This window comes from Sunxiuqinia rutila (assembly GCF_050589705.1).
GTDB classification, from domain to species: Bacteria; Bacteroidota; Bacteroidia; order Bacteroidales; family Prolixibacteraceae; genus Sunxiuqinia; species Sunxiuqinia rutila.
In genome coordinates, this window is sequence record NZ_JBNGOT010000009.1 from 1 (window position 1) to 115,343 (window position 115,343).

Below are 115,343 nucleotides of genomic sequence, written 5' to 3' on the forward strand. Positions count from 1 at the left end.
GAGCAGGCCCAGTGGTACATCGGACTGTGTTACCTGCAAAACGAAAACAGGAAAAAAGCATACCGACAGTTCACCAAGATAGCCAACAGCGACAGCTTTTACAAACCCAAGGCTGAAGCGATTCTGAAAAAAATAAAATACATCGAATAAAACCCGTTTAGAAGCAAATAAAGAAAAAGATAAAAGTTTGTTAGCAACAAAAAATGAAACGTTGATACTTGTTCATCCTTAATTCCTTGTTCAAATCCTTAAAGTTCAAACGTTCATTTTTACATGGTATTCGAAGTGAATACGCTTAATTATCCTTAACGTTCAAAAGCACTCATCAAGAATACCTTTCATTAGCAAGTAAATTTTCTTTCAATAATGGTAAAGTAAAGCCCGTGGATTTTTTTAATCCCGGGTTTTCTTTTTGCGGTAATACTGGTCCATAAACAGGGCAAGAATTACAAGCAAGATGATTAAAACGAAGTAAATATCGGTACTTTGGAAAAGAGGCTCCGGATTACCAACGACCACATAACCAAGCCAATAATGAGGATGTGCTTTTAAAGGATCAGCACTTTTGATGTGAGCAAGCTTAGCTGACCGAAGGGCTTCATTTTTACTTTTCCCTTTCGACAAAAACCGGTAAAAATCTTTCATGATATGCGCTCCCGACTCATCTTCAACCTCCCAAAGGGTCATCACAATCGAAGGACAACCAGCATACAGGAATCCCCTGGCAAGACTCATCACTCCTTCACCCTTTTGTAATTTTCCACTTCCCGTATTACAGGCGCTTAAAACGGCCATACGAGCTTTTAAATCCATGGTGTAGATTTCATTGGTATTCAACCAACCATCATCCGTTTGGTCCAAATACGGCTTTGAAAAAGCCAGTTTGGAGTACATTGGCAAGGTGTCATTGATCAAGGTGTGCATCGCCAGGTGCAAAATATCATAGTTGGAAGCCCGTTTTTTAAATTCAGCTTCCTGGGCCAGAGAGTCTTTAAATACATCTCCTGACACATATTCACTAATAAAATCAACCTCTTTAGTAACAGCAGGCAAAGGCAGTAAGCCCGCACGGTACTCGGAAATAACTGTATAATCGCGATCATCATTGTGGTAACTGGGAGCAAAAGCCAGAAGATCGTTTTCAGCCTGCTTTTCATTCTCAAAATAATTATACAGCAACGTTGCCGAATAGGTATAACTAATCGAATAGTCCTCAACAAGATAGGATAGATTTCTGAAATTCATTTTACTGGTATCCGGCATTTCAGAAAGCAGCGCATCAAAAGGAATGTAAGCTAATTTATCGTCAGGCACTACCACCAATTGCTTGCCTTCCAGCAGTGATTTGTCCTTTTCAAGTAAAACTTCGTATAATTGGTAAGCGGACTTGGCATAGCCTTTAAATTCGCTAAGTCCGGTGAATAAATACTTTGGGCTCGTCAGGAATTGGTAGACCGACTCGATGTTTTCAACAAACGTTAAATCAATCAACTCTTTCGTAAAACTCACCTCATCTTCTGTGATTATGAACTTATAAACCTGTCCTTGTTCTTTATTCTCATTTGGTTCTTCTATCAAATACTCAACAACAGCCGTTTTCCCATTTACATGCTCCTGTATCGAAGCGACGTCAACAACTTCATTTCGGTATTTGAAGGCATAATAATTCGGGAAAGAATCTTCAAAAAGCTGCACCAACTGCTCATATTGCTCGTTCAGCTGGAAAATCTTGGAGTTAAATAATTCGATCCTGGCAGAATCTGGATCTGAGTTCTGATTCTCCTCAAAAAGCATCTCCTTATAGCTGGAAATATTCATTTTGAGGTAGTCTTCCCTTTTTAACAAACTATCCGGAATTCCACCAAAACGCTTAGCCCTGGAGTCTTTAATGGATGCCAAAAAGCTCGCAGACTTACTCTTCTCCGCAAACTCAAATCCTTTTTCAGCAAATTGAAAATCACCCGTATGCAGAAAAAGTTTATAGCTAACATCAACCGCCTCTATAAAAGTAGACTCCTGATTTTCAGACAAAAAGAACTGACTATCCTCAGAAACATAACCAGTTCTGATTTGATGAATCAGTTCAGTCGCACGTTCAACGGTTTGTAAAGCCAAGCTATAATTTTCAATCGCCGTTTCTTTTTGAGATTCCGATAAATTCAGATCGGCCAAAGTTTCAAAACAATTGGCTTTTTTCTTTAGAACTTCCAACAGTTGGATTTCAGAAATCTCCTGTCCTAAGTCCGGATTCACATCCGTTTCAAGACTTGCAAAACCATCCGTCCCCGCCACCAAGGCTTTCTGATAGTAATCTAAAGCAATCAATAAATCCTTTTTTCGCTTGGAATAGAAATCGTTTAGATCACTGGCTTTCGAGCTCCGCTGAAAGTAATAATCTCCAAAATTCAGCATCACATCACTGTACTGCAAACTTTTTTCTGTGAAATATTTGACAACTAAATTTTCAGACCGATTAACATATTCAAGAGCTTCATCGTACTCATTAATCGATAATAAAAAGGAAGCATAATCACTGTATTCCAAGCCTAAATCATAACTATCCGAGCCTGAAATTTGAGTTAAAATATCAAACGTTTTTTGATAGTATTTCTTTGTCAACTCATAATCTCCCTGCTTAGTATATATACGTGCTAACAAACTGAAATAATACGACTTAATACCAAGACCTACGCTATTTAGATTATTAAAACAACTATTTATTGAACTCTGATAATCACCTAATAAAAATAAAGCTTCTGATATATTATATTTTGCAATAGCCAGTTGACCAGCATACTTAACTTCGTTGGCTTGAAAAGCTCTTAAAGAAGCTTGTTGGAATTCATTATTTTTAACAAAATCCCCTTTCAGCTTATAGACAGTTCCAAGATTCGAATATACAAAACCAAGACGCGGATGATTTTCTGAATATAGTTTTTTCAATATTCCCTCGGCCTTTAAATAAATCTCAATCGCCTTATCATACTCGCCAAGATTCTTATAGGTAATTCCTAAATTAACTAATGGCAAAAAAACCTGAATGTTTGTATCCTGATAAACTCGATCAATATTTTGAATTGCTCCGGTGTAAGCTACTACTGCTTTCTCAAAGTCTCCTATTCTTAGAGCCTCCCTTCCTTCCTTATTAAGCTCCTCGATTAATAAGCTATCGCGCTGCCTCGAATATTCCTCCACTGCAGCTCTTCCCGAAAAATTCAAAAAAAACACGCAAAAAAAAGCAAACGCAAACATCCTGACAACCAGAGCATTAAAACACGGCCTTCTATTTTCTTTACTTTTTTTCATTTTTCAGGGGGTTACCTTTTCACCCAATTCGGAATAAAGAAGCGAACAAAGGATAATTAAGGATTTTACAAGTATTAACCATTAAAACTTAAAAGTAATGAAAACTTTATTTGCTAACAACGAAAACAACATTTTTGATTCATTCGAAACTTTAACAAAAGAAGAATTAAACGAAGTAAAAGGTGGCCGTGGTCGTGACTTGGATATGATCGTAGAAGACCTTGACTAAACACTACTAAAATTACCTAAAAAATTAACCATCACACATAAGTTTGAAAAGCCCTGTAGAATTAGGCATTATTAGTCACTGTGTCTTTTTATCATTTTCAATCGTTCTTTGAGCAGCGTTCTTGTAAGCAAGATTTCTGCGGGCGTAAAAACAAGTGAAAATTAATTACGATAATTTAAGTAAAGATTAAATAGAAGATTTTTTAGACCCTTTATATAGTTTATATTCTCTGAAGCTACATGCAAGTGAACCGTTGTAAAGCGGAATCTTAACTTCGGGTCTCAACCCAATCGATTTTAAACATTCGTTCGTACTGATTAGCCAGGCAGTGGTATTTGGATAGTGATGTTTCAATCGCTCGCCAACCATCGCGTAAAATGCCTGATCACCCGATTTAATTCGCTCACCATAAGGTGGATTAAACACTAGGAAAGAAGAGTCATTTTTCTTTTCCAAAGTACGAAAATCAGCAATATCAAGCTGAAGCACATCCAAGACATTTGCTTTTTCGGCATTTCGATAAGCCAAATCGATATTTACTCGGGAAATATCTGATCCATAAATCTTATACCCAACCTGACGATGTTCATGCTGGTCTTTTAGATTTTTAAAGATTTCTTCATTGTAATTTTTCCATTTCTGGAAGCCATAACTTTTCCGAGTCTCTCCCGGCAAAATATTTTTGGCCATCATAGCCGCCTCAATAACAATTGTACCAGATCCACACATCGGGTCAGTAAGCGACTCTTTTCCATTCCACCCTGATAATTTAAGCATGCCGGCTGCCAAAACTTCGCTAACAGGCGCTTCATGGTTTCCTGAACGATACCCACGTTTGTGCAAGGATTCACCACTACTATCGAGCGAAATCGTGCAATCGTTATTCGAAATATGCAGGTTAATCAAAATATCAGGCCGACTGACATCGATAGAAGGTCTGCTTCCACTTACGCGTCGAAAACGGTCAACAATGGCATCCTTTGCCTTCAACGATGCAAACATGGAATTCCGAAACAATTCATTAAAAACCTTGCTTTGCACAGCAAACGTTTGGTTGGCGTCAAAGTATTCCTCCCATTTGATTTTGGAAACCTGATGATAAAGATCATCCACCCGTTTAATTTTAAAATTCCGCACAGGCATCAGAATTTTCAAAGCAGTGCGCAAACTATAATTTGCACGATACATCAGCGTCATATCACCCTGAAAATACACAGAGCGTCTTCCTTCTTCTACTTCATCAGCTCCCAGGCCAATTAATTCTTCGGCTAAAACCTGCTCCAATCCGGCATAGGTAGTAGCAACAAAACGATATTTTTTATGCATGTTTTAATTTTATATTCCAGCTCCGTCACTAAAAGAAGTTTCGCGTGCTTTGAACTGTACAATTTTTGAATTTGGCGGTACATTGTTGGTCACCCAAACGTTACCCCCAACTACTGAATTTGCGCCCACAGTAACCCTTCCCAAAATGGTTGCCTGAGCATAAATAATTACGCCATCTTCCACAATTGGATGGCGCGGAACACCTTTAATTGGATTTCCATCTTCATCCAACGGAAAACTTTTGGCACCAAGCGTTACTCCTTGGTACAACTTCACGTTGTTGCCGATAATACAGGTTGAACCAATCACCACGCCAGTTCCGTGGTCGATTGTAAACGATTCGCCGATTTCTGCTTTCGGGTGAATGTCAATGCCTGTTTCCGAATGGGCCATCTCCGAAATAATTCGAGGAATTAAGGGCACTTCCAGTTTCAACAGCTGGTTGGCAATCCGGTAGTTTGAAATGGCTCGTATGGCCGGATAGCAGAAAATAACTTCGCTTTGGCTTTGCGCTGCGGGGTCTCCCACAAAGGCCGTATCAACATCAGCCACCAGTTTTCTTCGAATCTCAGGCAAGTAAGCAATAAACTCACTGGCCAACATCTGGGCATGCCGATTACGCTCCTGCATGTCCACTTCGTGTGGATTTTTACAGGTGAAGCACAGCCCCGCCATTATTTGTTCCGACAGTAACTCAAAAAGCTCATCCACATAGACTCCCATGTAGTGCTTTATGGTGTTGGGACGCAGACTTGTGGTTCCAAAATAACCCGGGAAAAGAATTTCACGAATCATATTGACAATCTTTGCCAGCTTTTCCGTTGATGGCAATGGTTCACCTAAACGATGTTCATGGCACACCAGATCATAACTTTCCGGATCAGAAAGACGATCGACCGTTTGATTAATTTTTGCGAGTATTTTAGAATCAGATTGCATCTTGCTCTGGATTAAATAATGTTGTACTTAAATATCGTTCTCCCGTATCGCAAATGACAACAACAATTGTCTTTCCTTTGTTTTCAGGCCTTTTCGCAATTTCCAGGGCGGCATACACATTGGCTCCCGAAGAAATACCGCAAAATACACCTTCTTCTCTAGCCAAAAGGCGAGCTGTTTCAAAGGCATCGTCATTGGCTACCTGAAAAACCTCATCATAAATTTCCGTATTTAAAACCTCGGGGATAAAACCAGCTCCAATTCCCTGAATTTTGTGTGAACCGGGAGGATTTCCGGACAGTACAGCTGAGCTTTCAGGCTCGACAACAACACTGAGAACCGCAGCTTTCGTTTCTTTCAACACCTCAGAAACCCCGGTAATGGTACCGCCCGTTCCGGCTCCGGCAACAAAAACGTCAACAGTTCCGTCGGTATCATTCCAAATTTCCAAAGCAGTTGTTCGTCGATGCATCTCCACATTAGCCGGATTTGCAAATTGCATCGGAATAAAGGTATTCTCGCAGGCTTTTCCAAGTTCTTCAGCTTTTTCAATGGCTTCGCGCATGCCTCCCTTCGATGAAGTAAGCACCACTTCTGCGCCATAGGCTTTCAAAACCTGCCTCCGCTCAACTGATACACTTTCGGGCATAACGATTTTTAGGGAATAACCTTTTACGGCACAAACCATGGCCAAACCAATTCCCGTGTTGCCACTTGTTGGCTCAATAATGCTTGTTTCCGCATTAATAATCCCCTCTTTTTCTGCCTGCTCAATCATGGCGAGCGCCAAGCGATCTTTTACAGACCCTCCGGGATTTTGCGATTCCAATTTAGCAAGCACGCGGGCATGACACCCTTGAGTCACCTTATGAAGCTCAACCAATGGAGTATGGCCAATTAGCTGAAGTATATTTGTTGCGATTTTCATACGTTTGTATTTTAAAGGATAATGCATGCAACTTCACAAGAAGTCAGGCTCCTCTTTTTCAGGTTTGCCAACGCTTCTTTCCGAACGTTTCACGGCAATTAATCGTCAAGCAAAATTCCTGTTTTTATCGCTGAAAACCAAACAATGCCTAAAACAAATCAGGAATGCAGCAAAGACTTAACAGCCTTTATGGCATTTTGGATACGCTGTTCTCCAATCCCATTTATTTCGACAAACTTCAGCTTACGCTGCTGCAATTCCGACTTGTAAGCATCAAACAGTTGCAGGCGTTCTTCGCCACCATGTTCCCGCAAAGGATCGGGCTCCCAGGGAATATCAGGCACACAAAGCAAATACAAATCAATCGGCAGGTCTGCAATCTTTTCTTCCAGCCAGTCTGGCTCCGTTTGATAAGCCCACTGAAACCAAACTTTGGTAATAATTAACCAAGTGTCGAAAAAAACGAGCTTTGTAGCAGAATTTGCCGATTCATGGTACTGCTCAATCTGCTTTTTGGTAATTTCCTCCAGGTCGTTGTAAGTATATTGTGTCGAATGATCCTGAAAATACTCGCGGGCATATTCCGGATAAAAAATCCCATCAAAGTAATGTGCCAAAGCTTCAGCCAACGTGCTTTTTGCAGTTGATTCGGGACCAGTAATGGCAATTCGAATTATTTTACGCATCTTGTTTTATTAAATCATTTCGCCAACTGCGATAGCCATAAACAGCCATTCCGGTATAAACCAAAAACAGAATCACGGTTGGCCACAGGCCTTTAAAACCATATAAAAAGGCTGAAAAGAAATCAACAAAAATCCAAATCAGCCAATGCTCCACATATTTACGCGCCAGCATCCAGGTGGCCACAATACTCAAAGCGGTGGTTAGCGAGTCGCCAAATGGAACCGGTGAATCGGTATAATACTTCAGGCCAAACAGAAAAAGCAAAAACAAAAGAACTGATACCAGAATGACTGGAAAGTAAAATTTCAGCGGCATTCGGCTGACGCGTAACTCCTTTTCAGAATTGGGATTACCCTTCAACCAAAAATACCAACCGTAAATGCTGACACCCACATAGTAAACCTGCAGCAGCATGTCAGCATAAAATTTCGAAACCAAAAACACATAAACGTACAAAGCCGAGGTGAGCAAGCCCACCGGCCAGGTAAATATGTGTTGACGAATGGAAAGAAAAATGTAAGCAAAGCCCAGAACCGCGCCAAGCAGCTCCACATAATTGGCCGAAAGCCAAGTCAAAAATGGATCAATCATGTATTAATTAATTCTCTACCAGAAGATGGTTGTATTCTGAGCTGTCATTCAGGACTTTTAAAGCCTCCCGAATCACATCATTATCCTCATTTATAATTTGATAGAATTCACTCTGGCCAAACAAATCGCGCGCAATTAAAGCCTTGACTTGTTCTTTGATAATCGGACGTGCAAAATCGGCATCACCTTCTTCCTGCTCAATGCCTTCTTTTTCGGCCTCAGCCAGCATCCGGTCGACCAACTCATCCTCAACCGAAAATTTCTCCCGAAACAGGTCAAAAGAAGAATATTTCTTGGTGAATTTATCCCGGTTTTTATCAAGATAATCCAACGCTGTAGAGTACACAATATTTTGACGGTTCATCCGGTTAAAGAAACCATAATGAATTGACGTATCCATAGGAACAAAAATATCAGGCATGACACCCCCACCTCCATAAACCGTACGTTTATTGATCAAGGTTTCATAGGTCAGGCTGTCATTGAAATGAATGCTGTCCTGGGTGAAAAACTCTCCAGCCTCAAAACGCTTCCGGTAATCACTACGATAAGCTTCCACCCCATCGTCATAGGCTTTTTGAATGCATCGCCCGCTGGGTGTATAGTAGTGGGCAGTGGTCAGACGAAGCATGGAGCCATCATTCAAAAAATAAGGCTGCTGCACCAATCCTTTACCAAACGAACGGCGACCAATAACCACACCTCGATCCCAATCCTGAATGGCACCCGCAACAATTTCGCTGGCAGAAGCCGAACCTTCATCAATTAAAACCACCAACTTGCCCTGTTCAAACTCGCCCAAGGCTGAGGCTTTGTAGTCTTTTCGGCGATTATTTTCCCCTTCCGTATAAACAATCATTTTAAAGGCACCCAAAAACTGATCGGCCAATTCAATCGCTGCCTTCAGGTAGCCTCCTCCATTGCCACGCAAATCCAACACCAGATTCTCCAATTTCGGATTTTGTTTCAGGGTCCTAATGGCCTCCGAAAACTCATCGGTTGTAGTTGCCGAAAAACGATTGAGCTTAATGTAACCCGTTTCATCATTTATCATGTAGGAAGCATCCAGGCTGTGAATTGGAATTTTGTCCCGGATAATCCGGAAATCCAACAGCTCTTCGTTCCGTTTGCGAAGCACTTTCAGGTTAACAACCGTTCCTTTGTCTCCACGAAGCATTTCAAAGACATCGCTGTTTTCCAACCCAATGCCTGCAACCTTTTTTTCATCCACTTCCACAATGCGGTCGCCGGCCTGCAAGCCCACTTTTTCAGAAGGACCGCCCGGAATGGTGGCCACCACCATCAAAGTATCTTTTAAAATATTGAATGAAATTCCAATGCCCTCGAAACTTCCCTGCAAAGGTTCATTCATCTTTTCAACTTCTTCTTTGGAAATATAAACAGAATGCGGATCCAACTGCTTAAGCACTTCTACAACGGCCTTCTCTGTCAGGTCGTCAATATTGGTTGTGTCGACATAGTTACTTTCAATCAATTGAAGCAAACGCCCGAATTTCAACATATTGGTCTGAATATCCTGAGCCTGCACCCCCTTGATCATGGAGGTCATTCCCAACACGAGAATCACTCCCAACGCTATTGTTTTCTTTAATTGTGTTATCATGGCATTCGAGTCTTTATTTTTTTTGAATCGTTAAAGATAAAAGAATATCACCCGCAGAACAAAGCCTCATATTAATAAGTACAAAACGAGCCAAAGTGTTCACGTCAATGTAAATGGATACTTCCCGCATTTTTACAGGCGAAAGCAGGTATCGAAAAATCCTTGAGCAGAAGAAAAGAAATTCTACCTGCCTAAAAACAACAAAGCAGACCGAAGCCTGCTTTGTTCATCACTATATGGATTAAATTCGTTATTCCCACTCGATGGTTGCCGGTGGTTTTGAACTGATATCGTAAACTACGCGGTTAATTCCACGAACCTTGTTAATAATTTCGTTCGAAATTTTGGCCAAGAACTCGTAAGGTAAATGCACCCAGTCAGCCGTCATTCCATCGGTAGACATTACTGCACGCAAGGCAACCACATTCTCGTAAGTCCGCTCATCGCCCATTACACCTACTGATTGCACTGGCAGCAGCATCACACCTGCCTGCCAAACATCATCGTACAAATTCCACTCGCGCAAGCCATTAATAAAAATAGCATCTGCTTCCTGCAAAATGCGAACCTTCTCCGGAGTTACATCACTCAGAATTCGGATTCCCAGTCCTGGACCAGGAAACGGGTGACGCCCCAGCAATTCCGGTTTAATATTAAGCGCCTTTCCTACCCGGCGAACTTCATCCTTGAAAAGCAAGTTGAGCGGCTCAACAACTTTCAGGTTCATTTTTTCGGGCAAGCCACCCACATTGTGGTGCGACTTAATGGTGGCCGAAGGTCCGTTAACAGAAACCGACTCAATCACGTCGGGATAAATAGTTCCCTGCGCCAGCCACTTCACCTCTTTTATTTTGTGTGCTTCCTCATCGAATACTTCAATGAAGTCGCGACCAATAATCTTACGTTTGCCTTCCGGATCGGTAATTCCTTTCAGATCATCCCAAAACTTTTGTTTGGCATCCACACCGATCACGTTCAAGCCCATGTCTTTATACGAATCCAAAACAGATTCAAACTCGTTCTTACGCAACAAGCCGTTATCCACAAAAATACACGTCAGGTTTTTTCCAATAGCTTGGTGCAACAACACACCTGCTACTGTAGAATCCACTCCTCCGGATAAGCCTAACACCACTTTATCGTCGCCCAGTTTCGCTTTCAGCTCAGCCACGGTCGTTTCAATAAACGATTTAGGTGTCCAGTCTTGCTTGCAACCACAAATATCAACGGCAAAATTCTGCAACAACTGCTTTCCTTCGGTGGTATGGTACACTTCCGGGTGAAACTGAATGGCATAAGTTGTTTCACCTTCAATTTTATAAGCTGCGTTTTTCACATCAGCTGTTGAAGCAATAATTTTATAATTTTCCGGCAAACGCTCAATGGTATCGCCATGCGACATCCACACCTGCGTGCCCAAGGTCATCTTTTTAAACAGTTCATTTTCCTGATCGATAAATCCCAGGTTAGCCCGGCCATACTCGCGTGAATCGGATGGCAACACTTCGCCCCCAAAATAGTGGGCCATGTATTGAGCTCCGTAACAAACGCCAAGCAGCGGCAGTTTACCTTTAATTTTTGAAAGATCGGGTTTGGGCGCATTTTCATCGCGCACCGAAAACGGGCTTCCACTTAAAATCACCCCTTTAACACTTTCGTCAATTTCGGGATAGTTGTTGTAAGGATAAATCTCACAATAGATATTGAGTTCACGCACCCTGCGGCCGATTAATTGGGTGTACTGCGAACCAAAATCGAGGATTAAAATTTTCTCTTGCATGAATCTGTCTTTTTTGGATGGCGCAAAGATAAACAATTCCTTTAATGCTGCTTAAAAAGTTAGCCAACGAAAACACTCATTTAACAAATCAACACAGACTTAGCGATTTATCTCAAGCAAAATCCGCTGATGAAAAAGCGTTTAACATCCGCCCAAAACAATTGCTTCTTTTTTACCCCTGTACTCTGTAGAGCTATTTTGACAACCAACAACTCACTGCAAATAAGATTATCGTAAAATATGAATCTCCTCACCTAAGCCGGCAAGCGTCTCAACGCTTCCAAACACCCCCGCGCATTGTGGTACGGACATTTCCAGAAACCGGCTTTCATCATAGTCCGGTCTGGAATACCGGCTGTAGTGACTAGCCAATGCCATTCTCCGTGCTCATAATCCAGCAAATTCGCTTGCGTATATTTCCATATCGCCAGTGCCTTTTCCAAAAACAAATCATTTGCTGAAAGCTGCCAGGCATTTATCAAGCCAACGATTCCTTCAATTTGTGGCCACCAGTGACGATTAGAATCGAGATGACCATTGGCCTTATCCCGCTCATTCAACACACTGCCATCCTGATCGAGTCCTTCGCGTACAAACACATTGGCCATGGCCACTGCAGTAGCAGAAAGCTTTTTCAGCATAAAATCATCATGCAGAACCTCGCCTGCCTCATACAACAACCACGATGTTTCAATATCATGACCATAAGAAACCAGCTGGCTTTTCACATTCCACTGTTCATCAAAAAACATGTTCAAGTGAAAATCTTCTCCTACAAATTTCTCCTGAAACAGCTCAATCAATCCAAGCAAAGCATGCTTCACTTCCAGGTTCGGGTACACCGTATATAAAGTTGAATAGGCTTCCAGCAAGTGCAGGTGCGTATTCAGAATCTTTTTCTCATTGAGGTCTTTTTCACTCAGTCGCATATCTTCCAACTCCTGCCAACCTTCGTCAAAAGCATCCAGGTAACCGCCCATGTTTCGGTCGGCGGCCTTCTCCTCCAACAGGTAAAACAACTCAACCGCCAGTTCAAGCGCCTCTTCTTTTTTTGTCAGCTTGAAATATTCGGACAATGCATAGATGAAAAAAGCTTGGGCATAAATTTGCTTTCGGCTATTCAACACCGCCCCTTTAAAATCCACCAGCCAAAAGACGCCACCATGCTTTCGATCTAAAAAATTAGCCAGCAGATAATCGTAAGCACGATCGGCCATCAGCCGATGTTCCTTTTGATTGGTCTGTTGAGCTACCGCCGAGAAAGTCCAAAGTAAACGCGTATTTAAGATAATTCCTTTTGGCGACTCCGGAACCGGATTCCCTTTGAAATCCAGCTCACCAAGAAAACCTCCGTATTTTTCATCCGGCATAGTATTCACCCAAAAAGCCAGTATTCTATCAAGCTCTTGACCAAGCTCATTTCTGAATTTTTCAATGACCGACTGATTCATCAATATAATCCTTGGTTATTATCAATTAGCTGATTGATGGCTTCCACCGACTTGAACGAATGCAAACCATCCGCAGGCGTATTTTTCACGTAGTCCACCAGCCGATCAACCGTAGTTGTTGCCACATGCATGCGAGTGTCCGAGGACGCATAATAAATAAACACCCGGCCATCTTCGTCCGCAATCCAACCGTTGGAAAAGAGCACATTGGACACATCTCCGACCCGTTCATCACCCTGGGGCGCCATAAAATACCCTCCCGGATGATCGGTCACCCGATCGAGCTCGACCAGGTCGGTCATAAATAAATACAAAACATAGCGCAAGCCGGCGGCCGTGTTTCTTACACCATGGGCCAGATGCAACCATCCGTCTTTGGTTTTGATCGGCGCCGGCCCCAAGCCATTCTTCAGCTCATAAACCGTGTGGTATTGTTTATTCTGAATGATGCGTTCGTTCTGTACAACCGGATTGCTCATATCGTCAATCAGCCCCAAGCCAATTCCTCCGCCGCTTCCCACATTGATGAACCCATCCTGTGGACGCGTATAAACGGCGTACTTTCCATTGACAAATTCAGCATGCAACACCACATTGCGCTGCTGCCCCGAAGTTGAGATCAAATCGGGCAAGCGCTCCCAGTTCAGCAAATCACGGCTGCGAACAATACCGGCATTGGCTGCTGCCGCGCTGGTGTCGCCTTCGGAGGCAGCCGGATCTTTGCGCTCTGTGCAAAAAATGCCATACACCCAACCATCCTCATGAGCGGTTAAACGCATATCATACACATTAACATCCGGCTCGTCGGTTTGCGGAATGGTTATGGGCCGGTCCCAAAAACGAAACTGATCAATACCATTCGGGCTTTCAGCAATTGCAAAGTAGGACTTCCGATCCCAGCCTTCCATACGCACGGCCAACAGGTATTTGTCCTTCCAACGAATGGCTCCGGCATTAAAGGCGGCATTAACCCCTAAGCGCTCCATCAGAAATGGATTACGCTCGGGCGACAAGTCAAAGCGCCAATGCAAAGGCGCATGTGCAGCTGTTAGCACCGGATTTTGGTAACGCTCGAAGATCCCATTTGGCAAGGGTTCCACTTCATTCTTTTGATTCAGCAGCAACTCATGAGCCGCCTTCAACTTATTCAATCGGTTTTCAAAATATTTTTCCATATCACAATAGATTCAATCGCATGATTTAAGATTCAAGTTTCGGTCCCTTAAAAGTCATTCAGTTTGTTCCACCAGGTCTTTTTCATGATTACAACAACAACAGCAATCACCAAAAGCGAAAGCACCATGGGCATGTTTTGTTTCAACACAAAGTAGATGGGCAACAGCACCAACGCCGTTTGACCAATGACACCAAGCACCACATTAAAGGCATCACGCTTGAAGCTGGTTTTCGACACAAAATCCGGATCTTCAGCAACGACTTTCTCATGAATGGGCTTCCAAAACCCCCAAGGGCGAACACTTTTATAAAATGATTTCAACACGGCTTCTTCCGTTGGAGGAGCCAGATAGGTACCGATTATACAGCCAGCTACCGAAATCAGAAAAATAAGCGGGAAATAATACAGGTCCAGGGTTTCAGTAAATACGTAAGGGAATATCAGCGCCGGAATCAGGCCGGCAACCATTCCCCAGAAAAAGCCGCTGCCGTTAAACCGCCACCAGTGCCACTTCAACACATTGGAAGCAATGTAGCTGCCATAAAGCCCGGACACAAGCCACTGCAGAATGGAGTTGATATCAGTCGCAAAAATTCCAAAGATGATGCTGATAGCCACAACCACAATCCCGGTAGTGTAGTTGGTAATTTTTATTTCGCGGTTCGAAGCATTGGGCTTGTAATAATTCAAATAGATGTCATTCACCAAATAGGCCTGTGCGGCATTCAGTGTTCCGGCAAAAGTTGACATGAAAGCCGCGAGCAAACCTGCCAATAGCAAACCGGTAAACCCAATCGGCACAAACTGGCTTATTGCCGAGGGTAAAATCTGCTCAAAATCGATGCGCCCAGCCACCAACAAATGCAGCTGATCGTAATATAAAATGGCTAAAACAGCAAAACCGGTGATCATCAGGTAGCGAACAGGCACCAATACCAAACTCACCATACCACTCATTTTCGCAGCTTCCTGAGGCGTTTTGGTTGACAGAATTTTCTGCATGTCGTAATTCGGGATTGGCCCGGCAACACTTGCCAGCACCCCTTTGAACAACATCATCATAAAAAAGATACTGAACCAGGAATACCCATCGGAAGCAATTTTAGCATTCATTTCATTGATAATTCCAGACCAGTCGATTTCCAAACGTGCCCCAAAAAAGGGACTCATCCAGCCATCCGGCACCTGCAAACTTTGATCGCCCAGCGCGGCCATTGCGATCACAGCAATTACCACAGCCGAAATGGTCATAATAATATACTGGACCAAGTCGGCCCACACAATGCCGGACATGCCACCAAGCACCGAGTAAAACACCGCAAAAAGGGTAAAGGCAATGCCATAAACATGGGGCACATATTCAGCGGTAACATGAAAAGGGAAATAAGGCTGAACCACTTCCCACGGAATAAAAATCTGCACAAACTTCCCCAAACCGATAAACCCGTAAGCCATTAAGCCCAGACAGTTGATCAGTGCAAAAGCAATAACGATGGTGTGAGACAAGCGAGCTTCGCGCCCACGTCCAAAACGCGTGCGAATCCATTCAGCCCCCGTGGTCACATTCGATCGGCGAAGCCACATCGACAGGTAAACCATCAGAAAAATCTGGTTGAATGAAGGCCAAAGCCAAGGAATCCAGACACTTTTTAATCCGTAAACCACTGCCAATGTCACCATCCACATGGTTCCGGAAATGTCGAACATACCCGAGGCATTGGAAAGCCCAAGCATATACCAGGGTAACTTATTACCTCCAAGCAAGTAAGAAGATTTATCGCGCTGCGCCCATTTTCGTAGCACCAACCCAATAATTACGGTAATTACCAGGTAGGCTATAATTACAGAAATATCAATAATTCCAAGTTTCATAGGTTATTCGTTTAGCAATTTTTGATTCGTTAGTACTTCGTTTCGTTTTCGTCTCTTATTCATATTGAAGCCTCAAAACTGCAATATGAGTTCCCGTTTGCTGTTTTTGTTATTGGCCGGGATCACAATCCAGCCAGCATCAGAATTGTCTGTTTTTTCTATTTTGTATGATGATACCTCTTTTAGCTTTGACAGGAATGGAACATAAACCATGGTGGGTGAATTTACGTTTTCATTTTCCTGCCATTCCATTCTAAATCGAGCATTCTCATGTTCATAGTGGTAGCTTAGCAATTCGCCACAAGTGTAGGCTGGATAAGGGCGTAACAAGGCTTTTTGAAAATAAGAAAGGTTTTCAGTTCCGGGATCATAAGACCAATAAGCATTCCCAAAAAGATTTTCTTCAATTAGGCTAACGGCATAGCGAGCTACCGGAACGATCCCTTCCGAATGACTATAATAAGCTCCCCATTCACCTAGCCATACCGGCATTCCAAGTTGCTGTCCTTTTTCTTTAATTCGTTCATAGATAAACGCGACTCGTTCAGAATTCGCTGCAGCCGCATCTTCCGTGTCGGTCACCAAGTCATAACCATGTGGTGCGTAAGCCACCAGTGGATCAGGTGTTCCATCGACTAAGCTCACCCGTTCGATGCTGCTTTTCACTCCTGTATTGCTGAAATAACTGTGTTCTAAAAACAAAACAGTTTGTTGATCAACTTCACGTATGGCTTGGCTTACTTTTTGGTACATCGCCTGCAAGTGTACACTTTCGAACTCGTGGTTAAAATCATATAAGGCATCAATAACAGGCGCATAATTTTCTTTTGTCGACAGAAGCTTCAGCGCTTCCGTCCTCTTGCTTGCATCTCCCCATACCTCGGCCAGTTTCTCTTCAGTCATGAGTTCTCCCGTTAGCTTGTATACCAAATTTGCGTAAGCCTCAAGTAAAGCAGGCGTGGCCTTTTGAGCTGATGTGCCCGGAAATGGTTCGTTCATGATGTCATAACCAATAACCGTAGGATTGTTGGCATAGCGCTTGGCAATATATCTCCATAAATTGGCGTAATGATCCTGAACGCCCACGCCATCAGGGGCCGGCTGGTTATCCCAGAAATTATCAAATGCTGTCTGTACAGCCTCGCTTAACATATAAGCGTCACTCCATATTGATCCTGCAGTGTGAGTTTTCCCTTCATCGAGCGTAGCCCAATTGGGTGCTCCATCGCTATATTTCAAACCAAATAAATCCTGGTGCATATCAAGAATAACAAATATATCATTAGCTGCAGCCCATTCAATACGCCGATCTATCTCCTTCAGATATTCCTCATTATAGACCCCCGGCTCAGGTTCCAATCCATCCCATATTATAATAAAACGAATGCTGTTAAAACCCCATTTTTTCAAATTGGCATAAAACTCAGGGCCTCCTTTAAAAAGATAGTTTTCTTCTTTGGACTTATTTACGACATTAATTCCATTAAGAATTACCTGCCTTCCGTTATTGTCAACAAACTTATTTCCCTCTACGCTAATCTTCTCCGGAAATGTCACTTGACAACTTGCGCCATCACTTTCTCCACAAGCGACCAGCAACAAGGCCATTCCGACTAGTAGTAAATATGTTATTCTAATATTTTTCCTTAACATGGTTATGATGATTTCGGTTATACTTTGCTTCATCGAACTATCCTCTCTTTGACTAATTTTCGTTCTAGTTTCATGCTCTTAAAAAAAAGATTACACATTTCGAACTGACATCTAACTAATTACAGATTTCAAAAATATTCCATATACTTGCAGCTAACAAATACTATTTTATCAATTGTTTGTATTATTGAAATTCAGACCTATTTGAGTAATGAAGAGCTAAGGAGTACCAGTTTTCACAACATTTTAAAGCCAAATCATGGGCAATAACCTAAAAACCAACACCAATGCAGACCAACCTATTTAATCGAGAAATCACCCCACTCACACCGGAAGACTGCTTATTAGTGTTTGATCGTTGGAAAGAAACATTTGATTTCCCACCCCATTTCCATCCAGAGTTTGAATTAAATTTCATTCAAAATGCTGCCGGAGTAAAACGCTTTGTCGGTGACCACATAGGCGAAATCGGCCAACTGGAACTGGTATTGGTAGGGCCTAATCAGCCTCATTTTTGGGAGCAAGCCAATTGCAGCTCCACGCGTATCCGTGAAATTACAATTCAGTTTCATCAGAATTTATTTCACGACTCGCTGCTTAACAAAAACATTCTTCATCCAATCCGTGACATGCTTCAGCGAGCCTACCGGGGCATTGCCTTCTCTGAAAACACCATCTGCCAGTTGCAACCACGCATCGAGAACCTGGCCAACCTCAGTGGCATGGACGCTTTTCTGGAGTTGCTCTCCCTGCTTTTCGACCTGTCAAACTCACGCAACCAACAAATGCTATCCTCCACATCGGCCAAAAAGGAAGATTTTTTCAATCATGAGAAGATGAAGCTGGTTTTCGAATTTGTACAAAAAAACTACATGCGAAAGATCAAAGTGGAAGAAATGGCCGATCTTCTAAACATGACCGAAGTATCGTTCAGTCGTTTTATGAAACAGCGCACCGGCAAAACGTTTATCGAATACCTGAATGATTCGCGCATTGGTTTTGCCACCCGTCATTTGATTGAAAACAACCACAGCATTTCTGAAATTGCTTACTTATGTGGTTTTAACAACCTGGCCAACTTCAACCGAATCTTTAAAAAACGCAAAGGGAGTACACCCAGCGAGTACCGCGACAACTTTGCGGGTATTAAGCGAGTGAACTAAAGTGGCTGATTCTGAACCAGCCCGCCAAATAACTATTGCTTCACCAGCTTTTGAGTATAAACCACCTCTTCATGCTGCCTGATTCGGAGTAAATAAACCCCATCAGGCAAAGCCTGCGCCTGCGCATTCTGAATGGTAAAATAACGACCTCCGGCTTCGATGGAACCTTCCGCCACTTTAGCGCCCTGAACCGAATAAATCATCCAGTTTAACCGGTCATTAAGCCCGGCAGGCAATTCCAGATGCAGCTGCCCGCTAAACGGATTGGGATAAACCGAGAAAGCCTTGGCCTGCGCCAATTGACTTTCACCCACATACAAGTCTTCGAGATTGGTGTCCAGCCATTTCAAACGATTATGAATCCAGCTTTCAAGCCAATTGACTTCTGCCGTGTAACTATTGCCCACATAAGCATTGGGCCAAACCCAGGTACTCAGCACCGGCCATTTTGTAAAATTACGAACCTGGGCTTCATCGAGCAGGCTGGTTAAACTGTCCACCACTGTCTGAATACGCTCATCAGACAATTGGTTTTTCCGCAGACTACTCCAACGGTTTTTCAGCTTTTTTCGAAAGGTATTGTCTTCAAACAAAACAGGCCACCAGAAAGGATTTTGCCAGGCATCGTCGCCTAAATTTGCTTCGAACTGAAACCCCGAAGTCGACGCTCCATTGTGATAATTGACATTCCCAAAAGCCAGGTTGAAATCCCAAACAGGACCCAGTTTTAACTTGCCGTTCTTGTCCTTGTGCAAAAAGGTACTCAAGCGATAACCGTCCACATTTTTAGCCAGCTCATTTACAATCAGAAAGTCGATAAAACTTTCTTCATCAGCCAAGGTCCGAAATCCGTCTGTTCCATCAAAGTTCTTGTCATGTAAAGCTTGTTCAACCTGATCGATATAGTTTTTGATGTAATCTTTCTGAGCAGCCTGAATCTCTTCCTGCTTCGGATATTCATATTGAAAAAAGGTTCTTTTATACTGCTCATTCAGGAAGGCAGAATACCAACCACTTCCTCCACTCCCGGTGGTTTTGTCAATTTTAATGATGTAACCTCCTGTTAAATCTTCACCCGACAAGTCTTCCGGTTTCAACTTGGCCAGGTCAAGCCGGTTTTTGTCGCGCTTAATCTTCTCCATCAACACATAAACACCCTGATACTGCTCATTCAGAAACAACTCAACAAACCGGCAACGGGGAGCATAATGCCCCAGCGATGCGCCTAGGGTAAAGACCAGCACATTTCGAATCAGCGTTTTATCCGAATACGGCCCGTACAATATCCAATCCTCTTCTGCCGGCAGACCCAAGATAGAAGCATCCAGATCAAGGCCCGCAGCATCACGCAACTCAAAGCCATACGATTTTTTAGGAAAACCCTGCGAACTGGAGCCTCTTCGTTCAATGGCGATATGCCCATTGTAATCATTGAAAGCATCTTTGGAAGAATTAACCTTCCCCTCCCCATTCCAGATAATACCCATTTGTGCATCTATCTTCGGATCATCAGGAATTGTCCGGCCATCGGTATCGACAACCACCAAGGGCAAATTTGAAGTACCAAACGAGCTAAGCGATTGAGCAGCTAAACGGGTGGAACACAACAACAGCAACAAGAAAAAGATGCAGTTTCTCATAAATATTGGGTTAGTAGGCTTTGTAGTTAACAATCATGCTGCCACCTTCGCAAGACAACAGGAACACTCGTAAAGATAGCACCCTGATTTTGAATGCAAAACTGCATATAAAAAAAAGCTGCAGAAAAATATTCCTGCAGCTTAAAACCCATTAAACACAAAATTGAATATCCAAAACTTGACAATTCTCAATAGCTTCTTCCCATAAGCAGTCAATTGGTCAAAATTCGTCGCCTGATATTTCTCTATTCTCAAAAAAACAATCTTGTGCACAACTACTTAAAACGTCATCCAATACCGAAGCATTGAATTTATATGCAAATTATGTCATTCAAACTAAAAAGTCAATAGCGAATCTATGTTCAATAACATTGTTTTGATAACTACCATGCTACCAATTTTCACCTTCGTTTGTCAAAAACACCTCTCAATTCTAATAAACTCCCGATAAACATTGAGCATTGGTGAAAAATTAGGAATCTCTATTCCTTAACAAATTAACTTAATCCTTATATTGCACTCAAAATCACAAGTTCGTATCGATCATGAAAAATTTACTGCTGCTACTCGGCTTGCTTTTTTCGTTCACCCAAATACAAGCAACCCCAGACAATCTGAATTCCGATGCAAGTATCGACTCCATTTTTACTCAAAATGAAATTCGCGATTTAGAAGTCCTTGTCGGCTTTTTTGAAAAACAAATCAGCACGAAGGGCACCACCGAGGATTTGCCATCAACCTACCAAGCATTTTTTGAAAAGATGGCCCAAACGAAAAAAATAGGCGCAATTAAACTTCCTCTTGATTTTGAAGAACAGCAAAAAATCTATCAGCAAATTGACCCGAAAACTTTTGATGAAATCTGGCTCGGCAGCAAAGCCATCACCCATGAAGGAGACACAATAAATACGATACAACTGAACCGGGAGGGCAAATACAAGAGGCTGCTTGAAGCTCTGAGTACGCAAAACCCAACCCTGCTAAAATACGACTATGACCTGGAAACTGCCGGTGACTTATCTCCTGCCATGGTCGCTCATGTTATCAAAAAATATCCAAAATACGACATCAGTCAACCAACGGTTCGACTGGTGCTAGCTATACACTACCTCACTTTGAATGATCGCCTCAAGCGCAACAACGGACCTTTAATGCGTATATCCAGTAACTAAACATCACAACAAAAGAGATTAAAGATTAAAAATTGCCCTTAAAAAGAGAAGAGCAAACCCGTAACGGATTGCTCTTCTTCTAACTTATAAATCTATACTACTAAACTTAGCGGTAGTTTGCGGTAAAAAAGAAACCTGCGGGGAAGTTGGTGTAATCTTTAAAATCATAAACCATCTCGGGAGATTCACCACTAAAGTTGAACACACTAATATCATTGATTAAATAGTCCATCCCATAACCTTTCATCGTATTAAAAAACACCTCTCCGGTTGTCGGATGCACACCCAAATTGTTGTAAACAATTCCGGCATGCTCAATGTGCTCGCTTACATCAGTCATCACAGATGTTACTCCAGTCTCCAGGATATGCTGGCAAATTTTGGTTCCTGAGCCAAAATACACGGTATCACCTTTGGCTCCAATAGCCGGGCTTGCTCCCCATCCTGCACTGACATTGAAATCGGCAATTTCATTTTGCTTGATAATGCTGTAGTCAGCCGGATCAACCTTTAAAATATACGAAGGACTTCCACTGCACGACACCATCAATTTATCATCAGCCGACAACAATAGCCCTGAGATTGTTCCAGGCAATTCAACTTCCGATTTCACTTCACCGTTTTGCAACACAAGGATTTTCTTCCCAGCCGGAACAAACACCTTCTCGTTGGCAACGGCCATCCGGTTTTTCATTGCTCCTGCTGTTCCTTCAATAAAACTTAATGCTTTGCTATCAAGATTGAGTAAATAAACTCCGGCATTATCGCGGATGTAAGCACTATTGCCAATAACAGCCACATGCGATGCCCAGCTCAGCTCAGCCAAATCTTCATTTGAAAAGGCCGTCTCTTTTTCCAGAGTTTCAGCGTTGGCAACCACCAACATACCATCTCCTCCCATGCGATCACCGTTTTGAGCGATGATGTACATTTTGCCATCAGCAATAAAAAGATCTTGGGTTGTATTCCCCAGCTCAGAGCCATTCACTTTTTGGTAAACACTATCGATCGCCACGCCTTTAGGGCTGATAAAAATGAGCGTTCCATTTTCAGAGGTCATGTTTCCTTCGTTCAACACAAAAGTACCATCCCGAAACATGCCAAAAACATCAACCGCAAAAGTAGCCGTATGCTCTCCACCTGCATTAACCGCTTTCAGGCTAATCTCGTAGTTCCCCATTTCCTCGGCAGTGAAAAACAAGGTATCTCCAGCCTGCACTTCTTCGTTGTTAATCTTCCAGGCAATGTCTGTTTCGGCCGAACTGGTGACGGTAGCCACCAAGGCCAGCGTATCCTTTTGGGCTACTTCTTCCAAGCCGCTGATACTTTTAATAGATACTTGCGGAGCTTCGGGCAAAACCGGATCATCCGAACATGAGAACATTCCCAATGCAATCCCTGCGATTGCTAGTAGTTTTAAGTTTTTCATTTTTGTTATTTATAATTTATTTGATTGTCTATTTTTCAGAATCTATCACTTCACCCAAAAGGTGAAGATCTTCGGCTCCTGCAATTTCAGTTGAACACTCGCCCAGCCAACCGTTTTCCTGGTTAACGCCACAATGCACCCGCACAAAGTCCACTCCTGGCAAATTCACCGGATTTCCTTCTGCATCCACTGCCCAGGCAATATCAATGGCCGAATTGTCATGTGCATTGGGATAGTTATCGGCATAACCAAAGCCAAAACCATACAACACATAGTAGTTCCCCTGCCCGCTTTCGTCAATGCCATTCTCAGGCAAGCGGGTGCCTTTCAAGGTATAAGAATCCCTTTCGATCCAAGCCGGGAAATAAGATTGACGGTGAAATGCGTTTTTCACTTTAAAGCCGGAATTTCCCTGGTTGTCCTCCCAACGGATGTACTCCTCTGTTGCCTGGTCTGGCTCTTCCGTGGGGCGGAAATAGGTAATCTCGTAGCCCGGAATAATGTCTAGATCATTACCGGCAGCTTTTCCCAAGCAATACCAAGCTTCGGAGCTTACCGAATGATGAGCACTTCCTGCAATTTCATACCACTCCTCGGGGTCAGCTTCCCCATTCTGGTTTTTGTCATAAGCGACCATAATCACTCCAGGTTCGCAGCTTCCACCAAAGGGAGCATCCGGCTGTGGGTTAGCTGCGGCACCAAATGCGTTGCCTTTCACCCGAAAATCACGTCTTCCGGGAAGGTTAGCCACCGTATGGTCAAAACGAAAAGTAACATAGCCGCCAAAACCACCGAGGGTAATCATCGAAGCATCTTCGCCAGCCAATAAATCGCTGGTTTTTGCAATCATGCTTGCTTGGGTATCCCCTTCTTCGTAGCTTGGAAGCTTGTTTACAAACTGTCCAACTCCTGGCAAATAATCGAGCACTTCAGCTAAATAAGGGCTAAATGCTTCGGCTTCCTGCTCTACGAGCACATCAATGGCAAAATCCTCTTTTTCTCCAGCCTGAGTCACTTCCAGGTTTAATGCGTAGGTTCCAGGCTGAATCGTTATAAACTCAAGCTCCAATTCTTCGCTAATCAAAGAGTCCACGGCCCCTTCCGGAGTTTGCGTTAAAGACCATTTGTAAGTGGCCGCTTCGTAGCCAGTTACTTCGGGTTTAATGGTTAGCACCGTTGAACGAGTCGTCGTATAATTGTCGTTCAACTTAATTTCTTCGGGAGGAAGCAATTCTTTCTTGTCATCCTCATTACAAGCCACTAAATTGATAGCAGCCAAGCCAACAAAAAGCCAGCTTACGGGTCGATTGATTCTTCGTATCATATAAAATTTGTTGATGGTTAGTCTTTTTTCAGCAATGCAAAATGAGCTGGAATATCGCCGGTGCGCACAGTCCACTTCTTTTTTCCATTTCGGTCGAAACAGTACAGCATGCCGGGCGTGACATAGTTGCCAGCATCAGCAAGGAAAATATCTCCGGAAACGGGATGAACCATTACCCCATAGGGAATTTCAATCTCCTCATCCGTTCCATCGGTGATGAAGTTGCGGGTAACGACTTTGCGTGTTTTCGTGTTAACAATGGCGTAGGTAATTTCATTGGAGTAAGTGATGTAACTCCAGGAAACGCTGCACACATAAAGCGAGTCTCCTGACAGGTAACAGCTACTCACGGGAACATCAAGGGTGTCAGTTACCGCTTGCTTTTCCGAATCGATAAAAAATAATTGGGAAGGCAGCTCTTTATAATCGCCACGGGAGCTCACCCACAAGTCTCCTCGCTGATCCGCGCGCACCCGATGCAGGTTCGCAGCCACATCAATGCGCTTTTCTTCGGTAAAACTTTCCAGGTCAATAACCGAAACAGTACGTTCATAATTATCACTGCTTCCGGCTCCCATGTAGCCACCCGAGTTTGCCACATAAATTTTACCATTCACAATTGCCAGTTCATCCGGCTGAAATCCGACCAAGCACTCATCAACTACCTGCAGGGTGGCTGTATCGACTTTCGCCACAAAACCACGCTGTGTATAATCGGGGTTAATTTCAACCGGCCCAGCATAAGACGTAACGTAGGCATATTTCCCTTCAAACTGAATGTAGCGGCAATTGGGAATCTCAATCTGTCCAATTCGAGTGGCAGTTTGAGCATCCATCACCTCAATTTTATTCGAAACATTGATGACCGCATAAAGCTTTGAGCCATAAATTTGAAGATCGTTGCCCACATCTCCCAACTCCTTTGGGACATCCGGATTGACCTCAGCATAAATATTTCGGCTATACGTTCCCGAATCAAAATCGTAAAAATCGAGGGTCGACTTGTTACTCCCCATATTTCCTTCATTCAGAAGGTAAAAACCACGATACGCTGTTGTTTCCTCCGGTTTTTCCAGGTCAATTTCATCGGATGAAAACAGTTCAACCTCTTCGCGACACGACGACAGTGCGCCGAGCAACAGCAAACAATGCAGCCCTAATAACAATCGGCTCATAATTCAAGGGTTAATGTTAATTTGTAATTTCGTTTGGGCATTGGATAATTCAACACCACCTCATAGTCCTGACTCAGCAGGTTATTGACTTCAAGCGCCACTTTTAAGCTCCAGTCGTTTAGCGCAACCGTCTTCAAAAGCGATACATCATTCGTGTACCAAGGCTGTTCGTAATTTTCGCGGATATTGGCCGAATTGTGGTAGCGCTCGCCCACGTAAACGAAGCTGTAGTTCAGCTGCCAGGATTGATACCTGACCGAAGCAATAAAAGAACCGCTGTGCCAGGGGATGTAAGGAATCTGCCCGCCCCAGGTCGTTTTCTCCAAATCCGGATTCTTTCGAGGAGTAAAATCCTGCGCTTTCTGGTAAGTATAAGTTCCTTTGAGGTTCAGCCAAACCTCAAAAGGCAAGTCGAAAGTTGCTGCAGCAACCGCATCAAGTCCGCGGATCTCAACCTTCCCCAGGTTCATCATCATCCAACGGTACATGCCACTTCCTTTTGGCACTGCTACGATCTTGTTGGTCACCTCATTGTAATAACCATCGGCCTGCAATTCCCAATGAACCAAGGAGCGATTCGCCATCGTTTTAGCATACTTAAAGCCAACATTGTACTGATGCGTAAACTCAGGCTTCAGTTTGATATTTCCGATGTCGGTGTAGTACAAATCATTAAACGTAGGCATCCGGAAAATGTGCTTATAGAAGGCCCGGAAAGTCAGGTCGTGATTCTCAAAAGGAGCATATGAAAAGAATATAGCGGGTGTTATTTCCTCCTTGCTGGGTGCCGAGCTTGCCGCTTGCCCGTCGCTATTTTCTGCTGATGTTATATTTTCATTGATAAAGGTACCCAGCACACTTGCCTGCGACTTAAACGCCCCCAAATCAAGTGCCGTAGCCAAAGCAACCAAAGCTGATCTTCGGGTTGGATAGACCAATCCTTCCAGATCCGACTTTAGCCAGTTCCATTGTAGGTCGGTTGACAAAGAAATATCCCAATAAGTCGTGAGTTGATATTTTTGAGCCAAGGAAGCATAGGCCTCTTGCTGTCGAAAGGAATTGTCAATATACATCAAGGTTGTATCCGGATTCAGATACCGCATGCGATCGTTGGCATACTTCATTTTGAGCATCAAATCGTAACGATCGGTGATTACTTTTCGCCAGCCTCCCTGCACAAAAAAGTTGGTATCCCACTGGCGCTGCGCATTCATCCAACGATTGTTTACAATGGCACCGGGAATCCCCCGTTCCGAATCGTAATAGTAAGTTTTCACCTCCCAGTGCCCATCTTCGGTTCTGCCATACAAGCCACTTTCTACCCGAAAAGCATGAATGTCTCCGTTTTTTCGAATAGCTGTTGTATCGTAGGCCACCTCGTTGCTTCCTGGCAAAACCCGCTTGTAACGGAACTTGTACTTCCCAGAGGAGTGAATATACTCTGCATTGATTGAAGCATTTACCTTTTCCGACAACTTGCGTTCGTACAGAAAAGATGGATTCGCCAAGTCAAATGATCCTGTTCGAAAAGTAGCTTTCAAATGCTCCTTTTCCTGCCCCGAAAAATGTGGACGCCGAAATTTGAGGTAAATTGCTCCGGAAGAGCCATAATCCCGGGCAGGCTGAAAAATATCGCTTTTTTGACCGTTATACAGCGAGATGCTTTCAATATTATCCAAGGAAAACTTTCCCAAATCGATTTGTCCATTCTGGGCATTTCCCAACTGAATTCCATCGTAAAAGACGCCCATGTGGTTCGTCCCCATGCTTCGCACGTTGACCGTTTTCAGGCCACCAACGCCACCGTAATCTTTGATTTGAACGCCTGCAAAGTACCGGATAGCATCTGCAACCGAAAAGCTATTTAGCGCTTTTAATTGCTTGCCGTCAAGCTGTTGAGCTGGAATAATTGACTTGGAGGTTGGCTGAGGTGCGGCGATGAGCACCTCCTGGATATGCTGAATGCTATCCAGCTTGCTTTGAGCTGCCAAAATAGAAGGCAGAAAGAGACAAAGCAGTAATAAAAAAAAGAATTTTCTGTTCATTTGATGCTAATCCTTAACTATTACTACTTTCAGGAAAAGACATACAAAAACAGAAAAGCAGTTCCGCAGAAGAACCTTTCCATCTCTAAACTTTAATCCCCGAAAGTTTAAAAACTATGTAATGTATTGGCAGGTCTTCTGACTTACTCATCTTATGCACCTTCCCGTTATTCACAGTGGTTTGTTTCGCATAAGACCTTCGCGAGCTTACAGCAGCGGGTCTGTTCAGGATTCTCACCTGATTCCCTCTTAGCTATGCAAATGCATAGCACCAACAATGCGACAAAAGTATGTATTATTTTAATAAAAGTAACCGTTCGACAAGAAATTAGGCCTCCTTTTTCTCAAACGACAATTTATTATCTCCCTAGTGCACTCAAATACAGCGCTCCGAAGACAACATACAATCGAAAGCAATCCAACAAATCTTAACTTCAAGCCCGGAACGTTTAAAACCCGGCAACATGTGTTATTTTGGGAACAGTCAGTTACCAGGCAGTCAACCTGACGGGAGGCTGGGGCGACCATAACTTTTGGCATGGTGGCGCACGCTTATTTTACTCGTTCCTGGCAAGTCTGTTGGTTTACCGCTACAACTGGATCATCAAAAACAAACCAGGATTCATCGGTTTAAGCATCCTTTTGTCACTCACATTTATAATGCCTTTCTTCCCACAGAACTGGCTTGCAGAGTTGCTTGTGATTGTCCTTATTTTCCCACTTCTTGTTTCACTTGGTGCTGGCTCAAGCTTGTCGCCAAAAATGGAGAAAGCATGCATCTTTTCAGGAAAGTATATCTTACCCGCTCTATATGACCCACGATGTAGCTATCTGGATTTTGGGGAACTATTTCTCACAGACCAATCCGGACAAAACAGAGCAACTTTGGTTATTACCATAGGCACTATTCTGCTGGTTGGCCTTAGCTACCTGATCAAGATTGCCTTTGATACCCCAGTACGGAATTACCTGAATGCCAAAAGCAGAAAGCATCTGAACTCCTAGTTTTGAGCAATATTACGACAGCATAAAAAAAGGGAGAACTATTAATAGTTCTCCCTTTTTCTTTAATTATTGCAATACTACAATTCCCGAATCCAAATATTGCGAAAACTCACTGGGTTGCCATGATCCTGTAAGATAATCGGACCATCGCCATGTGGCTTCACGGCATATTCCGGAATGCCGATGTATTCAGTTGGACCACGAACAATGACATTGTTTTGTACCAACACCCCATTGTGAATTAAAGTAATCCGCGGATGTGTAAAATAGGTTCCATCAGCGTTAAAGCGTGGGGCCGTATAAATAATATCATACGTTTGCCACTCGCCCGGTCCTTTGCAGGCATTCACCAAAGGCGCATGCTGTTTGTAAACACTCCCGGCCTGGCCATTCCGATAGGTGCGATTGTTGTAATTATCCAACACCTGCACTTCGTAAATGCCCTGTAAAAAGACGCCACTGTTGCCACGCCCCTGGCTTTCGCTCACCACTTCGGCTGGCGACCGCCACTCCAGGTGTAACTGAAAATCTTTAAACTGACGCTTGGTCTTAATGATACCAGTGCCGCCCTTCACTGTTGCAACACCATTCTCAAAATCCCAGCCCGGCTCTTCGCCATTCCCATTGGTCCATTCATAGCCAAAAGCCTGTTCAGCTCCTAACAGCACAATGGCATCCGAGGGTGCATCCATCGGTTTTTCGCCAGGTGTCACAACGGGCACTTCCGGATCCCAAATTTCAGTCATTTCAGGCACCATTGCTGGTCGTTCTTCCTGGGCAAACACGCTCATGCTCATCAATACGAGTAGTACGAATACTAATTCTCTCATGGTTTATTCAAGTTTAGGTTAAAAAAATTACAGGTTTAGTTGTTGCATAATCGCGTCTATTTTTTCTTCAGCCAACAGCTCGACCGTATCAAACTCTTCGCGACTATTAAGCTGCCCGGCCACTTCAAAATAGAATTTAATTTTGGGCTCAGTGCCCGACGGACGCACCGAAATCTTGGTTCCGTCTTCCGTGAAAAACTGCAGCACATTGGACGTAATTTTCTGATCGATTTTCTTGCTTTCACCACTAAGCAAGTTTCGCTCTGTCAAGTCTGCATAGTCTTTCACGATTTTCATCAAACCACCACCCAATGATTTGGGAGGATTGGTCCGAAAATCAACCATCATCTGCTGAATTTCTTCGGCTCCGGTTTTTCCCGGACGAACGATGTATTTCATTTTTTCCTTGGAATAGCCATATTCCAGGTAAATATCTTTAAGCAATTCGAACAAGGTTTTGCCTTGATCTTTAGCCCAGGCTGTAATTTCAGCCATCAGTGCACACGAAGAAACCGCGTCTTTATCACGCACAAAATCGGCAGGCATAAAACCAAAGCTTTCCTCGCCTCCACCAATGTATTTCTTCACACCTTCGTTTTCACGAATCACTTCGGCAATGTATTTAAAGCCGGTATACACATCAAAAAATTCGATGCCATTTTTCTGGGCAATTTCAGCAATCTTCTCTGTTGAAACGATGGTTTTAACAATAAATTCATTGCCTTCCAGCGCCTTGTTTTCCTTCATCCGGGTGATGAGGTAATAGATAAACAACAAAGCCGTTTGGTTACCATTGATGATGAAAAATTCGCCTTTGTCATTTTTCACAGCCACACCAATCCGGTCAGCATCCGGATCCGAAGCCATCACCACATCGGCATCCACCTCATAGCCTTTTTTCATGGCCATTTCCATAGCAGCCGGCTCTTCCGGGTTTGGCGAAACCACCGTTGGGAAATCACCACTCACCACATCCTGCTCAGGTACATTGATGATGTTTTCGAAACCAAAAGCACGCAAAGCCTGAGGAATCAGCTTCACCCCAGTTCCATGAATCGGGGTGTAAACAATTTTCAGATCCTTGTATTTTTGAATGATTTCGGGGGCCAGCGAAACAGTTTTCACTTTCTCGATGAATTTATTGTCCATCGCCTCACCCAAAATCTCAATCAACTCTTTATTGCCTTCAAATTGAATATCTTCCACCTTTACTTGCTGCACCTCATGAATAACATTCACATCATGCGGCCCAACAATTTGAGAACCATCTTCCCAGTAGGCTTTATAACCATTGTATTCTTTCGGATTATGCGAAGCGGTCAGGATAATACCGCTTTGACAGCCCAATTCGCGGATGGCAAACGAAAGCTCCGGCGTTGGACGCAAATCTTCAAACAAATACACCTTAATTCCGTTGGCAGCAAAAATACCGGCACTTTTTTCGGCAAACAACCGGCTGTTGTTCCGGCAATCGTAACCAATAGCCACCTTTATCTGCTCCAATCCGGCAAATTCTTTTTTCAGGTAATTGCTCAATCCTTGTGTAGCAGCACCTACGGTATAAATATTCATTCGATTCGAGCCGGCTCCCATAATCCCCCTTAATCCACCGGTTCCAAACTCCAGATCCCGGTAAAAGGAGTCAATCAATTCGGTTTTGTCTTCCTGCTCAAGCATGCGTTTTACTTCATCCCTTGTTGCTTGGTCATACACCTCGCTTAACCAGGTTTTTGCTTTACTAACAACTGCGTCCAGAACTTCGTTATTTGTTGCCATCTCTTTCTATTTTTTTAGTTCGGTAATACATTTTTTCAGGCTGTCGCGCCAATATGGAATCTGAACCCCAAAAATACGCTTAATTTTGGATTTATTCAGCACACTGTAGGGCGGACGGGCTGCCGGCGTTGGGTATTCTTCCGTAGCAATTGGATGAACATGGCAGGAAATTCCCGCCAATTCGTGTATGGCCTTGGCAAAATCGTACCAACTACACACGCCTTCATTGGAATAGTGGTAGATTCCCGGCTTCCAGTCACAAAGTTTATTTTCAGTTTTTGAAATAATTGTTAAAATCACCTCTGCCAAATCATCGGCATAAGTTGGTGTTCCTACCTGGTCGCATACCACCCGAAGTTTATCGCGCTCCTCGCCCAGCTTCACCATGGTTTTCAAAAAGTTTTTACCGTGAATGGAATACAACCACGAAGTCCGGATTACCAGCGATGATGGGGCTTCTTTGAGCAATGCAATTTCCCCATTCAGTTTGCTTTTGCCATAAACCGACTCAGGATTCACCAAATCGTTTTCGGTGTAGGGTGTATAGGAAGTTCCGTCAAACACATAGTCGGTTGAAACATGAATCACTCTTGCCTGATGCTTCTGCCCCACTTTTCCGAGGTAAGCCGGAACTTTAGTATTAATCAACCGTGCTAAATCAGCTTCTTTCTCCGCAATATCAACAGCCGTGTAAGCTGCGCAGTTGATGATATAAGCAGGCTTTTCCGTTTCAACAAACATCGCCACAGCGGCCTGGTTGGTTAAATCCAACTCCTGGATGTCTGTAAACAAAAACTCAAATTCATTGTAATTGGCTGCCAGTGCTTTAATTGCTGCCCCTAACTGACCATCGGCTCCTGTAACTAGAATTTTTTTCATAGCTTAGAAATTGTATTCGGCATCCCGAAACAAGGGATTCGCCTGATCTTTTTCTGAAATTAATGCCTCTTGCTTGTCAATCCGCCAATCAATTTGCAATTCCGGGTCGTTGTATGAAATCCCCCGTTCCGACTGTGGATGATAATACCCATCACACTTATACGCAAAAACGGCTGTCTCGCTCAACACCGAAAAGCCATGCGCAAATCCGCGAGGCACATAAAATTGTTTCTTGTTTTCACCGCTTAACTCCACGCCATACCATTGTCCAAAAGTGGGCGAATCCTTGCGCAAATCAACCGCCACATCAAATACAGTACCTTCAATAACCCGAACCAGTTTGGCCTGTGCATACGGGGCCAGCTGGTAATGCAAACCACGAATAACCCCTCGCGAGGATTTCGATTCGTTATCCTGCACAAAAGGCCGGTCTATGCCTGCCTTTACGAGTTCTTTAGCGTTAAATGTTTCTAAAAAATAACCCCGTTCATCCTGAAATACGCGGGGTGTTAAGACCAATAGCCCGGCTATTGGTGTTTCTGTAATTTCCATGAATTCAAATTCTGTTTAAAACGATGCAATTTTCTTATGAGCCAAATTGTATAAATATTGACCGTATTGGTTTTTCATCAAAGGTTCGGCCAGTTTCAGCAACTGTTCTTTGTCGATATATCCCTTTTTGAATGCAATTTCTTCAAGACATGACACTTTTAAGCCTTGGCGCTGCTCAATGGTAGCGATGAAGTTGGAAGCCTGCAACAAACTATCGTGCGTACCAGTGTCCAGCCAGGCAAATCCCCGTCCAAGCAGCTGCACCTTCAGCCGTTGCTCTTCCAGGTAAAGCCGGTTAAGGTCGGTAATCTCATACTCCCCGCGGGCGGATGGCCTCAACGACTTGGCCTTTTCAACCACATCGTTGGAATAAAAGTACAAGCCGGTTACGGCATAGTTTGATTTAGGCTCTTTGGGTTTCTCCTCCACTGAAAGCACCTGTCCCTGCTCATCAAAATCAACCACGCCATAGCGCTCCGGATCGTTCACGTAATACCCAAACACCAAAGCGCCATCTTCCAGCTCACCAGCCTCAGTCAATATCTGGCTGAAATTGTATCCATAGAAGATGTTATCGCCTAAAATCAGACACACCTGGTCATCACCAATAAATTCTTCGCCAATCACAAAGGCCTGGGCCAATCCATCGGGTGAAGGCTGAACTGCGTAACTTAGCTGAATACCAAACTGTGAACCATCGCCCAGCAAATCTTCATACAAAGGAATATCCTGGGGCGTTGAAATAATCAAAATTTCGCGAATACCTGCCAACATCAAAACCGACAACGGGTAATAAATCATCGGTTTATCGTAAACCGGAATAATTTGTTTTGAAATCGATTTCGTAATTGGATATAAACGTGTACCGGAACCTCCGGCCAAAATAATGCCTTTCATACTAGCTTGTTTTTAATAATTCGTCAAAATAAGCAATTGTTTTCTGCAAACCCTCTTCCAACTCCACTTTAGGCTGCCAGCCACCCAGCTTTTCCTTGGCCAGCGCTATGTCGGGCTGACGCTGAATCGGATCATCCTCCGGCAAGGGCAGATGAGTAATTCTGGAGCGGCTACCTGTCAGTGAAATAATTTTCTCAGCCAATTCCAACATGGTAAATTCATTGGGATTTCCAATATTAACCGGCCCGATAAAATCCGGGGGCGTCTGCATCAGTCTTTTCAAACCATCAACCAAATCATCTACATATTGGAAACTACGACTTTGTGTACCATCACCAAAAATGGTAATATTTTCATTGCGTAGTGCCTGAACAATGAAGTTGGAAACCACGCGTCCGTCGTCGGGCTCCATTTTAGGACCGTAAGTATTAAATATGCGAGCTATTTTTATGACTACCTGGTTTTGTACATGATAATTTACAAATAAGGATTCCGCGCAACGCTTACCTTCATCATAGCACGAGCGGACACCAATCGGATTTACATTCCCCCAATACGATTCCGGCTGCGGATGCAGTTCCGGGTCACCATACACCTCGCTGGTCGAGGCCTGCAAAATCCTAGCATTAACACGCTTGGCCAGCCCGAGCATATTAATCGAGCCCATTACCGAAGTTTTAATGGTTTTAATGGCATTTTGCTGATAGTGCACAGGCGAAGCCGGACAAGCCAGGTTGTAAATTTCGTCTACTTCAATGTAAAAAGGCATAATCACATCGTGTCGTACCAGTTCGAAGTAAGGATTCTCCAACAGGTGAACCACTTTTTGTTTCGCCCCGGTGAAAAAATTATCCAGACAAATTACCTCATTCCCTTCGGCCAACAGCTGCTCGCAAAGGTGCGAACCAATAAAACCAGCCCCTCCGGTCACCAAAATTCGTTTTTTCCGTCCGTCCATTTTTATTTATTTTTCAACGATCCTTTAAGTCGCTTAACCAGCACGCAATCAAGCACTGTGTAGCACGCTATTCGGTAAAGCATACCAAAATAAGGAATTTAATCGATCCTAACCATAAAAAACCGGATGCAAAACTAAGCAGATCATCGAATTGTTAACGAATAAAACACCGGATAATTTGAAAAAACAGCAAGATCACAAAAAACTGCCCCCAAACATCCAAAAAAGAACTGAAAACCTTTGATTTAAAGCATATAAATCCTAATTTTGCGGCGCATTTTAACAAATATAAAGTCTAACTTATTAATTAATTGATTATTAGAATGACAGAAGAAAAAAAAGAGAACCTTGAGCAAAAGGAAGAACTCGAACAACCTCAGGTTGTAGAAAACGCTCAGCAAGCTGAAGCTCCAGCCGTTGCTGAAACTGAAGAATTTGACTGGGATGCACTGGAAGCCGATGATGAAGGTTTTGCAGGTGCGAAAAAACAAGAATTAGTTGATCTTTACGACAACACTTTGAACACTGTTCAGGAAAAAGAAGTACTGGAAGGTACCGTTATTTCAATGAACAAACGCGAAGTAGTTGTTGACATCGGCTACAAATCTGACGGTATTGTAAGCTTAAACGAATTCCGCTACAACCCTGAGTTGAAAGTTGGTGATTCAGTTGAAGTTTACGTTGAAAGTCTGGAAGACAAAAAAGGACAAATGATCCTGTCGCACAAAAAAGCACGTGCAGTCCGTTCTTGGGACCGTGTTAACGCTGCGCTGGATAACGACGAAATTATTAAAGGATACATCAAATGCCGCACGAAAGGTGGTATGATCGTTGACGTATTCGGAATTGAAGCTTTCTTGCCAGGTTCTCAAATTGATGTGAAACCAATCCGCGACTACGACATGTACGTGGGTAAAAACATGGAATTCAAAGTGGTTAAAATCAACCAGGAATTCCGTAACGTAGTGGTATCACACAAAGCATTGATTGAGGCTGAACTGGAACAACAGAAAAAAGAAATCATCTCTAAACTGGAGAAAGGCCAAGTATTGGAAGGAACTGTTAAAAACGTTACTTCTTATGGTGTATTCATCGACTTGGGTGGTGTTGACGGATTGATCCACATTACTGACCTGAGCTGGGGACGTATTTCTCATCCGAACGAAATCGTAGAATTGGATCAAAAACTGAACGTTGTAATCCTTGACTTCGATGATGACAAAAAACGAATTGCACTTGGCTTGAAACAATTGACTCCTCACCCATGGGATAACTTGGATGCTGAGTTGAAAGTTGGCGACAGCGTGAAAGGAAAAGTTGTGGTTATGGCTGACTACGGTGCGTTTGTTGAAATCGCTCCTGGAGTTGAAGGTCTGATCCACGTATCAGAAATGAGCTGGTCACAGCACTTGCGCAGCGCTCAGGACTTCCTGAAAGTTGGCGACGAAGTAGAAGCTCAAATCCTGACATTGGACCGCGACGAGCGCAAGATGTCACTGGGTATCAAACAACTGAAAAAAGATCCATGGCAAGAAGTGGATACTAAATTTGGTATCGGAACAAAACACAACGCTACAGTTCGCAACTTCACCAACTTTGGTGTATTTGTTGAGATCGAAGAAGGTGTTGACGGTTTGATCCACATTTCAGACTTGAGCTGGACGAAGAAAATCAAACACCCATCTGAGTTTACTGCAATTGGTGCAGATATCGAAGTTGTTGTATTGGACATCGACAAAGACAACCGTCGCTTGAGCCTTGGCCACAAACAACTGGAAGAGAACCCATGGGATGTGTTTGAAACAATTTTCTCTGTTGATTCAATCCACGAAGGTACCGTTGTTGAGTTGTTCGACAAAGGAGCTACAATCGCTCTTCCATACGGTGTTGAAGGATTCGCAACTCCTCGCCACCTGGTAAAAGAAGACGGTTCAAAAGCCAGCCTGGAAGAAAAACTGGATTTCAAAGTAATCGAATTCTCAAAAGCTGCCAAGCGTATCATTCTTTCTCACTCACGTGTATTCGAAGATGAGAAAAAAGGCGAAGACACAGCTAAGAAGAAAGCACAAAGCAAGCAAACTGCCAAAGCAATGAAAGCAGTTAAAGATAGCCAGGAAAAAACAACTCTTGGTGACATCAGCGAGCTGGCTGCCTTGAAATCTCAGATGGAAGCTGAAGAGAACAAAGAAAAATAGGCCGAACGCTATCGATCGTTTCAACATAAATTCATAATTTCGTTCCATGGAATTTGAAATTACTAAGAAAGAAGATCACGTTGTTATCAGGGTCCTTTCAACAAAGCTTGATACCAATAATGCGCCCGAGCTGAAATCCGAGTTGGTTGTCTTAGGCAATGATGAAGTAAAAAACATCATACTGGATGTGAGTAACTGTAGTTACGTTGATTCATCTGGCTTAAGTGCAATTCTGGTTGCCAACCGACTTTGCGAAGATTCAATCGGAACCTTTATACTAAGTGGCCTTCAACCCGATGTTGAACACCTGATACGCATTTCGATGCTTCATACCGTTTTACTGATTACCAAAAACGTGGACGAAGCAGAGAAGTTACTGGTAGAAAAAGGTAAATTATAAACAGGTTTTCCTGTATGCAAATGCCTTTTCAACTGACAATTCTGGGAAGTAGTTCAGCAATGCCTACTTCCTTAAGATACCCAACCGCTCAAGTGCTCAATGTACTTGGGCGGTTCTTTTTAATCGACTGTGGCGAAGGAACCCAACACCAAATCCGCAAAAACAAAATCAGTTTTGGCCGGATCGACCACATTTTCATTTCGCATCTTCATGGCGACCATTTCTTTGGGCTGATTGGCTACATTTCAACCCAGGTTTTGCTGGGCAGAACCAAAGACCTGCATATTTATGCCCATTCCGAGCTTCAACGCTACACCCAATTTCAACAAGACTTTTTAGGGATGGGAGAACTGGGCTTTCGTTTGGTATTTCACCCGCTTAACTTTAAAAAGCCCCAGGTAATTCTGGATGATGTCAAGCTGACTGTCACCTCCTTTCCGCTGAAACATCGGATTCCTTGCTGCGGCTTTTTATTTCAGGAGAAAGAAAAAGAGCCCAACATCAGAAAAGAGCAGCTCAAATTCTACCAAATTCCAATTCGGGAAATTAAGAACATCAAGGACGGAGCTGATTTCACCACAGAGGACGGAGAAATTATTCCCAACAAAAAACTGGTTATTCCGGCTCCGAAACCACGTTCATATGCGTTTTGCTCCGACACAGCCTACACCGAAAAAATTCTTCCGATCATTCAGCATGTCGACCTGCTCTACCATGAAGCCACCTTTGCCGAATCGGAGAAAGAAATGGCCAAAACTACCTTTCATTCTACCGGAAAAGAAGCGGCGCTAATTGCTCAAAAAGCCCAGGCCGGGCAACTGCTCATTGGCCATTTTTCGGCCCGCTACAAAGAGCCTACTTCCATTCTGAAAGAAGCTCAAAGCATTTTCCCCAACACTAAAGCCGTAAACGAAGGTGACGTTTATTCGGTGGTCCGCAACCAATAGCTCTGCCTTAAAACCTATTCTGCAAATCAACACAGGTATTTATTCCCAAAACTTTGGGTTTTTGCTATATTTGACCCGGAAAATAAAGCAAAAAAATGAAAAAGAATTTACTACTTCTACTGACACTTGCGATCCTGACTCCTCAGCTGATTTTCGCTCAGGAAACCCCTCAGGAAAAGGAAGAACGAATGCAATGGTTTAAAGATGCCAAACTGGGTATTTTCATCCATTGGGGTATCTACTCCGTCAAAGGAATTGACGAAAGCTGGTCTTTCTTCAACAACTACATCTCGTATGACGATTACATGAGTCAGTTGGATGGCTTTACAGCCAGCAACTACCAACCCGAAGCGTGGGCCAGCCTGATCAAGGAAAGTGGAGCCAAGTACGCAGTGATCACAACCAAACATCATGATGGCGTGGCACTCTGGGACACCAAATGCAATGACTTAAGTGTTCCTAAAAAAACACCGGCCAAGCGTGATGTTCTTCAGCCATTGGTTAAAGCCTTCCAGAAAAATGATTTAAAAGTTGGTCTTTACTATTCGTTGCTGGACTGGTCACATCCTGACTACCCCAACAAAACACGGGTTGAAAAACGCTACACCAACGATCCCGAAAAATGGAACCGCTTTGTGGATTTCAATTTCTGCCAACTGGAAGAGCTGTCAAAACAGTTTAAACCCGACTTGTATTGGTTTGATGGCGACTGGGAACAATCAGCCGAGGCATGGAAAGCCAAAGAATTAAGTGAAAGCTTGCGCAAATGGAACAAAGGCGTGATTCTGAATTCACGGATTCAGGGGTATGGCGACTATGCCACTCCCGAACAAGGACTTCCTGTAACCAAGCCTAGCAGCCCCTGGTGGGAACTGTGCATGACCATGAACAATTCGTGGGGTTATCAGCATAACGACCACGCGTATAAAACGCCGAACCAAATTATTCGCATTCTGGTTGACTGCATCAGCATGGGCGGCAACCTGCTTCTGGACATTGGCCCCAAAGCCGATGGAAGCATTCCGGAAGAGCAAGTTAACATCCTAAAAGAGCTGGGACGATGGACCAGCAAACACCAGGAAGCCATTTACGGAACACGTGCAGGAATTCCTCACGAACACTTCTATGGCCCTACGGCCTTGAATAAAGCAGGCGACATTTTGTACTTGTTTGTTCCTCACAAACCCAATGGTCCGTTAATGATTAAAGGACTGAAAAATAAAATTAACCGGATTTGGGTAGTTGGCAATGGCACAAAACTGAACTGGGAAATTGTAGGCAAACAATACTGGAGCGCAGTTCCCGGCATTGCTTACATCGATGTTCCTGAAAAGGTGCTGGACGAGCAGGTGACCGTTATTGCTGTTTTGCTTGACGGAAAAGTTGACTTGTATCGCGAAGAAGGCCAGGTGATTGAAAGCAACTAGTCTGCGAAAAAGATAAACGAAATGAAGAAGGAGCCCATGGCTCCTTTTTTATTCTCCAAAAAATTCTTTATTGAAATTCACCAGAAACAACTCCTTTACCGGACGGGTAAAAGCGGTGTACAACCAGCGTAAATATTCAAGATCAATGCGCTCTTCCAGCAGATAGCCCTGATCCACAAAAACAGCATCCCACTGCCCACCTTGAGCCTTATGACAGGTAACCGCGTAAGCAAACTTTACCTGCAAGGCATTGAAGTATTCATTCTCCTTGATTTTCTCCCATCGCTTTTTCTTACTCCGGATATCGGCATAATCCTCGGCCACTGACTCAAACAAGCGCTGGCTTTCATCATAGCCTAACGAGGCTGTTTCAATATTGAGGGTTTCCAACAGAATTTTGCAGTCAATTTCCAGGTCGTCATAATCCAAAAACCGAAGACAAACGTTGGCAAAGCGGAAACCATACAATTGCTCATACCCGTAAATGGACTGGATTTCAACAATGTCGCCATTGGCAATAAAATCAAGGCGCTCATCATCGCCAGGCCAGAAGTAGTTGTTTTTAACCACCATCAACAAATCACCAACCGTAATGTCGGCTTCCTTATACAGAATGGTGGAGCGAATTCCTTCATTAAACTTATTGGCGCGTTTGTTCGACCGGGTAATGACCATGGTTTGTTGTTCGCCATATTTGTCGTAACAATCCGAAATTTTCTCAATAAGGTCTCCGCCACTAATCCGCTGAATATCCTCAAAATCTTCGATTTCAATGGGAAAATAAGCCGGATAAAAATACGAATCACTGATTAACGAACGAATATTGGTGGCGTTGTGCAGAATACCGGAGTCAAATTCCTGCCTCACCACATCAACCAATTCATGATGAAACACCTGACCACCATACACTTCCAACTCCGACACATCCAGTGCCGGACTGATTTCCATCCCTACCGGAGGCAACTGAGCCGTGTCGCCCACCAAAATAAGCTTACAATTGTGTCCACTATAAACATACTCGTACAGGTCATCCAACAAGCGTCCGGTTCCGAAGACCGAACTATCAAGTGATGAATTGGAAATCATCGAAGCTTCATCGACAATAAAAAAACAATTTTTGTGAAAATTTTTATCCAGCGAAAAACGCCCAAATCCATCCGTTGTAGCCTGCTGCCGATAGATCTTTTTATGGATGGTGTAAGCACTTTGCCCGGCATAGGAAGTAAGCACTTTCGCTGCCCGGCCGGTGGGTGCCAGCAAGACCGTTTGGAATTTAAAAACTTTAAGTGTTTTAACCAATGCACTTAGCATACTTGTCTTCCCCGTACCGGCATATCCTTTCAGTAAAAAAAGCACATCCGAATCCGGGTGCGTAATGAATTCAGCAAACTTCTCCGAGAGCACTTTTTGCCCTTCCGTGGGTTCAAAGCCCAGCTTCTGACAAATATGTTCTATAAGGTGTTTTTTTAACATTCCTGCGAAATTAAAACTATTCCACGGATAGTAATTTAATTTTTTTTATAAATTTGCATGCAAACATAAACTAATCTTAAAAGGATACAGATGAAGACAGTAATTCAGATCGTATTAATAGTGGCTGCAATCATCCTTGCATACTTTATTTACCAAAGTATTGAGAGGCCTATTGAGTTTGAAAAGGCCAAAGACGCCAGATATGAAGTTACAGTTGAACGACTAAAAGATATTCGGAAAGCACAACTGGCATTTAAAGATGTAAATGGACATTTTACAGGTGATTGGGACTCATTGATCAACTTTGTAAAGCATGATTCACTACCATTGGTACGTAAAATTGGAATGCTTAACGACAGTATGCTTGAAGCAGGCCTGACAGAAGAAACAGCCATTAAAAAAGGCTTAATCATACGTGATACGCTTAAAGTTAGTGTAATGGACACTTTGTTTGGCGCTTCGTATCCAATTGATCGAATTAAAATGGTGCCCGTAAAAGACACCGTTGCTGAATTTCATCTTGGAGCAACCGTCATTACAACAGGTTCAGGAATTAAAGTTCCTGTATTTGAAGCGAAGGCGCACAACAACACCATCCTGAAAAACCTGGATCGTCAAATGGTAATTAACCTGAACGACCAGCGCAGAACCAACGGCAAATACCCCGGACTAAAAGTTGGGTCATTAACTGAAACCAATAGTAATGCAGGTAACTGGGAGTAAAAAATGGTATGCAACATTTATTGCTTGTTGACGAAACCTTTGATTTAAATTTCACACAAGAATATCATTTATCCATCCAGATTAGTCTGGATGGATTTTCTTTTTGTATCCGGGATGGATTGCAAAACAAATACATCTATCTTTTTCACAAGGAATTTTCAGGCAATCCGAAGTTAATGCACCGCAAGCTGCAGGACATCTATGCGGAATTTGACATTCTGCAGGCCGATTTCAAAAGCACCCGGATTCATTATTCATCACCCGGCAAGATGACCTTGCTGCCGGAAGCTTATTTCGATGAGCAGGAAGGGCGCACAGCTTATGCCTTAAACATGGATTTGGGGGATGATGAAGCGCTTCATTACCTTCCGGTGAAAGCCTACCAGATGGTTTTGCAGTTCGCCATTCCGAAGAAAGTTAAGCATTTCCTGAGCGATAAACATCCGGGTATTCTGATTCAGAATGAACTGATTGCACAACTGGATAAAAATGCCGATCAAGCCAGTGCTCAGCCGCGCATCGACGTTCAGGTTTATCGCAACCAGCTAACGATGACTTTGGTTGACCAGTCCATCCGGTTCTGCAATTCATTCATGTACCGCAACGACACGGATTTGCTGTACTATATTCTGAACCTGGTTCAAACCGAAAAAATGGATGCCCCGCGGATACAGCTAAACGGACGGGTAAACAAACGGTCTCCGATTTACCACCAGCTTCGCCAGTATTTTAAAGACGTGAGCATTGCCCAGCGAAGCACGGAAGTGTATTACAGCTACCTGTTTGATCAACTTCCGGATGCCCGCTTTGTGAATCTTTTAAACAATTACGCATGAGAATAGTAGGAGGAATACACCGCGGACGTCAATTCAGTCCCGGGAAAAGTTTTAAGGCCCGCCCAACCACCGATATGGCCAAGGAAAGCCTGTTCAATATTTTAACCAATCAAATTGATTTTGAAGAGGTGAAGGTGCTTGACTTATTTGCCGGAACCGGAAGTATTTCATTTGAATTTTTATCGCGGGGATGCACCGACATTACAGCTATTGAGCTCAACTTTCAGCATCACCAATTTATCCGCAGCGTGATTCAAAAGCTGGATGCAGCCCAAGAAATTCGCGCCATCAAAGGCAATGTTTTCAAATTCTGTGAGCAGTGCGTTGATCAGTTTGACGTCATTTTTGCCGATCCGCCCTACGACCATCCGCAGTTTAATGAGATTCCTTCGCTGGTTCTTCAGAATAAACTCCTCAAGGAAGATGGTTTATTCATCCTGGAACATGGCAAGCAGTCCAATTTCTCCGATCAGGAACAGTTTGTAGAAACCCGCCACTACGGCAGCGTTTATTTCAGTTTTTTCAGGCCGAAGCCAGTGGTTTAAAACCGCTGGAATAGCCTAAGGGTTGAACATATCGGGATTAAAATAGCCCAAAATACTGTTGGCTAAATCAATATGTGTTTGCGCATCGGGGTGTTTCGGATCCAAAGCCAGGGCTTCGTTAAAGGCGTTGATGGCCTTGCCCCACTGCTGCTGTTTGTAATAAATCAGTCCCGATAAATAGTGAAGTTCGGCCGTATCGGCTTGCTGCCCGATTAGCCGGGTTAATTGCTGCTGCGCCTGATCAAGCTGATGGGCCTCGATTAATTCCTTTACTTGCTTTATTTCCTCTGTCATCTTTCCGTTCTTTTAGGGATGGGTTAAACCAATGCTGCAAATTTACAGAAAGTATTTCATTGCCAAAGCCGGTTGACGATAAGGAGGAGCAACTCCGCTCCTACCCGAAAGGAAACCGTGGCCTGTAAAATGAAAGTCGGAGAACTTGTTCGCAAAACCATTCAGCCCATATGTTGTTCTAGAGTTTCAGATATCAACCAGAGAAAACATGGAAATGACGGAGCAAACAGTATCCGATTGGATCAAAAAACGGCAATCAACATTTGTAAATGGTTTAAAAGAAGGCAGTACAATCCCCGATTCGGTGATTGAAAAACTTTTGGAGAATGCCAGCTGGGCCCCATCGCATGGCTTGGTACAGGCCTGGAATTTTAAAGTATTTGCCGGTGAAGGCGTCAAACGCTTTTTCAAGGCGCAACAGGAAATTTACAAGCAGATTACACCTCCCGACAAGTTTTTCGATTTCAAGTACGAAGCCTACAGCGAAAAGTGGAAGCGCGTGTCGCACATTGTTGTGGTTATTGCCCGGCGCGATCCGTATAAACGTTTTCCCGAGCAGGAAGACCTGGTGTCGGTGGCCTGTGCCATTGAAAATATCTACCTCAGTTTGGCGGCCTTCGGAATAGGTGGTTACCTGAGTACCGGCGACATTTGCTATTCCAACGAAATGCGCGACTTTTTAGAGCTGGAAGACGACGACACCCTCATGGGCTTTTTTGTGCTGGGTGAGCCGGATGAGTCGTTTCAACGTCCGCCACGCACCCGCATTGCTGCGGCAGATAAAACCGAGTGGATCAGGAAGTAGGCTCGGAGGTAAGCAATCGGAGAATATCCTCCTCCATTTTTTCGGGCTTGGTCATTGGGGCAAAACGCTTGACGGGAGTGCCATTGCGGTCAAGCAAAAACTTCGTGAAATTCCATTTAATCCGGCCGCCCAACACGCCCGGCAACTGACGCTTTAAAAAACGAAACACCGGATGTGCCTGGGCGCCATTAACGCTAACTTTGTCGAACACCTGAAACGAAACCCCGTAGTTGACCAAACACCCCCGGGCAATTTCATCGGCGGTTCCGGGCTCCTGCTTGCCAAACTGGTTGCAGGGAAAAGCCAGAATGCTTAAGCCTTGGGATTGATACTTCTCATGAAGTGTCTGCAACCCTTCGTACTGTGGCGTAAAACCACATTGGCTGGCCGTATTCACCACCAACACCACCTGCCCTTGATAAGCCGAAAAATCGATCTCTTCGCCTTGCAGAGACCGCGCTTTAAAATCATAAAAATGAGCTGTCATCTATTCCTGGTATTTGCTGTTTCATCCTTTTATCTTCGTTTCTCCAGACAGCTAAGTCGGCAAATTGTTCTTCTGGCGCTCGCTATCCATCCCAGACTGGATGACTTTAAGCATAAACCGGATGAGTTCGAACAATGACTGCTTCAAGTGAAACAATGCCTGCTTCCCGCGATACAATGACTGCTCAAAATCAAACAGAAAGTGATTCGAGTCGTGCAAAAGCATCTTTGGTTCGTGCAGAAAGAAGTTCTTTTGGTGCAATACATGCTTCAAGTTGTACAATAAGTACTTGAAGGGCTGCAACAACAAGTTCAATTGAAACAGCAAGCACTTGCTGGTAAACAAGCTGAAACCTGAAACTGAAAACGGCCCAAGCACCGCCAGCAACAGCCGGTTTCGTATCGTTCCATTTTGTTAGCTATTGGGTTTTATGATTGAATATCCCCGGTCGATTGAAATCATATTCTACTGGCAGTGAACGCCTAACAATTCATGTTTTACAAAACATTCCTTGTTTTTTTAATTACATTTCATTAACTAGCAATAAATCAACATCATAAAACTATGAACAGAAGTCAAGTCAATCGGAAAGAGATGTACGATGCCGTCCTCTCCTATTTCGACAATTCTCCTGAAAAATGGTCGGGCATCCCCAAAGTAGGCGAGTTTAAGAACACATTATCAGAGCTTGTCAACCAAATTAATGAAGCACAGTTGGCTCAACAAGAAGCCCAGGTGTTTTTAAGCAAGAACAAGACGCAGTTAAAAAGCATGATTGCTCAAAAAGGCGATATTCTGAATGACTGCATAGAGGCCTTTGCCTTAGTTACCGATAATGATGAACTTGCCCATAAAATGGGTGCTACCTATTCGGACCTCAACCGGGCGCGCAACGTCGATTTTATTCCTGCCATACAAGTCATTATCTCGGAAGCTGAAGCAAACAAACTGGTTTTGGAAGCAGAATACGGAGTAACTGCCGAACAGGTGGAAGATTTGAAATCAAACCTCGATGATTTTTTAGCAATCAATGGGAAACCACGGGCATACCGCATTGCATCGGTTCAGGCCACCAAAGATCTGGAACAACTTTTTGCAGACGCAGAAGCACTATTGGACAACAAGCTGGATAAAGTGATGAGCATTTTTAAACGGCGCGACCAGAACTTCTACAATGGTTACCAAGCTGCCCGGGTGGTGGTCGACAACTAGCATCAAATATATCGACTCGTTAGAGCTGACAGCTGCCAGCAGCTGAGTTAAGGAGTACTCCTAAAGATCGGATGGCTTGGAGACATCCGATCTGTTAATTTCTTTGCTTAAAATGGAAGGTAGGTTTCGGAGAGGCAGAATTAGGTATCGGCTCGCGATACATTAATCACGCCTTTGATGTTTTGAAGCTTATGCATCAGAAAGTCCAGATGCTCCAGGTTGTTCACAAAAATTCGCAGGGTTCCTTCAAAAGCGCCATTCACCGAATCAATATTGATGGAGCGCATCTGTACGCCCACATCCTTGGCAATCACATATGAAATTTGTCCAACAATTCCGGCCTCATCGGTTCCCGACAGGCGGATGGTTGCCTGAAAAGAGCTGCGTTTTTTAGAGTCGCGCCATTTGGCCGGAATCACCCGGTAAGGATAGCGCTCGAACAGTTGTTTGGCATTGGGACAAGTCCGGCGGTGTATTTTAATCCCGTCATTGATGGTCACAAAACCAAAGATGGAATCGCCAAAAATCGGGTTACAACATGGAGCCAGCTTGTGGTTCACGTTCTTGATGTTGTTATCAATTACCAGGTAGTCATTGCCACTCGAAAAGTCGAGGTCCTTGAGCTGATCCACCGGCAGAATTTCTTCCACCTTTTGCCGGGCTGTAGCTTCAGCTTCCTTCTCGCCCACCAACTCTTTAATGGCCAGTGGCTCAATTTTACCAACCGAAATGTTGTAGTATAAGTCCTGAGCCAATTTCAGATTGTAGTGCTTAAGCAGCATCCGGATAAGATCATCGTTGTACTCAATCTTCCAGTTTTTCAACTTCCGCAGCAGGATTTCCTTGCCATTTTCAGCCTCAATCTTGCGCTCTTCATTTACACTGACTTTAATGCGGGTTTTGGCCTTGGTGGTAATGACAAAATCCAGCCAGTCGAGTTTGGGTTTTTGTTTGACGGAAGTATCCACCGACACCTGGTCGCCGTTTTTCAACTTGTGCCGCAAGGTCACCTTCCGCCCATCCAGCATGCCACCCACACAATGATCGCCCACTTCCGAGTGTATTTCATAGGCAAAATCCAGCAGCGTGGCTCCTGCCGGCAAGCGCTTCAAATCACCTTTAGGCGTGAATACAAAAATCTCATCGGTATAAATATTGGTGCTGAAATCGTCGATAAAATCCACAATATTCAAATCCGGATTCTCCAAAATCTCCCGCACATTGGCCAGCCAGTTTTCCATTTCGGAACTGGCCGATCCGCCTTTGTATTTCCAGTGAGCAGCCAGTCCCTTTTCGGCCACTTCATCCATCCGCTTGGTTCGAATCTGAATCTCCACCCATTTTTTGTGAGGCCCCAGCACCGTGGCATGCAAACTTTCATAGCCATTCGACTTGGGAACTGTAATCCAGTCGCGCATCCGCTCGGGATTCGACTGGTACTCGTCGGTAACAATCGAATAAACCTGCCAGCAATCTGATTTTTCCATCTCCAGCTCCGACTCCAGAATCACGCGAATGGCAAACAAGTCATACACTTCATCGAAGCTCACCTTCTTGTTCTGCATCTTTTTCCAGATCGAGTTGATGGCTTTTGTGCGGGCCTTCATTTCAAAACGAAAGCCACGCGCTTTCAGCTTCGCCTCGATGGGTTTAACAAACTCGGCAACAAAAACTTTACGTTCTTCTTTACTTTCATCCAAGCGGTCGGCCACATACTGATACGACTCCGGATTGGTATGCTTCAGGCACAAGTCCAGCAATTCGGAATTGACGTAGTACAAACCCAAACGGTGAGCCAATGGCGCGTAGAGGTGAGCCGTCTCCATGGCAATTTTATGCTGCGCTTCTAGCGTGTAGCTGCTCAAATGACGCATCACATGCAGGCGGTCAGCAATTTTCACCAAAATTACCCGAACATCGCCAGCCAAAGCCAGCATCAGCTTGCGGTAGTTTTCCGAGTGCAGGTCTACGGTGTCGGTTCCCAAGGCGTTGATCTTGGCCATGCCTTCCAGAATGCCGGACACAACCGGTCCAAAAAGCGCCTCGATATCTGAAATACCCGGCCGGTCCTCAATCTTTTCGTAAGTCAGGTTGTGCAACATCCCTGCAATGATTGAGCTTGTCCCCAAGCCCACCTCCTGAGCCACCACCTGAGCCACTTCCAGCGAGTGAATCAGGATGATCTCTCCATTGGGCCAGGTTTGTTCTCCAAGGGTTTTCAGGGCATAATCAAACGCCTTTTCAATCCCACTCATTTCTTCTACCGACGGAGAAGCTTCACAAACTTCCCTGAGTTTTAACCATGCGTTTTCAATCTGTTTATTCATGCTGCGCTTCGTGTATAAAGTCAACCGGAATTGAGTATTAACAAAAAAAGGCTACCAAACAGGCAGCCTTTTATTCACTTATAGAGAAACATTTTATTCTGCCTGTGTTGCATCTACAAAGGTACGACCTTGCAGTTCACGGTTCAACATGAACAAGCCATTTCCTTGTCCGTCAATCAACCGCAGGTTATCAAGTAGTTCGTTTACATTGGATTCTTCTTCCACTTGCTCATCAACAAACCACTGCAGGAAACTTTGTGTTGCATGATCGCTGGCGGCTACGGCAACATCCATCAGTTCGTCAATCATTTGAGTCACTTTTTGTTCGTGTGCCAATGTTTTTTCAAAAACATCAATAATTCCACCAAAATCAGTTGGAACACCATCAATTGGCTCCAACAATACGCGACCATTGCGTTCGTTTACAAAGTCAAATATTTTTAAGGCATGTGAAAGTTCTTCTTTGTACTGAACTTTCATCCAATTGGCAAATCCACCCAGCCCTTTATCTTCAAAATAAGCTGACATGGATAAGTATAAGTAAGCAGAATGCATTTCTGCATTAATTTGTTTGTTCAGAGCTTTTAAAACTTGATCTTTAAGCATAGTGACCTCCTTTTTTTTACGTTTCAACCAAAAATACTAAAAAATTATGGACTCCTTCTTATTTAGGCATAATTTCCTTAACGATTAACAGTACCTTAAACCTTTTCGGAACCACTACTCGCCAAAATCCAGGTTAAAGCGCTGCTTCAAAAGCGCCAGCGTTGGATTTTTCTTCACCATTTCGGCCAGTTTTTCCGTTTCTGAATACGGCTTGTACTCGGTTTCCTGCACCACAATATCAGTGATCAACTCAATGCGGGTATTGCGCAATTCGCGGCGCAACCAGGAAACCAAATCGGGTTTAATTTTATTAATTTCCTCCAATTGCACCGAGTTGTCAATCGGCAAATTCAATTTATAATCCTTGTTGATTTTAATGGGCCGAGAGAGCGTGGCTTTCAGGTTCGGACGATCCTCCAGTTTAAGCAGGTACTCCTGCCATTTTACTTTAAACTGTTCATCCGTGAAATGTTCTTCCAGCTGCTCACCCGTATAGTACTTGAGTTTTTCGGTGGCATCTTCCTCGCCTTCTTCAGTCATCTTACCCGACAAGGCATCTTTAATAGAGGGAGTATAACCACTTCCATGCCGTTTAATTCTTCGCTTAGTCGGCACTTTTACGGGAGGCTGAGGCTCCACATCCGTTTTGGGAGCTGTGGCCTGCACTTTAGCTGCTTGCGGACGTGGCTGAGGAGCCGCTGTAGCCGGGGCATGTTCGGAGAAGATAGGGGCTAAAACCGACGAATCAGCTTCGTCAACTATTTTTTTTTTACTGTAAGCTGGGCCATTTTAATCAGGCTCAACTCCACCAGCAAACGTTTGTTTTGGCTGGCCTTGTATTGCATGTCACAATCATTGCTGATGGTTAAGGCCTCCAGCAGAAAGTCCGGATTGCAAGCTGCGCCCTGCGCTTTGTATTTTTCTTTGATTTCGCCACCTACCTCAAGCAGCTGAACGGTAACCGGATCTTTACAAACCAGCAAATCGCGGATGTGGCTGCTCAACCCATTGATAAAATGGTGACCATCAAATCCATGATTCAGCACCTCGTTGAAAAGCAACATGGCATTGGGCACATCATTTTTCAGAAGCAAGTCGACCAAGCGGAAGTAATAATCATAGTCCAGCACATTCAGGTTTGAAATCACATCCTTGTAGCTGATTTCCTTTCCAGAGAAACTGACAATCTGGTCGAAGATGGACAGTGCATCACGCATGGCACCATCCGCTTTATGGGCAATCACGTTCAAGGCTTCGGCCTCAATCGTTACCTGCTCACTTTGCGCCACATAGCCCAAGTGTCCAGAGATGTCGCTAATCTTAATCCGGTTGAAATCGAAGATTTGGCAACGCGACAAAATCGTTGGAATAATTTTATGCTTCTCCGTAGTGGCCAAAATAAAAATGGCATGCTTGGGTGGCTCCTCCAGGGTTTTCAGGAAAGCATTAAAGGCCGCCTGCGACAACATATGAACCTCATCGATAATGTAGATGCTGTATTTGCCGATTTGTGGCGGAATGCGCACCTGGTCGGTTAAGTTCCGGATATCATCCACCGAGTTATTGGAAGCCGCATCCAACTCATGAATATTGTAGGACCGGTTTCCGTTGAAAGCCTTACACGACTCGCAGGTGTTGCAAGGTTCGGTTTCGGCCGTCAGATTCTGGCAATTAATTGTTTTTGCGAAAATACGGGCACAGGTTGTCTTGCCCACACCACGCGGACCACAAAACAGGTAAGCATGCGCTAACTGGCTGTTTTTAATCGCGTTTTTAAGGGTCGAGGTAATCGATGCTTGTCCAACCACCGACTGAAATGTATCTGGTCTGTATTTTCGGGCGGAAACAATAAAATTCTCCATAATCTCATTTAATGAAGTTCAAAGATAAACATTTTAGGAGGAAATTAAGCGGGTTTTTATTAACAAGAATTAAGAGTCTGACGGCAAGGGCTCAACAAACATTTTCACCTCCCGACTGTTTAAAATCGTGTTAAACAAACAAAGCATAAGTCATGAAAAAAATAACATTCCTGTTTTCTTTCCTGCTGATTGCAGCCCTTGGTTTTGCACAAACCAGCTTGTACGATTTTAAGGTGAAGGATATTGAAGGTTCGGATTTTGATTTGAGCCAGTTGAAAGGGAAAAAAGTACTGATTGTCAACACCGCTTCCAAATGCGGACTAACCCCGCAGTATGAGTTGTTGCAGGAGCTTTACGAGCAATATGGCGGAGATGACTTTACCATCATTGGTTTTCCGGCCAACAATTTTGCCAACCAGGAACCCGGTTCAAACGATGACATTGCCGAGTTTTGCCAGCAAAATTATGGAGTAAGCTTTCCCATGATGTCCAAAATATCGGTTAAAGGTGATGACATGCACCCGCTTTACCAGTGGCTGACCCAAAAGGCCAAGAACGGCGTTTCGGACTCGGAAGTGAGCTGGAACTTTCAGAAATACATGATTGACAAAGAAGGTCATCTGGTAGACTATGCCAGTCCCAGAACCAAGCCCAACGATGAAAAAATAGTTAATTGGATTAAAGGCGATTCGTGAATAAACAGCAAGGGTGCCGCGGATTGGAATCCGCGGCACCCTTGCTTAAATTATAATCGTCTTGGCCGTACTGTAAATATTGTACATCCTTGTCATCCTACTAGGAATATCAAATAGAATTATAGGCTAACTACTGCACCCATGTCTCTGTTTTTAAAAGTACAATAACTAAAAAATCTGTTTTCCTTTATTCAAGATACTCAATACGAAATCTTCCATTATTTTCATTAAATATCTGACATGAACGAGGGTGCATTGCTAATTTTTTTTGCTTCATATAAATGTGTTTCACTGGTATTTCCGACGGAAAAGAAATGAAAGACAGCAGCTTATACTGATGATTGTATTTTTCAGTATCAATAACGTAATAACTTCTACTGTTTGATACTTCAACCATATTTGTTTTGTGGAAGAACTTTAGACCAAGCAAAACTTCAGAGATAGCTGACTTATAATACGTTCTTCGTCTTACTTTACCTGGAGAATCCAACATCAATGTTTCGGCTTTTAAATCTTGTAAGACAAATCGCCATTCGTATTCATTTTCCCATATTTTCTTCTTTTGCGTAGTCCATCTTAAAAACATTGGTAAAAAATCCTCATTCTCTTTAATACTATCCAAACTGAATTCATCTAACTTTGATCTTTCCAAATATTCAACTTGAAACGGTGTTCCCAAGCTTTTTCTTAAAATACAACTATCAAATTTTACTGCAAATCCCTGTTGGTTCGAATAGTACCCCCACAAGGTATCCTGACAATCATTGCTATTTAATGAAAACTCATGTAAGCAAATAATTCCCAGAGTCGCCATTCTAAATTCAAAGAAAAGATTTCGATTATGAATTGGAGACATAAAACGGTCTTCCCCGTATTTTTTAATCAAGTCTTCAAATAATGCGAAACGTTGAATATTTTCATATCTAAATGAATCAAGATTCCACAATTGAGCTGGACAATCAAAAGGATCATTGAATAACAAAGGGTTAGCAGCATACAAGTAATTATTTAATAAGGCATCAACACTGTTTGCTGAAACTGCATAGAATTTAATTAACTTATCAGGAGTTTTGACAAGCTCAGGATATTCAATTACATTTTCAATTTTAAGTGGTGATAGAGACACAATACTACACCTATGAACTCGTCCAGTATCCGATTTAAATACTTTATCTTGCCGTTTTCCCATATTGTAGTCCTTTCTATTCTATGCTTGAATTCTTTTTAACGCTTCTTCTCCTTCTGGTAAAATTCGGCCCCAATAGGTCCGCGGAGGATAAATTGGAATCTCATAGAGTAATTGTGAAAGATCATAATTTCCATCTATAAAATAGATAAAACCAAGCTCTTCCAAACGTTCAAAAGACCTTAAATATGTCTGATCTTTTCTAAAGAAATGGTTGTTAAGTTTGACATTTTGCACGCCTTGCTTTACTTCTTTTAAAAACTTTAACACCTCTACTTCTTGATCTTCCAAGTCCACCATTTTAATACTCTTTAAAGATTTAACTACTACAAGTTAACCATAAAAAAAGACTTCAAATCTTGCCTCCTTATAGTTATATATCAGACACATACAAACACAAAGCCTAAAACAAACGGAATGAAATTTCGGTCAAAACGCGTATTTCAATGCATATTCTTCAAGAAGTAATAAAAATCGCTTTTAAGCATATAATGCGTAACAGTTGGCGAAAACAACAGCGTAAAGGCCTTTTGAAAAAATCACGCTTGCTTTTACTAAAAACCACACGTGACTTTGCCTGAAATCACACGTGACTTTGATGAAAACCACACGTGACTTTGGTGGAAATCACACGTGGTTTTTTGCAGGAAGCTGAAACGCCCCATTGACAAGGCATTCAGATTGGCATCAATCCGAAGCCAGCGCCTTTTTATAGGTATCGATGGCGCGTTGCCGGGCCATTTTATGCTCAACCATGGGCTGCGGATAGCCAAACCCGTCAAACTCGGGCACCCACCGGCGGATGTAGCTGAACTCGGGATCGAACTTTTGTGTTTGCAATGTTGGGTTAAACACCCGGAAATATGGCGCGGCATCGCAGCCTGTTCCGGCGGCCCACTGCCAGCCCCCATTGTTCGAGGCCAACTCATAATCGAGCAGTTTGCCGGCAAAGTAAGCCTCACCCCAGCGCCAGTCAATCAATAAGTGCTTGCACAAAAAGCTGGCAGTTACCATGCGAACACGGTTGTGCATGTAACCGGTTTCGTTCAACTGGCGCATGCCGGCATCCACCAGCGGGTAGCCCGTTGTGCCTTCGCACCAGCGGGCAAAGTCCTTCTCCGAGTTGATCCAGGGAATGTAGTCGTAAGCCGGCTTGAAGGAGCGCTTGGCCACATGGGGGAAGTGCCACAGAATATCGGCATAAAAATTTCGCCAGATCAGCTCATTCAGAAATACCTCCGAATGCTGAACCGCCTTTTTGGTCAGACTACGGATGCTCAGGGTGCCAAAGCGCAAGTGAATGCCCAGGTGCGTGGTTCCGTTTCGGGCCGGAAAGTCACGATTGGCTGCATAGTTTTCTAAAAGTTTCGGGTCAATTTCTTTCGATGGAAACTTCAGCCCTCCCCTTCGAAATCCCAGGTCGCGCAAGGCAACAGCCTTCAAAGGTTCGGTTTTCAATAAGCCATTCAACAACTTTTGCGAGGGATACGCTTCCAGTTCCAGCTTCCCAAATTCCTCCAGCCATTTCTTTTTATAAGGAGTAAAGACCGTATAAGGCTTCCCGTCATTTTTCAAGATATCGTTTTGATGAAAAATCACCTGATCCTTGTACGCATGAAACTCAACCTGATGGGCCTTCAGGAAAGCAGCCACCTGCTCATCACGCTCACGGGCGTCCGGCTCATAATCGGTGTTGCTATAAACCGCTTCCACCTCGTACTCCACCCACAAGCGCTTAAAAGCATTAAGGGGTTTGCCATGGTAAATCCACAGGGTGCTGTTGTGGCGCTCAAACTCTTCTTGCAGGCTCTTGACCTGGTCGGTAATAAACTCAACCCGGCTGTCATCATCCTCCAGGTCGTTCAGAATGGTGGTATCGAAAATGAAAACAGGCAATACCGGTTTCCCCGCGGCCAGCGCCCGGTACAAACCATGATTGTCAGTTATTCGAAGATCGCGACGGAACCAAAACAGGTTAATTTTTTCTTTCATAAGCTGAAGTAAAACGATTCAAATTACCTTTCACTTGTTGGTTGTCCAAAAATAAAAAAACTTGTTTCCTTCTTCCCCATCCCATTTTGTTACAAGCATTTTTTTCTTTTCTTTTATAAGCCAATTTTCCTTGGCTTGCGGCAGGTTTTGCCAGGCCATTGAACAAGCAAGTTGGTTAAACTAAAACGCAGGGACCATTAATTTGTTACAACCCGATAAAAAAATCAAGAAATGAGCACCAGAGGCTTTGCCAGCGATAATAATGCCGGAGTGCATCCGGAAATTCTGAAAGCAATAGCAAGCGCCAACACCGGACACATGGTGGGCTATGGCGACGACCCGATTACCCGGGAAGCAATTCAGCTGTTTAAAAACGAGTTTGGACAGGATACCGAAGTTTTTTTTGTGTTTAACGGAACCGGTGCCAATGTGCTGGCCCTTTCCACGGTAACCCACTCGTTCAATTCAATTATTTGTGCCGACACGGCCCACATCCAGGTGGATGAATGCGGCGCTCCGGAAAAACTGACGGGCTGTAAACTGCTGCCGGTTCCGAGCGAAAAAGGCAAACTAAGCCCCGAAGGCATCCAGAAGTACCTGCATGGATTCGACTTTGAGCACCACGCCCAACCCAAGGTTATTTCCATTTCGCAGGTCACTGAAATGGGCACGGTTTATACCGTAGACGAAATTAAAGCCATTACCAGTCTGGCCCACCAATACGGCTTGCTGGTGCATATGGACGGTGCCCGGATTGCCAATGCTGCCGTAGCGCTTGACCTGCCTTTTCGTGCGTTTACCGTAGATGCCGGGGTGGATCTACTCTCATTTGGCGGAACAAAAAACGGCATGCTTATGGGCGAAGCCGTCCTGTTCTTCAATCCGAAACTAACGCTCAACACCAAGTACATTCGCAAGCAAAGCATGCAGTTGTTTTCCAAAATGCGTTTCGTCAGTGCGCAGTTTTTAGCCTACTTCAACCAGGAACTTTGGAAAAGCAATGCCCAACATGCCAACCAAATGGCCAAATTACTGGAGCAGGAAGTGTTAAAAACCGGCAAAGTACGATTAACCCAAAAGACCGAAGCCAACGGTGTTTTTGCCATTCTTCCGCCAGCAGTTATCCCCCGGCTTCAGGAAAAATACTTTTTCTATCTGTGGGATGAATCGGCCTCGGAAGTGCGCTGGATGACCTCATTTGATACGACTGAAGAAGATGTATACGGATTTGTTAACCTGATTGACCAGTTACTTTAATGCCACTATTCAACTATTATCCGCCAAAACACGACACCAGTGACCCGGAGCTGGAGAAGAAAATCTTCAAGCACAGCCTGGTGTTTCCCAGCTTGTTTTTGCTGGCTTTTTGGCTGACTTTTTTAGTTGAAACCACCCTTGATTTTGACTTTGCGGTGTACGGCATTTTCCCGTTGAAGTGGGAAGGCTTGAAAGGCATTTTGTTTTCCCCCTTCATCCACAGCGGCTACAAGCACCTGGCAGCCAACTCGGCTCCCTTTTTTGTGCTTTCACTGGCCTTGTTCTATTTCTACCGGAAGCTGGCCTACCGCATTTTCCTGCTCATTTACTTTCTGTCGGGCCTGTGTGTGTGGCTGGCCGGACGCGAAGCTTGGCACATCGGAGCCAGCGGCGTGATTTACGGGCTGGCATCCTTCCTGTTCTTCAGCGGCATCTTTCGCAACGACACGCGCCTGCTGACCATCGCCATTATTGTGGTCTTCCTCTACGGGGGCATGTTCTGGGGAATGTTCCCTCTGAAGCCCGAAGTATCGTGGGAAAGCCATTTGTGGGGAGGCATCAGCGGATTAGTCCTGAGCATTTTTTACCGCAGACAAGGCCCGCAACGCCAGCGCTACGATTGGGAGGAGGAAGAAGAGGACGAGGAGGAAGAAGAACCCCTCCAGCCAGGCAATTTTTACACCAGTGATCACACAGGGAATTATTTCAATCCGAAAAATGAAAAAAACGATTAGATGTTGAACAGCAGAAAAGAAATTGTGTAACTTTGCCATCTTTTAAAGAAAACTAGTTCTAAGACAATGATTAGCAGAAGAATTATTCGCATTAAAGTTTTGCAGGTTTTATACGCCTTCTATTCCTCGCCTGACAAATCGATTAACAATACCGAGAGAGAGCTTTTCTTCAGTATCCAAAAGACCTACGACCTTTACCATTATTTATTGGATTTAATAATTGAAGTCAGCAAACATGCTGAATCGGTGGTTGAGTTAAGAAAGAAAAAACACTTCCCCACAGAGGAAGATTTGCATCCCAACACCCGGTTTATCCGCAATCAGCTTATTGCCCAACTGCAAACGAACGAGAGCCTGAACAAGTACCTGGAACAATCTAAGTTAAGCTGGGTTAACGAACCCGAGCTAATCAAGAAATTGTACCTGACCTTGGTTGACAGTGACTTCTACAAGAGTTACATGAATGATGCAGAAAGCTCTTACCAATCCGATAGAAAGTTTGTTGAGCAAGTATTTACCGATATTATTCTGCAATCAGAAGACTTGATTCAACTGCTGGAAGAACAAAGTATTTACTGGAATGACGATTTGGATTTCGTGGTGAGTATGATCATCAAAACCTTTAAAAAGTTTAAAGAATACACCCGCGAAGATCAGGCCCTGCTTCCGATGTTCAAAGACGAAGAAGATCGCCAGTTTGTGAAGGACCTGTTCCGAAAAGTGGTATTAAACCACGACGAACTGAAAGAAACAGTCACCAAATACACCGTAAACTGGGATGTGGAACGCATTGCCTTTATTGATGAATTGATTCTGGAAATGGCAATTGGCGAGTTTCTATACTTCCCATCCATTCCAACCAAGGTTAGCTTGAACGAATACATCGAATTATCGAAATATTACAGCACCAAAAAGAGCCGGAACTTCATTAATGGAATTCTGGACAAAGCCCTGAAAGCCCTAAAGTCAGAAGATAAAATTATCAAGGCCGGCCGGGGTTTAATAGGAGAAGACAGCAACCTTCCCTCATGAAACATTTAGCCACCATATGTGTTTTGCTTATCGCTCTGAGCTGTCAGAACAGCAGCCGTAAAGGGGCGGTAAAAACAAGCACTAAGACGGGCACTCCAAAGTTTGAGATTCAGGAAAGATTCTATAATTTTGGTCAGTTACAGGCTGGCGAGGTGGTGGCCTATAGTTTTCACTTTACCAACAGCGGAGATGGAGCTCTGCTCATTGAAAAAGTAGAAACTGATTGCGGTTGCTTAAATACACATTTCCCAAAAGAACCTGTTGCTCCCGGAGAATCGGGTTATATTGAAGTGGTATTTAACAGCGCCGGCGAAACCGGGCGGGTGTACAAGGAGCTACAAGTTGTGGCCAACACTCAACCCGAAATAACAAAACTGGCGGTTGCTGCAACTGTCGAAAATGAGCTAATAAATTTATACAGTAAAAACTAAAGAATAAAATGATGAACTACTTATTAATGGCTCCCCAACCCGGTGCCGAACAAAACCCAATTACAACATTTCTTCCCTTGGTCCTGATTATTGTTGTTTTCTATTTCTTTATGATCAGACCACAGGTGAAAAGGCAAAAAGAATTGAAAAAATTCCGTGAAAGCCTTAGCAAAGGAGATAAAGTAGTAACAACTGGCGGAATCTACGGAAAAGTTGCCGAGATTAAAGACAACTACGTTCTGCTTCAGGTAGATGACAATGTCAAACTGCGTGTAGACAAAAGCGCTGTTGTGAAAGACATGTCAGATGTTACTCCACAAAAATAATTTTAGCATAGTAAAAGAGAGAAAGGGTCGACCGCAAGTCAACCCTTTTTTTTATCTTTGATTTCGTGGAAAACAAATGGCTACATAAAGTAAAACAGCTTACCCAAAAGTTTCAGATTAAGAATGAACGCAGGCTCGTCATCTACTTAATGTGTGTGGGAATTGCTTCCCTTTTTTGGTTGTTGAATGCGCTTGAAAAAGACTACTCCGTTGAACTGTCTTTTCCGGTTCGCTACACCAATATCCCTAAAAGCAAAACGCTGGTTAATACGCCACCCAAAAACTTTGTGTTGCAAGTCCGATCCGGAGGCTTTACCATACTGCGTTACAAGCTGAGTGTGGCCTTTTCGCCATTGGTATTTAACGTAGGTGAAATTGCCGGCGAACAGATCAATGGCACGCAAAAAAACAACTATGCGATCTCAAGCCGCTACTACCGAAAAAAGATGTCGGATCAAATCAGCAATGAATTAAACCTGATCAGCATTCAGCCAGATACCGTTTATCTTGAATTTGACCGAATACTTACCCAAAAGAAAAAAGTAGTAGCTGACGTTAGCCTGGCATTTAAGAAACAGCACTACCTGTACGATGAAATTCTAGTCACTCCCGACTCCATTGAGGTACTTGGGCCTGAATCTATTTTGGACACCTTGCCGCATGTAAAGACCAATTCGCAACACTACAAAGATTTGGAGCACCCGATTCAGCGCAATGTCTCTTTGCAGAAAATAAAAAACCTGGAGTTCAATCCCAACCGGGTAACCATACAAATTCCGGTAGAAGAGTTTACCGAAAAACAACTGGTACTACCCATCCAAATTGACAGCCTTCCCCGGAAAACACATGTTCACCTGTTTCCTGCCGAAGTAAAAGTGACGTTCCTTGTTAGCTTAAGTCGCTTTTCCGACATTCAGGCTTCCGACTTTAGGGCCTCGGTATCCTATCAGGACATCCGGGACAATCAGGATTATCTGCCGGTGCAGCTCGACCAAAGCAAGGTACCGGTTCAGTTGAAGGGGCTCACCTATGCACCAATGAAAATTGAATACCTCATCGAAAACTAACAGCATGTTTAAAGTAGGAATTACAGGTGGAATTGGAAGTGGCAAGTCAACAATATGCAATTTCTTCAGTTTAAAAGGTATTCCGGTATTCAATGCCGACCTGGAAGCCAAGCGAATCATGAACAGTTCCTCCTTGGTGCGCAGCCAAATGATGCTTCACTTTGGCAACGACATCTATCTGGCGAACCAGCAACTGGACCGTCAAAAGTTAGCAGCGCTGATATTTAACTCCGAGCCGCTGCTGCAAAAAGTGAATGCGATTGTTCATCCCGCTGTCAGAAACTATTTTTTCGAGTGGTGCCAGAACCAACAAGCCCCTTACGTTGTTCACGAAGCCGCCATCCTTTTCGAAAGTGGTTTTTATAACATGATGGACTATACCATTTTGGTAACTGCTCCGGAGCAACAACGAATTGACCGGGTGATCCAAAGAGACCATAGCACCAGGGAACAAGTAAAGGAAAGGATAGCCAAACAATGGCCGGATGAAGAGAAGATGAAACTGGCCAATACAACAATTAATAATAACAACCGGGAGTTAATACTTCCGGTATTAATCGAATTAGATCAAAAATTTAGAACACATGGGTAAATTTGCAAAATGGGTTGCCGGAGGTTTAGGATGGGCATTTTTTGGCCCGCTGGGAGGCATTCTTGGCTTTGTTGTCGGATCAATGGTTGACTCAGAAGCCGGCGTAGCTCCTCCCCCTCATCAAACAGCAACAGACGCAAGAAGAAGAACAACTACGGGTGGCTATGTCATGAGCTTACTGGTTTTGGTAGCTGCCGTGATGAAAGCGGATGGAAAGGTTTTAAAATCGGAACTAGACTACGTCAAAGAGTTTTTTGTGCGCTCTTTCGGAGCCAGCTCAGCGCAAGAAGCCATCAAAATGTTGCGTGATATACTTAATCAGAATATCCCGGTAGCGGATGTTTGCCGGCAGATTCAGAAAAACATGGATTATTCTTCGCGCCTGCAACTGCTTCACTTCCTGTTTGGCATTGCTCAAGCCGACGGATCAGTTGATGAGACCGAAAAAAACATGATTCGTATGATTGCCCAAACCATGGGTATCAGTCAGAAGGATCTGGAGTCCATCCAATCCATGTTCGTTCCCAACACCGACTCAGCTTATAAGATTCTGGAAGTTGAACGATCCGCTTCAAACGACGAAATTAAAAAGGCTTACCGGAAAATGGCCATGAAATACCACCCGGATAAGGTGAGCTACTTAGGCGATGATTTTCAGAATGCCGCAAAAGAGAAGTTTCAAAAGGTAAATGAGGCCTACGAAAACATCAAAAAAGAACGAAACTTTGCCTGATATAAAAAAAGAAGGCTGCTTTAAATTAAGCAGCCTTCTTTTTTATACTTTCAATTATCAATCAGCTATTCAAGTCATCAAAGTCAACGCTGGTATAATCCTTCGTAGTCATTACCTCTTCCTCATCCTCAGAAATTGTCATCTCAATATCAATTTCTGCATCTTCAATTGACTGACTGGCTTTAATAAAGTCGATAACCTCATTTAAACCATCAGAAAACTTCTCAAAATCCTCTTTGTACAGAAAGATTTTGTGTTTCTCGAAGTGAAACTTTCCATCCTGATCGTAACGTTTCTTACTCTCAGTAATTGTTAAATAATACTCATCTTTTCGCGTTGATTTCACATCGAAAAAATAGGTTCTTTTTCCGGCTCTTACAGCTTTCGAAAAGATTTCTTCTCTAAATTTACTGTCGCCCTCTTTCATTTCATCTTTTTTATCAAAGCCTTCCATCTTGCTCGTAGTTAAGTTATTTTCCGAATTCAATGTACCAAAAATAAAAAATTATTTTGGAAATAATCGAAAACTGTTAATAAACAGCATTTTATTTTCAAGAGATTGAAGCTGAAAAATTACTTACTGGCCTCATATAACCGCATGGCTTCCGGCATAATTTCGTTCAAAGCCGCAATCCGTTTGGAGTCTACAGGGTGTGTACTTAAAAACTCAGGAGGTTTTTGACCACTGTTGGCCGACATGCGTTGCCAAAAAGCAACAGCCTCTTGTGGATTATATCCGGCCATAGCCATAAAAATAAGCCCCATTTTATCCGCTTCGTATTCGTGCTGACGCGAAAAAGGCAGCATAACTCCATACTGGGAGCCCAATCCATAAGCAGCAGAAAAGATAGCCTGCGTTTCGTTGGGTTTTTGTTTAAGGGCTTCGCCCAAAGCCATTCCGCCCATTTGCACCAACATAGAGTGACTCATGCGCTCATTTCCATGACGGGCAACAGCATGGGCAATTTCATGCCCCATCACCACAGCTAAACCAGTCTCAGATTGAGTCAACGGCAAGATTCCGGTGTAAATCACCACTTTCCCTCCAGGCATACACCAGGCATTGGGCACCTCGCTGTCCACCAAGTTAAACTCCCAATCGAAATATTGCAAATAACTTTCGTAACCATTTTCTGTCAGGTACTTCTCTACCGCAGCTGAAATATTCCGACCTGCTCGCTTAACCATTTCTACCTGTTGCTCATTGGTCGATACCTTATTCGAATCCAGGAACTGATCGTAGCTCGTTAAACTCATGGCTACCATATTCGACTCAGGCAATAAACTCATCTGGCTCCTTCCGGTCAAGGGCACAGTGCTGCACGACTCCATCAATACGACAAGGGCAAACAGCATAATCAAGCCGGGGATTGTAATTTTGTGTGTTCTCATCAGTACAAATATTTTTATAAAGTTAAACAATCAAATTCAAAAAAAGGTGACCGAACGAGCCACCTTTTTTAAATAATATTGTTCAAAAAAATTAGTTGTAAATTTCCTTTTTTGCCGCCAGCAGCGTGTTTTTCAACAAAGCCACACGCGTCATCGGTCCTACCCCTCCGGGCACCGGAGTAATGTATGAACACTTTGCAGCTACTTCGTCAAAAGCAACATCGCCCTTCAGCTTAAAGCCTGATTTCGTTTGGTCTGATTTTACGCGGGTTGTCCCCACATCAATAACCACCGCTCCTTCTTTAACCATATTCCCTTTAATAAACTCAGGAATACCAATAGCAGCAATCAGAATATCGGCTTTGGCACACAGGGCTTCCAAATCTTTGGTACGGCTATGAGCCACAGTTACTGTGGCGTTGATGGCTTTTTGCGACATCAGGACACTCATCGGACGTCCAACAATGTTACTCCGTCCAACAACCACACAGTCTTTCCCCGAAGTTTCAATATTGTAACGTTTCAACAATTCAACAATCCCATCGGGCGTAGCCGAAACAAAACAAGGCAAGCCAATCACCATGCGTCCAACGTTGATCGGATGAAAGCCGTCCACATCTTTCTTCGGATCGATGGCCTCAATCACTTTCTGCTCTGAAATATGTTTCGGCAGAGGAAGCTGAACGATGAATCCATCCACATCCGCATCGTTGTTCAATTCGTTTACCTTCGCCAAAAGCTGCTCTTCGGTCACATCGTCTTCGAAACGAATTAAACTTGATTTAAATCCTACCTCTTCGCAATCTTTTATCTTGAAAGCCACATAGGTCTCGCTTCCGCCATCGTGTCCAACCAGAATTGCCGCCAAGTGAGGCTTTTTAGCTCCTGCTGCAACCATCTCACGAACTTCAGCCGCGATTTCCTTCTTGATATCAGTTGCTGTTTGTTTTCCGTCAATTAATTTCATTGTATTGAATTACTGCGTTTATCTCCTTGGTAAATTCCCCATCATACGGCCCATGTTTTTCCCTTGAGACACCATCTTCATCATTTTTCGGGTCTCGGAGAATTGTTTGATCAGGCGATTGACTTCCTGTATTTCCGTTCCGGCTCCTTGGGCAATCCGTTTTCTGCGCGAACCATTCAACAAAGAAGGGTCATTACGTTCAGCCGGTGTCATGGAGTAAATAATGGCTTCAATGTGCTTAAAGGCATCATCTTCAATATCGATATTTTTAAGGGCTTTTCCCATGCCAGGAATCATCGCGGCAAGGTCTTTAATATTTCCCATTTTTTTGATTTGCTGAATCTGCTTCAGGAAATCGTCAAAACTGAATTGGTTTTTAGCCAGTTTCTTTTGAAGCTTGCGGGCTTCATCAGCATCAAATTGTTCCTGAGCTTTTTCAACCAGCGAAACAATGTCTCCCATCCCTAAGATACGATCAGCCATCCGCTCGGGGTGGAACACATCAAGGGCTTCCATTTTTTCGCCAGTACCCACAAATTTAATTGGCTTATCAACCACTGTGCGGATTGACAAGGCAGCTCCACCACGGGTATCACCATCCAGTTTGGTTAGAACAACCCCATCGAAATTTAAGCGATCGTTAAATTCTTTAGCGGTATTAACAGCATCCTGACCAGTCATGGAGTCAACAACAAACAAAATCTCGTGAGGAGAAACGGCTTTCTTCACAGCGCTGATCTCGTTCATCATTTCTTCGTCAACCGCTAAACGACCAGCGGTGTCAATGATAACAACATCGTGTCCGTTGGCTTTGGCGTGTTTAATAGCGGCCTGAGCAATTTTAACCGGCTCTTTATTGCCTTCTTCGGTATAAACCGGCACATTAATTTGCTCGCCCAATACCTTCAACTGGTCAATGGCAGCCGGACGATAAACGTCACCAGCAACCAGCAACGGGTTTTTCCCACGTTTGCTCTTGATTAATTTCGATAGTTTCCCAGAGAAAGTCGTTTTACCGGATCCTTGCAGACCAGCAATCAAAATAATGGTTGGATTTCCTGTTAAATTAATGTCAACTGACTTCCCACCCATCAATAAGGCAAGTTCGTCATGCACAATCTTAACCATCATCTCACCTGGCTTAACAGCCGACAGGACGTCCTGCCCCAAGGCTTTTTCCTTAACTGTTTCGGTGAAAGACTTAGCGATTTTAAAATTGACATCGGCATCAAGCAATGCCCGACGCACCTCCTTTAAGGTTTCGGCTATATTAATTTCGGTGATCCGTCCCTGTCCTTTTAATAACTGAAACGACCGCTCTAATTTTTCGTTAAGATTCTCAAACATATTTTAGTAATGATAGTGATTAATTCTCAAGCTGCTGCAAAAATACAAAAATTAAATAAAGAGAAATTTTTAAAACAAAATAAAAAAAAAGTGGAGTTCCCTGGGTTACCTTTTCCCCGAAAACAGGATAAAGAGGTGTAGGTTCTTATAATGGATCTTAAAGTTAAATGCTGGGATGAAAGAGGAAAACTCATATTATTACGGACTTGTATTTGGTTGCCCCATGAAGGAGGAAACAGAAACATGTGCCTACAAACATATCCGGCAATTAAGTCTTCCAGAAAGAATCGCATATCTTAATTCGCTCACTAGTTATGACCGGGCCGTTTTAATCAAAGAGCATAAAAGCTGCTTGTGTCAACGAGAAAATAAAGTCCCTTTTTCACGAATCGCAATTTTGTAAAAAGCTGGGGGTCAATTCTGACCCCCTTTTTTATTTTCTTCCTTTACATGCGCTCCGGCACGTTTATTCCCAACAGCTTCATACCCGACTCCACCACATTGGCAATGGTTTGCGAAAGCACCAAACGGAAGTTTCGAACAGCTTCATCCTCTTCACCCAAAATGCTATGATCATGATAGAACTGATTAAACTCTTTGACCAGGCTGTAGATGTAGTTGGCAATTACTGCCGGGCTGTATGCATCGCCAGCTTCTTTGATAACGGCAGGGAACAGCGAGATCGACTTAATTAATTCCTGTTCTTTCTCTGACAGCGAGATGGCTTGAGCCAGTTGTTTGTTCAATTGAATACCATTGGACTCAGCTTTCCGGATAACCGAACGAATACGGGCATAGGTATACTGGATGAATGGTCCGGTGTTTCCATTAAAGTCGATCGATTCTTCCGGATTAAACAACATGTTTTTCTTGGGGTCCACTTTCAACATGAAATATTTCAGGGCGCCCAAAGCAATGGTTTTATAGGTTTCGGCCAGTTCCGCTTCGGTATAGCCTTCAAGCTTACCAAGTTCTTCGGAAGTTTTCCGTGCCACTTCAATCATTTCAGCCATCAAGTCATCGGCATCCACCACGGTTCCTTCGCGCGATTTCATTTTTCCGTGAGGCAGTTCCACCATTCCATACGAGAAGTGATGCAGTCCTTTTCCCCAGTCAAAGCCCAGCTTATCCAGCAAAACAGATAAAACCTGAAAATGGTAATTTTGCTCGTTTCCAACAACATAAACCATTTTGTCAATTGTATAGTCGTTGAAACGTAATTTAGCCGTACCAATATCCTGGGTCATGTATACCGAAGTACCATCGCTCCGCAGAAGAATTTTCTCATCCAATCCATCAGCGGTTAAATCAGCCCAAACCGACTGATCCTCGCGCTGGTAAAAGATTCCTTCCTTTAATCCTCTTAGTACCTCCTCTTTTCCAACAAGGTAAGTGTCCGATTCGTAATAAATTTTATCAAAGTCAACGCCCAGTTCTTTGTAAGTCACATCAAATCCGTCGTACACCCACTGGTTCATCATTTCCCACAATTCGATCACCTCGGGGTCTTTGGCTTCCCACTTCAGCAACATTTCGCGCGCAGCGACAATCGAAGGCGCCTGTTGCTCGGCTTCTTCTTTGCTCAGGCCTTTTTCCTGCAGCTCACTGATTTCCTGCTTGTAGTGCTTATCAAACAACACATAAAAATCGCCTACCAGGTGATCGCCTTTAATGCCTGTATTTTCCGGTGTTTTTCCTTCGCCCCATTGCTTCCAGGCATACATCGACTTGCAAATGTGGATTCCCCGGTCATTTACAATGTTAGTCTTTACTAGCTTGTTACCATTCGCTTTGATGATTTCGCCAATTGAAAAACCCAACAAGTTGTTACGAATATGACCTAAGTGCAAAGGTTTATTGGTATTTGGTGAAGAATATTCAACCATTACAAGCGGCGAATTCTCATCGGCTGCCTTAAACCCGAAAGTAGGTCTATTGGCAGCATCTTCCAAAACTGATAACCAGTAGTTTTTTGAAATAAGCAGGTTTAGAAAACCTTTGATGACCGAAAAATCATCAATCAGGTCAACCTGTTCCTTGAGGTACTCGCCTAACTGCTCAGCCGTTTGCTCGGGCGATTTTTTGGAGAACCTTAAAAAAGGAAAAACGACAACCGTTACATCTCCTTCAACATCTTTCCGGGTATTTTGGAGCTGTACTGAATCGGCCTCTATTTTCTGACCATAGAGTGAATCTACAGCTTCAACAATTTTCTCTTTTATAATTTGGTCAATATGCATAGTCTATTTTTTTGAATGGCAAAGATAATAGTTTCTGCCCGAAGCTTATTCTTTAAAAAGCCAAAAAAGCCCTGCTTTCGCAAGGCTTTTTCATTCTATGTAAAACAGTTGATTGGCTATTTATCAACAACAACCTCCACACGTCGGTTTTTAGCCCGACCTTCCTCGGTGTCGTTGGGGGCAACCGGTTTTGTTTTTCCAAACCATTTCACGTCAGCAACCTGTTCCGAAGCAATTCCTTTGGCAATTAAAAACTTGCGAACAGCAATCGCCCTTCTTTCGGATAAGCCCATGTTGTAAGCTGCAGATCCAATTTCATCGGCATGTCCTGAGATGCTGATGGTCATTTCCGGATTATTTTTCATTAGCTGCGCAATGGCATCAAGTTCGTCCATCGCCGCTGCATTGATATTGCTCTTGTCAAAATCAAATAGAATGTGATTAAAGTCGGTGTTAAGCGGACAGCCATTATTTTCGGAAATGCCAGCTTCCTGCGGACATTCGTCTTCTTCATCTACAATACCGTCTCCATCCGCATCAAACGGACAACCTTTTGCGTCGACTTTATACCCTTTGGGCGTATCCGGACATTGGTCATCGGCATCGGCAACTCCGTCACCATCAGCATCCGGACAACCGTTCAAGGCTTTGAGACCTTCTGTATCCGGACACGCATCATCTTTATCCGGCACACCATCCTCATCACGATCCGGACAACCATTTAAGGCAATATCACCGACCTCCGTCGGACAGTCATCCTTGTAGTCAGGCACACCATCATTGTCATTGTCAACAGGGCAACCAGTTTCATCAACTGCAACCCCCTCCGGGGTATTCGGACAATCATCTTTGCGGTCGGGCACCCCATCTCTATCGGAGTCTTTTGACTTGCCAAAGCTAATTTCGATACCACCTGTACCTCTCCAAAAGCTTTCGGTGTAGGTTCCTTCCTCCACGGCTTTCTCTCCACGTAAGCCTTCCACAAAGCCTCCTTCAACAAACAACGACACACTGGGACTTAATGGGAATTTAAATCCTAAGCCGGCATCCCAGTTAATCCCTTCAGTTGAATTATCATAAATATATCCCGGACCAGCATAAAGATAAGGCTGTACGGCACTGTTTTCTTCAAAAATATGGCCGTTATTCAATTTGTATCTTAAATTCAAGAAGCCAGTTCCCATGTCAAGCGGGTTTTTAACTTCTGAGTTGTAAAATCCAAGGTTATTCAGCAGAATCAAATCAAACGACGGGCTTAAGTACCGACTGAAGTACAGCTCAGTCATCAAGCCAATCCCTTCATTTGTATTGCCGTAATAGGCTCCGCCACCAAGGCCTACAGCCCATTTCTTTTCGGCGGTTTGAGCATGGAGCATAAGTCCAATACAAAGAAAGAAAGACATTAAAATTATCCGTTTCATAGTATAATGTAATTAATTGATTTTCGATTGATGATGCTGCCAAAGTTCACAAAACTTATCATAACCGACCAGTTAAAGAAAGACTTTTCCCAAATTTCCCCAATGCTGTATGTATCTTGTAAACCTGAAATTGGCATTCAAATTAAAATTTTAATAAAACTAAAGCATTTTTATTATTTTCACCAAAAAAAGAGGAAAACTTGTTTAGTATTGTTGATATCGAAACAACCGGGCAGAGCGCACAACATGGAAAAATCACAGAAATTGCGATCTATGTTCATAACGGAACTGAAGTTGTCGACTCATTTGTCAGCCTGGTAAACCCGGAATGTCACATTCCTTATTTTATCACAAAACTCACCGGTATCGACAATGAAATGGTAGCGACTGCCCCCAAGTTTTATGAAATCGCCAAGAAAATTGTGGAACTCACTCAAGGTACCACTTTTGTGGCCCACAATGTGAGTTTTGACTATCGCTTTATTCAGCAAGAATACCTGCGGTTAGGCTATGAGTACAACCGCAAAACCATGTGCACCGTCAAGTTAAGCCGGAAGTATCTCCCCGGGCATCCCTCCTACTCGCTTGGTAATCTTTGCGATGATTTGGCCATCCGTATTGACGGCAGACACCGCGCGGGCGGAGATGCTCTTGCAACCGTAAAGTTGTTTGAAATCATTCTTCAAAAACACATTCAGCCCCCTGCCGGAGGAAACATCCAGCAAACGCTTTTCTAGCTTTAAAACCACAAACTCCATTCGGAAAATACTTTCATCCACATTTCTTTTTCCCTAACTTGTCAGCTGTCTGCGATGAATAATCCGACCAATGAGTATAATTTAACACCAACAGCATGACTCAAAAAATTAAATGGGGCGTTTTAAGTACGGCTAAAATTGCTTTGCAGAAAGTTATTCCCGCCCTCCAAAAAAGCCAGTATTGCGAAGTTTCAGCCATTGCTTCACGCACCCTCGAAAAGGCCAGTCAGGCAGCACATGATTTAGACATTGTCAAACATTATGGCTCGTATGAAGAACTGCTAGAGGACCCGGAAATTGAGGCCATTTACAATCCGCTGCCCAACCACATGCACGTTTACTGGACCATGAAAGCCTTGGAAGCCGGCAAGCATGTACTATGCGAAAAGCCTATTGGGATGAATACAGAAGAAGCCCAGGCACTGGCTGAAGCTCTTAAAAATTTCGCGAATTTGAAAGTGATGGAAGCATTCATGTATCGCTTTCATCCGCAATGGGAAAAAGTATTTGAACTGGTCAAAAACGGAGCTATTGGAGAGGTCAAAACCATGCAGTCATTTTTTTCCTATTTCAACATCGACCCGCAAAACATCCGCAACCAGGCTGACATTGGCGGTGGGGCTTTAATGGATATCGGCTGCTATTGCGTTTCCTTTCCCCGGTTTATCTTTGAGGAAGAGCCTGTGCAGGTGGTCGGGCACATGGAGTTTGATCCGGTTATGAAAACCGATCACCTAACCATGGGGATGCTTCAGTTCCCTTCGGGGAAAACAGCCAGCTTTACCTGCTCAACACAGCTTATCCCATTTCAGCAAACCAATATATTCGGAGACGAGGGCCACATCTGCATTCAAATTCCAGTCAATGCCCCTCCTGACGCATCTACTCAGATAACACTACGCACCAGGGAAAAAACAGAAGCGTTTACCTTTCCTCCGGTCGATCAATACACCTTGCAAGGTGATGCTTTTTCGCAGGCTATCCTTCAAAACACCACCGTTCCAACGCCTCTAACAGATGCCATTGGAAACATGAAAGTGATTGATGGGCTGGTTGAAAGCACACAAAATAGGCAATGGATTACGCTCGATTAAGCACAAAAAAAAACCTCGCGATTTGCGAGGTTTTCCAATATTTATTGCACCTGTGATTTTTACTTACTTCACTTTATCAACTACAGCTTTGAAAGCAGCAGGTTGGTTCAGGGCTAAATCAGCTAATACCTTACGGTTGATGTCGATGTTGTTCTTTTTCAACAAACCAATTAACTGAGAGTAGCTCAAGCCTTCCTGGCGAGCTGCAGCGTTAATACGTTGAATCCACAATGCGCGGAAGTTTCTCTTTTTGGTTTTCCGGTCACGGTAAGCATAAACCAATGCTTTCTCATGAGCGTTTTTTGCTACTGTCCAAACGTTTTTACGGGCACCCCAATAACCTTTAGTTTGCTTGAGGATTTTTTTTCTACGAGCCCGAGATGCTACGTGATTTACTGATCTTGGCATAATCTTAAATTTGTGAGTGGTTAGCGTCCCAAAAGCCGGGATCTTTACAGCTAATACCCTCTGTTATAAACTCTAAATAAAATTGAAAAAGGATTTGATTACTTCATGTTAAGCATCAGCTTCACATTTTTCTCGTCAGCTTTGTCAACCGTTCCCCAGTAGGTCAGGTTTCTCTTTTGCTTCGTGCTTTTTTTAGTCAGGATGTGACTTTTATAAGCATGCTTCCTTTTCAGTTTTCCGGAGCCGGTTAATTTAAACCGTTTTTTTGCGCCGGATTTGGTCTTCATTTTTGGCATCTTTCTAAATTTTATATTCGAAGAATATTATTTCTTCTTTTTAGGTGTAATAAACATGGTCATTCTTTTCCCTTCCAGGCGAGGTAATTGTTCCACCTTTCCAAGTTCTTCCAATTCAGTGGCAAAACGCAGAAGCAAAATCTCACCTTGTTCTTTAAACAGGATCGAACGACCTTTAAAGAACACGTATGCTTTTACTTTTGCACCTTCTTTTAAGAATTTCTCAGCATGCCTTAACTTAAACTCAAAATCGTGGTCATCGGTATTCGGTCCGAACCGAATTTCTTTAACCACCACCTGCACAGCCTTGGCTTTCATTTCTTTTTGCTTCTTTTTCTGCTGATAAAGAAACTTTTTGTAGTCTATAACTTTACAAACCGGAGGATCTGCTTTCGGTGAAATTTCAACCAAGTCAAGTTCCAGTTCATCGGCAATTTTAAGCGCTTCTGACAAGGAATAAACTCCCTGGTTCTCGATATTATCACCAACTAGGCGCACCTGCTGTGCACGGATACGCTGATTGATATTATGCTGTGGAGCCGTGTCCACTCTTCGTCCTCCTCGATATGGGCGTTTTTTTATTGCGATAAGAAAAACCTCCTATTCTTTTTAGTTATAAAATGATGCTAATTGTTCTTTTACTTCTTTAGCGATGAATTCAGAAAAAGCTTCTTTGGTCATTGTTCCCTGGTCGCCTTCGCCTTGCTTGCGCACAGAAACACAACCGGTTTCAGCTTCTTTCTCACCGACTATTAATAAATACGGGATTCGTTTTAACTCGTTATCCCGGATTTTACGACCGATCTTCTCATTCCGATCGTCAATTAAGCTGCGAATATCGGAATTATTTAGAAAACTTGAAAGATTTTCGGCATATTCATTATATTTTTCACTAATTGGCAAGATGACAACCTGATCGGGTGTTAACCACAAGGGGAATTTCCCGGCCGTATGTTCAATCAGTACCGCCACAAAACGTTCCATTGATCCGAAGGGTGCACGGTGAATCATCACCGGACGATGACGGTTATCATCAGCCCCAATGTATTCAAGTTTGAATCGTTCGGGTAAGTTATAATCAACCTGAATGGTTCCCAGCTGCCAGCTTCGGCCCAAAGCATCTTTAATCATAAAATCCAGCTTGGGACCATAGAATGCAGCTTCGCCCAATTCTGTAACGGTGTTTAATCCTTTTTCCTCACAAGCCTCAATAATGGCTTGTTCGGCCTTATCCCAATTTTCAGACGAGCCGATGTACTTTTCCGGTTTTTCCGGATCGCGCAATGAAATCTGGGCCGTATAATCTTCAAAGTTCAAGGCTTTAAAAATGATGAAGATAATATCAATCACCTTTTTAAACTCATCCTTCAACTGATCCGGACGACAGTAAATATGGGCATCGTCCTGGGTGAAGCCACGCACACGAGTCAATCCATGCAACTCTCCACTTTGCTCGTAACGGTATACCGTTCCGAACTCCGCCATGCGAACCGGCAAATCCTTGTACGAGCGAGGTTTGAACTTATACAACTCACAGTGGTGGGGGCAGTTCATGGGTTTCAGCATGTACTCTTCACCCTCAGCCGGTGTTTTTATGGTTTGAAATGAATCGGCTCCATACTTGGCATAGTGCCCCGATGTTTTATACAGATTGATGTCTCCAATATGCGGGGTGATCACCTGTTCGTAGCCAAATTTCTTTTGTACTTTCTTCAGGAAATCTTCCAACTGCTGACGCAACATGGCACCTTTGGGCAACCACATCGGCAAGCCCTGCCCTACTTCCTGCGAAAACGTAAACAGTTCCATTTCCTTGCCAATCTTCCGGTGGTCCCGCTTCTTGGCTTCTTCCAACAGTACCAGGTACTCTTCCAACAGTTTTTGTTTCGGGAAAGTTACCCCATAAACACGGGTCAGCATTTTGTTTTTCTCATCGCCGCGCCAATATGCTCCGGCAATCGATGTTAACTTTACAGCTTTGATGTAGCTGGTGTTGGGCAAGTGCGGCCCACGACACAAGTCTGTGAAGCTGCCTTGATTGTAAAGGGTAATGGTTCCGTCCTCCAGCTCGCTGATCAATTCCAGCTTCAGCTCATCATTTTTATCGGTAAACAATTTCAGGGCTTCGTCTTTTGAGATATCCGTCCGGGCAATCTCATTCTTCTGACGAGCCAGCTCAATCATTTTCTTTTCAATTTTATCCAGGTCTTTATCCGAAAGTTGTTTTCCTTCCGGCAAGTCAATGTCATAATAAAATCCGGTATCAACAGTTGGTCCAATACCAAATTTTGTTCCCGGGTAAAAACTTTCAATGGCTTCAGCCATTAAGTGAGCCGAAGAGTGCCAAAAAGTTTCTTTTCCTTCACGGTCGTCCCAGGTATGCAGTTGAATGTGGGCATCTTCTGTAATGGGTCGGTTCAAGTCCCAAACAGAACCGTTCACCGTTATTGCTAAAACGTCTTTAGCCAAACGGTTACTAATTGCCTTTGCAATCTGAAGGCCGGTAGTTCCACTTTCAAACTCCCTAACACTGTTATCTGGTAATGTTATTTTAATCATCAGTATCGAATTATGGATTTTATTTTCAGGCTGCAAAGATAAGTATTATTCGCTGACTGTGACAAGTGTTAACCAATTATTTCCATACCTAAAAACGACAAAAGGGAGGCTTTTCAGCCCCCCTTTCTTTTCTTTTACAGAAATCTAAATTTCAATATTGCTTACCGTACGCTAAGTGCAATTCCGGCATTGTAAGAGGTGTACTCTGCTTTATTAACCGATGCAAAAATATTGAAGAAAGCCAGTTTCAGGCGCAAACCAGCATCCAGACTCAGGTTTGAAGACTCGAACCGCAATTTAATCGGATCGACCTGATCTTCAAAAGACAGCCCGGCATTATTAAAGTCATTAGGAACAGGATAAGTCCCCAACAAGTCCACTTTTGAACTGCTTTGGCTGTTTCCAATACTTCCGAAAATGGTTAAAATGGCAATCTTCTTGGAAACAATCAATCCAAACTTTTTCGTGTTTGTTTCAATATCTAATTCCTGATTTTCATACTGCCCGGTATTTAAGTCAGCTAAGCGACTATCGTAATCCTCAGGCGTAAACGAGATTCCGGTATTGGCTGTAATGTTTGAGTAAGATGCAAAAACAGCAGCATCAAACGGCAGGTGTTTCAATCCCGGAATCCAGTCTTTAAAACTATGTTTTACCCCCAAACCAAACATACCAACTTTGGTTTCTTCATCACTATCGTCTTCCAGGTTAAACTTAAGTTCGGGTACGTAGCGAACCAACACGTCGGTATGAGGTAACAAACCAATTCCCAACTGAGCAACAGGAACAGGCACAATGTCAATTTCAGTTCCGCCCGGAGCATTGAAGCTATACAGAACCTGACTCTTATCCAGCGGATTCAAGACATTTAGCGTTGGCCCTTGAGCGTCGTTTCCCGAAATAGTTGGTGCCATAGAATTTGAAGGATCAGCCAAGGCAATGTTGTTAAAACTAAACTGACTCAAATCAAATGCCTTTGCTGATCCCGGAACTTTAACCGCACTCACGCTCATTGAAAAGTCAAAACCAAAGCGCTTATGTGTTTCAGCAGTATAGTACCAGCCATTGTTCAAACCATCGCCCAACGACTGAGCAAATGGGTTCATATAAGACTGAATTAACATGCTGGCATCTTCCGGTCCAGCTTTCAGGTACTCCACAACATCAGACTGAGCCGAAGCCACCGAGACAAGGGCAGTCAAGCTAAGTAATACAAGTAATTTTCTCATTTTGAATAAAAATAAAATTGGTGTTAATCTTGCTATTTAAGTTTTCGTTTTTACACATCGTTCCGTCTTCACCCAATAAATTCGCAGGGAAGTCCGTTGTAATTATTCTGTAATATCGTGGACCTATTTCCCAAACTTTTATTATTATCAACTTTCTTTTTTCAAAAAAAAAACAAAGCTTTGACGGCTAAAAATAAATATTACCATGCATAAGTTTGTATTTTCTTTCTTCCTTTTTCTGACCCTTGGATTGCCTTCCATCGCGCAGAAAACATTGACGCTTGCCGATTTTTATCAGCAGCATACTTTTAACCAAAAATCAGTAAACGGACTTTATTCCTCAGCCAATGGACTTTACTACACAGTCCTGGAGAATAATAAACAGATTGTCAAATACAACTACAAAGATGGAAAAAAAGTTGAAACAGTTTTTGATCTGGACAAGTTAGAAAACGCGCCGATCAAATATTTTTCAGCCTATTCATTCAGTCTTGACGAAACTAAAATTCTACTAACTACTGAAAGAGAAAACATTTACCGCCATTCCTACAAGGCCAATTACTATGTCTGGAATTCAGTGACTGAAGAGCTTGTGGAACTGTCGGCAAAAGGCAAGCAGCAAGAAGCCACTTTCTCGCCCGATGGCGAACGCATTGCCTTTGTGCGCGACAACAACCTGGTTATAAAAACGCTGCGTTTCGGAACAGAAAACCAGGTGACGACAGATGGTAAGAAAAATGAAATCATCAACGGAGTTCCGGACTGGGTGTATGAGGAAGAATTTAGCTTCAGCAAAGCTTTTGCCTGGTCGCCCGACAGCAAATTCCTGGCCTACATTCGTTTTGACGAAACGGAGGTTAAAGAGTACAGCATGAAAAAATTTCAAGGCAAATCCCCTGCCCTGAGTAAAAATGAAACCTATCCGGGAGAGTACGTCTACAAATACCCCAAAGCCGGCGAAAAAAACTCCGTGGTTTCCGTGTTTGCTTATGATATCAAGTCGAAAACCAAGGTTGAAGTTGATTTGGGAGAAGAAACCGACATCTACGTTCCCCGCATCAAATGGACCGCAGATGCCAACGATCTGGCCATTTTCCGCTTAAACAGACGGCAAAACGAAATCAACATTCTTTTTGCCAACCCATTTACCGGAGACAGCCGTTTGTTTTATTCTGAAAAGAATGAGCGCTACCTGTCGGAAGACTTTTTAGACGACTTCATTTTCCTGCCCAACAACGACTACTTTGTTGTTAACAGCGAACGCGATGGCTACTCGCACCTTTATTTATACGACCGTCAAGGTTTCGAAGTCAGACAACTTACGCAAGGCGAATTTGATGTAACCGACTTTTATGGCTTCGACCACAAGAAAAAAATATTTTACTACCAGGCTGCCAAAAAATCGCCCATGCAGCGCGAGATCTATTACACCAGCCTCGATGGTAAAAAACAAGGCATGTTAAGCCAGCAAGAAGGAACCAACAAAGCTACCTTCAGCAGTGGATTTCAGTATTTCATCAATGAATTCACCAACCTGGAAACACCCAAAACATTCAGCTTGTATGACAACAGTGGCAAGCTTGTTCGGGTGCTGGAAGACAACAACGAGCTAAAGCAAAAAGTAGCTGAATACGACATCAGCCCAAAAACTTTTTTCAGTTTTGAAACTTCGGAAGGTATCAGCCTCAACGGCTGGATGATTAAACCGTTGAATTTCAACGAATCAAAACAATACCCAGTGGTAATGACCCAGTACAGTGGTCCTAATTCGCAGCAAGTGCGTGATGAATGGTCGGTAAGCTGGTACAATTACCTGGCCCAGGAAGGCTTCTTAGTGGTCTGTGTCGATCCTCGTGGTACGGGGGCCCGTGGTCAGGATTTCCGAAAAATTACCTACATGCAATTGGGGAAATACGAATCCGACGACCAGGTTGAAGCAGCTCGTTACCTGACAACACTTCCCTATGTTGACAAAAACAACATTTCCATTTGGGGATGGAGTTATGGCGGTTTCATGACCTTGCTTTCCATGGAAAAAGGAGGAGACCTGTTTAAAGCCGGAATTGCAGTTGCCCCGGTTTCAAACTTCAAATTTTACGACACGGTTTATACCGAACGTTTTATGCGCACCCCAATGGAAAACCCGGATGGCTATGAGGACAATGCTCCGCTAAATCACGCCGAGGACATTACCGGACACTTGCTATTGGTTCACGGATCAGCCGATGACAATGTTCATCTGCAAAACAGCATGGAAATGTCGGAAGCCTTGGTGCAGGCCGGCGTTCAGTTTGACATGGCCATTTACACCAACCGCGATCACGGCATTTACGGTGGAAATACCCGCATGCATCTCTATCAACGAATGACTGATTTTCTGAAAAGAAATTTAAAATAAGCTCAAACAAAAAGCTGTTGCTCGTTACGAACAACAGCTTTTTTTCTTTGAAATCCTTTTCTCCATAAAACTCCAGCTGCTTACCCCTCCACGGTATTGAGTTGTGCAGCAAAAACACGTCTTTCCAACTGCGCCAACAACACATGCTTTTGCGGTGTAAAGAAATTATGCCGGTCGCGCACAAAACCAAAAGACAAGGGCGACACCTCTTCCAACTGCGCCTGAAAAGACGCGCTGTAATATTGCTGATCCACAGCAACCGACTCGACAAAAAACAACAAAATACTTTTCTGCAACAACCCTTTAAAGTCAAGTTCTACCCGACTCAACAAGCTGGCAGAGTCAGTCAAAACCTGTTCGCCAAAGTTGTAAGTTTTATAAATCATGGCATCCAGTTTTTGATTTCGAGCCGCCTTCGAAAAAGCGGTCAGCAAACCATCCGCCAAATCTTCTTTCACGTCCTGAACATCATCCAGCAACTGCAGGTAGGCACCATAACCAAACAAGAAGTACTTTTCTTCTTCGCTTAAACTCCCGGCAATTAAATACCCATCAGCCAATACCGATGCGCCTCCTTTGGCCAGGCATATACGAATAGCCTCTTCCTCCGACATTCCTTGCCGACCAAAAAGCGCCATGCTTTGCGTTTGCGCCTGATGAATCCCTAAAAGCGAATCAAAAACCTGCGGATATTCCTGCCGGTCGTACTGGCCTTCGATCATACCTACCAAAGCATAAATTTTTTGCTCCTGTTCGTTTATTGGATCAACAGCTCTCCCTGCAAGCCGCTCGGCAAAGCGAAGGCTAAAGGCCTGCTTTTCGCTGCTTGAAATTTCAGGATCATCTACAAAATTATCGGTGTAAGGATATAACATGCTATACGCAAAAACAGAAGGTGTTAGCTCCACCAGACGTCCTAGAATAAGCTGCAGGCCGGTCATAATCCAGACATTGCGGCAGGCCTGAAAAATACTTTGAATAGGAAGTTTCGAGTCAAATTTACGGGCTTGTTTTATAAAAGCCTTCGTCGCTTTCATCATCTCGTCGGAGAACATCAAATCAATCTCCTCATGCGCATATGAAAACGCGTTTTGAAACAACTCGCGCAGCTGGCCAAGCACAAATCCATCCAAAGCATTCGATTCCGAATAGGCTTTCAGCAAGTCCCCATCCAGTTTTTTCATCGACTTAAAAAAGGCATCCACAACAACTTCTTTCCGTTGTTTCTCCTCCCGATTCACCGGAGCGCCCCAAGCCGATTGTGCTTCAGAAGTTTGATACCATAAATCGGTAAATTGATTGGTTAGCAGATTTATTTCCATTTTATTTCTTTCGTGTTTTTTCGATTTCTTTCATCAAATCAAGTGAAAATCATCAACAATTCCCTCAACTATCCGACAAACGTCAGAAATTAGTCGATAAATCTCGGTTCCCGAAATCTGATTCCCGTTATTATTCGGAATCAGCGTTCACTCCGGGTAAGATATTCAATTTGAATGGTTAAATTGCAGCAAAATAAAATGAACTATGGATCGAGTTTTATCAGAACATGAACAGCTGTTTTTTAATGATGGTTACCAACTCGGCCAAAAGGCGGCGAAAAACGGGTACCGTGAGGAAGATTTGTTTCAGGCCTTAAAACAGCAATACAAAGCCATTGACCAATTGATTGATTCAATAGCTATGGTAGCGAAACAGCAAGACATGCCTATTCATTGCCAAAAAGGATGCAGCTACTGTTGCCATCAGGCGGTTTTTGCCAATTCCTACGAATTGCACTACCTCGGCCATTTCATGCAGCAAACACTACCGAAAGAGGAAATTCAACATGTTTACGATACGGCGCGCACCAAAAACCAGACTACCTCGAAACTGGAAGAGCAAACCATGCTGAACTACAAAAGTCCTTGCCCCTTATTAAAAGACAATGCCTGCTCGGTATATGAAGCGCGCCCCATGGCCTGCCGCATTTACCTTTCAACGAAGCTCAGTACCTGCCGGGAGTTTTATCAGAATCCGGAGAACGAAGACAACTACCCGGCCCTGTTGGATTTTCCGCTGATGGCTGGTCGCATGATGAATGAAGGATTTATGGCTGCCTTAAAAGAAAAAGACATTGAAATCGCTGAATTTCGGATGGAAGAGGGCTTGCAGAATTTACTTGCTCCCCGCTAGTCGTCTCCGGGAGGAGTTGAACCTCCCAAGCCTCGATCCACCGGTCCCGTTTTTGCCCTTCCTTCAGGTGGCGTAGTTCCACCTAAAGCCCGGTCGGTAGCTGGACTTCCTTTTAGCGAATTATCCTCATTCTCTTCAGGAACGAATGAATCATGATGCTTTTTTTGTTCTTTCATAACTAGATGTTTAAAGTCATAAACATGACAATTGAAATAATTCCCAAGATAAGGGTGGCAATCGTTAAACTGTTGATCCGATCAATCTGTTCCAATCGCTTAAGGGCATTGGCACGACTGTAGTTTCCGCCATCAATTTCAGCAATGGTTTTATTGTGTTTATTTTTCGCCCATATATGAGAAGCCAGGTTGACCAGCAAGGTAATCACCAGCAACAACCACCCCACAACCAAAAGCAACTTAAAGCGGGTGCCTTCCAAGTCACCCGTTACGTCCTTAACAAAAGCCATAGACACTCCAATAGCTCCGGCACTGATGTATGCCAGTTGCTTTTCAAAGATCTCATTACTACGGGTGACCAACCCCACAAGCTCGTTCCGGTATTTTTTCAAAGGTTTCGAGAGTTTCTGTGCCATCGTCAGGTAAATTTTAATGGTTTAGGCATTTAACTTGGTACGAATAGTTACAATGCGTTGTTGTCGCTGCATGGAATAGCTTTGACTGTTTCGGTCCACAAAGACAAGCAATTCCATGGCTTTTCGGTAATAAATCTGCTGCCGTAAAAAGGTTTCATCCTCCAGAGCCACATCTCCCAGTTGTTCCAGCAAAACGGCAAATTGCTCCATATTTTCATCCGCCAACAACTTCTCCTGCACAAGCTCAATAAAAGCGGCATTATCCAGAAAAAGCAGATCGTTCAACTTAAAACCAAGTTCATCCTCAAGTTCGTGTGCCACCGAAGCAATTTCAGCCGATGGCTGCACCTCTTTCTTCTGAAGTCTCAAAATCAGGCGAGCCAGAAAGGCCCCCATCTCCTGAATTTGATGAATCAAGTAATCTCGACGCTCCATAGCAGCTATTTACAGGTTCGATAAAATCTAAAGTTAAGTACAATTATTCAATTTGGAATAAGCTGATATAGAACAAAGAATATTATTTTTGTTTTTATGAAACCCGGAAAACCTATTCTCCTGCTACTGGCAAGCCTGCTTTTTTCAATCCAATTAGTTGCCCAACGAAACAATGCAACCCTATGGGGAAAGGTGACCGGCGAAAATGGGCAAGCCATCGAACTGGCAAACATTGCCATAAAAAACTATCCGCTTGGAACGGTTACCGACTCTAAAGGCAACTATCTGCTGCGCATTCCTGCAGAAAAGGAACTTACCTTGATTTTTTCGTTTATGGGCTACCAAGCCATTGAAAAGGTCGTACAAGCCAAACAAGAAGAGCGTTTGGAGTTGAATATCCAGCTTCGCATTCAGCCCAACACCATTGACGAGGTGCAGGTTTCGCGCCGGAAAAATGGGCACGGAACCATGACCCGCCTGGACCCGGCTTTCGCCAACCAGCTGCCCGATGCCTCTTCCAGCGGTATTGAAACGCTGATCAAAACCCTGCCCGGCGTTTCCTCCAACAACGAACTTAGCTCACAATATTCTGTTCGCGGAGGCAATTTCGACGAAAATCTGGTGTACGTTAATGACATCGAAATCTACCGTCCTTTCCTGGTTCGCTCCGGGCAGCAGGAAGGCCTTAGCTTTATCAATCCGGACATGGTATCAGCCATCGAGTTTTCAGCAGGGGGCTTCGATGCCCGCTACGGCGACAAAATGGCTTCGGTGCTGGATATCAAATACCGAAAACCCCTTGCATTCAGCGGCAGTGCCAGCGGCAGCCTGCTGGGCGGTTCGCTGCACGTGGAAGACCTGAGCAAAAACAAAAAACTGAGCTACACCGGTGGCGTTCGCTACAAAACCAACCGCTATTTGCTGGGAAGCCTGGACGAGAAGGGAGATTACAATCCCGATTTTATTGATATTCAAACCTACATCACCTACCACTTTACCGATCACTTCGACCTGTCTTTTCTGTGGAACCTGGCCACCAACAATTACCATTTCAAACCCGAAACCCGTGCCACAAGCTTCGGAACCTTTCAAACCGTTTACAACACCAAAATCTACTTCGACGGGCAAGAAAAAGACCGCTTTGCCACCACGCTGGGCGCACTGTCAGCCAATTACCATCCCAGCAGCAAGCTCAACCTGAAGCTGATCGCCTCTGCCTTTCGAACCAAGGAAGAAGTAAACTACGATATTCTTGGACGCTATTACCTCAACGAACTTGAACAGGACATGGCTTCCGAATCTGCGGGAGACAGTGTGCTCAATCTGGGAATTGGCTCTTTTCTGAATCATGCGCGAAACAAGCTATCGGCCAGAGTGGTCAGCTTTGCGCACAAGGGGGCTTACAGCAGTTCCAATCATCTTTTAAACTGGGAGATCAAAGCCCAGCTGGAAAACATTGACGACCGTGTCAATGAATGGGAGATACGCGACTCAACCGGCTACTCCCTGCCCTATTCGGATGAAAAGGTAGAACTGTTTCGTGTGGTCAACACCAACAATCAGATGAACAATCTGCGATTGTCGGGTCATCTGCAAGACACCTATGCCGTACCCATAAAAAACGGTGAACTGTACCTGACCGGCGGGCTTCGATTCAATTACTGGAACTACACCAACGAATGGCTGCTGAGTCCGCGTTTTTCAGCCAGCTATTACCCCAAGGAACAATCCAGGCTTGTCTTTCGACTTGCCGGGGGAAGCTACCAGCAGCCAGCTTTGTTTAAAGAACTGAAAGACCGGGACGGCAACATCAATCCCCGGATAAAAGCGCAAAAGTCAACTCAACTGGTACTGGGAACCGACTACCTGTTTCGGGCTTGGGACCGCCCGTTTAAACTAAGCTCGGAGGTGTTTTACAAATACTTTTCACACTTGATTCCTTACCAAGTTGACAATGTTCAAATCCGCTACCTGGGCGACCAGGAAGCAACGGGCTACGCTGCCGGATTTGACTTCAAAGTGAATGGCGAATTTGTGAGCGGGGTTGAATCGTGGGTGAGTGTATCGTTACTACAAACTCAGGAAGATATTATAGGCGATGGGTATGGTTGGATTCCCCGACCTACCGATCAGACACTTAACCTAAGCTTGTTTTTTCAGGATTATTTCCCTGGAAACCCCAGCTATAAAATGCACCTGGCGGCGTTTTACGGCTCACGGCTTCCTGTTGGCCCTCCCAACAGCGAACGCCATCAGGACACTTTTCGAATGCCTCCGTATCGACGGATTGATATTGGCTTTTCCAAAATTATTATTAGCCCTCAAAACCGCAGCGCGGCCAAGCTGCTCGCTCCCATCAAAGACCTGTGGTTAAGCCTGGAAGTCCTCAACCTGCTTGGTGTTCGGAATACAGTTTCGTACTTTTGGGTATCGAGTAATAGCGGCGATCTATTTGCCGTGCCTAATTACCTGACCGACCGAAAACTAAACGTCAAATTAACCGTAAAATTCTGATCATGAAACTTCCCATTTTCCAGGTTGATGCCTTTGCTGAAAAGCTTTTTCAGGGTAACCCCGCCGCTGTTATTCCGCTGAAGGAATGGCTCAGCGATGCACTGATGCAGTCCATTGCGTTGGAAAACAACCTGTCAGAAACAGCCTTTTTTGTACCCACCAAAGCTGGCTTTGAAATTCGCTGGTTCACCCCAAAAGCCGAAGTTGACTTATGCGGACATGCCACCCTGGCCACTGCACACGTCATATTCAATGAAGCCAGCTACCCACAAGACACGCTCACCTTTAGCAGCCGAAGCGGGAAATTAACGGTGACAAAGTCAGCCAACATGCTCCAGCTCAACTTTCCGGCAGATACCATTCAGCCCATTGATGAACCGCGCGAGTTAATCCGGGCTTTAGGCAAAGCCCCCAGGGCCTGCTTCCTCGGAAAATCGGATTACCTGTTTGTGTACGACAGTCAGCACGAGCTGGAGCAAATGCAACCCGACTTCGGAACCTTAAAACATACCGGTGTTCGCGGAATCATTGTCACGGCTCCGGGCAATACCTCCGATTTTGTTAGTCGCTTTTTTGCTCCAGGTTTAGGCATTGATGAAGATCCGGTAACTGGCTCAGCTCACACCACACTGATGCCCTACTGGACCGATCGCTTACAAAAACAAGAGCTTTCAGCCCGCCAAATTTCTTCACGCGGGGGGCTACTCCAATGCGCCTTGCAGGGCGACCGGGTTCTGATTGCCGGAAAAGCCGGAACCTTCCTGCGGGGCGAAATTTTCATTGATTCCTAACAAAGCCCAGAACATCGCAAAAAACTTTCCTTCCTGGTCCGTGTTTCAGCTTAATAACAAAACCGGCCAGTTGGCCGCTCAGGAATGGAAAGACTATGGAAAAACACGCCTATACCAACGAACTGATTCACGAAACATCGCCCTACCTTTTGCAACATGCACACAACCCCGTGCATTGGATGCCTTGGGGCGAAAAAGCCCTGCTTCGGGCGAAGAACGAGAATAAACTTCTGCTCATTAGCATTGGTTATGCCGCCTGCCACTGGTGTCATGTCATGGAGCACGAATCATTTGAAGATCCGGATGTCGCCCAGGTCATGAATACCCATTTTGTGTGCGTCAAAGTTGACCGGGAAGAACGGCCTGATGTGGATCAAATTTACATGAGTGCCGTCCAGCTAATGACTCAGCGTGGCGGATGGCCTTTGAATGCCATTGCCCTGCCCGACGGCCGCCCCATTTGGGGAGGGACCTATTTTCAGAAAGAAGTGTGGGTAGATGCCCTGCAGCAAATCCAGGCCTTTCATCTGCAAAACCCCGATAAAACCGAAGCCTATGCAGAACGTCTCAGCCAAGGAATAAGGGAAAGCAACCTGATTCCCGTCAGCCAAACACCTCAGCCGTTGGACATTCATCAACTGAAACAGGCTGTTTCCCGCTGGAAACAAAACTTTGATCAGCTTGAAGGAGGTCAAAAAGGAGCTCCGAAATTCATGATGCCCAACAACCTGCAATTCTTGCTGCGCTGGGCACACCAGATGAACGACCACGAAACGCTTGCCTTTGTTGAAACCACTTTGGAAAAAATGGCTCGCGGGGGCCTTTACGACCAAATTGGCGGCGGATTTGCCCGCTACTCCACTGACAGCTATTGGAAAGTGCCCCATTTTGAAAAGATGCTTTACGACAACGCACAACTGTTGAGCATTTATTCGCAGGCCTTTCAAAAGACACAAAACCCGCTTTACCAGCAAGTCGTCCAGCAAACCATTGCTTTTATTGAGCGAGAGCTGCACTCGCCGGAGGGCGGTTTTTACTCTTCGTTGGATGCGGACAGCGAAGGCGAAGAAGGTAAATTTTATGTGTGGCAAAAACAGGAACTTCAGGATTTACTGCAAACCGAATTTCCCTTATTTTCCGATTATTACCAGGTCAATGAAAACGGTTATTGGGAGCACGAAAATTACATCCTGCTGCGCCAACAATCCGACGAAACCTTTGCAACCAAACACGGCTTGTCGTTGAACGAACTCAAACAACGCGTAAAAAACTGGCAACAAAAACTTCTCGCGGTACGTGAACAACGCATCCGGCCGGGGCTTGACGATAAAATACTGACCTCGTGGAATGCGTTGACCATTTCAGGCTTAGTAGCCGCTTACCGGGCCTTTGGTGAAAATGTCTACCTGCACTTAGCCGAAAGAAACCTTCAGTTTCTGAAAGAAAAACAACTGACCTCCTCTGGTCTTCTGAGGCATTCCTATAAAAACGAAACCAGCAAAATTGACGGTTTTCTGGAAGACTATGCCTGTTTGATTCAGGCCTTGATTGACCTGTTTGAAACAACCGGCAACAGCAGCTACCTGAACGACGCGCAGCAGCTAACCCACAAAACCTTTGAGTTATTTTACGACCTTGAAAAGAACATCTTCTATTTTACGGCTGAAACACAAACGGATGTCATCACCCGCAGCATTGAGGTGCATGATAATGTGATTCCAGCCTCCAACTCCGTAATGGCAAACAACTTGTTTCGACTGGGGCATTTCATCGGAGAGCAGAACTACCAGAAATTGGCAGAAGGCATGCTTGAGAAACTGGTCGAAGATTTTAAAGTTTATCCATCCGGCTATTCCAACTGGATGCAATTGGCGCTCAGCCTCACCAGCAAGCACTACGAGGTGGCGCTTGTTGGCCAACAGGCTTTAGAAAAGCTCAAGGAGCTGCAAAAACACTACTTGCCCCACTGCCTGTTTTGCGCCAGTACAGCAGCCAGCCCCCTTCCTCTGCTAAAAAACCGGTTTAGTCCTTCCAAAACCTGGCTTTATGTTTGTCAGAATAGCAGCTGCCAGCTTCCATCCGAGTTGGTTTCAGAAACATTAAAATTACTTCTACCGTAAACATGTGCTTTATATAGCAGCACAAACCCCCAAAAGGCAACGCCCTCAATCTCAAAAACAGTCTTATCTTTGCTCGGCTCTTCGCAGGCATTTTGCTTATCAAGCAATTTCTGCAGAGGGCCAGCAATGATGAAGTAGTAACCGATCCGCATTCAGGCATGACAAACAATCAAAAAGGAATTCTATACGCTGTTGTAACCGCTTTCTTCTGGGGGTTTCTGGCTATTTTCCTGAAGATAGCCGTTCAGCAGGTGGCACCACAAACCATTGTTTGGTTTCGTTTTGCCATAGCCTTTGTTTTACTGGCTGGCTGGCAGTTAGCACACCAACCTCAAAGTATGCGCATACTGGCTCGTCCTCCTTGGCTGTTGGTTTTTGCCGCCATGGCCTTGTCGTGGAATTACCTAGGCTTCATGCTTGGCATTCATTATACCACTCCGAGCAATGCCCAGCTAATCATCCAAACCGGTCCCATTTTGCTCGCACTGGCCAGTGTCATTCTTTTTAAAGAAAAAATACGCAAACTCCAGCTTGTTGGCTTCCTTGTCGCTGCGGTCGGCTTTGCCTTCTTCTACAGTCAGCAAATTAAATTGATGATTGGACAGGAGAGCGAATACAATCTCGGCATATTACTCACCCTCAGTGGAGCCATGGCCTGGTCGGTGTATGCCATCCTTCAAAAGCGTCTGGTGCTTAGCCACTCAACGGCAAGCTTAAACTTATTTCTGTTTGGTTTTCCGGCACTTATTTACCTGCCATTTGTCGATTTTGCCCCTTTGCTTCAGCTAAGTTGGGTTTGGTGGGCCATCTTAATTTTCCTCGGACTAAACACTCTGATTGCCTATGGCAGCCTGGCACAAGCCTTAAAATACACGGAAGCCAACAAGGTAAGCATCATCATTATTCTGAATCCGATGATTACTTTTATCGTCATGGGCATACTGACCAAAATGGAAGTTTCCTGGATTGAAGGAGAGCAATTTTCGCTGCTTTCACTCTTGGGAGCCATTATTATTCTGTGTGGTGCTGTTCTTGTTGTTGGACGCAAAAAAAGAACCTCCGCTTCAAAGCGCTGAATTGGATTACCGTACAAGTACTTGCCCTGTCTGTTTCAGACTAAAATCAGAATAGCCGGATCGGGGAATTAGTTCTACATTTCCACACTTTCATCTTCAGATAACCTAAAAAAGGGACAGACTCAACTACTACCCAATCCCACACATCACACTACTAATAAGCAACCTACAGGCAACAAACAACACTCCAGACTGAGTTTGGCAAGGTTTTTTCACTTTTTAAAGTGAAACAAAAAACGAGGTACGGAGCATGAAGCGAGAGAATTCCACAAAGAAAAATATCATATCCGACGTAAATAGAGAAAGCTGCTTTCAGGAGCTAATTGAAGGTCGTTGGAGTCCACGGGCATTTTCAGATGAAGCGATTCCAAACGAAACTATTTTCAAGCTATTTGATGCCGGAAAAACCAGCATGTCCTGTTTTAACGAGCAGCCCTGGCGGGTTATTTTTGCCCGCAAACAGGATGAACACTATCCTCAATTATTTGACTGTCTGGGTGAATTCAATCAGAAATGGGTACAAACGGCACCTTGTCTCGGAGTTATTCTTGGTAAAAAGCACTTTAGCCGAAATGACAAGTACAATCGCCATCATCTGTACGACTCCGGTGCATTTATGGCCACAGTCACCTTCATGGCCGCCAGCCTCAACTTGTTTATTCACCAAATGGGCGGTTTTTCAACAGATAAAGTCATTCATCATTTTCAAGTTCCGGCTAATTACGAACCGGCAGCCATGTTTGTCATTGGCTCCTTGGGCGATCCGGATCAACTGCCAGATGACCTTCAGGAAAAAGAACTTAAAAGATCACCCCGCCACAAAGTAGAGCAGTTTGTATTTGGCGCCCAATGGGAAGTTCCCTATTTCGCGCCTCACGAAAAAGATTAGAAAAGCACGTTAAAAACATGAAATCATGAATAAAAACAATCAATACGCCACTATGGTAGAAGCCCTGAAGGAGCTGGACAAAAGAGGTTATACCCACAACTTCAGGGTGAACGAATACGGGCAGTTGGAAGAAAACAGAACCAGACACTACCCGCCATCCGAAGTTGAACTGCATGAATTCCATCGCTTTGAAGGAGCAACCAACCCGTCAGACATGAGCATTGTATATGCCGTACAAACCAAGTCGGGAACAAAAGGAACCGTGGTAGACTCCTATGGGGCAGGCGGTTCAGCCGTAACCTCAAAATTCATGAACAGCATCGACCAAAAACAATTTGAATAAAAGAAACATCAGCACAATAACAGAAGGCTGAGCAAGCTGATGATTTCTAAAAAATCTCAGCCAGAAATTTTAAAAAATTGAAACACTATGAGTGCAACAACAGACAAGATTAAAGGAAACTGGAATACCATTAAAGGAAAACTCAAGCAGAAGTATGCCGTATTAACAGAAGACGACCTGAATTATCAGGAAGGGCTGGAAGATGAACTCCTGGGCCGGATTCAACAAAAAACAGGTGAAACCAAACAGCAGATTAAAAACTTTATCGATCAGCTCTAACGATGAAAACTCCTGGCAGGAAAGAACTCTTAACTAAAGAGCCTGCCTGCCTTCGGATGACAAGGTTGAATAACCTCAAAAAGAAAGTTTATGGTGGGCTACGAAAATCAACTCTGGATTTTGCTTGACGTGCTTATTGCCGCCGTTCTTTCAAGCCTTATTGGTCTGGAAAGAGAAAAGCTTTCAAAACCGGCAGGGTTGCGCACCAACATGATTGTTGGTAGCATATCCTGCTTTTTTGTTTCGATCAGTCCCAACCTCAGCAACTTCATCCAATCGAGCATCGAAAGTGACTTAATCCGTGTTGATCCCATCCGGATTCTTCAAGCCATTATTGTGGGCATCAGCTTCATTGGTGCCGGCACTATTCTGAAATCCAAAGAAGAAAACACCGTCCAGAACTTAACTACCGCCTCCATTCTGCTTTACTCCACGGGAATAGGCATTGCCGTGGCTTTAAAAGCATACATCATCGCATTGGGCCTGGCACTAATTGGCCTACTCATCAACTCCCTTCACCATTGGCAAAGACTAAAAGCACTGTTTTCCAAACGTAAAAAATAACACGTACCGAATTGACCTACAAGAAGAATCACCTATCTTTGATTGAAAACGAAGGACATGCGACAACTCCCTTTTCTTTTTATGCTGATTTTTATGCTGGCTTGCTCCCGTCAGCCCGAAGGTAATATCATCACCGTCAATGGCATTATTCCACCCCAAGCACTTGGAAAAACACTGGAACATGAACATATCCTGGTGGACTTTTCGGGAGCCGAGAATTATCACCCCGAGAACTACAACCGACAGGAAGCTTTCAACCGAATTTTGCCTGAATTGGAAAAACTAAAACACCATGGTGTCCAATCGTTTATAGCATGCACTCCGCAATTTGTTGGCCGCGATGTGGTCTTGCTTAAGAACCTGGCTGATGCAACGGGCTTAAATATCCTAACCAACACCGGTTTTTATGGTGCTCAAAACAATAAGTTCATCCCCAAACATGTGTTTGACATGCCTGCTGAAGCTATTGCGGCCTTTTACATTGCCGAGTTTGAACAAGGTATTGAAGCCTCCGGCGTTCGTCCCGGATTTATAAAAACAGCTGTCGACAGAAAGCCGTTATCAAACTTTCACGTCAAGTTGGTGCGTGCCGCCGCCATCGCCCATAAAGCTACCGGATTGACCATCATGTCGCACACCGGACCTGCATTGCCTGCTTTTCAGCAATTGAAAATCCTTTCAGCTGAAGGCGTTGCTCCCGAAGCCTTTATCTGGACACATGCCAGTGATGAAGAAGACTGGACCAAGCTGGTAACAGCTGCCCAAATGGGGGCCTGGATTTCACTTGATAAATATGGCTGGGATGAAGAATTCTTAAAAGGTGAAGTCCTGGGTTATCTGAAAAAACAAGGGGTATTGGATAAGGTTTTAATTTCGCACGATGCCGGTTGGTACGATCCTAATCAGCCAGGCAAAACCATTCAGCCCTATACGCCGATTTTTGAAACCCTGATCCCCAACCTGAAAGCCAACGATTTTACGGCTGCTGATATTGACCAGTTGCTGATTCACAACCCGGCCAAAGCATTTACGGTTACCAAACGATTAATCTCCCAATCAAACTAAAACACCATGAAAAAAATTTTGTATCCAAGCCTTTTTCTATTGATCTCCTTGTTTCTCTTTTCGGCCTGTGCCACCCAATCAATCGGCAACGTGACCAACCCTCCCGGATTTTTACACGGCCTGCTGCATGGATTCATTATCCTGTTCAGCTTTATTGCCAGCTTGTTTACCGACTATGAAATTTACGCTTTTCCCAACACCGGCGGCTGGTACAACTTTGGCTTCCTGCTAGGGGTAATGCTGTTTTGGGGAGGCGGCGGTGCCAGCTCCAAAAAATGCCGGTAGCACTCAAACCAACCTGCCAAACCAGAAGCTTGATCTATTGCAAATAATAGTAGGCCTTATCGTGGTACCAACCTCCCATTCCAAGGAGGTTGCCGCGATGATCGGCAAACAGCTGCCTGATATCCAAAGCTGACACCTTTTCAAAGTCCATAAAATCGTGCGTACGGTAAACACCGCCTACTACAACAGCCATGTAATAATACTCTCCGACTTTCACAAAAATCTGGTTTTCCCGGTAATTGGTATGTCCGGAGTCCTGAAAAACTCGTTGCCAATTAAGTCCTGCATCCGCTGATTTATAGACATAAAAAGCGTTGTATCCCTGATCGCGCATTAACTTAATCAACTCATTTTCTTCGGTAAGGTACAACCGCTGAAGTAAAGGCGATTGCTCTATTACTTCCCAAACCGTACCTCCATTGGTTGATCTGTGTAGCGTATAATTCAACTCGACCTGCGTCAGTAAAAAGATTGTCCCGTCGGCCAGACTGCAAACGTCTACTAGCTCCTGCATAGGATCCATGCCCTCATAGTCTTCAATCCAGGTTTGCCCGCCATCAACAGAGTGTTTGATCCCCCTTTGCCAGCTAAAAGTCCACAAATAGTCATTCTCACTTACATGAAAGTCAAAGGCACCATCGGCTCCATAAGGGTGGGTAAGCTCCTGCCAGCTTTCTCCCTGATCAGAACTTCGAAACAAGGGTCCTCCCCAGCCTACCCGATAGATATTGCCATGGGAATCAACCTCCAGACTACTTGCATCGCACCCTGCACCTTCCACATACACTTGATCCCACTGGTACGGTTGTGCTCCCTGCCTGTAAAGCTTACATCCTGCAACTGCGAGGGTCAATTGATTTTCAACATCAAAAATCACATCCTCAAAATCATTGTGTGGCTTGAAATCCACCTCACTCCATTCCTGCTTTTTCAAAGCATAAGCTGTTAAATCAATCTGATTCAACAATTCCCCTTGCCGACTAAACAAATGCAAACGGGCCATTTGTTTGCCCGACGTATCTCCCAGCTTCCATCCAGTAAAAACCTGTCCTTCTGCATCAGAAAATAGCCGTTGATCATCCAACTGCCCGCCGCCGGTAAGCACCTCCAGCTCCATCGGATAGTTGCCATTATCCTGATGCAGTTGATCCATCAATTGCAAACCAACCTTATTATCAAGGTATTCTCCGACAAGACCAACTTGCTGATCGCCTTGCAAAACATGGTGAAGCTTAATAAGCGATTGAGTAGCTGGCCCCACATACCGGTCACAAGCCCCACAAACTATCATTAAAATACCTAAAAACAAGCACTTTCGAACGATTCTATGCCAAAATCCTTTTTCATTTAAATAGTTCATTGGTTTTGTTTTTTTAGTTTGACTGGAACAATGGAATGCACAATCCTGCTGAAAGTGTCAGAGAGCTGTTTCTGAACTTTTCACTCCCCTCATAACCTATAGAAAGCTTTTCATCCAGGATATCCAGTACCCCGTGCGTATATCGGGTTTCTAAACTCAACACCCAGGCCTGAAAAAGCTCCAGGCTGTAGCCCATACCCACGAGCCACCCCGCATCTTTGTTGTTAAAGTTGCCCTCAACAGCATCATGCACATAAGTTCTTACATAGCGGTAGTTATTATTGTCAGCGTATTCGTAATAAATATCGCCTTTGCTTGTCGCATTCATCATAAAAGCAACATACGCGCCAAAATCAATAAAAAATCCCAACTCATCCTCATGGCCCAAACGCAGATAAACAGGCAAAGAAAGATAGTCCAAATCAACCTTAGCATCTACCTGATTGTATGCATTAGAATGATCAGCATAGGCCAAACGATAAGCATAGGGACTTTCTCCCTCAACACAATACCCCCGACGGTCAAACAAAACATCACTCATCATGGAAAGGCCATTGCCCAACTGATAGCTCAGGCTAAGTCCTGCTGAAAATCCTTGGTGCGATTCGTAGCTATGGTTGTCACTTTTATTCCGAATTGAATTCAGGTTATAGCCCAGCCGTGGCACTGCCCGCCATCGCGAAACGTGGTATTCCGCTGCTCCTGCAACCCCATTTCCCAGCGTTGTTTTTTCGCTTTTCAATGCATAGCGAATACCAAAATTCAACTCACTTCCCTCGTTCTTTCCTTCATAACCAGATAAAAACTCATTAAGACCAACAGCATAACGTCCATCCATAAACAGGCTAAGTTGCGAAGTAAGCGGATAAGAAATTCCAGCCGAAAATAAGTACCCCCAATCGTAATGATCCATCTGCTCATCCTGTGTCGGGGGCAATAGATCCCGATCCTTCCCGGTAAACTCATCGTTGATCAAAAAAGAATAAAACATTCCGGCTCCCAGTTCCAGCTCCAGTCTTGTTGATGTCTTATACTTCAACATCAAGGGCACACGCAAAAACTGGTAATCCCATAACTGGTTTCCCGGAACATATATTGGCGGTCCAATAATTCCGTAGTTTGCATTGTACGACTCTGTAGGCACTGGGAAAATGTCATCCGGATAAGTCGCCTCATAACGACGAAGCTGTTTGTAGTAATAAGAAACGAAACCAACTTCGGTTTGGAGAGCTACCCGTTCATTCAACCTATAATTGAGCATTAATCCCGCTGTTGATCCGGGTTTGGCTAGCCACTTATCATGTTGTAGATTTCCATTAAGATTCGAAAAGCTGGTTCCGGAATACACCCCCACTCGTAGTTTCTGAGCCTGAAGGGAATTGCCAAAGGTTAGAAAAAATACCCCTGCAATAAGAGTTAAGATTTTTTTCATAAAGCAATGGTTTGTATAGCTGATGAACAACACCTAGAAATGGTTGCGTCAAGACTTGGTTTTCTTGAACTTACATAATCAAGTCAAATACAACAGCATTGGCACGAATTAAGGAATAATTAAACCTTGGATGTCCTTACCGTCCGACTACAGCCTGTTCCAAAATAAGCTTATAGCTTTGCCCACTCAATAAACGATTCAGAAACTATGTGGGTACTTTTGGCCTTATTGTCGGCTTTTTTACTTGGAATTTATGATGTCTTCAAAAAGTTATCGGTCAACGGCAATGCTGTTTTCCCGGTGTTGCTGATTTCGGCCATCACCGGGGCCCTCCTGTTTCTTCCACCAACTGTTGGATCGTTCCTGTTCCCCGACTTTTTCCAATCCATCCACTTATATGTTCCTGCCATTACAGCGCGCGAACACGGTCTTATCCTTTTAAAAACACTCTTGGTCGTTTCTAGCTGGATTTTAGCTTTCAGCGCCTTAAAACACCTGCCTATCACCATCGTCACGCCCATCCGGGCAACGGGCCCCATATGGACTTTAGTTGGAGCAATCTTGCTTTTTCAGGAAAACCTGAACGCACTTCAGTGGGCTGGGGTAATTACCACCCTGATTTTTTTCTACCTGCTTTCAACCGCCGGCAAACTGGAAGGCATTCATTTTCGGAAAAACACCTGGGTGCTTTTTGTGGTTGGTGCCACATTGCTTGGTGCCTCCAGCGGATTGTACGACAAATATATCATCCGGCAAATTGACCGGCTGGCCGTGCAGGCGTGGTTTTCGTTCTACCAGGTTGTGGTTATGCTACCGGTGCTGGCCGTTGTTCGCTGGTCGCGCCCCAAAAGCAAACGTATTCCTTTTCATTGGCGCTGGAGCATTCCGGCCATTGGCGTATTCCTGCTCCTGGCTGACTTCGCCTACTTTTATGCCTTAAGCTACGAGGATTCCATGATTTCTGTCATCTCAGCTTTACGCCGAGGCGGTGTCTTGGTAGCCTTTGCCACTGGAGCTTTACTGTTTCATGAACACAATATTCGCCAAAAGGGCATCTACCTGCTTGGAATTTTAGCCGGAATTTTGTTGATTAGTCTGGGAAGTTAGTGCAGAAGGTCGTTGGACCTTTGTAAACTCATCCCCAAAACATTTGGACTATGAATCGAATTGAACTTTACCAGGGCGACATCACCGAAATGCACGTTGATGCCATAGTGAATGCGGCCAACCGAAGCCTGCTGGGCGGTGGCGGAGTTGATGGTGCCATTCACCGGGTAGCGGGTCCCAAACTGCTTGAAGAATGTAAAAAACTCAACGGCTGCGAAACCGGACAAGCCAAGATAACCATGGGCTACCGACTTCCTTCACGCTACGTAATACATACGGTAGGACCGGTGTGGCATGGGGGCGAAATCGGAGAAAAGGAATTGTTGGCCTCGGCCTACCTTTCAAGCTTAAAACTGGCCCGGGAACATCAGCTAAAAACCCTTGCTTTCCCAAATATCAGCACTGGCGTGTACGCCTTTCCCAAGCAACTGGCTGCCGAGATTGCCATCGAAACGGTTCGTAATTTTCTGGAAAACGATGATTGGTTTGAGGAAATTACCTTCTGCGTGTATGATGATGAGAATTACGAAATTTACACGAAGCTGCTCAACCAAACAGGCCATTAAAAGTTAATAAGACGGAGTCCGTCGCTTCTATGCTGCTTCGGGATTAAGAGAGCTGTTTCTCAAAATGATAAAAACGGAAATTCCGGCACAACCACAGCTATGACTCCAAAGCAGACGACAAGCGATTGACAAAACCGTATTCATTTTCGGCACAACAATTGACATTTCAAACTTAAATTCAAAATCTAAAAACTTCCATGAGAACAATTTACGTGTTACTTTTCCTTGTTTTAACTTGTTGTATTGGTTTAAAAGACGGTCAGGCCCAGCGGGATTACCGTACCGCCATTGGCTTTCGGGCCGGCCCAATGGCCGGATTAACCGTCAGGCAGTTTGTCTCATCCAGCCAAGCCCTGGAGCTAAGTATTGCTTCACGCTGGAACGGCTCGCTTTACCAAGCCATATATGAAGTACATAACGACCTGTTTAAACAAAAAAGATTCAACTGGTATTACGGCGGTGGTGCGTATATTGGCCACTGGAACTTGAAAAGTAACCTTCACCCTTGGTATAGCGAAGACGGTAAGTATACGGCTTTTGGAATCAATGCCATTGGGGGGCTCGAATACTGTATTAATGATGCACCGATTAGCTTTTCGCTCGACTGGAAGCCGATGCTGAATATGGTGAATAAATTTCATTTCAGAACCGATGACTTTGGCTTAACCATACGTGTATTTTTAGGTGAAGCCTGAATTAAACAGATCCATTAAATGAAACGAATAAAGATTGAATTCCAGGTAACTCTTTTAACGGTTTTAGTCGTTCTGGCCGTCAGCTATTCCGGCTTTCTGGTCTACCAGAGCCTGTCGCAAATTGTGGATTCGATTCACAAGGAAGCCCGACCTGACTTCAAACTACTGCTTATCAAAGACATTGAATCGGACTTGACTGAAGTAGAAAACACCGTTCGGCTGTATACCTTAACAAGGGAAGAAAAATACTTTCATCCTTACCGGGAAATCAATCAGGAAATTCAGGACAAATTAACCAACCTGCAGGATTATGCACTCACCAGCGACGATGAAAAATTGCAAATTGATTCCATTCGCTCACTGGCCAACGACAAACTTGCCATCTGGGAGAATATTCTGGCGCTGCACTACTCCAAGGTGGATGCCCATGAATCGTTTTCGGAGCTTTACAGCAAGATAGACAGCTCCATTACGGAACCCGATACCATTTTAGTGGAAGCACCAGTCGTTGAGGAGAAAGTGGGTCTTTTGAAGCGGATTTTTGGCAAAAAGAAAAAAGACAAAGACACCCTGATGGTTCAGCAGCTGCAACCGGTAGACTCCAATAAAATTGAAAAGGCAGCCATCAAACAGGAAATTGCAGAAATTGAACAACGCATAAAAACCTCCAACCAAGCACTCTCTGTTAAAGAAAAAGCCTTGCTTGAGAAAAACATTGAGCTGACGGAATTATTGAAAACACAAATCACCGAGCTTGAAACCAAGGAGCAAAAAAAGCTGCTAGTCAAAACTCAGGAAGCCGACCGGCTGGCAGCCATCACTTATAAACGACTGGCACTGTTCACTATTGGTGCTGTCATTCTCTTGCTGTTGGTGCTGTTCATCTTTTACCGCTACCTGAATAAATCACGGGCCTATCAAACGATTTTGCGCCAGGCAAAAACCGAGGCCGAAAAGCTGGCACGAGCCAAAGAGCTATTTGTTGCCACGGTAAGTCACGAAATGCGTACCCCCATCAACGCCATTTATGGCTTAACCGAACAGCTGCTGCAAAGAACGGAGTCTTCTGACCAGAAAAAGGACCTTGAAATTATCTACAATTCGACCGAACACCTGATTGCACTGGTAAACGACACGCTTGATTTTTCCAAAATAGAAAGTCAGAAGCTGCAACTCGATCAAGTGGATTTCTCACTGGACAAGCTGCTTTCAGAAGTCATTACCTTAAACCGGAGAAACGCCGAAGCCAAACAGCTGGAGCTTATTCTGGACACCCGGCAACTTCCTCCGTTGGTACTTTCCGGCGATGCTTTCCGGCTAAAACAAGTACTGATTAACCTGCTCAACAACGCCATCAAATTTACAGACCAAGGCAGCGTAAGTCTGAAGGTTTCGGCCAACGCTATGGACCATAATAACCCAGTTTGGGTGAACTTTCAGATTATTGACACCGGAATCGGAATCTCCAAGGAAAACCACCAAGTTATTTTTGATGATTTTGTACAGCTGGAAACCGATCTGACCAAAAAGCAAGGAGGCGCCGGACTTGGTCTTTCCATTGTTAAAAAGCTAATTGATATTCAAGGTGGAACCATTCAGGTTGATAGTGAATTGCACCAAGGAACCACCATCACAATCAAAATCCCCTACCGAAAAGGCAATCCGGCAAATATCAAAACTCCCGTTAAACCTGAATTAGTCATTCCGGACAGTTTCAGCCAGCTCACAGCCCTCATTGTTGATGACGAAGAGTTTAACCGATACCTGCTGAAAGGGATTCTGAAAAAATGGAACCTTCGAATCGAAGAGTCTTCCAACGGGCAAGAAGCGGTAGAGCACTGCCGCAGCATTCATTTCGATCTGATTTTCATGGATGTTCGTATGCCGATTTTAAATGGACTGGAAGCCAGTCAGCAGATTTTGAATCGGGATAAGAAGGTCAAAATCATTGCCCTTACAGCCACCAATAAGCCGGAAGATTTAGAAAAATGCGAACAGGCTGGCATGCATAACTTTCTAGCCAAACCATTTACTGAAAGCGACTTATTGCAAACCATAAAAGAGACCCTGCAATCTCAGCCTCATAAAGCTAAAAAAGTGGAAGAAAGCAGCGAGCAATCGACCATTGATTTGAGCGAACTGGAACGCATGGCGGACGGCAACAAAGACTTTGTACGCGAAATGGTTGAAATTTTCATTCGCTCCAGTCAGCACGGCCTAGAAGAAATACAGCGTAACATTGACCTGAAAAACTGGGACCTGGTTCGGGAATATGCGCATAAAATGGCCGCTCCTACCAAGCACTTAAAAGCGCTGAGCCTGTACAGCAAAATCAAGGAAATGGAACGTGAAGCCGACACGACTAAGAATCAGCAAAAGATTACGCAGCTATTCGGTGAAATAAAACTGGAAGTACAAGCAGCTAACCGTCATCTAAAAGCGATCTTGAATATCGCCGGCTAACCCGTTTTCAGTTCTGCTTGAAATGTTCTCCCTATTTGGGAAGTAAGCCATTGCTTTAGCCCACCGCTATGGAGAAACCTATTTAGAAGGCCAAATCATCGGTTAACACTAAAAGTCAACTCATTGCAACATTTAACGGATAAGTCTATTGCGTAGACATCAAATAAAATACCGGTTCAATTGCTCAAAATTCACAAATTAATTCCATACTATTGCATATCAAAAACCGAAGAAAAGATTCTTGTAAGCTTAGCATATGGACAATAACAAGCCTTTCAAAATATTTGTTGTTGAAGACGATGATTGGTACAACAGACTTCTCGTTCACAACCTGTCACTGATACCGGACTACGAAATTGAGTCTTTTACCAGTGGGCAGGAATGCTTGAAAAACCTGCACAAACAGCCAGATGTTGTGACCCTGGATTACCGTCTTCCGGACATGAAAGGCCTGGAGGTGCTGAAAGAAATAAAAGCTATCAACGATGAGATCCAGGTAATTCTGATTTCGGAACAAGACGATATTGAGGTAGTCGTTGAACTGCTAAAGCATGGCGCTTACGATTACATTGTCAAGTCGTCCGATGTAAAAGAACGCTTACTCAATACGGTCAATAACATTCGTCAGGGCAGCCGGCTAAAAAAAGAGATTGTTACCCTGCGCCAGGAAGTTAAAAAGAAATACAGCTATCAAAATACCATCATCGGAAACAGCCCGGCAGCCGAGCACATCTTCTCGCTCATTGAAAAAGCGACCAGAACCAACATTTCCGTCACCATTACCGGAGAAACAGGAACAGGGAAAGAACTGGTTGCCAAGGCCATTCACTACAACTCCAACCGGGCCAAGAAACCGTTTATCCCAGTTAACGTAGCTGCTATCCCGAAAGATTTAATTGAAAGTGAACTGTTTGGACACGAGAAAGGTGCCTTTACCGGAGCTGCTTTTCGCCGTATCGGAAAATTTGAGGAAGCCCATGGGGGCACTTTGTTTTTAGATGAAATGGCTGAACTGGACATTTCTCTCCAGGCCAAGCTGTTAAGAGCCCTACAGGAAAAAGAAATTATTCGCATAGGCAGTAACGATCCGGTAAAAACCGATTGCCGAATCATTATCGCCACCAACCGGAATCTGCTTGAAGAGGTTAATGCCGGAAACTTCCGACAGGATTTGTATTACCGCCTTTTCGGCCTGCCAATTGAGCTGCCCCCATTGCGCGACCGGGGAAACGACGTGATCGTATTGGCCAAGCATTTCATTCAGGCTTTCTGCAAGGAAAACCAAATGGAGGAAAGGACGCTCACCGCCTCCGCCAGTAAAAAGCTGCTTGCTTATTCATTTCCGGGAAATATCCGCGAACTCAAATCAGTCATTGAGCTGGCTGTTACCTTGTCGGACACCACCGAAATAACGGAGGAAAGCCTCGTATTTGGTGGTCAGAACATGATGGATACCTTACTCGCGGAAGAACGCAGCATGCGCGAATACAACATCGAAATTGTGAATCGGTTCCTTGAAAAGTATGACAACAACATCAAACTGGTAGCTGAAAAACTCGACATTGGGGTGGCAACAATCTACCGGATGCTGAAAGAAGAAAAAACAAAGCTGTAACGTTTCGCTCTAAATTCTCATTTTGAGAAAAAAGCATTCAAATTGACACCTTAGCGGAAAATTCACAAAAACACACCACCCACAATACCAAACACTTAACTCATTCTCATTTTCGTGGCACATCCCTTGCCTATCCGTATCCATATAAATCTAAATGGATGGAGGATACTATCATGGATAATACACGAAAAAAGCAATTAGGAATTATACTTACAGCTGTTGTTGTTGTTTTACTGGCAGCAGTTGGATCAATCTATGTTTACACACAGAAACAAACTGAAGTCGAAACTTTGGCTTCAGAAAACATGAACCTCAACGAACTTATTGAAGGACGTGATTCCGTCGTGAATGAGCTGGTAACTGCGTTCAACGATATTGAAAACAACTTGAAATTCATCAAGGAAAAAAGAAAGCAACTATCAATTGAGCAAAACAAAGAAGGAGGCATTGATCAAAAACAGGCCATTCTTGAAGACATCAACCTGATGAATGAAATGCTGGAAGAGAGCAGCAAGCATATAGATGATCTGGAGAAAAAACTAAAAAGCTCAGGCATTAAACTGAATAGTTTCCAGCAAAAAATTGCCTCCCTATCGCAAACAGTTAATCTTCAAACCGCCGAAATGACAGAACTTCGCAAGGTCATTGAAGAAAAAGAACAGCAAGTGGCCGACTTGAACCAGAAAGTGGAAACCATGGAGTTTGAAATTGCCAAACAAACCGACACGCTGGAAAGCAAACTCAATATTATTGACCAACAAACCTTGGAGTTAAACACCGCCCACATCGCATATGGAACCTATAAGGAACTGAAAGAAAAAGGCCTGTTAACCAAAGAGGGAGGTTTCTTATGGATTGGTCAGAATAAAACAATTCAGGAAAATTTTGACGAAGAGTATTTCACGGAATTAAATATTCAGGAGACGAAAACCATTCCGTTACACTCGAAAAAAGCAAAAATTATTTCAGAACATCCAGCTAATTCTTATACCTTAGTAGAAGAAGATGGACAGGTTGCTTACCTGCAAATTGAAGATCCCGAGGAATTTTGGAAGATTTCAAAATACGCTGTAATCGAAGTTAAATAACTCATAAACAACCAGAATACAGTTTATGATTAAAAAATAAAAACCCCAAAAAGAAAGTTAGTTAATTATGAGAAATCAAAAATTAAGAAAAAACTCACTTTTCACAATTGCACTTTTAGCACTGAGCACGCTCTTTGTTGCCTGCTCACAAGATGATAACAACATTGAGAACCTGGATGGAAAAGGCCGATTGACAGTTAATATTACAGATGCGCCCTTCCCCATTGACATTGTTGATAAAACAGTAGTAACCATTGACCGGTTAAGCATCGGCTCTGCCGCAGAAGGAGAGGACGAAGGCAATTTCCTGGTACTTTCAGAGGAAGAACGTGAAATTGACCTGCTGGACCTAACGCATGGAGTAACTCTGGAACTGGCTTCGGTTGATATCGATGCAGGAACTTACGACGAGATTAGATTACACGTTGTGGATGCCAAAGTTTTACTGAAAGATGGCACCGAGTTCGACCTGAAAATTCCGAGCGGTAGCAGCAGTGGACTGAAAATAAAGATAGCGCCTGCGGTAACGATCGAAGAAGGATTGGAATCAACCGTTCTACTGGATTTTGATGTCAGCAAATCCTTTGTTATGCAAGGCAACATGAACACGCCAGCGGGCATTAAAGGATTCCTGTTTAAACCAGTTATTCGCTGCGTATTCGAAGGCTTTACCGGACAAATTGAAGGAACAGTTACGGACACTTCAGCAGTTGTTTTACCCAACGCGCTGGTAAAAGTATGGAATCTGACTCCTGAAATGGAGCCTGACACCGTTGTCACTTCCGGCTTTACAAACGAAACCGGCTACTATAAAATAATTGGTCTTCCTGAAGGTACCTATCACCTAACCGGAGAATTGGAAAATTATGAAACCCTTCTAATCGAAGAAGTAGCTGTTGAATCCAAAGTGACCACAACCGTTGACTTCGAGTTAACACCTGTTGAACCAGAAGCGCCTGCAGAAGAAACAGGCGAATAAGTATTAAGCACACTCAAATCTTCACGTATATATTACAACACTCAAAATGCCATCCGGACAGAGGTTCGGGTGGTATTTTTGTTTTTAGGCACTGGCGATAACGCTCCACTGCTCACCTCCCCTAAAACAGCTAAGGCCAAACCATCCCTTCTAGCTTTCCCTGCTTGTTTACCCGAACAATACTTCTCCGGACACTTAGCACTTTTTACAATACAAAAATCGGCTATCACAGCTGCTGTCAGTTAAAATTCAATACCGATGTAATGAAAAGACGCCATATACGTCTTAATTTTGAATGCAGACAAGAATGAACAGCATATGTTAGCCAAAGAGTTTAAGACATTAATCCTGCCATTAAGTAGAAAACTTCATCAGTTTGCCACCAGGCTTACTCAAAATGATGAAGTTGCCAGGGATGTTGTTCAGGATGTATTCCTGAAGCTTTGGCAAAAACGCAGCAGCCTGAGGCAAATTGAAAACATCGAAGCCTTTGCCATGCGCATGATCAGAAACAAGTGTTATGACCTGCATCGGGGGCATCGAACCTATTCGCTGGAAGAGCAACAGAGCAGCTGGCACGAAGAAGAAAAAAGTGACCTGAGAGAGGAGTTGGATTTGTCGGAAACAGCCCGGATTATCAAAAAGCTGATCAACCAACTGCCTGAGCTACAACAAAAGGTGATGCACATGCGTGACATTGAACAGTTGACTTATGATGAAATTGTTGATCAAACAGGATTAAACATCAACGCCATTCGGGTCAACCTATCGCGGGCACGAAAAAAAGTAAGAGACGAATTATCTAAATATCAAGATTATGGAATTGAAAGAAATCAAACAAATACTGCAAAAATACTGGGAAGGTGAGACGACGGATCAGGAAGAGCGGTTATTGACCGATTACTTCAACTCCAATAACATCGCTCCGGAATTGCAACAGGAACAACCCTTTTTTGCGGGTTTAGCTGAACTGACAGATGACAAGCGAGATGAAGCTTTGGAAGAAGACATCATGAACCATATTCTGGAGCAAGAACACCGCGAAAAGACACACTACCGATGGTTGTGGCAAACAGTAAGCGGCATTGCAGCAGCCTTGATGATTGCTATTTTAGCCGTAAACCTGACGAGCAATCAAAAACCCTGGCAAGATACGTACAGCAATCCGGATCAGGCTTACGCAAAAGCTTCAAGCACCTTGCAATATGTAGCCGGGTATTACCAGAAAGGCATGAAGGGACTTGAACCGGTAAAAACCATCAATCAGGCCTCTACCCCCCTACACTCAAGCCTCAACAAGCTTGAGAAGGGATTTCAGGAAATACAAAAAGTGGAAATAATCAATGAAAAACTAAAAAAACAATAATCATGAAAAAGCTCATTTTGATACTGATTTGCCTGATCCCGCTTTTTGGGATGGCTCAGAAAAACCCTGTGGACAAATTATTTGAGAAATACGCCAATAAAAAAGGACTGACAACGGTCAACATCAGCGGAGCCCTTTTAAGCTTTGCCAGCAAAATAGATAGTGGTTCCGCCGAAGCCAATGTTCTTTCAGGCCTTGATGGCGTCCGGATTCTGGCTGTTGATGATGATGAACTTAACCGATCGCTCGATTTCTACAAAGAACTGGAAGCCGACGGATTCTTCAAAAATCATCAATATGAGGTTTTGATGGAAGTAACTGAAGCCAATGAAGTGGTTCGCTTTTTTGCCCGGGATGCTGGAAACGGCAAATTTTCGGAATTACTCTTGGTGGTTGGCGGAGATGACAATGCCCTGATTAGCATTCGTGGCATCATTGACCCGGAAAACATCGGAAAAATTACTGGAGCATTGGATATTGACGTTCTATCCGATGATAAAAAGAAAGAGCAATAAATTCATGTCGCAGATTGAATACAAAAAAAAGGGAGGTTTTAACCTCCCTTTTTTTTGTATTATCTTTTCATCATGCGCATTACACTGCATCACTCAATTCAGCACCTGGCTTGAATTTTACGACTTTCTTTTCAGGAATTTCAATAGGAGCTCCAGATTGTGGATTTCTTCCTGTTCGTGCACTACGAGTTGAAACCGCGAAAGATCCAAATCCGATTAAGGCAACACGGTCACCGTTTTTTAAGGCGTCAGTTGTAGATTCTACGAAAGCATCCAGTGCTTTTTTAGCATCCGCTTTAGTTAGACCAGCTTTTTCAGCAATTGCGTCAATTAATTGAGCTTTGTTCATAAGAAAAACTTGTTTAGGGTTAAAAATAAACTGATTAAAATAACTTTATAATTAATACACTTTAAATTCAAGGCATAAAAAAAGAATTTAAACTTTCTAAAACCTTAGTAAAATCGGTGCTTTCGAAAGCTTAAATTTTACGTTTTATAAAATTCTAAAATATGATTCAATTTTGCAACCTTTATTGAACTTTTTTTTTTTTCTATTTCAAAGATTTTTTCTGCCTATTATTTTTGTGTTTCAAAAAATTCATATACTTTTGCCGCCATATCCACGGAGAGATGGCAGAGTGGTCGAATGCGGCGGTCTTGAAAACCGTTGATCTTCACGGATCCGGGGGTTCGAATCCCTCTCTCTCCGCAGACCACCAAAAAGCTGTAAGCAATTCGCTTACAGCTTTTTTTTATTCATACCACCCTCAAAATCCATTTAACAAATTGCATATAAAGTCCAATGAAAAGGGGAAAGGGCTAGTCTCTCATACCAATTCACCAGGTTTTAGCCTACTCCAAAAGCAGCAAAGACCATTATTATCTTAGCTAGGAATGCTTTTTTAAAAATACAATCCTCAAAATCCATTGTGTTTCAAAAAATTCATATACTTTTGCCGCCACATCCACGGAGAGATGGCAGAGTGGTCGAATGCGGCGGTCTTGAAAACCGTTGATCTTCACGGATCCGGGGGTTCGAATCCCTCTCTCTCCGCAGACCACCAAAAAGCTGTAAGTATTTCGCTTACAGCTTTTTTTATTTATACCACCCTCAAATTCCTTCTAACAAGTAGCCTATAAAGTCCGAGGAAAAAGCTATCCTTCCCGACTAATTTTGGAAGGCAATAGGACATTTTTCCCAAGATTCTGCCAGTATATTTCGGTATAACTCCCCCTCACAAAGCACAAAAACCACCAAAATCCATTAATCTGAATCATAATTCCGCTTCACAAATACCCATTTCTGGTGATTGTAAGGTCCTCCTCTGCCCGCTTACTTTGTACCTCACAATACATAACATATAGTATCAATTCTTAACCTTATTTACAATGTTAAAACTATTAACATCTCTAGCTATTTTCATATTCATAGTCAACCTAAATACCACATTTGCTCAAACAACTAAAGGAATTGTTTACGATGAAAACAATAATCCGCTACCCTATGCCAGTGTAATGATCGAAAATTCAAGACAAGGAACCATCACCAATGTATCGGGTCATTTTTCCATCCCCAAAATGCCACTTGGGCGCCAAACCCTTGTTGTAAGCTTCATCGGCTACCGAAAAACAAGCAAAGAAGTTGTCATTAAAGCGAATTCGACTGTTGATGTAAACTTCCACCTGGAAGTGGATCCCAATTCAATTAATGAAGTTGAAGTATTTGGCAGCCGCTACAAACAACCCGAAAAGATTGCAACAATTACGCGTATGCCCTTACGTCCAAGTGAGCAAATTCAAAGTATTTCCGTCATTTCAGAAAAAATGATTGCTCAACAAGGCGTTCAAACTATTACGGAAGCAGTACAGAACATTCCGGGTGTAACCCTTTTTGGATCCTACGGAGGAGTGCGCGAAAGTATGAGTATTCGTGGCTGCCGGGGAGTACCGGTCCTCAAAAATGGCGTTCGTATCGATTCGGATTTCCGCACAGGCTCAGCACTATCCGAAATGCAGGGTGTAGAAAGTGTTCAGGTGATTAAAGGTTCCGCAGCAATAACTCAAGGATTGGGTAACGATTTAGGAAGCCCCGGGGGTATTATCAACGTTGTAACAAAAACTCCAAAGTTTGAAAACTCAGGAAAAGCTTCCCTCCGACTAGGCAGCTGGGGCTATGTGCGTCCCGCCTTCGATGTGCAGGGAATTTTGAATGAGCAAAAGACAGTGGCCTTCCGCCTGAATGGAGTCTTCCAACGGGCCGATAATTACCGTCCTGTGATAAACAGTAACCGCGTTTACATCAACCCATCAATGGAGTTCAGGCCCAACGACAAAACCAAGATCACCGTTGAGCTGGACTATTTGAATGATAACCGGACGCCACATACCAGCACGGTAAATTTGGCGCCAAATGATACCGAAAACTTTTACGACCTGCCTTTTGACCAATTTTTGGGTTTTGATAAGGACAATGCCAATAACAAAACCTTAACCTATGCAGCAAGAGCCAACCGAATCCTGACCGATCATTTCAGCCTACGCGCAGCTTATTTTCACTCTTCTTACCAAGTGGACAATACGTCAAGTTCTGTTTCAACGGTTGTTGATGGCGACTATTCCAAACGCGCCCGAAGTCTTTCCAGATCGTTGAGAGATGACCAAAATTCCACTTTTCAACTCGACTTTATTGGTCAAGATATCTACACGGGTGACTTCAAACACACCTTCCAGTTCGGGTTTGACTATAAAACGACCGAGCTAAGCACCACAAGCTTTGGCTCCGCTTTTATCGATACAATCAATGTCACCCAGCCAGTTATTAACAACACCTTGGGCGATGTCAATCTAACGAAACAAAGCCCCGTTGAATCAGAGAGCTCTTCCTATGGTTTTCTAGCTCAAGAAGTCTTAAGCTACAAGGAGTTCATTCGAGCCATTTTAGCATTACGATACAGCTATTCGAGTGCCATCAATACTAGAAGCGTAGGACCAATTCCGGGCGACGCCTGGAATCCGATGCTTGGCTTAATGGTAAGTCCCATCAAAAACATCAACCTGTTTGGGTCTTATTCAACCACAACCAGCTTACGTTCTGCTGCCAGATTAATGGCCGATGGCGGCGAAATTGGCCCGTCAAATACCAAGCAGTTTGAGGTAGGTTTAAAATCTGATTGGTTGGATAATAAGCTGCGTTTCAACTTTACCTATTTCGATATTATTACCGAAAACCTTTCGAACACTGAATACATTGAAGGCACCAACCAACCCACTGGTTATTACTTTAAAGCCGGTGATTTAAAACGCAATGGGATTGAAACAGAGCTAAGTGGACAGTTAACTGATGACCTTCAGGTAATTTTAGGGTATGCCTACCTGGATGCCCGCTATGAAAACAGTCCATCCTATGTTGATGGGTCAGCTCCCATGAATGCGCCAGAGCACACAGCCAACGGCTGGGTTTATTACTCCTTCAACAAAAGTGCCTTAAAAGGCCTATCATTGGGCTTAGGAGCCTATTATGTTGGAGAGAAACCTTCCAATGAATATTTGGTCAAACCAGACGGACATGGCACACCGGTAGGAACCAAGCCATTTAATATGCCGGCATACACGACCGTAAATGCACAAGTGGCTTATGCAACAGGAGACTTTACAATCCGCGCTTTTCTCAATAATCTCTTCGATCAAGTAGGATACAATGCTTATTTCCGGGGTGGTTACATCAACCAAATTGATCCTCGAAATTTTGCAGTAACGCTATCCTACCAGTTCTAATAGCAACAAGCAAAGTCCCCGCCCTCCCATGGTGGGGACTTTCATTCAAACAACAAGATCATTTATGAGAAACTTTATCGAAAAAATCCATTTATGGCTGGCTCTTCCTGCGGGCTTGATTGTCACCATTGTTTGCCTGACCGGAGCAATACTTGTTTTTGAGCAAGAACTATTGGAATGGTATTACCCTGAACGTTATTTTGTTGAAGAGCAGACTATCGGCACTCCGCTTCCGCTTCACGAGCTGGTTGAGAAAGTAAACGAGCAGTTGGAAGAGAATTCAGTAGCCAGCGTGAAAATCGCCTCCGATCCTGATCGGACGTACACCGTGGGTTTACAAGAAGGATTTCGCGTGAGCGCTTTTGTCAATCCCTACAACGGAGAAATTAAAGGCTACCATTATTTTCTGGAAAGTTTCTTTTATAAAATAATGGCCCTCCACCGCTGGCTCATGGATGGAAGCCGAGAGCTGGGAAAAGTAACTGTAGGAATCACCACCATCATTTTTGTCATTCTATTAATTACCGGCATGGTTTTATGGGTTCCTGTCAATAAGAAAAAGTGGCGCCAGCAATTCACCGTGAATATTCGTTCCGGAAATAACCGATTTTGGCGAGACCTGCACATTACCGTAGGCATGTATGCTTTCTTACTTCTGCTCATCTGCTCTCTCACCGGGCTGATGTGGTCGTTTGGCTGGTACCGAAATACAGTTTTCAGCTGGTTTGGCATCGAACAGCAACAAGGACATGGAAAGAAAGGAAAATCGTCGTCACCAAAAGAGGAGATAAACAGCTTGCATTGGGATCAGGCTTTTCAGGAGTTGGCTCAGAAAAATCCGGGCTACCAATACATCCGAATTCAAGATCAAGCAGCAACAGTACTTGCCAAAGATGCTGTTCATAAACGGGCCGCGGACAAATACACTTTTGATAAAAACAGCGGGCAAATAAACTCGGTAAAGAAGTACCAGGAAGACCTAAGTTCCTCCAAAATTATGACTTGGGCTTATGCGCTCCATGTTGGAGATTATGGAGGCTATTGGGGACGTGTGCTCACCTTTTTAGCATCGCTTGTTGGGGCCAGCTTGCCGCTAACAGGCTACTACATGTTTTATATCCGAAAGCGCAAAGCGTACAAAAGCAAACGAGCACTCGAAAAGCAACTCAATTTCTAACGCAATAAAAACGGAGGCGCAATTTTTACATTGGCCTCCGTTAGCACTACTCTCTAATCAATCCTCGTTCTCTGCATTTTTGAATAAACTTCTGATTGTTTTCCTCTGAATCCTGACACGTAGCCAATATTCTCATCAACCGATGCTTATCTATTCTTTCAATTTTGTATTGGAAGACGGGAAATGCATCCCGTCGTCAACACTATTTCTCCCAGCTCACAACGGCTGATTGCACATTGTCCGAGCTTGGTCCAACCATGATTTCAAAATCTCCGGGTTCCCACCCAAATTCCAGGTTGAAATTGTAAAACGCCAGATCTTCAGCTGTTAATTCAAACGTAACAGTTTTGGTTTCACCTCTTTTTAAGGCTACTTTTTGGAAGCCTTTCAACTCTTTTACCGGACGGGTTACAGAAGCCACCATATCGCGTGTATACAACTGAACCACTTCTTCGCCATCAAAATTTCCGGTATTGGTAATATCAACCGATACTTTCAGGCTTTCATTTCCTTTCAATTTGGTTTGGCTAAACACCGGTTTGCCATACTCGAAATCGGTGTAGCTCAAGCCATAACCAAATGGGAACAGCGGGCTGTTAGGCGCATCCAGGTAGTTCGATTTGAACTTCATAAACGTATCTCCATCCTGAGGACGTCCGGTAGTCGTCATCCGGTAGTGAATTGGGATTTGACCAACGTTGTGTGGGAAGGTAGCTGTTAACTTACCTGAAGGGTTGTAAGCTCCGAAAAGCACATCAGCAATCGCATTTCCAGCCTCAACACCAGGGTGCCAAACATGCAGCAAAGAAGTCGCCAACTCATACTCCTCACCAATTGCCATTGGGCGACCACTCATCATTACCAACACCAAAGGCTTGCCTGTTTCGGCCAAAGCACGAACCAGTTTCTTTTGACTTTCGGGCAGTGAAATATCTGTCCGGTTAGCCGACTCACCACTCATTTCAGTTGCTTCACCAATCACAGCAACTACGACATCTGATTTTGCAGCTAAATCCAGGGCTTCTTTTAACATTTCCTCCGGACTGCGCTCGTCAATGGCAATACGTGTTCCGAATACATTCACTTTTTTCGCAAATTCAACATCATCCGAAATGTTGGCTCCTTTGGCATAGCGAACTTCCACCTTGCGACCACCAACATTCTCCATACCTTCCAAAACGGGGATTGAAAGTTGTGGGTTCCCTGTTGGAGCCCATGTTCCAAGCATGTTATTTTTATCGTTTGCCAATGGTCCAACCAAGGCAATTGATCCGCTTTGAGATAACGGAAGTGTATTCATTTCGTTTTTCAGAAGCACAAAAGAACGGGCAGCAGCTTCGCGTGCCACCTGACGGTTCTCCTTCGTCAAAATATCTTTCTTCGGACGTGAATCATCAGCATAACGATAAGGATCTTCGAACAAGCCCAGGTTGTACTTGGCTTCCAATACCCGGCGACAAGCCAATTCGATTTCATCCAGGGTAATTTTGCCTTCGTCCAGTGATTTCTCCAGGGTAGTCAGGAAGCCTTCACCAACCATATCCATGTCCAAGCCTGCTTTTAGCGACAAAGCAGAAACAGCTTGCAAATCACCCATTCCATGAGCAATCATCTCGTTAACAGAAGTATAGTCTGAAACGACAAAGCCATCAAATCCCCACTGATCACGCAACAAGTCAGTCAACAACCACTTGTTTCCACTCGCAGGAATTCCATCCACGTCATTGAATGAAGACATCACTGATCCCACTCCAGCATCAATCGCAGCTTTGTACGGAGGCAGGTATTCGTTGAACATGCGAATACGGCTCATGTCTGTTATGTTGTAGTCGCGACCCGCTTCCGATGCACCGTACAAAGCAAAGTGCTTCACGGTAGCCATCATAGTATAAGGGCTGGTTAGATCATCGCCCTGGTATCCACGAACCATGGCTTTGGCAATTTCTGACCCCAGGAAAGGATCTTCACCAGCACCTTCAGCAATACGGCCCCAGCGAGGATCGCGTGCAATATCAACCATCGGTGAAAAGTTCCAGAAGATTCCGTCTGCAGTTGCTTCTTTTGCTGCTACGCGCGCCGTTTTCTCAATCAACTCCATATCCCAGCTCGAGGCTAAACCAAGTGGAATTGGGAACGTTGTTTTGTACCCGTGAATCACGTCTGATCCAACAAGCACAGGAATTCCCAGACGGCTTTCTTCTACTGCCAACTCTTGTGTTTGACGAACTTTCTCGGGGCTGCTCACCCCAAAAATACCACCTACCAAACCATCCTTCAGCTTGGATTCAACACCGGTACTCACAGCTGAACCTGTAGGAATTCCTCCTCCTGGAGTAATCAAGTTCAACTGACCGATTTTTTCCTGAAGTGTCATTCGCCCCATCAATTCACTAATGTAGGCATCCATCTCAGCTTTATCTGTATTTTGTGCCTGTACCTGCACTCCCAATAAGACCCAAAGGGCCGCAAAAATTAATCGATTCACCTTCATTTTCTAACTATTTATTTTCTGTTCTAAAATCTATTCATCTATTTTACCCAATCTGGTTTATCCTATCTCTAATCTTATTTAGTCGATTTTAATAATTTTGGTTGATTCTGAAATTCCGTTTTCATTGAACGCTTCGATGCTCATGTAATAGGTTGTATTCTTATCAAAGCAGCGCATCAGCAACTCGGTATCTTCGTACACAAGCCATGAGTGGTACAATTTATCCGGAGCAATCCCCCAACGGATATTGTAGCCCTGTGCTCCAGCCACTTCTTTCCAGCTGGTTGAAACATCCCGGCGATCCTCGTGGCGCTGAACCTCAAAGTCTTTCACTTTGCCAGGCTTTTTACCAAAGCCGGTTCCAAACACCCGGATTTCAGACATGGCCAGGTTATTGCCCGGCACTTCAATATTTTTATACCGAATGAAACGAGCTTTTTGAGGCTGGTTTAGCACGATGTAAGCATTGGGCGAATCCTTGTAACTCTTGCTTCGGTCTACCACCGTCTTCCACTCTTTGCCATTTTCCGACACTTCAATGGTAAAGCGATGGCGTAAACCTTCGGTACGTGTATAAATTCCAGACTCATGATCATGAAAATTCAATTGAATGGCATTCACCATTCCAGGCTGAAGCATTTCGATTTTTATCCATTGCTGATCATCGTTGGCATCCGCTACCCAGAAGGATTTTGGACTTTCATCAGTCAATACTTCTGAGGTAATTTCACCCGCACTGTTTTTCACCAACGGCATATTCGTGATGTCGAAATCGTTATCGGTCGATGTACTTTTTCGGATCTGCATCTGCGAAGAAGAAACTGTTGTTTTTCCTCGATAGGACAGCAACATCCAGCCAGAATGCTGGCCGGCCTTCGTTGGGTGATCCGGTCCAAATCGTGGATAATCACCGTAATGCGTATTGGAATGCATTAGGCCTTCATCATCAAAATAAGTTGGGAACATGCACAAACGGCGTTCCCAGTGTGAGTTCGATGCCAGCGCCATGGTTCCAAAATGCCAATACTGTCCATTGGTTTGTTTCACGGTTATCCCATGTCCGGCACCATTAGTAAAGCCTCCCGGCTTAAAACTCATCGGGTTGTTTTTCATGTAAGTGAATGGCCCCAGTGGAGAATCGCCAACATAAACACCATCACCATACACATTGAACTGCGTTCCCGGAGCCGCATACTGCAAGTAATATTTACCGTTGTGCTTGGTCATTGAAGCCCCTTCCATGTACCCTTCCTTTAAGGTTGGATGGAAGTTATTCTCACCGAACCGCTCCCAACCATGCTTTTCTTCATTCAGGTTGATCAAGTCCTTTTTCACCCCTGTTTCCAACATGCGGTCGTTCTTATTCAACTCTTTCACCCGTATCGGGTGCACATTGGATGATCCCCAATACAAATAAGTTTTCCCGTCATCATCGATGAATAATTCAGAATCCTGAATGTTATTGGAAATCGATGCTGTTGGGGTCCATTTTCCACTTTTGGGATCGTCTGAATATAAAATACTTCCGTAGCCCGCAGGATCACCGGCAAAGTAAATCACTGAATCTTTGTAGTTGAAAGCAGTAGGCGCATTGCACCCTTCAAAAAACCACTGTGCTGGCTTGATGAAATCCCAATTCACCAAGTCCGTTGAATGCCAATAACCAAACGAACGGGTGACAAATAGGTAATACTCTCCCCGAAACTCGACAACTGCCGGATCAGCACCCGAACGATAGGAAATATTCTTGCTGGAATTATAAACCATATAGGTATAATCAATATCCAAGGGGTTACAATACGTATTGCATACCGACTGTGCGTTTCCCATTCCCGGGATTGCCGCGAAAAGCAGAGTCGCTAAAGCTAAACGTTGAAATACTCTTTTAATCTTCATTTTATCTCTTTATTTAATATCTGAAACCTTACAAACCCACCAGCTACTCAGCGTTTGATTAATAGTTTGGCTTGTTTTATCGCTTTGTCATTCTGAATTCGGAGCAGGTACAATCCTTCGGCCCAGGCTCCACAATTCAGTTCCAGGTTGGTCCCGGTTAGTTGCAACTGCTCACTCCAAACCATTCGTCCGTCCATAGTATACGCCTGCAGCAACCAGTGGTCATTTGATTGAAAGTCACCAACCAGGTAAACCCGGTTAGCAGCCGGATTGGGATAAACCTGAAAGCTTTTCGTTGTCAGTGATTCATCCACATCGGTAGCCAATTGATAGTCAAACCCAAGCTTATCCAGGCCGGCCTGCACATCGGCATCCTGCATCACCAAATCCCACAAGAGCCCGGTCCGGTGATTTTCAAGCATCACCACAATTGGCCCTTGATCAATACCAATGTAGGACTCCTGAATCCAGTTCCGCTCATCATTAAAAGCATCGTACGGACCGTATTTCCCAAACAATTCCTGTCCGCGCTCGCGATAAAAATACTTCAAGGCCCGTAAAGACTCTTCCGGGATATAGGGCATGCTGGACAAAGCGGCCGTTGGGCTTATCGTTCCATTATCGTTCGAGTAAGGTTGATGCGCCGAATAACCGTCTGGATCATCGCTGGCTGTTAGTCCCCAACACTTTTCGCTGTAATTTTTAAAGCCCATTGGGTTAGCCACAGCATACGCATGATGAATACGCGCTGTGTTAACATGCTCCGTCCAATAGTCAGCATACTGATCTTTCAATCCCTTCGGATCTAATCCGAGATGGGCATAATGAATCCAGAAAAGTGGACCGCCCCAATCCGGCGCCAAGCTGATGGGGTAATTGTAAAAAGTCCGGGGCCTGACCATATTGCCATTCCGTGCCCAACCTTGTTCGTACACTTCTTTATTGATGCCATAGGTCGGCGACGAAGCAGCCATGACGTAGGTGACTAAACTTTCATTCCAACCACTCACCTGCAGGTTCTTTTCAAAACCAATTCGTGGTGACCAGTGCCAATACAGCACTTGCTGACCATCTTGTTGATACCAGCTCCATTCAATTTCTTTCCACAATTGGGTCGCTTTCTCACGTATTTGTACCGATTTAGTGTCTCCATCCTGAAAGTAGTTTCTCAAGGCAATCAGCGCCTGAGCCACAAAACTTGTTTCCACGAGATCGCCACCATCATCATCGGGTGTAAAAGCCTGAGTTTTTAGTGTATTGCCATCGTACCAGTGCGACCAGGCGCCATGGTGACGTTCACAGTTTTCCAGAAAATCGAGAATCATCAAAATCCGGTCTTTTACCTGCTCTTTTGGCCGATACTCCCGTTCGTGAGCAACAATCATGGCCATTAATCCCATGCCGGTTGCTCCGGAAGCCACCGTCCGGCCATTGCCGTTGGAGCGCTCCAAAGCCATTCCACTTGCTTGATGTGCCCCTTCCCAGAAATAGCGGAAAGCATACTCCTGCGTCATATCAAGCAGCTGATCATCGGTATAATCCTCCAGCTCAACCGACTTATCCACCGAAGAAGATTCAGCGCCCTGATAGACCGAGCTTACCCGGTAATGCAGAGTCGCATTTTTACCTTCTTCGGGGACAAAGTCGAGGCAATTGTTCTCTGTTGTTTCCTGACGTAATGTATAGTTTTCACCGCCATCAAACGAGGCATAAATTTTATAAGTCAACCCAGTTTGAGGGGCTGTCCAGTTCAGCTCCACATGGCTGTCGTAACCAGCCACCTGCAGGTCTTCAACCGGAGGAATTTGCTCCAGGCTTTTAAACGCACTGATTTCGTCGACCAGTAACAGGCGCGAAAGCCCGTTTTTTTCAGATTGGCCAAAAACAATGGCCTTAACCCGGGTAAAATCCAATGCGCTATTCTCCGGGTCACTTGTAATTTCTTTTATCGGAAACGTAATACGTGTCCACTTTTGTGCGGGAATGGAAGGATTAAATGCACCTAAGGCATAGCGTCTGGAATCATCGTCAGCACCCGTTGATTTGGCAACCCGCAGGCCAATCAGCGGTAAAGCCGATGATGGAAGTTCATTTTCAGAATAAATATAGCAAGCGATCGAGTCCAGGGCTGTGAGGTCAGCATTTTCCCACCCGGGACGATGAATCCGAACGATCCAGTTGCCGGATTCGGAAGAAGTGTAATTAAATTTCAAGGCCGATTGTCCCTGAAAGGCTGTTTCGGAGCAAGGAAGCTTATCATTGTATTGCGGTGCCCCCGGCGGAAATGTGTATTCAAATTGACTTTCTCCGAGACTGCTCAAATCAACCAGTCCCTGATCATAGTAGCTGTTGGTAGTTCCTTCTGCAAAGAAATACACTTGCTGAGCCATGCCAGGCATGCACAGCATCAAACCGAAAAGCATTAAAAGCCCTACCGGGATTGTTCGATTGTTTATCATTTCAAGGGTATTTTCTGTGCGATTTGGAACTTATTGGGGAATAGTATCTCAGGCTAAGCTAAGTAGAGCAAAGTCACTATAGTCATCGTTGCTGCAGCATTCTCGTCTCCTGCCAACGATCTGTCAGGCATAAAAACCTGCGAAGACCATTACCAGCCTTCGCAGGGGCAGATTGTTATTAATAGCTGAATCCTAAGCGATCCAGCCCACGTTGCACGTCTTCATTTTTCATGAATAAATTCCACAACAAGCCGCTCCGGTAATTTTCAATCATTACCGGGATTGGGCCCTGATCAATTGCCAGATAGCGCGGCAACGACCAATCAGCAGTAACGCTGTATGCATCGTAAGGGCCGAATTTGCCAACAAGCGAATCAGCTTCGGCATACAAGTATCTCAGCATTTGCATGGATTCTTTGGGGGTATACGGAAAAGAAGACAAGGCTGCCGTTGGGCTAATAACCCCCAGATCGCCGTTACCCGGACGATGGCCTGAGTAACCATCCACCGAATAGCTCGAGGTGAAACCCC

General features: G+C 43.9%; 105 protein-coding genes, 2 tRNA genes and 1 riboswitch (1 of these 108 running past the window's edge). Of the genes, 51 read left to right on the top strand and 56 right to left on the bottom strand.

What is annotated here, in order from left to right; genetic code table 11:
• Window positions 1-393 precede the first annotated feature (393 nt).
• Window positions 394-3,306, bottom strand: coding sequence for a CHAT domain-containing protein (locus tag ACRD6K_RS12600; protein WP_430973525.1), 2,913 nt, complete (start codon window positions 3,304-3,306; stop codon window positions 394-396).
• A 97-nt stretch (window positions 3,307-3,403) separates the two neighbouring features.
• On the opposite strand from ACRD6K_RS12600, the gene ACRD6K_RS12605 reads away from it, so the two are divergent.
• Entirely contained in the window at window positions 3,404-3,535 is a 132-nt protein-coding gene (locus tag ACRD6K_RS12605) for a ComC/BlpC family leader-containing pheromone/bacteriocin (RefSeq protein ID WP_430973526.1), read from the top strand.
• A 186-nt stretch (window positions 3,536-3,721) separates the two neighbouring features.
• Here ACRD6K_RS12605 and ACRD6K_RS12610 read toward each other — a convergent pair whose 3' ends face one another.
• The 11 genes from ACRD6K_RS12610 to ACRD6K_RS12660 all read right to left on the bottom strand — a co-directional run bounded on the left by ACRD6K_RS12610 (window position 3,722) and on the right by ACRD6K_RS12660 (window position 17,563).
• On the bottom strand, window positions 3,722-4,861 hold the full coding sequence (locus ACRD6K_RS12610) for a THUMP domain-containing class I SAM-dependent RNA methyltransferase (RefSeq protein WP_430973527.1): 1,140 nt from the start codon (window positions 4,859-4,861) through the stop codon (window positions 3,722-3,724).
• A 9-nt stretch (window positions 4,862-4,870) separates the two neighbouring features.
• On the bottom strand, window positions 4,871-5,800 hold the full coding sequence (gene epsC, locus ACRD6K_RS12615; RefSeq protein ID WP_430973528.1) for a serine O-acetyltransferase EpsC: 930 nt from the start codon (window positions 5,798-5,800) through the stop codon (window positions 4,871-4,873).
• Complete coding sequence (gene cysK / locus ACRD6K_RS12620) at window positions 5,790-6,728, bottom strand: cysteine synthase A (protein WP_299580339.1); 939 nt, start codon at window positions 6,726-6,728, stop codon at window positions 5,790-5,792. Before cysK ends, epsC begins: the two co-directional genes overlap by 11 nt.
• A gap of 158 nt (window positions 6,729-6,886) precedes the next feature.
• Window positions 6,887-7,414 (bottom strand): AAA family ATPase, encoded by a 528-nt coding sequence (locus ACRD6K_RS12625; protein ID WP_430973529.1) that lies wholly within the window; start codon window positions 7,412-7,414, stop codon window positions 6,887-6,889.
• Window positions 7,407-8,006: a nicotinamide riboside transporter PnuC gene (pnuC, locus tag ACRD6K_RS12630; RefSeq protein WP_430973530.1), complete on the bottom strand. Its 600-nt coding sequence runs from the start codon at window positions 8,004-8,006 to the stop codon at window positions 7,407-7,409. The genes ACRD6K_RS12625 and pnuC overlap by 8 nt, the downstream gene beginning before the upstream one ends.
• A gap of 7 nt (window positions 8,007-8,013) precedes the next feature.
• Complete coding sequence (locus ACRD6K_RS12635; RefSeq protein ID WP_430973531.1) at window positions 8,014-9,630, bottom strand: S41 family peptidase; 1,617 nt, start codon at window positions 9,628-9,630, stop codon at window positions 8,014-8,016.
• 250 nt (window positions 9,631-9,880) lie between these two features.
• Window positions 9,881-11,410, bottom strand: a complete 1,530-nt coding sequence (gene guaA / locus ACRD6K_RS12640) for a glutamine-hydrolyzing GMP synthase (protein WP_430973532.1) — start codon at window positions 11,408-11,410, stop codon at window positions 9,881-9,883.
• Between the two features lie 254 nt (window positions 11,411-11,664).
• On the bottom strand, window positions 11,665-12,861 hold the full coding sequence (locus ACRD6K_RS12645) for an AGE family epimerase/isomerase (protein ID WP_430973533.1): 1,197 nt from the start codon (window positions 12,859-12,861) through the stop codon (window positions 11,665-11,667).
• Window positions 12,861-14,036, bottom strand: coding sequence for a glycoside hydrolase family 130 protein (locus tag ACRD6K_RS12650; RefSeq protein ID WP_430973534.1), 1,176 nt, complete (start codon window positions 14,034-14,036; stop codon window positions 12,861-12,863). Before ACRD6K_RS12650 ends, ACRD6K_RS12645 begins: the two co-directional genes overlap by 1 nt.
• Before the next feature lie 47 nt (window positions 14,037-14,083).
• Window positions 14,084-15,910 (bottom strand): sodium:solute symporter family protein, encoded by a 1,827-nt coding sequence (locus ACRD6K_RS12655; RefSeq protein ID WP_430973535.1) that lies wholly within the window; start codon window positions 15,908-15,910, stop codon window positions 14,084-14,086.
• Window positions 15,911-15,982: 72 nt separating this feature from the next.
• Window positions 15,983-17,563 carry a cellulase family glycosylhydrolase gene (locus tag ACRD6K_RS12660; RefSeq protein WP_430973536.1) on the bottom strand — a complete coding sequence of 527 codons (1,581 nt, stop codon included), beginning with the start codon at window positions 17,561-17,563 and terminating at the stop codon, window positions 15,983-15,985.
• Window positions 17,564-17,850: 287 nt separating this feature from the next.
• On the opposite strand from ACRD6K_RS12660, the gene ACRD6K_RS12665 reads away from it, so the two are divergent.
• Window positions 17,851-18,726, top strand: a complete 876-nt coding sequence (locus ACRD6K_RS12665; RefSeq protein WP_430973537.1) for a helix-turn-helix domain-containing protein — start codon at window positions 17,851-17,853, stop codon at window positions 18,724-18,726.
• Window positions 18,727-18,758: 32 nt separating this feature from the next.
• Here ACRD6K_RS12665 and ACRD6K_RS12670 read toward each other — a convergent pair whose 3' ends face one another.
• Window positions 18,759-20,366 (bottom strand): CotH kinase family protein, encoded by a 1,608-nt coding sequence (locus ACRD6K_RS12670; protein ID WP_430973538.1) that lies wholly within the window; start codon window positions 20,364-20,366, stop codon window positions 18,759-18,761.
• Window positions 20,367-20,911: 545 nt separating this feature from the next.
• On the opposite strand from ACRD6K_RS12670, the gene ACRD6K_RS12675 reads away from it, so the two are divergent.
• A complete protein-coding gene (locus tag ACRD6K_RS12675) occupies window positions 20,912-21,538 on the top strand; it encodes a hypothetical protein (RefSeq protein WP_430973539.1) in 627 nt (208 codons plus the stop codon).
• Window positions 21,539-21,644: 106 nt separating this feature from the next.
• Here ACRD6K_RS12675 and ACRD6K_RS12680 read toward each other — a convergent pair whose 3' ends face one another.
• The 4 genes from ACRD6K_RS12680 to ACRD6K_RS12695 are packed head-to-tail and all read right to left on the bottom strand — an operon-like array spanning window position 21,645 to window position 27,511.
• A complete protein-coding gene (locus ACRD6K_RS12680; RefSeq protein WP_430973540.1) occupies window positions 21,645-22,967 on the bottom strand; it encodes a DUF5074 domain-containing protein in 1,323 nt (440 codons plus the stop codon).
• Window positions 22,968-22,995: 28 nt separating this feature from the next.
• A complete protein-coding gene (locus ACRD6K_RS12685) occupies window positions 22,996-24,291 on the bottom strand; it encodes a PKD-like domain-containing protein (RefSeq protein ID WP_430973541.1) in 1,296 nt (431 codons plus the stop codon).
• Between the two features lie 17 nt (window positions 24,292-24,308).
• Complete coding sequence (locus tag ACRD6K_RS12690; protein ID WP_430973542.1) at window positions 24,309-25,466, bottom strand: YncE family protein; 1,158 nt, start codon at window positions 25,464-25,466, stop codon at window positions 24,309-24,311.
• On the bottom strand, window positions 25,463-27,511 hold the full coding sequence (locus ACRD6K_RS12695; RefSeq protein WP_430973543.1) for a TonB-dependent receptor plug domain-containing protein: 2,049 nt from the start codon (window positions 27,509-27,511) through the stop codon (window positions 25,463-25,465). Before ACRD6K_RS12695 ends, ACRD6K_RS12690 begins: the two co-directional genes overlap by 4 nt.
• 111 nt (window positions 27,512-27,622) lie before the next feature.
• A riboswitch (cobalamin riboswitch) is annotated at window positions 27,623-27,802 on the bottom strand.
• 183 nt (window positions 27,803-27,985) lie between these two features.
• Between ACRD6K_RS12695 and ACRD6K_RS12700 the strand changes: the two genes are divergently transcribed.
• Complete coding sequence (locus tag ACRD6K_RS12700) at window positions 27,986-28,516, top strand: hypothetical protein (protein ID WP_430973544.1); 531 nt, start codon at window positions 27,986-27,988, stop codon at window positions 28,514-28,516.
• A gap of 77 nt (window positions 28,517-28,593) precedes the next feature.
• Here the strand turns inward: ACRD6K_RS12700 and ACRD6K_RS12705 are convergent, their stop codons facing one another.
• The 6 genes from ACRD6K_RS12705 to ACRD6K_RS12730 are packed head-to-tail and all read right to left on the bottom strand — an operon-like array spanning window position 28,594 to window position 34,408.
• A complete protein-coding gene (locus tag ACRD6K_RS12705; protein WP_430973545.1) occupies window positions 28,594-29,346 on the bottom strand; it encodes a 3-keto-disaccharide hydrolase in 753 nt (250 codons plus the stop codon).
• A gap of 27 nt (window positions 29,347-29,373) precedes the next feature.
• The gene (locus ACRD6K_RS12710; protein ID WP_299580285.1) at window positions 29,374-31,122 is read right to left on the bottom strand and encodes a phospho-sugar mutase; all 1,749 of its coding nucleotides are present in this window, start codon (window positions 31,120-31,122) and stop codon (window positions 29,374-29,376) included.
• A gap of 6 nt (window positions 31,123-31,128) precedes the next feature.
• Window positions 31,129-32,001: a dTDP-4-dehydrorhamnose reductase gene (gene rfbD, locus ACRD6K_RS12715; RefSeq protein ID WP_430973546.1), complete on the bottom strand. Its 873-nt coding sequence runs from the start codon at window positions 31,999-32,001 to the stop codon at window positions 31,129-31,131.
• Between the two features lie 3 nt (window positions 32,002-32,004).
• Complete coding sequence (gene rfbC, locus ACRD6K_RS12720) at window positions 32,005-32,553, bottom strand: dTDP-4-dehydrorhamnose 3,5-epimerase (protein WP_430973547.1); 549 nt, start codon at window positions 32,551-32,553, stop codon at window positions 32,005-32,007.
• 15 nt (window positions 32,554-32,568) lie between these two features.
• Window positions 32,569-33,450, bottom strand: a complete 882-nt coding sequence (gene rfbA, locus ACRD6K_RS12725) for a glucose-1-phosphate thymidylyltransferase RfbA (protein WP_430973548.1) — start codon at window positions 33,448-33,450, stop codon at window positions 32,569-32,571.
• A gap of 1 nt (window position 33,451) precedes the next feature.
• Window positions 33,452-34,408, bottom strand: a complete 957-nt coding sequence (locus ACRD6K_RS12730) for a UDP-glucuronic acid decarboxylase family protein (protein WP_430973549.1) — start codon at window positions 34,406-34,408, stop codon at window positions 33,452-33,454.
• A 323-nt stretch (window positions 34,409-34,731) separates the two neighbouring features.
• Between ACRD6K_RS12730 and rpsA the strand changes: the two genes are divergently transcribed.
• From rpsA to ACRD6K_RS12750, 4 genes are all read left to right on the top strand, one after another.
• Window positions 34,732-36,603 carry a 30S ribosomal protein S1 gene (gene rpsA, locus ACRD6K_RS12735; RefSeq protein WP_299580271.1) on the top strand — a complete coding sequence of 624 codons (1,872 nt, stop codon included), beginning with the start codon at window positions 34,732-34,734 and terminating at the stop codon, window positions 36,601-36,603.
• Window positions 36,604-36,649: 46 nt separating this feature from the next.
• Window positions 36,650-37,003, top strand: a complete 354-nt coding sequence (locus ACRD6K_RS12740; protein ID WP_299580268.1) for an STAS domain-containing protein — start codon at window positions 36,650-36,652, stop codon at window positions 37,001-37,003.
• Window positions 37,004-37,017: 14 nt separating this feature from the next.
• Window positions 37,018-37,950, top strand: a complete 933-nt coding sequence (locus ACRD6K_RS12745; protein WP_430973550.1) for a ribonuclease Z — start codon at window positions 37,018-37,020, stop codon at window positions 37,948-37,950.
• A 95-nt stretch (window positions 37,951-38,045) separates the two neighbouring features.
• Window positions 38,046-39,377: an alpha-L-fucosidase gene (locus ACRD6K_RS12750; protein ID WP_299580262.1), complete on the top strand. Its 1,332-nt coding sequence runs from the start codon at window positions 38,046-38,048 to the stop codon at window positions 39,375-39,377.
• Between the two features lie 48 nt (window positions 39,378-39,425).
• On the opposite strand, the gene ACRD6K_RS12755 is transcribed toward ACRD6K_RS12750, so the two are convergent.
• Window positions 39,426-40,850, bottom strand: coding sequence for an ATP-dependent DNA helicase (locus tag ACRD6K_RS12755; protein ID WP_430973551.1), 1,425 nt, complete (start codon window positions 40,848-40,850; stop codon window positions 39,426-39,428).
• Window positions 40,851-40,940: 90 nt separating this feature from the next.
• Here ACRD6K_RS12755 and ACRD6K_RS12760 point away from each other — a divergent pair, with 90 nt between their 5' ends.
• Genes ACRD6K_RS12760 through rsmD form a run of 3 tightly spaced genes read left to right on the top strand, consistent with a single transcriptional unit; the run spans window position 40,941 to window position 42,954 of the window.
• Complete coding sequence (locus ACRD6K_RS12760; RefSeq protein WP_299580256.1) at window positions 40,941-41,573, top strand: hypothetical protein; 633 nt, start codon at window positions 40,941-40,943, stop codon at window positions 41,571-41,573.
• An 8-nt stretch (window positions 41,574-41,581) separates the two neighbouring features.
• Window positions 41,582-42,409, top strand: coding sequence for a DUF3822 family protein (locus tag ACRD6K_RS12765; protein WP_430973552.1), 828 nt, complete (start codon window positions 41,582-41,584; stop codon window positions 42,407-42,409).
• On the top strand, window positions 42,406-42,954 hold the full coding sequence (gene rsmD, locus ACRD6K_RS12770; RefSeq protein ID WP_299580250.1) for a 16S rRNA (guanine(966)-N(2))-methyltransferase RsmD: 549 nt from the start codon (window positions 42,406-42,408) through the stop codon (window positions 42,952-42,954). The genes ACRD6K_RS12765 and rsmD overlap by 4 nt, the downstream gene beginning before the upstream one ends.
• 15 nt (window positions 42,955-42,969) lie before the next feature.
• Here rsmD and ACRD6K_RS12775 read toward each other — a convergent pair whose 3' ends face one another.
• Window positions 42,970-43,248, bottom strand: coding sequence for a tetratricopeptide repeat protein (locus ACRD6K_RS12775; RefSeq protein ID WP_430973553.1), 279 nt, complete (start codon window positions 43,246-43,248; stop codon window positions 42,970-42,972).
• 208 nt (window positions 43,249-43,456) lie between these two features.
• Here ACRD6K_RS12775 and ACRD6K_RS12780 point away from each other — a divergent pair, with 208 nt between their 5' ends.
• On the top strand, window positions 43,457-44,053 hold the full coding sequence (locus tag ACRD6K_RS12780) for a nitroreductase family protein (protein ID WP_430973554.1): 597 nt from the start codon (window positions 43,457-43,459) through the stop codon (window positions 44,051-44,053).
• Here the strand turns inward: ACRD6K_RS12780 and ACRD6K_RS12785 are convergent.
• Entirely contained in the window at window positions 44,043-44,540 is a 498-nt protein-coding gene (locus ACRD6K_RS12785; protein WP_430973555.1) for a glutathione peroxidase, read from the bottom strand. The genes ACRD6K_RS12780 and ACRD6K_RS12785 overlap by 11 nt on opposite strands.
• Window positions 44,541-45,104: 564 nt before the next feature.
• Between ACRD6K_RS12785 and ACRD6K_RS12790 the strand changes: the two genes are divergently transcribed.
• Entirely contained in the window at window positions 45,105-45,752 is a 648-nt protein-coding gene (locus tag ACRD6K_RS12790; RefSeq protein WP_430973556.1) for a hypothetical protein, read from the top strand.
• 140 nt (window positions 45,753-45,892) lie between these two features.
• On the opposite strand, the gene ACRD6K_RS12795 is transcribed toward ACRD6K_RS12790, so the two are convergent.
• The 4 genes from ACRD6K_RS12795 to ACRD6K_RS12810 form a co-directional block, all read right to left on the bottom strand.
• Window positions 45,893-48,079 (bottom strand): RelA/SpoT family protein, encoded by a 2,187-nt coding sequence (locus ACRD6K_RS12795; RefSeq protein WP_430973557.1) that lies wholly within the window; start codon window positions 48,077-48,079, stop codon window positions 45,893-45,895.
• Between the two features lie 93 nt (window positions 48,080-48,172).
• Window positions 48,173-48,685: a ferritin gene (locus tag ACRD6K_RS12800; RefSeq protein WP_299580229.1), complete on the bottom strand. Its 513-nt coding sequence runs from the start codon at window positions 48,683-48,685 to the stop codon at window positions 48,173-48,175.
• Window positions 48,686-48,799: 114 nt separating this feature from the next.
• On the bottom strand, window positions 48,800-49,351 hold the full coding sequence (locus ACRD6K_RS12805) for a hypothetical protein (protein WP_430973558.1): 552 nt from the start codon (window positions 49,349-49,351) through the stop codon (window positions 48,800-48,802).
• A gap of 92 nt (window positions 49,352-49,443) precedes the next feature.
• Complete coding sequence (locus tag ACRD6K_RS12810) at window positions 49,444-50,547, bottom strand: DNA polymerase III subunit gamma/tau (protein WP_430973559.1); 1,104 nt, start codon at window positions 50,545-50,547, stop codon at window positions 49,444-49,446.
• 152 nt (window positions 50,548-50,699) lie between these two features.
• Here ACRD6K_RS12810 and ACRD6K_RS12815 point away from each other — a divergent pair, with 152 nt between their 5' ends.
• Complete coding sequence (locus tag ACRD6K_RS12815) at window positions 50,700-51,242, top strand: glutathione peroxidase (RefSeq protein WP_299580220.1); 543 nt, start codon at window positions 50,700-50,702, stop codon at window positions 51,240-51,242.
• Window positions 51,243-51,429: 187 nt separating this feature from the next.
• On the opposite strand, the gene ACRD6K_RS12820 is transcribed toward ACRD6K_RS12815, so the two are convergent.
• The 4 genes from ACRD6K_RS12820 to ACRD6K_RS12835 all read right to left on the bottom strand — a co-directional run bounded on the left by ACRD6K_RS12820 (window position 51,430) and on the right by ACRD6K_RS12835 (window position 54,586).
• Window positions 51,430-52,431 (bottom strand): hypothetical protein, encoded by a 1,002-nt coding sequence (locus ACRD6K_RS12820; protein WP_299580217.1) that lies wholly within the window; start codon window positions 52,429-52,431, stop codon window positions 51,430-51,432.
• A gap of 18 nt (window positions 52,432-52,449) precedes the next feature.
• Window positions 52,450-52,719, bottom strand: a complete 270-nt coding sequence (locus ACRD6K_RS12825) for a hypothetical protein (protein WP_299580214.1) — start codon at window positions 52,717-52,719, stop codon at window positions 52,450-52,452.
• A gap of 396 nt (window positions 52,720-53,115) precedes the next feature.
• The gene (locus ACRD6K_RS12830; protein WP_430973560.1) at window positions 53,116-54,420 is read right to left on the bottom strand and encodes a cryptochrome/photolyase family protein; all 1,305 of its coding nucleotides are present in this window, start codon (window positions 54,418-54,420) and stop codon (window positions 53,116-53,118) included.
• Window positions 54,404-54,586: a hypothetical protein gene (locus tag ACRD6K_RS12835; protein WP_430973561.1), complete on the bottom strand. Its 183-nt coding sequence runs from the start codon at window positions 54,584-54,586 to the stop codon at window positions 54,404-54,406. The genes ACRD6K_RS12830 and ACRD6K_RS12835 overlap by 17 nt, the downstream gene beginning before the upstream one ends.
• A 65-nt stretch (window positions 54,587-54,651) precedes the next feature.
• Here ACRD6K_RS12835 and ACRD6K_RS12840 point away from each other — a divergent pair, with 65 nt between their 5' ends.
• The 8 genes from ACRD6K_RS12840 (at window position 54,652) to ACRD6K_RS12875 (ending at window position 60,592) form a co-directional block, all read left to right on the top strand.
• The gene (locus ACRD6K_RS12840) at window positions 54,652-55,677 is read left to right on the top strand and encodes a threonine aldolase family protein (RefSeq protein ID WP_430973562.1); all 1,026 of its coding nucleotides are present in this window, start codon (window positions 54,652-54,654) and stop codon (window positions 55,675-55,677) included.
• The gene (locus tag ACRD6K_RS12845; RefSeq protein ID WP_430973563.1) at window positions 55,677-56,411 is read left to right on the top strand and encodes a rhomboid family intramembrane serine protease; all 735 of its coding nucleotides are present in this window, start codon (window positions 55,677-55,679) and stop codon (window positions 56,409-56,411) included. The genes ACRD6K_RS12840 and ACRD6K_RS12845 overlap by 1 nt, the downstream gene beginning before the upstream one ends.
• A 66-nt stretch (window positions 56,412-56,477) precedes the next feature.
• On the top strand, window positions 56,478-57,443 hold the full coding sequence (gene nusB / locus ACRD6K_RS12850) for a transcription antitermination factor NusB (RefSeq protein ID WP_299580202.1): 966 nt from the start codon (window positions 56,478-56,480) through the stop codon (window positions 57,441-57,443).
• Window positions 57,440-57,874 (top strand): DUF1573 domain-containing protein, encoded by a 435-nt coding sequence (locus ACRD6K_RS12855; RefSeq protein WP_430973564.1) that lies wholly within the window; start codon window positions 57,440-57,442, stop codon window positions 57,872-57,874. Before nusB ends, ACRD6K_RS12855 begins: the two co-directional genes overlap by 4 nt.
• 8 nt (window positions 57,875-57,882) lie before the next feature.
• Entirely contained in the window at window positions 57,883-58,200 is a 318-nt protein-coding gene (yajC, locus tag ACRD6K_RS12860; protein ID WP_430973565.1) for a preprotein translocase subunit YajC, read from the top strand.
• Window positions 58,201-58,265: 65 nt separating this feature from the next.
• On the top strand, window positions 58,266-59,267 hold the full coding sequence (locus tag ACRD6K_RS12865) for a YbbR-like domain-containing protein (RefSeq protein WP_299580193.1): 1,002 nt from the start codon (window positions 58,266-58,268) through the stop codon (window positions 59,265-59,267).
• A gap of 4 nt (window positions 59,268-59,271) precedes the next feature.
• Window positions 59,272-59,859, top strand: coding sequence for a dephospho-CoA kinase (gene coaE, locus ACRD6K_RS12870; protein WP_430973566.1), 588 nt, complete (start codon window positions 59,272-59,274; stop codon window positions 59,857-59,859).
• Window positions 59,852-60,592 (top strand): tellurite resistance TerB family protein, encoded by a 741-nt coding sequence (locus tag ACRD6K_RS12875; protein WP_430973567.1) that lies wholly within the window; start codon window positions 59,852-59,854, stop codon window positions 60,590-60,592. Before coaE ends, ACRD6K_RS12875 begins: the two co-directional genes overlap by 8 nt.
• 61 nt (window positions 60,593-60,653) lie before the next feature.
• Here ACRD6K_RS12875 and ACRD6K_RS12880 read toward each other — a convergent pair whose 3' ends face one another.
• The 4 genes from ACRD6K_RS12880 to ffh form a co-directional block, all read right to left on the bottom strand.
• Complete coding sequence (locus ACRD6K_RS12880) at window positions 60,654-61,046, bottom strand: DUF3276 family protein (protein WP_299580184.1); 393 nt, start codon at window positions 61,044-61,046, stop codon at window positions 60,654-60,656.
• Between the two features lie 119 nt (window positions 61,047-61,165).
• A complete protein-coding gene (locus ACRD6K_RS12885; RefSeq protein ID WP_430973568.1) occupies window positions 61,166-61,984 on the bottom strand; it encodes a M48 family metallopeptidase in 819 nt (272 codons plus the stop codon).
• Between the two features lie 91 nt (window positions 61,985-62,075).
• Window positions 62,076-62,951, bottom strand: a complete 876-nt coding sequence (gene folD, locus ACRD6K_RS12890; RefSeq protein WP_299580178.1) for a bifunctional methylenetetrahydrofolate dehydrogenase/methenyltetrahydrofolate cyclohydrolase FolD — start codon at window positions 62,949-62,951, stop codon at window positions 62,076-62,078.
• Window positions 62,952-62,969: 18 nt separating this feature from the next.
• Window positions 62,970-64,298 carry a signal recognition particle protein gene (ffh, locus tag ACRD6K_RS12895; RefSeq protein WP_299580175.1) on the bottom strand — a complete coding sequence of 443 codons (1,329 nt, stop codon included), beginning with the start codon at window positions 64,296-64,298 and terminating at the stop codon, window positions 62,970-62,972.
• A 9-nt stretch (window positions 64,299-64,307) separates the two neighbouring features.
• Between ffh and ACRD6K_RS12900 the strand changes: the two genes are divergently transcribed.
• Window positions 64,308-64,439, top strand: coding sequence for a hypothetical protein (locus tag ACRD6K_RS12900; protein ID WP_430973569.1), 132 nt, complete (start codon window positions 64,308-64,310; stop codon window positions 64,437-64,439).
• 305 nt (window positions 64,440-64,744) lie between these two features.
• Here the strand turns inward: ACRD6K_RS12900 and argS are convergent, their stop codons facing one another.
• Together argS and ACRD6K_RS12910 are read right to left on the bottom strand one after the other, a co-directional pair.
• Window positions 64,745-66,538 carry an arginine--tRNA ligase gene (gene argS / locus ACRD6K_RS12905; RefSeq protein ID WP_430973570.1) on the bottom strand — a complete coding sequence of 598 codons (1,794 nt, stop codon included), beginning with the start codon at window positions 66,536-66,538 and terminating at the stop codon, window positions 64,745-64,747.
• Between the two features lie 116 nt (window positions 66,539-66,654).
• The gene (locus tag ACRD6K_RS12910; RefSeq protein WP_430973571.1) at window positions 66,655-67,959 is read right to left on the bottom strand and encodes an OmpA family protein; all 1,305 of its coding nucleotides are present in this window, start codon (window positions 67,957-67,959) and stop codon (window positions 66,655-66,657) included.
• Window positions 67,960-68,159: 200 nt separating this feature from the next.
• Here ACRD6K_RS12910 and ACRD6K_RS12915 point away from each other — a divergent pair, with 200 nt between their 5' ends.
• On the top strand, window positions 68,160-68,696 hold the full coding sequence (locus ACRD6K_RS12915) for a 3'-5' exonuclease (protein ID WP_299580167.1): 537 nt from the start codon (window positions 68,160-68,162) through the stop codon (window positions 68,694-68,696).
• Between the two features lie 116 nt (window positions 68,697-68,812).
• A complete protein-coding gene (locus tag ACRD6K_RS12920) occupies window positions 68,813-69,811 on the top strand; it encodes a Gfo/Idh/MocA family protein (protein WP_430973572.1) in 999 nt (332 codons plus the stop codon).
• A gap of 63 nt (window positions 69,812-69,874) precedes the next feature.
• Here the strand turns inward: ACRD6K_RS12920 and rplT are convergent, their stop codons facing one another.
• The 5 genes from rplT to ACRD6K_RS12945 all read right to left on the bottom strand — a co-directional run bounded on the left by rplT (window position 69,875) and on the right by ACRD6K_RS12945 (window position 74,303).
• Window positions 69,875-70,219 (bottom strand): 50S ribosomal protein L20, encoded by a 345-nt coding sequence (gene rplT / locus ACRD6K_RS12925; RefSeq protein WP_299580160.1) that lies wholly within the window; start codon window positions 70,217-70,219, stop codon window positions 69,875-69,877.
• Between the two features lie 98 nt (window positions 70,220-70,317).
• The gene (gene rpmI, locus ACRD6K_RS12930; protein WP_299580157.1) at window positions 70,318-70,515 is read right to left on the bottom strand and encodes a 50S ribosomal protein L35; all 198 of its coding nucleotides are present in this window, start codon (window positions 70,513-70,515) and stop codon (window positions 70,318-70,320) included.
• 27 nt (window positions 70,516-70,542) lie between these two features.
• Window positions 70,543-71,064, bottom strand: coding sequence for a translation initiation factor IF-3 (gene infC, locus ACRD6K_RS12935; protein WP_299580154.1), 522 nt, complete (start codon window positions 71,062-71,064; stop codon window positions 70,543-70,545).
• Between the two features lie 60 nt (window positions 71,065-71,124).
• Window positions 71,125-73,074, bottom strand: coding sequence for a threonine--tRNA ligase (gene thrS, locus ACRD6K_RS12940; protein ID WP_430973573.1), 1,950 nt, complete (start codon window positions 73,072-73,074; stop codon window positions 71,125-71,127).
• Window positions 73,075-73,235: 161 nt separating this feature from the next.
• A complete protein-coding gene (locus ACRD6K_RS12945) occupies window positions 73,236-74,303 on the bottom strand; it encodes a DUF6588 family protein (protein WP_430973574.1) in 1,068 nt (355 codons plus the stop codon).
• 205 nt (window positions 74,304-74,508) lie between these two features.
• On the opposite strand from ACRD6K_RS12945, the gene ACRD6K_RS12950 reads away from it, so the two are divergent.
• Entirely contained in the window at window positions 74,509-76,701 is a 2,193-nt protein-coding gene (locus ACRD6K_RS12950; RefSeq protein WP_430973575.1) for a S9 family peptidase, read from the top strand.
• Window positions 76,702-76,781: 80 nt separating this feature from the next.
• On the opposite strand, the gene ACRD6K_RS12955 is transcribed toward ACRD6K_RS12950, so the two are convergent.
• Window positions 76,782-78,023: a class 1 isoprenoid biosynthesis enzyme gene (locus ACRD6K_RS12955; RefSeq protein WP_430973576.1), complete on the bottom strand. Its 1,242-nt coding sequence runs from the start codon at window positions 78,021-78,023 to the stop codon at window positions 76,782-76,784.
• A gap of 205 nt (window positions 78,024-78,228) precedes the next feature.
• Between ACRD6K_RS12955 and ACRD6K_RS12960 the strand changes: the two genes are divergently transcribed.
• The gene (locus ACRD6K_RS12960; protein ID WP_430973577.1) at window positions 78,229-78,876 is read left to right on the top strand and encodes a YkgJ family cysteine cluster protein; all 648 of its coding nucleotides are present in this window, start codon (window positions 78,229-78,231) and stop codon (window positions 78,874-78,876) included.
• Here ACRD6K_RS12960 and ACRD6K_RS12965 read toward each other — a convergent pair.
• Genes ACRD6K_RS12965 through ACRD6K_RS12975 form a run of 3 tightly spaced genes read right to left on the bottom strand, consistent with a single transcriptional unit; the run spans window position 78,873 to window position 79,903 of the window.
• Window positions 78,873-79,052 carry a hypothetical protein gene (locus ACRD6K_RS12965; protein WP_299580136.1) on the bottom strand — a complete coding sequence of 60 codons (180 nt, stop codon included), beginning with the start codon at window positions 79,050-79,052 and terminating at the stop codon, window positions 78,873-78,875. The two genes, ACRD6K_RS12960 and ACRD6K_RS12965, sit on opposite strands and share 4 nt — an antisense overlap.
• Window positions 79,053-79,054: 2 nt before the next feature.
• Window positions 79,055-79,468 (bottom strand): hypothetical protein, encoded by a 414-nt coding sequence (locus tag ACRD6K_RS12970; RefSeq protein ID WP_430973578.1) that lies wholly within the window; start codon window positions 79,466-79,468, stop codon window positions 79,055-79,057.
• A 21-nt stretch (window positions 79,469-79,489) separates the two neighbouring features.
• Window positions 79,490-79,903 carry a hypothetical protein gene (locus ACRD6K_RS12975; protein ID WP_430973579.1) on the bottom strand — a complete coding sequence of 138 codons (414 nt, stop codon included), beginning with the start codon at window positions 79,901-79,903 and terminating at the stop codon, window positions 79,490-79,492.
• A gap of 96 nt (window positions 79,904-79,999) precedes the next feature.
• On the opposite strand from ACRD6K_RS12975, the gene ACRD6K_RS12980 reads away from it, so the two are divergent.
• The 10 genes from ACRD6K_RS12980 (at window position 80,000) to ACRD6K_RS13025 (ending at window position 89,829) form a co-directional block, all read left to right on the top strand.
• Window positions 80,000-82,417 carry a TonB-dependent receptor gene (locus ACRD6K_RS12980; protein WP_430973580.1) on the top strand — a complete coding sequence of 806 codons (2,418 nt, stop codon included), beginning with the start codon at window positions 80,000-80,002 and terminating at the stop codon, window positions 82,415-82,417.
• A 2-nt stretch (window positions 82,418-82,419) separates the two neighbouring features.
• Window positions 82,420-83,208, top strand: coding sequence for a PhzF family phenazine biosynthesis protein (locus ACRD6K_RS12985; protein WP_430973581.1), 789 nt, complete (start codon window positions 82,420-82,422; stop codon window positions 83,206-83,208).
• A 95-nt stretch (window positions 83,209-83,303) separates the two neighbouring features.
• Window positions 83,304-85,328, top strand: coding sequence for a thioredoxin domain-containing protein (locus tag ACRD6K_RS12990; protein ID WP_430973582.1), 2,025 nt, complete (start codon window positions 83,304-83,306; stop codon window positions 85,326-85,328).
• A gap of 158 nt (window positions 85,329-85,486) precedes the next feature.
• Window positions 85,487-86,404 (top strand): DMT family transporter, encoded by a 918-nt coding sequence (locus ACRD6K_RS12995; protein ID WP_430973583.1) that lies wholly within the window; start codon window positions 85,487-85,489, stop codon window positions 86,402-86,404.
• A gap of 250 nt (window positions 86,405-86,654) precedes the next feature.
• Complete coding sequence (locus ACRD6K_RS13000) at window positions 86,655-87,293, top strand: nitroreductase family protein (RefSeq protein ID WP_430973584.1); 639 nt, start codon at window positions 86,655-86,657, stop codon at window positions 87,291-87,293.
• Between the two features lie 25 nt (window positions 87,294-87,318).
• Complete coding sequence (locus ACRD6K_RS13005) at window positions 87,319-87,636, top strand: hypothetical protein (RefSeq protein WP_430973585.1); 318 nt, start codon at window positions 87,319-87,321, stop codon at window positions 87,634-87,636.
• An 87-nt stretch (window positions 87,637-87,723) separates the two neighbouring features.
• A complete protein-coding gene (locus ACRD6K_RS13010) occupies window positions 87,724-87,915 on the top strand; it encodes a CsbD family protein (protein WP_299580109.1) in 192 nt (63 codons plus the stop codon).
• Between the two features lie 90 nt (window positions 87,916-88,005).
• Complete coding sequence (locus ACRD6K_RS13015) at window positions 88,006-88,479, top strand: MgtC/SapB family protein (RefSeq protein ID WP_299580106.1); 474 nt, start codon at window positions 88,006-88,008, stop codon at window positions 88,477-88,479.
• A 57-nt stretch (window positions 88,480-88,536) separates the two neighbouring features.
• The gene (locus tag ACRD6K_RS13020) at window positions 88,537-89,544 is read left to right on the top strand and encodes a phosphotriesterase family protein (protein WP_299580103.1); all 1,008 of its coding nucleotides are present in this window, start codon (window positions 88,537-88,539) and stop codon (window positions 89,542-89,544) included.
• Between the two features lie 6 nt (window positions 89,545-89,550).
• Complete coding sequence (locus ACRD6K_RS13025; RefSeq protein WP_299580100.1) at window positions 89,551-89,829, top strand: hypothetical protein; 279 nt, start codon at window positions 89,551-89,553, stop codon at window positions 89,827-89,829.
• 34 nt (window positions 89,830-89,863) lie between these two features.
• Here ACRD6K_RS13025 and ACRD6K_RS13030 read toward each other — a convergent pair whose 3' ends face one another.
• Both ACRD6K_RS13030 and ACRD6K_RS13035 read right to left on the bottom strand, forming a co-directional pair.
• A complete protein-coding gene (locus ACRD6K_RS13030; RefSeq protein WP_430973586.1) occupies window positions 89,864-91,189 on the bottom strand; it encodes a WD40/YVTN/BNR-like repeat-containing protein in 1,326 nt (441 codons plus the stop codon).
• Window positions 91,190-91,202: 13 nt separating this feature from the next.
• Window positions 91,203-92,621, bottom strand: coding sequence for a porin family protein (locus ACRD6K_RS13035; protein WP_430973587.1), 1,419 nt, complete (start codon window positions 92,619-92,621; stop codon window positions 91,203-91,205).
• A gap of 207 nt (window positions 92,622-92,828) precedes the next feature.
• Here ACRD6K_RS13035 and ACRD6K_RS13040 point away from each other — a divergent pair, with 207 nt between their 5' ends.
• From ACRD6K_RS13040 to ACRD6K_RS13085, 10 genes are all read left to right on the top strand, one after another.
• A complete protein-coding gene (locus ACRD6K_RS13040) occupies window positions 92,829-93,728 on the top strand; it encodes an EamA family transporter (protein WP_299580091.1) in 900 nt (299 codons plus the stop codon).
• Between the two features lie 50 nt (window positions 93,729-93,778).
• Window positions 93,779-94,294, top strand: coding sequence for an O-acetyl-ADP-ribose deacetylase (locus tag ACRD6K_RS13045; RefSeq protein WP_430973588.1), 516 nt, complete (start codon window positions 93,779-93,781; stop codon window positions 94,292-94,294).
• Window positions 94,295-94,491: 197 nt separating this feature from the next.
• The gene (locus tag ACRD6K_RS13050; RefSeq protein WP_430973589.1) at window positions 94,492-94,989 is read left to right on the top strand and encodes a hypothetical protein; all 498 of its coding nucleotides are present in this window, start codon (window positions 94,492-94,494) and stop codon (window positions 94,987-94,989) included.
• Window positions 94,990-95,007: 18 nt separating this feature from the next.
• Window positions 95,008-97,452, top strand: coding sequence for a response regulator (locus tag ACRD6K_RS13055; protein WP_430973590.1), 2,445 nt, complete (start codon window positions 95,008-95,010; stop codon window positions 97,450-97,452).
• A gap of 256 nt (window positions 97,453-97,708) precedes the next feature.
• Window positions 97,709-99,067 (top strand): sigma-54-dependent transcriptional regulator, encoded by a 1,359-nt coding sequence (locus ACRD6K_RS13060; protein ID WP_299580078.1) that lies wholly within the window; start codon window positions 97,709-97,711, stop codon window positions 99,065-99,067.
• Between the two features lie 158 nt (window positions 99,068-99,225).
• On the top strand, window positions 99,226-100,155 hold the full coding sequence (locus tag ACRD6K_RS13065; RefSeq protein WP_430973591.1) for a Cbp1 family collagen-binding glycoprotein adhesin: 930 nt from the start codon (window positions 99,226-99,228) through the stop codon (window positions 100,153-100,155).
• A gap of 67 nt (window positions 100,156-100,222) precedes the next feature.
• Window positions 100,223-101,134: a DUF4382 domain-containing protein gene (locus ACRD6K_RS13070; RefSeq protein WP_430973592.1), complete on the top strand. Its 912-nt coding sequence runs from the start codon at window positions 100,223-100,225 to the stop codon at window positions 101,132-101,134.
• A gap of 318 nt (window positions 101,135-101,452) precedes the next feature.
• Window positions 101,453-102,001 (top strand): RNA polymerase sigma factor, encoded by a 549-nt coding sequence (locus ACRD6K_RS13075; RefSeq protein ID WP_430973593.1) that lies wholly within the window; start codon window positions 101,453-101,455, stop codon window positions 101,999-102,001.
• Window positions 101,952-102,500 (top strand): hypothetical protein, encoded by a 549-nt coding sequence (locus tag ACRD6K_RS13080; RefSeq protein WP_430973594.1) that lies wholly within the window; start codon window positions 101,952-101,954, stop codon window positions 102,498-102,500. Before ACRD6K_RS13075 ends, ACRD6K_RS13080 begins: the two co-directional genes overlap by 50 nt.
• 2 nt (window positions 102,501-102,502) lie before the next feature.
• Window positions 102,503-103,015: a DUF4252 domain-containing protein gene (locus ACRD6K_RS13085; RefSeq protein ID WP_430973595.1), complete on the top strand. Its 513-nt coding sequence runs from the start codon at window positions 102,503-102,505 to the stop codon at window positions 103,013-103,015.
• Between the two features lie 79 nt (window positions 103,016-103,094).
• Here ACRD6K_RS13085 and ACRD6K_RS13090 read toward each other — a convergent pair whose 3' ends face one another.
• Window positions 103,095-103,364, bottom strand: a complete 270-nt coding sequence (locus ACRD6K_RS13090) for an HU family DNA-binding protein (protein WP_299580060.1) — start codon at window positions 103,362-103,364, stop codon at window positions 103,095-103,097.
• A gap of 275 nt (window positions 103,365-103,639) precedes the next feature.
• On the opposite strand from ACRD6K_RS13090, the gene ACRD6K_RS13095 reads away from it, so the two are divergent.
• The 4 genes from ACRD6K_RS13095 (at window position 103,640) to ACRD6K_RS13110 (ending at window position 107,966) form a co-directional block, all read left to right on the top strand.
• A tRNA-Ser gene (locus ACRD6K_RS13095) sits at window positions 103,640-103,724 on the top strand.
• A 260-nt stretch (window positions 103,725-103,984) separates the two neighbouring features.
• Window positions 103,985-104,069 (top strand) — tRNA-Ser (locus ACRD6K_RS13100).
• Window positions 104,070-104,404: 335 nt separating this feature from the next.
• The gene (locus tag ACRD6K_RS13105) at window positions 104,405-106,789 is read left to right on the top strand and encodes a TonB-dependent siderophore receptor (RefSeq protein WP_430973596.1); all 2,385 of its coding nucleotides are present in this window, start codon (window positions 104,405-104,407) and stop codon (window positions 106,787-106,789) included.
• A gap of 64 nt (window positions 106,790-106,853) precedes the next feature.
• Window positions 106,854-107,966, top strand: a complete 1,113-nt coding sequence (locus ACRD6K_RS13110) for a PepSY-associated TM helix domain-containing protein (protein ID WP_430973597.1) — start codon at window positions 106,854-106,856, stop codon at window positions 107,964-107,966.
• Between the two features lie 202 nt (window positions 107,967-108,168).
• On the opposite strand, the gene bglX is transcribed toward ACRD6K_RS13110, so the two are convergent.
• The 4 genes from bglX to ACRD6K_RS13130 form a co-directional block, all read right to left on the bottom strand.
• Window positions 108,169-110,457: a beta-glucosidase BglX gene (gene bglX, locus ACRD6K_RS13115; protein WP_430973598.1), complete on the bottom strand. Its 2,289-nt coding sequence runs from the start codon at window positions 110,455-110,457 to the stop codon at window positions 108,169-108,171.
• Between the two features lie 78 nt (window positions 110,458-110,535).
• Window positions 110,536-112,353, bottom strand: coding sequence for a family 43 glycosylhydrolase (locus tag ACRD6K_RS13120; RefSeq protein ID WP_430973599.1), 1,818 nt, complete (start codon window positions 112,351-112,353; stop codon window positions 110,536-110,538).
• Between the two features lie 47 nt (window positions 112,354-112,400).
• Entirely contained in the window at window positions 112,401-114,812 is a 2,412-nt protein-coding gene (locus tag ACRD6K_RS13125) for a glucoamylase family protein (protein WP_430973600.1), read from the bottom strand.
• Window positions 114,813-114,990: 178 nt separating this feature from the next.
• On the bottom strand, window positions 114,991-115,343 hold the 3' portion of the coding sequence (locus tag ACRD6K_RS13130) for a glucoamylase family protein (protein WP_430973601.1). It continues 979 nt past the right edge of the window; the window shows 353 of its 1,332 coding nt (coding positions 980-1,332); its start codon lies off the right edge, out of view; the stop codon is at window positions 114,991-114,993.

Bases quoted from the DNA above. Each gene is read 5' to 3' on its own strand.
- ACRD6K_RS12650 (WP_430973534.1), bottom strand. From the start codon at position 14,036: ATGGAAAAATATTTTGAAAACCGATTGAATAAGTTGAAGGCGGCTCAT.
- ACRD6K_RS12840 (WP_430973562.1), top strand. From the start codon at position 54,652: ATGAGCACCAGAGGCTTTGCCAGCGATAATAATGCCGGAGTGCATCCG.
- ACRD6K_RS12880 (WP_299580184.1), bottom strand. From the start codon at position 61,046: ATGGAAGGCTTTGATAAAAAAGATGAAATGAAAGAGGGCGACAGTAAA.
- argS (WP_430973570.1), bottom strand. From the start codon at position 66,538: ATGCATATTGACCAAATTATAAAAGAGAAAATTGTTGAAGCTGTAGAT.
- ACRD6K_RS12600 (WP_430973525.1), bottom strand. From the start codon at position 3,306: ATGAAAAAAAGTAAAGAAAATAGAAGGCCGTGTTTTAATGCTCTGGTT.
- ACRD6K_RS12980 (WP_430973580.1), top strand. From the start codon at position 80,000: ATGAAACCCGGAAAACCTATTCTCCTGCTACTGGCAAGCCTGCTTTTT.
- ACRD6K_RS13075 (WP_430973593.1), top strand. From the start codon at position 101,453: ATGTTAGCCAAAGAGTTTAAGACATTAATCCTGCCATTAAGTAGAAAA.
- ACRD6K_RS12975 (WP_430973579.1), bottom strand. From the start codon at position 79,903: ATGGAGCGTCGAGATTACTTGATTCATCAAATTCAGGAGATGGGGGCC.
- ACRD6K_RS12945 (WP_430973574.1), bottom strand. From the start codon at position 74,303: ATGAGAAAATTACTTGTATTACTTAGCTTGACTGCCCTTGTCTCGGTG.
- pnuC (WP_430973530.1), bottom strand. From the start codon at position 8,006: ATGATTGATCCATTTTTGACTTGGCTTTCGGCCAATTATGTGGAGCTG.
- ACRD6K_RS12910 (WP_430973571.1), bottom strand. From the start codon at position 67,959: ATGAAACGGATAATTTTAATGTCTTTCTTTCTTTGTATTGGACTTATG.
- rfbA (WP_430973548.1), bottom strand. From the start codon at position 33,450: ATGAAAGGCATTATTTTGGCCGGAGGTTCCGGTACACGTTTATATCCA.
- ACRD6K_RS12760 (WP_299580256.1), top strand. From the start codon at position 40,941: ATGAAGACAGTAATTCAGATCGTATTAATAGTGGCTGCAATCATCCTT.
- ACRD6K_RS13085 (WP_430973595.1), top strand. From the start codon at position 102,503: ATGAAAAAGCTCATTTTGATACTGATTTGCCTGATCCCGCTTTTTGGG.
- ACRD6K_RS12995 (WP_430973583.1), top strand. From the start codon at position 85,487: ATGACAAACAATCAAAAAGGAATTCTATACGCTGTTGTAACCGCTTTC.
- coaE (WP_430973566.1), top strand. From the start codon at position 59,272: ATGTTTAAAGTAGGAATTACAGGTGGAATTGGAAGTGGCAAGTCAACA.
- ACRD6K_RS13040 (WP_299580091.1), top strand. From the start codon at position 92,829: ATGTGGGTACTTTTGGCCTTATTGTCGGCTTTTTTACTTGGAATTTAT.
- ACRD6K_RS12605 (WP_430973526.1), top strand. From the start codon at position 3,404: ATGAAAACTTTATTTGCTAACAACGAAAACAACATTTTTGATTCATTC.
- ACRD6K_RS12670 (WP_430973538.1), bottom strand. From the start codon at position 20,366: ATGAGAAACTGCATCTTTTTCTTGTTGCTGTTGTTGTGTTCCACCCGT.
- ACRD6K_RS12610 (WP_430973527.1), bottom strand. From the start codon at position 4,861: ATGCATAAAAAATATCGTTTTGTTGCTACTACCTATGCCGGATTGGAG.
- ACRD6K_RS12965 (WP_299580136.1), bottom strand. From the start codon at position 79,052: ATGAAAGAACAAAAAAAGCATCATGATTCATTCGTTCCTGAAGAGAAT.
- ACRD6K_RS12820 (WP_299580217.1), bottom strand. From the start codon at position 52,431: ATGGGAAAACGGCAAGATAAAGTATTTAAATCGGATACTGGACGAGTT.
- ACRD6K_RS12775 (WP_430973553.1), bottom strand. From the start codon at position 43,248: ATGACAGAGGAAATAAAGCAAGTAAAGGAATTAATCGAGGCCCATCAG.
- ACRD6K_RS13090 (WP_299580060.1), bottom strand. From the start codon at position 103,364: ATGAACAAAGCTCAATTAATTGACGCAATTGCTGAAAAAGCTGGTCTA.
- ACRD6K_RS12665 (WP_430973537.1), top strand. From the start codon at position 17,851: ATGCAGACCAACCTATTTAATCGAGAAATCACCCCACTCACACCGGAA.
- rfbD (WP_430973546.1), bottom strand. From the start codon at position 32,001: ATGAAAAAAATTCTAGTTACAGGAGCCGATGGTCAGTTAGGGGCAGCA.
- ACRD6K_RS13015 (WP_299580106.1), top strand. From the start codon at position 88,006: ATGGTGGGCTACGAAAATCAACTCTGGATTTTGCTTGACGTGCTTATT.
- ACRD6K_RS12920 (WP_430973572.1), top strand. From the start codon at position 68,813: ATGACTCAAAAAATTAAATGGGGCGTTTTAAGTACGGCTAAAATTGCT.
- ACRD6K_RS12675 (WP_430973539.1), top strand. From the start codon at position 20,912: ATGAAAAATTTACTGCTGCTACTCGGCTTGCTTTTTTCGTTCACCCAA.
- guaA (WP_430973532.1), bottom strand. From the start codon at position 11,410: ATGCAAGAGAAAATTTTAATCCTCGATTTTGGTTCGCAGTACACCCAA.
- ACRD6K_RS13060 (WP_299580078.1), top strand. From the start codon at position 97,709: ATGGACAATAACAAGCCTTTCAAAATATTTGTTGTTGAAGACGATGAT.
- ACRD6K_RS12950 (WP_430973575.1), top strand. From the start codon at position 74,509: ATGCATAAGTTTGTATTTTCTTTCTTCCTTTTTCTGACCCTTGGATTG.
- ACRD6K_RS12885 (WP_430973568.1), bottom strand. From the start codon at position 61,984: ATGAGAACACACAAAATTACAATCCCCGGCTTGATTATGCTGTTTGCC.
- rfbC (WP_430973547.1), bottom strand. From the start codon at position 32,553: ATGGAAATTACAGAAACACCAATAGCCGGGCTATTGGTCTTAACACCC.
- ACRD6K_RS12960 (WP_430973577.1), top strand. From the start codon at position 78,229: ATGGATCGAGTTTTATCAGAACATGAACAGCTGTTTTTTAATGATGGT.
- thrS (WP_430973573.1), bottom strand. From the start codon at position 73,074: ATGATTAAAATAACATTACCAGATAACAGTGTTAGGGAGTTTGAAAGT.
- ACRD6K_RS12900 (WP_430973569.1), top strand. From the start codon at position 64,308: ATGATAGTGATTAATTCTCAAGCTGCTGCAAAAATACAAAAATTAAAT.
- ACRD6K_RS12680 (WP_430973540.1), bottom strand. From the start codon at position 22,967: ATGAAAAACTTAAAACTACTAGCAATCGCAGGGATTGCATTGGGAATG.
- ACRD6K_RS12795 (WP_430973557.1), bottom strand. From the start codon at position 48,079: ATGAATAAACAGATTGAAAACGCATGGTTAAAACTCAGGGAAGTTTGT.
- ACRD6K_RS13055 (WP_430973590.1), top strand. From the start codon at position 95,008: ATGAAACGAATAAAGATTGAATTCCAGGTAACTCTTTTAACGGTTTTA.
- ACRD6K_RS13105 (WP_430973596.1), top strand. From the start codon at position 104,405: ATGTTAAAACTATTAACATCTCTAGCTATTTTCATATTCATAGTCAAC.
- ACRD6K_RS12705 (WP_430973545.1), bottom strand. From the start codon at position 29,346: ATGAGAGAATTAGTATTCGTACTACTCGTATTGATGAGCATGAGCGTG.
- ACRD6K_RS12790 (WP_430973556.1), top strand. From the start codon at position 45,105: ATGAACAGAAGTCAAGTCAATCGGAAAGAGATGTACGATGCCGTCCTC.
- ACRD6K_RS13020 (WP_299580103.1), top strand. From the start codon at position 88,537: ATGCGACAACTCCCTTTTCTTTTTATGCTGATTTTTATGCTGGCTTGC.
- epsC (WP_430973528.1), bottom strand. From the start codon at position 5,800: ATGCAATCTGATTCTAAAATACTCGCAAAAATTAATCAAACGGTCGAT.
- rpmI (WP_299580157.1), bottom strand. From the start codon at position 70,515: ATGCCAAAAATGAAGACCAAATCCGGCGCAAAAAAACGGTTTAAATTA.
- ACRD6K_RS12660 (WP_430973536.1), bottom strand. From the start codon at position 17,563: ATGTTAAGGAAAAATATTAGAATAACATATTTACTACTAGTCGGAATG.
- ACRD6K_RS12785 (WP_430973555.1), bottom strand. From the start codon at position 44,540: ATGACAGCTCATTTTTATGATTTTAAAGCGCGGTCTCTGCAAGGCGAA.
- ACRD6K_RS13110 (WP_430973597.1), top strand. From the start codon at position 106,854: ATGAGAAACTTTATCGAAAAAATCCATTTATGGCTGGCTCTTCCTGCG.
- ACRD6K_RS13010 (WP_299580109.1), top strand. From the start codon at position 87,724: ATGAGTGCAACAACAGACAAGATTAAAGGAAACTGGAATACCATTAAA.
- ACRD6K_RS12985 (WP_430973581.1), top strand. From the start codon at position 82,420: ATGAAACTTCCCATTTTCCAGGTTGATGCCTTTGCTGAAAAGCTTTTT.
- ACRD6K_RS13025 (WP_299580100.1), top strand. From the start codon at position 89,551: ATGAAAAAAATTTTGTATCCAAGCCTTTTTCTATTGATCTCCTTGTTT.
- ACRD6K_RS12635 (WP_430973531.1), bottom strand. From the start codon at position 9,630: ATGATAACACAATTAAAGAAAACAATAGCGTTGGGAGTGATTCTCGTG.
- ACRD6K_RS12875 (WP_430973567.1), top strand. From the start codon at position 59,852: ATGGGTAAATTTGCAAAATGGGTTGCCGGAGGTTTAGGATGGGCATTT.
- ACRD6K_RS12765 (WP_430973552.1), top strand. From the start codon at position 41,582: ATGCAACATTTATTGCTTGTTGACGAAACCTTTGATTTAAATTTCACA.
- ACRD6K_RS13120 (WP_430973599.1), bottom strand. From the start codon at position 112,353: ATGAAGATTAAAAGAGTATTTCAACGTTTAGCTTTAGCGACTCTGCTT.
- nusB (WP_299580202.1), top strand. From the start codon at position 56,478: ATGATTAGCAGAAGAATTATTCGCATTAAAGTTTTGCAGGTTTTATAC.
- cysK (WP_299580339.1), bottom strand. From the start codon at position 6,728: ATGAAAATCGCAACAAATATACTTCAGCTAATTGGCCATACTCCATTG.
- ACRD6K_RS12855 (WP_430973564.1), top strand. From the start codon at position 57,440: ATGAAACATTTAGCCACCATATGTGTTTTGCTTATCGCTCTGAGCTGT.
- ACRD6K_RS12815 (WP_299580220.1), top strand. From the start codon at position 50,700: ATGAAAAAAATAACATTCCTGTTTTCTTTCCTGCTGATTGCAGCCCTT.
- ACRD6K_RS12750 (WP_299580262.1), top strand. From the start codon at position 38,046: ATGAAAAAGAATTTACTACTTCTACTGACACTTGCGATCCTGACTCCT.
- ACRD6K_RS12645 (WP_430973533.1), bottom strand. From the start codon at position 12,861: ATGAATCAGTCGGTCATTGAAAAATTCAGAAATGAGCTTGGTCAAGAG.
- rpsA (WP_299580271.1), top strand. From the start codon at position 34,732: ATGACAGAAGAAAAAAAAGAGAACCTTGAGCAAAAGGAAGAACTCGAA.
- ACRD6K_RS12740 (WP_299580268.1), top strand. From the start codon at position 36,650: ATGGAATTTGAAATTACTAAGAAAGAAGATCACGTTGTTATCAGGGTC.
- ACRD6K_RS12745 (WP_430973550.1), top strand. From the start codon at position 37,018: ATGCAAATGCCTTTTCAACTGACAATTCTGGGAAGTAGTTCAGCAATG.
- ACRD6K_RS13030 (WP_430973586.1), bottom strand. From the start codon at position 91,189: ATGAACTATTTAAATGAAAAAGGATTTTGGCATAGAATCGTTCGAAAG.
- ACRD6K_RS12955 (WP_430973576.1), bottom strand. From the start codon at position 78,023: ATGGAAATAAATCTGCTAACCAATCAATTTACCGATTTATGGTATCAA.
- ACRD6K_RS13125 (WP_430973600.1), bottom strand. From the start codon at position 114,812: ATGATAAACAATCGAACAATCCCGGTAGGGCTTTTAATGCTTTTCGGT.
- ACRD6K_RS12685 (WP_430973541.1), bottom strand. From the start codon at position 24,291: ATGATACGAAGAATCAATCGACCCGTAAGCTGGCTTTTTGTTGGCTTG.
- bglX (WP_430973598.1), bottom strand. From the start codon at position 110,457: ATGAAGGTGAATCGATTAATTTTTGCGGCCCTTTGGGTCTTATTGGGA.
- ACRD6K_RS12655 (WP_430973535.1), bottom strand. From the start codon at position 15,910: ATGAAACTTGGAATTATTGATATTTCTGTAATTATAGCCTACCTGGTA.
- ACRD6K_RS13070 (WP_430973592.1), top strand. From the start codon at position 100,223: ATGAGAAATCAAAAATTAAGAAAAAACTCACTTTTCACAATTGCACTT.
- ACRD6K_RS12710 (WP_299580285.1), bottom strand. From the start codon at position 31,122: ATGGCAACAAATAACGAAGTTCTGGACGCAGTTGTTAGTAAAGCAAAA.
- rplT (WP_299580160.1), bottom strand. From the start codon at position 70,219: ATGCCAAGATCAGTAAATCACGTAGCATCTCGGGCTCGTAGAAAAAAA.
- ACRD6K_RS12730 (WP_430973549.1), bottom strand. From the start codon at position 34,408: ATGGACGGACGGAAAAAACGAATTTTGGTGACCGGAGGGGCTGGTTTT.
- ACRD6K_RS12625 (WP_430973529.1), bottom strand. From the start codon at position 7,414: ATGCGTAAAATAATTCGAATTGCCATTACTGGTCCCGAATCAACTGCA.
- ACRD6K_RS12780 (WP_430973554.1), top strand. From the start codon at position 43,457: ATGGAAATGACGGAGCAAACAGTATCCGATTGGATCAAAAAACGGCAA.
- ACRD6K_RS12695 (WP_430973543.1), bottom strand. From the start codon at position 27,511: ATGAACAGAAAATTCTTTTTTTTATTACTGCTTTGTCTCTTTCTGCCT.
- ffh (WP_299580175.1), bottom strand. From the start codon at position 64,298: ATGTTTGAGAATCTTAACGAAAAATTAGAGCGGTCGTTTCAGTTATTA.
- ACRD6K_RS12690 (WP_430973542.1), bottom strand. From the start codon at position 25,466: ATGAGCCGATTGTTATTAGGGCTGCATTGTTTGCTGTTGCTCGGCGCA.
- yajC (WP_430973565.1), top strand. From the start codon at position 57,883: ATGATGAACTACTTATTAATGGCTCCCCAACCCGGTGCCGAACAAAAC.
- ACRD6K_RS13045 (WP_430973588.1), top strand. From the start codon at position 93,779: ATGAATCGAATTGAACTTTACCAGGGCGACATCACCGAAATGCACGTT.
- ACRD6K_RS12970 (WP_430973578.1), bottom strand. From the start codon at position 79,468: ATGGCACAGAAACTCTCGAAACCTTTGAAAAAATACCGGAACGAGCTT.
- ACRD6K_RS13080 (WP_430973594.1), top strand. From the start codon at position 101,952: ATGGAATTGAAAGAAATCAAACAAATACTGCAAAAATACTGGGAAGGT.
- ACRD6K_RS12990 (WP_430973582.1), top strand. From the start codon at position 83,304: ATGGAAAAACACGCCTATACCAACGAACTGATTCACGAAACATCGCCC.
- ACRD6K_RS12755 (WP_430973551.1), bottom strand. From the start codon at position 40,850: ATGTTAAAAAAACACCTTATAGAACATATTTGTCAGAAGCTGGGCTTT.
- ACRD6K_RS13000 (WP_430973584.1), top strand. From the start codon at position 86,655: ATGAAGCGAGAGAATTCCACAAAGAAAAATATCATATCCGACGTAAAT.
- ACRD6K_RS13050 (WP_430973589.1), top strand. From the start codon at position 94,492: ATGAGAACAATTTACGTGTTACTTTTCCTTGTTTTAACTTGTTGTATT.
- ACRD6K_RS13005 (WP_430973585.1), top strand. From the start codon at position 87,319: ATGAATAAAAACAATCAATACGCCACTATGGTAGAAGCCCTGAAGGAG.
- folD (WP_299580178.1), bottom strand. From the start codon at position 62,951: ATGAAATTAATTGACGGAAAACAAACAGCAACTGATATCAAGAAGGAA.
- ACRD6K_RS12810 (WP_430973559.1), bottom strand. From the start codon at position 50,547: ATGGAGAATTTTATTGTTTCCGCCCGAAAATACAGACCAGATACATTT.
- ACRD6K_RS12800 (WP_299580229.1), bottom strand. From the start codon at position 48,685: ATGCTTAAAGATCAAGTTTTAAAAGCTCTGAACAAACAAATTAATGCA.
- ACRD6K_RS13035 (WP_430973587.1), bottom strand. From the start codon at position 92,621: ATGAAAAAAATCTTAACTCTTATTGCAGGGGTATTTTTTCTAACCTTT.
- ACRD6K_RS13065 (WP_430973591.1), top strand. From the start codon at position 99,226: ATGGAGGATACTATCATGGATAATACACGAAAAAAGCAATTAGGAATT.
- ACRD6K_RS12830 (WP_430973560.1), bottom strand. From the start codon at position 54,420: ATGAAAGAAAAAATTAACCTGTTTTGGTTCCGTCGCGATCTTCGAATA.
- ACRD6K_RS12845 (WP_430973563.1), top strand. From the start codon at position 55,677: ATGCCACTATTCAACTATTATCCGCCAAAACACGACACCAGTGACCCG.
- rsmD (WP_299580250.1), top strand. From the start codon at position 42,406: ATGAGAATAGTAGGAGGAATACACCGCGGACGTCAATTCAGTCCCGGG.